The sequence below is a fragment of the Nonomuraea ceibae genome (assembly GCF_019396325.1).
GTDB classification, from domain to species: domain Bacteria; phylum Actinomycetota; class Actinomycetes; order Streptosporangiales; family Streptosporangiaceae; genus Nonomuraea; species Nonomuraea ceibae.
The window spans coordinates 1-99,313 of sequence record NZ_JAHKRO010000022.1 but is presented as its reverse complement, the minus strand read 5'-3'; the positions used below and the strand labels follow the sequence as shown (position 1 = coordinate 99,313).

The 99,313-nt window shown below is 71.8% G+C and carries 103 protein-coding genes, 1 pseudogene and 1 riboswitch; of the genes and pseudogenes, 52 read left to right on the top strand and 52 right to left on the bottom strand.

Annotated elements, in window-relative coordinates; genetic code table 11:
* The 3 genes and pseudogenes from KME80_RS17285 to KME80_RS17275 form a co-directional block, all read right to left on the bottom strand.
* A pseudogene (locus tag KME80_RS17285) lies at positions 1-1,240 on the bottom strand (sensor histidine kinase); the annotation flags it as partial.
* A gap of 75 nt (positions 1,241-1,315) precedes the next feature.
* Positions 1,316-2,599: an FG-GAP repeat domain-containing protein gene (locus tag KME80_RS17280; protein ID WP_219506421.1), complete on the bottom strand. Its 1,284-nt coding sequence runs from the start codon at positions 2,597-2,599 to the stop codon at positions 1,316-1,318.
* Between the two features lie 18 nt (positions 2,600-2,617).
* The gene (locus KME80_RS17275) at positions 2,618-3,037 is read right to left on the bottom strand and encodes a nuclear transport factor 2 family protein (protein WP_219506419.1); all 420 of its coding nucleotides are present in this window, start codon (positions 3,035-3,037) and stop codon (positions 2,618-2,620) included.
* Between the two features lie 118 nt (positions 3,038-3,155).
* Between KME80_RS17275 and KME80_RS17270 the strand changes: the two genes are divergently transcribed.
* The 8 genes from KME80_RS17270 (at position 3,156) to KME80_RS17235 (ending at position 7,905) form a co-directional block, all read left to right on the top strand.
* Positions 3,156-3,953 carry an alpha/beta fold hydrolase gene (locus tag KME80_RS17270; RefSeq protein WP_219506409.1) on the top strand — a complete coding sequence of 266 codons (798 nt, stop codon included), beginning with the start codon at positions 3,156-3,158 and terminating at the stop codon, positions 3,951-3,953.
* A complete protein-coding gene (locus tag KME80_RS17265) occupies positions 3,950-4,396 on the top strand; it encodes a YdeI/OmpD-associated family protein (protein ID WP_219506407.1) in 447 nt (148 codons plus the stop codon). The genes KME80_RS17270 and KME80_RS17265 overlap by 4 nt, the downstream gene beginning before the upstream one ends.
* Positions 4,397-4,555: 159 nt before the next feature.
* Positions 4,556-5,128: a hypothetical protein gene (locus tag KME80_RS17260; protein ID WP_219506406.1), complete on the top strand. Its 573-nt coding sequence runs from the start codon at positions 4,556-4,558 to the stop codon at positions 5,126-5,128.
* Positions 5,129-5,150: 22 nt separating this feature from the next.
* Entirely contained in the window at positions 5,151-6,302 is a 1,152-nt protein-coding gene (locus KME80_RS17255; protein WP_308125799.1) for a sensor histidine kinase, read from the top strand.
* A complete protein-coding gene (locus KME80_RS17250) occupies positions 6,299-6,958 on the top strand; it encodes a response regulator (RefSeq protein WP_219506402.1) in 660 nt (219 codons plus the stop codon). Before KME80_RS17255 ends, KME80_RS17250 begins: the two co-directional genes overlap by 4 nt.
* A gap of 29 nt (positions 6,959-6,987) precedes the next feature.
* Positions 6,988-7,305 (top strand): DUF3140 domain-containing protein, encoded by a 318-nt coding sequence (locus KME80_RS17245; protein WP_219506400.1) that lies wholly within the window; start codon positions 6,988-6,990, stop codon positions 7,303-7,305.
* Between the two features lie 3 nt (positions 7,306-7,308).
* Entirely contained in the window at positions 7,309-7,659 is a 351-nt protein-coding gene (locus KME80_RS17240) for a nuclear transport factor 2 family protein (protein ID WP_219506399.1), read from the top strand.
* Between the two features lie 33 nt (positions 7,660-7,692).
* Positions 7,693-7,905: a hypothetical protein gene (locus tag KME80_RS17235; protein ID WP_219506397.1), complete on the top strand. Its 213-nt coding sequence runs from the start codon at positions 7,693-7,695 to the stop codon at positions 7,903-7,905.
* A 47-nt stretch (positions 7,906-7,952) separates the two neighbouring features.
* Here KME80_RS17235 and KME80_RS17230 read toward each other — a convergent pair whose 3' ends face one another.
* Positions 7,953-8,546 (bottom strand): TetR/AcrR family transcriptional regulator, encoded by a 594-nt coding sequence (locus KME80_RS17230; RefSeq protein WP_219506388.1) that lies wholly within the window; start codon positions 8,544-8,546, stop codon positions 7,953-7,955.
* Between the two features lie 65 nt (positions 8,547-8,611).
* Between KME80_RS17230 and KME80_RS17225 the strand changes: the two genes are divergently transcribed.
* Together KME80_RS17225 and KME80_RS17220 are read left to right on the top strand one after the other, a co-directional pair.
* Positions 8,612-9,859: an FAD-dependent oxidoreductase gene (locus KME80_RS17225; RefSeq protein ID WP_219506386.1), complete on the top strand. Its 1,248-nt coding sequence runs from the start codon at positions 8,612-8,614 to the stop codon at positions 9,857-9,859.
* Positions 9,860-9,977: 118 nt separating this feature from the next.
* The gene (locus KME80_RS17220; RefSeq protein ID WP_219506384.1) at positions 9,978-11,003 is read left to right on the top strand and encodes a fatty acid desaturase family protein; all 1,026 of its coding nucleotides are present in this window, start codon (positions 9,978-9,980) and stop codon (positions 11,001-11,003) included.
* Here KME80_RS17220 and KME80_RS17215 read toward each other — a convergent pair whose 3' ends face one another.
* Complete coding sequence (locus KME80_RS17215) at positions 11,004-11,216, bottom strand: hypothetical protein (protein WP_219506382.1); 213 nt, start codon at positions 11,214-11,216, stop codon at positions 11,004-11,006.
* Between the two features lie 55 nt (positions 11,217-11,271).
* Here KME80_RS17215 and KME80_RS17210 point away from each other — a divergent pair, with 55 nt between their 5' ends.
* The 4 genes from KME80_RS17210 to KME80_RS17195 all read left to right on the top strand — a co-directional run bounded on the left by KME80_RS17210 (position 11,272) and on the right by KME80_RS17195 (position 15,141).
* A complete protein-coding gene (locus tag KME80_RS17210) occupies positions 11,272-12,387 on the top strand; it encodes a sensor histidine kinase (RefSeq protein ID WP_219506380.1) in 1,116 nt (371 codons plus the stop codon).
* On the top strand, positions 12,384-13,052 hold the full coding sequence (locus tag KME80_RS17205; protein WP_219506378.1) for a response regulator: 669 nt from the start codon (positions 12,384-12,386) through the stop codon (positions 13,050-13,052). The genes KME80_RS17210 and KME80_RS17205 overlap by 4 nt, the downstream gene beginning before the upstream one ends.
* A 97-nt stretch (positions 13,053-13,149) precedes the next feature.
* Positions 13,150-14,391, top strand: a complete 1,242-nt coding sequence (locus KME80_RS17200) for a cytochrome ubiquinol oxidase subunit I (protein ID WP_219506376.1) — start codon at positions 13,150-13,152, stop codon at positions 14,389-14,391.
* 9 nt (positions 14,392-14,400) lie between these two features.
* Entirely contained in the window at positions 14,401-15,141 is a 741-nt protein-coding gene (locus KME80_RS17195) for a cytochrome d ubiquinol oxidase subunit II (protein ID WP_219506374.1), read from the top strand.
* Positions 15,142-15,164: 23 nt separating this feature from the next.
* Here KME80_RS17195 and KME80_RS17190 read toward each other — a convergent pair whose 3' ends face one another.
* Positions 15,165-15,899: an SDR family NAD(P)-dependent oxidoreductase gene (locus tag KME80_RS17190; protein ID WP_246645091.1), complete on the bottom strand. Its 735-nt coding sequence runs from the start codon at positions 15,897-15,899 to the stop codon at positions 15,165-15,167.
* Between the two features lie 114 nt (positions 15,900-16,013).
* On the opposite strand from KME80_RS17190, the gene KME80_RS17185 reads away from it, so the two are divergent.
* Positions 16,014-16,610, top strand: a complete 597-nt coding sequence (locus KME80_RS17185) for a TetR/AcrR family transcriptional regulator (RefSeq protein WP_219506370.1) — start codon at positions 16,014-16,016, stop codon at positions 16,608-16,610.
* Between the two features lie 93 nt (positions 16,611-16,703).
* Here KME80_RS17185 and KME80_RS17175 read toward each other — a convergent pair whose 3' ends face one another.
* Positions 16,704-18,347 (bottom strand): alpha-amylase family protein, encoded by a 1,644-nt coding sequence (locus tag KME80_RS17175; protein WP_219506368.1) that lies wholly within the window; start codon positions 18,345-18,347, stop codon positions 16,704-16,706.
* Between the two features lie 26 nt (positions 18,348-18,373).
* On the bottom strand, positions 18,374-19,354 hold the full coding sequence (locus KME80_RS17170) for an aldo/keto reductase (protein WP_246645090.1): 981 nt from the start codon (positions 19,352-19,354) through the stop codon (positions 18,374-18,376).
* A 62-nt stretch (positions 19,355-19,416) separates the two neighbouring features.
* Between KME80_RS17170 and KME80_RS17165 the strand changes: the two genes are divergently transcribed.
* A complete protein-coding gene (locus tag KME80_RS17165) occupies positions 19,417-20,298 on the top strand; it encodes a LysR family transcriptional regulator (protein ID WP_219506367.1) in 882 nt (293 codons plus the stop codon).
* A gap of 3 nt (positions 20,299-20,301) precedes the next feature.
* The gene (locus KME80_RS17160) at positions 20,302-20,502 is read left to right on the top strand and encodes an EF-hand domain-containing protein (protein ID WP_219506365.1); all 201 of its coding nucleotides are present in this window, start codon (positions 20,302-20,304) and stop codon (positions 20,500-20,502) included.
* Here the strand turns inward: KME80_RS17160 and KME80_RS17155 are convergent.
* Entirely contained in the window at positions 20,492-20,860 is a 369-nt protein-coding gene (locus tag KME80_RS17155; protein ID WP_219506364.1) for a VOC family protein, read from the bottom strand. The two genes, KME80_RS17160 and KME80_RS17155, sit on opposite strands and share 11 nt — an antisense overlap.
* A gap of 15 nt (positions 20,861-20,875) precedes the next feature.
* Entirely contained in the window at positions 20,876-21,184 is a 309-nt protein-coding gene (locus tag KME80_RS17150) for a putative quinol monooxygenase (RefSeq protein ID WP_219506363.1), read from the bottom strand.
* Between the two features lie 53 nt (positions 21,185-21,237).
* Here KME80_RS17150 and KME80_RS17145 point away from each other — a divergent pair, with 53 nt between their 5' ends.
* Entirely contained in the window at positions 21,238-21,591 is a 354-nt protein-coding gene (locus KME80_RS17145; protein ID WP_219506362.1) for a MerR family transcriptional regulator, read from the top strand.
* Here KME80_RS17145 and KME80_RS17140 read toward each other — a convergent pair.
* Together KME80_RS17140 and KME80_RS17135 are read right to left on the bottom strand one after the other, a co-directional pair.
* Positions 21,551-22,525, bottom strand: coding sequence for a DUF2332 domain-containing protein (locus KME80_RS17140; protein WP_219506361.1), 975 nt, complete (start codon positions 22,523-22,525; stop codon positions 21,551-21,553). The two genes, KME80_RS17145 and KME80_RS17140, sit on opposite strands and share 41 nt — an antisense overlap.
* A 14-nt stretch (positions 22,526-22,539) precedes the next feature.
* Positions 22,540-23,826, bottom strand: coding sequence for a hypothetical protein (locus KME80_RS17135; RefSeq protein ID WP_219506360.1), 1,287 nt, complete (start codon positions 23,824-23,826; stop codon positions 22,540-22,542).
* Between the two features lie 135 nt (positions 23,827-23,961).
* On the opposite strand from KME80_RS17135, the gene KME80_RS17130 reads away from it, so the two are divergent.
* Positions 23,962-25,188 (top strand): MFS transporter, encoded by a 1,227-nt coding sequence (locus tag KME80_RS17130; protein ID WP_219506359.1) that lies wholly within the window; start codon positions 23,962-23,964, stop codon positions 25,186-25,188.
* On the opposite strand, the gene KME80_RS17125 is transcribed toward KME80_RS17130, so the two are convergent.
* Both KME80_RS17125 and KME80_RS17120 read right to left on the bottom strand, forming a co-directional pair.
* A complete protein-coding gene (locus tag KME80_RS17125) occupies positions 25,180-26,283 on the bottom strand; it encodes an NAD(P)/FAD-dependent oxidoreductase (protein WP_219506358.1) in 1,104 nt (367 codons plus the stop codon). The two genes, KME80_RS17130 and KME80_RS17125, sit on opposite strands and share 9 nt — an antisense overlap.
* Before the next feature lie 40 nt (positions 26,284-26,323).
* On the bottom strand, positions 26,324-26,905 hold the full coding sequence (locus KME80_RS17120; protein ID WP_219506355.1) for a hypothetical protein: 582 nt from the start codon (positions 26,903-26,905) through the stop codon (positions 26,324-26,326).
* A 133-nt stretch (positions 26,906-27,038) separates the two neighbouring features.
* Between KME80_RS17120 and KME80_RS17115 the strand changes: the two genes are divergently transcribed.
* From KME80_RS17115 to KME80_RS17085, 7 genes are all read left to right on the top strand, one after another.
* A complete protein-coding gene (locus KME80_RS17115; protein WP_219506353.1) occupies positions 27,039-27,668 on the top strand; it encodes a helix-turn-helix domain-containing protein in 630 nt (209 codons plus the stop codon).
* An 80-nt stretch (positions 27,669-27,748) separates the two neighbouring features.
* A complete protein-coding gene (locus tag KME80_RS17110; protein WP_219506432.1) occupies positions 27,749-28,918 on the top strand; it encodes a homogentisate 1,2-dioxygenase in 1,170 nt (389 codons plus the stop codon).
* The gene (locus tag KME80_RS17105) at positions 28,915-29,682 is read left to right on the top strand and encodes a hypothetical protein (RefSeq protein WP_219506351.1); all 768 of its coding nucleotides are present in this window, start codon (positions 28,915-28,917) and stop codon (positions 29,680-29,682) included. Before KME80_RS17110 ends, KME80_RS17105 begins: the two co-directional genes overlap by 4 nt.
* On the top strand, positions 29,679-30,767 hold the full coding sequence (locus KME80_RS17100; RefSeq protein WP_219506349.1) for a fumarylacetoacetate hydrolase family protein: 1,089 nt from the start codon (positions 29,679-29,681) through the stop codon (positions 30,765-30,767). Before KME80_RS17105 ends, KME80_RS17100 begins: the two co-directional genes overlap by 4 nt.
* A gap of 73 nt (positions 30,768-30,840) precedes the next feature.
* A complete protein-coding gene (locus KME80_RS17095; protein ID WP_219506338.1) occupies positions 30,841-31,992 on the top strand; it encodes a L,D-transpeptidase in 1,152 nt (383 codons plus the stop codon).
* Between the two features lie 78 nt (positions 31,993-32,070).
* Complete coding sequence (locus KME80_RS17090; protein WP_219506337.1) at positions 32,071-32,502, top strand: NfeD family protein; 432 nt, start codon at positions 32,071-32,073, stop codon at positions 32,500-32,502.
* Between the two features lie 3 nt (positions 32,503-32,505).
* On the top strand, positions 32,506-33,609 hold the full coding sequence (locus KME80_RS17085) for an SPFH domain-containing protein (protein WP_246645089.1): 1,104 nt from the start codon (positions 32,506-32,508) through the stop codon (positions 33,607-33,609).
* A 22-nt stretch (positions 33,610-33,631) separates the two neighbouring features.
* Here KME80_RS17085 and KME80_RS17080 read toward each other — a convergent pair whose 3' ends face one another.
* Positions 33,632-34,801, bottom strand: a complete 1,170-nt coding sequence (locus KME80_RS17080; RefSeq protein ID WP_219506335.1) for a Gfo/Idh/MocA family protein — start codon at positions 34,799-34,801, stop codon at positions 33,632-33,634.
* 201 nt (positions 34,802-35,002) lie between these two features.
* Here KME80_RS17080 and tdh point away from each other — a divergent pair, with 201 nt between their 5' ends.
* From tdh to KME80_RS17065, 3 genes are read left to right on the top strand one after another with little or no spacing between them, the layout of a single operon-like run.
* On the top strand, positions 35,003-36,031 hold the full coding sequence (gene tdh / locus KME80_RS17075) for an L-threonine 3-dehydrogenase (RefSeq protein ID WP_219506333.1): 1,029 nt from the start codon (positions 35,003-35,005) through the stop codon (positions 36,029-36,031).
* A complete protein-coding gene (locus tag KME80_RS17070; protein WP_219506331.1) occupies positions 36,031-37,200 on the top strand; it encodes a glycine C-acetyltransferase in 1,170 nt (389 codons plus the stop codon). The genes tdh and KME80_RS17070 overlap by 1 nt, the downstream gene beginning before the upstream one ends.
* Before the next feature lie 16 nt (positions 37,201-37,216).
* Positions 37,217-38,137 carry a LysR family transcriptional regulator gene (locus KME80_RS17065; RefSeq protein WP_219506330.1) on the top strand — a complete coding sequence of 307 codons (921 nt, stop codon included), beginning with the start codon at positions 37,217-37,219 and terminating at the stop codon, positions 38,135-38,137.
* A gap of 26 nt (positions 38,138-38,163) precedes the next feature.
* Here KME80_RS17065 and KME80_RS17060 read toward each other — a convergent pair whose 3' ends face one another.
* From KME80_RS17060 to lhgD, 6 genes are all read right to left on the bottom strand, one after another.
* Complete coding sequence (locus tag KME80_RS17060) at positions 38,164-40,041, bottom strand: GTPase (protein ID WP_219506328.1); 1,878 nt, start codon at positions 40,039-40,041, stop codon at positions 38,164-38,166.
* The gene (locus KME80_RS17055) at positions 40,038-41,750 is read right to left on the bottom strand and encodes a GTPase family protein (protein WP_219506326.1); all 1,713 of its coding nucleotides are present in this window, start codon (positions 41,748-41,750) and stop codon (positions 40,038-40,040) included. The genes KME80_RS17060 and KME80_RS17055 overlap by 4 nt, the downstream gene beginning before the upstream one ends.
* A 10-nt stretch (positions 41,751-41,760) precedes the next feature.
* Positions 41,761-42,417 carry a response regulator transcription factor gene (locus KME80_RS17050; protein WP_246645101.1) on the bottom strand — a complete coding sequence of 219 codons (657 nt, stop codon included), beginning with the start codon at positions 42,415-42,417 and terminating at the stop codon, positions 41,761-41,763.
* A 65-nt stretch (positions 42,418-42,482) separates the two neighbouring features.
* The gene (locus KME80_RS17045; RefSeq protein WP_246645088.1) at positions 42,483-43,874 is read right to left on the bottom strand and encodes a sensor histidine kinase; all 1,392 of its coding nucleotides are present in this window, start codon (positions 43,872-43,874) and stop codon (positions 42,483-42,485) included.
* Positions 43,875-43,895: 21 nt separating this feature from the next.
* The gene (locus KME80_RS17040; RefSeq protein ID WP_219506307.1) at positions 43,896-44,588 is read right to left on the bottom strand and encodes a response regulator transcription factor; all 693 of its coding nucleotides are present in this window, start codon (positions 44,586-44,588) and stop codon (positions 43,896-43,898) included.
* Between the two features lie 183 nt (positions 44,589-44,771).
* Positions 44,772-45,962, bottom strand: a complete 1,191-nt coding sequence (lhgD, locus tag KME80_RS17035) for an L-2-hydroxyglutarate dehydrogenase (protein WP_308125798.1) — start codon at positions 45,960-45,962, stop codon at positions 44,772-44,774.
* 107 nt (positions 45,963-46,069) lie between these two features.
* Here lhgD and KME80_RS17030 point away from each other — a divergent pair, with 107 nt between their 5' ends.
* On the top strand, positions 46,070-46,447 hold the full coding sequence (locus tag KME80_RS17030; RefSeq protein WP_219506305.1) for a hypothetical protein: 378 nt from the start codon (positions 46,070-46,072) through the stop codon (positions 46,445-46,447).
* 9 nt (positions 46,448-46,456) lie between these two features.
* Here the strand turns inward: KME80_RS17030 and KME80_RS17025 are convergent, their stop codons facing one another.
* Both KME80_RS17025 and KME80_RS17020 read right to left on the bottom strand, forming a co-directional pair.
* Positions 46,457-47,491: a hypothetical protein gene (locus tag KME80_RS17025; RefSeq protein WP_308125797.1), complete on the bottom strand. Its 1,035-nt coding sequence runs from the start codon at positions 47,489-47,491 to the stop codon at positions 46,457-46,459.
* A 7-nt stretch (positions 47,492-47,498) separates the two neighbouring features.
* Positions 47,499-48,779, bottom strand: a complete 1,281-nt coding sequence (locus KME80_RS17020) for an MATE family efflux transporter (protein ID WP_219506303.1) — start codon at positions 48,777-48,779, stop codon at positions 47,499-47,501.
* Positions 48,780-48,829: 50 nt separating this feature from the next.
* Here KME80_RS17020 and KME80_RS17015 point away from each other — a divergent pair, with 50 nt between their 5' ends.
* Entirely contained in the window at positions 48,830-49,798 is a 969-nt protein-coding gene (locus tag KME80_RS17015) for an aldo/keto reductase (RefSeq protein ID WP_219506302.1), read from the top strand.
* Positions 49,799-49,893: 95 nt separating this feature from the next.
* On the opposite strand, the gene thpR is transcribed toward KME80_RS17015, so the two are convergent.
* The 4 genes from thpR to KME80_RS16995 form a co-directional block, all read right to left on the bottom strand.
* A complete protein-coding gene (thpR, locus tag KME80_RS17010) occupies positions 49,894-50,451 on the bottom strand; it encodes an RNA 2',3'-cyclic phosphodiesterase (protein ID WP_219506300.1) in 558 nt (185 codons plus the stop codon).
* Positions 50,452-50,488: 37 nt separating this feature from the next.
* On the bottom strand, positions 50,489-51,712 hold the full coding sequence (locus KME80_RS17005) for an MFS transporter (RefSeq protein WP_219506297.1): 1,224 nt from the start codon (positions 51,710-51,712) through the stop codon (positions 50,489-50,491).
* A 23-nt stretch (positions 51,713-51,735) separates the two neighbouring features.
* Positions 51,736-52,128, bottom strand: coding sequence for a MarR family winged helix-turn-helix transcriptional regulator (locus KME80_RS17000; protein ID WP_246645097.1), 393 nt, complete (start codon positions 52,126-52,128; stop codon positions 51,736-51,738).
* Between the two features lie 178 nt (positions 52,129-52,306).
* Positions 52,307-53,686 carry an NCS2 family permease gene (locus KME80_RS16995; protein WP_219506295.1) on the bottom strand — a complete coding sequence of 460 codons (1,380 nt, stop codon included), beginning with the start codon at positions 53,684-53,686 and terminating at the stop codon, positions 52,307-52,309.
* 142 nt (positions 53,687-53,828) lie between these two features.
* On the opposite strand from KME80_RS16995, the gene KME80_RS16990 reads away from it, so the two are divergent.
* Together KME80_RS16990 and KME80_RS16985 are read left to right on the top strand one after the other, a co-directional pair.
* Complete coding sequence (locus KME80_RS16990) at positions 53,829-54,032, top strand: DUF2530 domain-containing protein (protein ID WP_219506294.1); 204 nt, start codon at positions 53,829-53,831, stop codon at positions 54,030-54,032.
* Between the two features lie 92 nt (positions 54,033-54,124).
* Positions 54,125-55,591 (top strand): alpha/beta hydrolase, encoded by a 1,467-nt coding sequence (locus KME80_RS16985; RefSeq protein WP_219506292.1) that lies wholly within the window; start codon positions 54,125-54,127, stop codon positions 55,589-55,591.
* Positions 55,592-55,602: 11 nt separating this feature from the next.
* Here the strand turns inward: KME80_RS16985 and KME80_RS16980 are convergent, their stop codons facing one another.
* From KME80_RS16980 to KME80_RS16965, 4 genes are all read right to left on the bottom strand, one after another.
* Positions 55,603-56,895: an RNA polymerase sigma factor gene (locus KME80_RS16980; RefSeq protein WP_219506289.1), complete on the bottom strand. Its 1,293-nt coding sequence runs from the start codon at positions 56,893-56,895 to the stop codon at positions 55,603-55,605.
* A 5-nt stretch (positions 56,896-56,900) separates the two neighbouring features.
* Positions 56,901-57,248 carry a YciI family protein gene (locus KME80_RS16975; protein WP_219506287.1) on the bottom strand — a complete coding sequence of 116 codons (348 nt, stop codon included), beginning with the start codon at positions 57,246-57,248 and terminating at the stop codon, positions 56,901-56,903.
* A gap of 108 nt (positions 57,249-57,356) precedes the next feature.
* Positions 57,357-60,398 (bottom strand): sacsin N-terminal ATP-binding-like domain-containing protein, encoded by a 3,042-nt coding sequence (locus KME80_RS16970; protein WP_219506285.1) that lies wholly within the window; start codon positions 60,396-60,398, stop codon positions 57,357-57,359.
* Positions 60,399-60,475: 77 nt separating this feature from the next.
* A complete protein-coding gene (locus KME80_RS16965) occupies positions 60,476-61,276 on the bottom strand; it encodes a DUF3027 domain-containing protein (protein ID WP_219506284.1) in 801 nt (266 codons plus the stop codon).
* Positions 61,277-61,467: 191 nt separating this feature from the next.
* Here KME80_RS16965 and KME80_RS16960 point away from each other — a divergent pair, with 191 nt between their 5' ends.
* Positions 61,468-62,973: an MFS transporter gene (locus tag KME80_RS16960; RefSeq protein ID WP_219506281.1), complete on the top strand. Its 1,506-nt coding sequence runs from the start codon at positions 61,468-61,470 to the stop codon at positions 62,971-62,973.
* Here the strand turns inward: KME80_RS16960 and KME80_RS16955 are convergent.
* Both KME80_RS16955 and KME80_RS16950 read right to left on the bottom strand, forming a co-directional pair.
* On the bottom strand, positions 62,970-63,365 hold the full coding sequence (locus KME80_RS16955; RefSeq protein ID WP_219506279.1) for a cold-shock protein: 396 nt from the start codon (positions 63,363-63,365) through the stop codon (positions 62,970-62,972). The two genes, KME80_RS16960 and KME80_RS16955, sit on opposite strands and share 4 nt — an antisense overlap.
* Positions 63,366-63,453: 88 nt before the next feature.
* The gene (locus KME80_RS16950; protein WP_308125796.1) at positions 63,454-64,062 is read right to left on the bottom strand and encodes an HAD family hydrolase; all 609 of its coding nucleotides are present in this window, start codon (positions 64,060-64,062) and stop codon (positions 63,454-63,456) included.
* A gap of 111 nt (positions 64,063-64,173) precedes the next feature.
* Between KME80_RS16950 and KME80_RS16945 the strand changes: the two genes are divergently transcribed.
* On the top strand, positions 64,174-64,791 hold the full coding sequence (locus KME80_RS16945) for a TetR/AcrR family transcriptional regulator (protein ID WP_219506276.1): 618 nt from the start codon (positions 64,174-64,176) through the stop codon (positions 64,789-64,791).
* 3 nt (positions 64,792-64,794) lie between these two features.
* Here KME80_RS16945 and KME80_RS16940 read toward each other — a convergent pair whose 3' ends face one another.
* On the bottom strand, positions 64,795-65,532 hold the full coding sequence (locus KME80_RS16940; protein ID WP_219506274.1) for a hypothetical protein: 738 nt from the start codon (positions 65,530-65,532) through the stop codon (positions 64,795-64,797).
* Positions 65,533-65,577: 45 nt separating this feature from the next.
* Here KME80_RS16940 and KME80_RS16935 point away from each other — a divergent pair, with 45 nt between their 5' ends.
* A complete protein-coding gene (locus KME80_RS16935) occupies positions 65,578-67,908 on the top strand; it encodes a helicase C-terminal domain-containing protein (RefSeq protein ID WP_219506273.1) in 2,331 nt (776 codons plus the stop codon).
* Here KME80_RS16935 and KME80_RS16930 read toward each other — a convergent pair.
* Positions 67,886-68,566 carry a hypothetical protein gene (locus tag KME80_RS16930; protein ID WP_219506271.1) on the bottom strand — a complete coding sequence of 227 codons (681 nt, stop codon included), beginning with the start codon at positions 68,564-68,566 and terminating at the stop codon, positions 67,886-67,888. The genes KME80_RS16935 and KME80_RS16930 overlap by 23 nt on opposite strands.
* A gap of 403 nt (positions 68,567-68,969) precedes the next feature.
* On the opposite strand from KME80_RS16930, the gene KME80_RS16925 reads away from it, so the two are divergent.
* The 3 genes from KME80_RS16925 to KME80_RS16915 are packed head-to-tail and all read left to right on the top strand — an operon-like array spanning position 68,970 to position 72,573.
* Entirely contained in the window at positions 68,970-70,469 is a 1,500-nt protein-coding gene (locus KME80_RS16925; RefSeq protein WP_219506268.1) for a class I adenylate-forming enzyme family protein, read from the top strand.
* A gap of 26 nt (positions 70,470-70,495) precedes the next feature.
* Positions 70,496-70,861 (top strand): hypothetical protein, encoded by a 366-nt coding sequence (locus KME80_RS16920; protein WP_219506267.1) that lies wholly within the window; start codon positions 70,496-70,498, stop codon positions 70,859-70,861.
* Between the two features lie 59 nt (positions 70,862-70,920).
* The gene (locus KME80_RS16915) at positions 70,921-72,573 is read left to right on the top strand and encodes a DNA repair helicase XPB (RefSeq protein WP_219506264.1); all 1,653 of its coding nucleotides are present in this window, start codon (positions 70,921-70,923) and stop codon (positions 72,571-72,573) included.
* A gap of 199 nt (positions 72,574-72,772) precedes the next feature.
* Here the strand turns inward: KME80_RS16915 and KME80_RS16910 are convergent, their stop codons facing one another.
* Positions 72,773-73,111 carry a hypothetical protein gene (locus KME80_RS16910; RefSeq protein ID WP_219506262.1) on the bottom strand — a complete coding sequence of 113 codons (339 nt, stop codon included), beginning with the start codon at positions 73,109-73,111 and terminating at the stop codon, positions 72,773-72,775.
* A gap of 124 nt (positions 73,112-73,235) precedes the next feature.
* On the opposite strand from KME80_RS16910, the gene KME80_RS16905 reads away from it, so the two are divergent.
* The 3 genes from KME80_RS16905 to KME80_RS16895 all read left to right on the top strand — a co-directional run bounded on the left by KME80_RS16905 (position 73,236) and on the right by KME80_RS16895 (position 76,318).
* Positions 73,236-75,236, top strand: coding sequence for a HelD family protein (locus tag KME80_RS16905; protein WP_219506260.1), 2,001 nt, complete (start codon positions 73,236-73,238; stop codon positions 75,234-75,236).
* 79 nt (positions 75,237-75,315) lie between these two features.
* Positions 75,316-75,846: a YbhB/YbcL family Raf kinase inhibitor-like protein gene (locus KME80_RS16900; RefSeq protein ID WP_219506258.1), complete on the top strand. Its 531-nt coding sequence runs from the start codon at positions 75,316-75,318 to the stop codon at positions 75,844-75,846.
* Positions 75,847-75,889: 43 nt separating this feature from the next.
* Complete coding sequence (locus tag KME80_RS16895) at positions 75,890-76,318, top strand: GNAT family N-acetyltransferase (RefSeq protein ID WP_219506256.1); 429 nt, start codon at positions 75,890-75,892, stop codon at positions 76,316-76,318.
* A gap of 350 nt (positions 76,319-76,668) precedes the next feature.
* Here KME80_RS16895 and KME80_RS16890 read toward each other — a convergent pair whose 3' ends face one another.
* Positions 76,669-77,571 carry a LysR family transcriptional regulator gene (locus KME80_RS16890; RefSeq protein WP_219506254.1) on the bottom strand — a complete coding sequence of 301 codons (903 nt, stop codon included), beginning with the start codon at positions 77,569-77,571 and terminating at the stop codon, positions 76,669-76,671.
* Positions 77,572-77,654: 83 nt separating this feature from the next.
* On the opposite strand from KME80_RS16890, the gene KME80_RS16885 reads away from it, so the two are divergent.
* Positions 77,655-78,005 carry a DoxX family protein gene (locus KME80_RS16885; protein WP_219506252.1) on the top strand — a complete coding sequence of 117 codons (351 nt, stop codon included), beginning with the start codon at positions 77,655-77,657 and terminating at the stop codon, positions 78,003-78,005.
* A gap of 7 nt (positions 78,006-78,012) precedes the next feature.
* Here the strand turns inward: KME80_RS16885 and KME80_RS16880 are convergent, their stop codons facing one another.
* Positions 78,013-78,414 carry a MerR family transcriptional regulator gene (locus KME80_RS16880; protein WP_219506250.1) on the bottom strand — a complete coding sequence of 134 codons (402 nt, stop codon included), beginning with the start codon at positions 78,412-78,414 and terminating at the stop codon, positions 78,013-78,015.
* 58 nt (positions 78,415-78,472) lie between these two features.
* Here KME80_RS16880 and KME80_RS16875 point away from each other — a divergent pair, with 58 nt between their 5' ends.
* The gene (locus KME80_RS16875; RefSeq protein WP_219506248.1) at positions 78,473-79,372 is read left to right on the top strand and encodes an NAD(P)-dependent oxidoreductase; all 900 of its coding nucleotides are present in this window, start codon (positions 78,473-78,475) and stop codon (positions 79,370-79,372) included.
* A gap of 28 nt (positions 79,373-79,400) precedes the next feature.
* Here KME80_RS16875 and KME80_RS16870 read toward each other — a convergent pair whose 3' ends face one another.
* The 6 genes from KME80_RS16870 to KME80_RS16845 all read right to left on the bottom strand — a co-directional run bounded on the left by KME80_RS16870 (position 79,401) and on the right by KME80_RS16845 (position 84,717).
* Complete coding sequence (locus KME80_RS16870) at positions 79,401-79,835, bottom strand: nuclear transport factor 2 family protein (protein WP_246645085.1); 435 nt, start codon at positions 79,833-79,835, stop codon at positions 79,401-79,403.
* Between the two features lie 187 nt (positions 79,836-80,022).
* Positions 80,023-81,651, bottom strand: coding sequence for a chaperonin GroEL (gene groL / locus KME80_RS16865; protein ID WP_219506245.1), 1,629 nt, complete (start codon positions 81,649-81,651; stop codon positions 80,023-80,025).
* A gap of 294 nt (positions 81,652-81,945) precedes the next feature.
* The gene (locus KME80_RS16860; RefSeq protein WP_090947280.1) at positions 81,946-82,146 is read right to left on the bottom strand and encodes a cold-shock protein; all 201 of its coding nucleotides are present in this window, start codon (positions 82,144-82,146) and stop codon (positions 81,946-81,948) included.
* 247 nt (positions 82,147-82,393) lie between these two features.
* Entirely contained in the window at positions 82,394-82,669 is a 276-nt protein-coding gene (locus KME80_RS16855) for a MoaD/ThiS family protein (protein ID WP_043633550.1), read from the bottom strand.
* A 24-nt stretch (positions 82,670-82,693) separates the two neighbouring features.
* Positions 82,694-83,923, bottom strand: a complete 1,230-nt coding sequence (thrC, locus tag KME80_RS16850; protein WP_219506243.1) for a threonine synthase — start codon at positions 83,921-83,923, stop codon at positions 82,694-82,696.
* A 13-nt stretch (positions 83,924-83,936) separates the two neighbouring features.
* Positions 83,937-84,077: riboswitch (SAM riboswitch) on the bottom strand.
* Between the two features lie 85 nt (positions 84,078-84,162).
* Positions 84,163-84,717, bottom strand: a complete 555-nt coding sequence (locus tag KME80_RS16845) for an RNA polymerase sigma factor (RefSeq protein WP_219506241.1) — start codon at positions 84,715-84,717, stop codon at positions 84,163-84,165.
* Positions 84,718-84,783: 66 nt separating this feature from the next.
* Between KME80_RS16845 and KME80_RS16840 the strand changes: the two genes are divergently transcribed.
* Positions 84,784-86,208, top strand: coding sequence for an alpha,alpha-trehalose-phosphate synthase (UDP-forming) (locus KME80_RS16840; RefSeq protein ID WP_219506239.1), 1,425 nt, complete (start codon positions 84,784-84,786; stop codon positions 86,206-86,208).
* A 4-nt stretch (positions 86,209-86,212) separates the two neighbouring features.
* On the opposite strand, the gene KME80_RS16835 is transcribed toward KME80_RS16840, so the two are convergent.
* From KME80_RS16835 to KME80_RS16825, 3 genes are read right to left on the bottom strand one after another with little or no spacing between them, the layout of a single operon-like run.
* Positions 86,213-86,797 carry a hypothetical protein gene (locus tag KME80_RS16835; RefSeq protein ID WP_219506237.1) on the bottom strand — a complete coding sequence of 195 codons (585 nt, stop codon included), beginning with the start codon at positions 86,795-86,797 and terminating at the stop codon, positions 86,213-86,215.
* Positions 86,798-86,832: 35 nt separating this feature from the next.
* Positions 86,833-87,606, bottom strand: coding sequence for a trehalose-phosphatase (otsB, locus tag KME80_RS16830; protein ID WP_219506234.1), 774 nt, complete (start codon positions 87,604-87,606; stop codon positions 86,833-86,835).
* A gap of 39 nt (positions 87,607-87,645) precedes the next feature.
* Positions 87,646-87,948 (bottom strand): DUF3263 domain-containing protein, encoded by a 303-nt coding sequence (locus KME80_RS16825; RefSeq protein ID WP_219506231.1) that lies wholly within the window; start codon positions 87,946-87,948, stop codon positions 87,646-87,648.
* 117 nt (positions 87,949-88,065) lie between these two features.
* On the opposite strand from KME80_RS16825, the gene KME80_RS16820 reads away from it, so the two are divergent.
* The 3 genes from KME80_RS16820 (at position 88,066) to mycP (ending at position 90,771) form a co-directional block, all read left to right on the top strand.
* Positions 88,066-88,872, top strand: coding sequence for an SAM hydrolase/SAM-dependent halogenase family protein (locus KME80_RS16820; protein WP_219506228.1), 807 nt, complete (start codon positions 88,066-88,068; stop codon positions 88,870-88,872).
* A gap of 82 nt (positions 88,873-88,954) precedes the next feature.
* Positions 88,955-89,581 carry a hypothetical protein gene (locus KME80_RS16815; RefSeq protein ID WP_219506225.1) on the top strand — a complete coding sequence of 209 codons (627 nt, stop codon included), beginning with the start codon at positions 88,955-88,957 and terminating at the stop codon, positions 89,579-89,581.
* Positions 89,578-90,771, top strand: coding sequence for a type VII secretion-associated serine protease mycosin (gene mycP, locus KME80_RS16810; RefSeq protein ID WP_219506224.1), 1,194 nt, complete (start codon positions 89,578-89,580; stop codon positions 90,769-90,771). The genes KME80_RS16815 and mycP overlap by 4 nt, the downstream gene beginning before the upstream one ends.
* Positions 90,772-90,784: 13 nt before the next feature.
* On the opposite strand, the gene KME80_RS16805 is transcribed toward mycP, so the two are convergent.
* From KME80_RS16805 to KME80_RS16785, 5 genes are all read right to left on the bottom strand, one after another.
* Positions 90,785-91,801, bottom strand: coding sequence for an ABC transporter ATP-binding protein (locus KME80_RS16805; RefSeq protein WP_219506222.1), 1,017 nt, complete (start codon positions 91,799-91,801; stop codon positions 90,785-90,787).
* Positions 91,785-92,822 carry an ABC transporter ATP-binding protein gene (locus KME80_RS16800; protein ID WP_308125795.1) on the bottom strand — a complete coding sequence of 346 codons (1,038 nt, stop codon included), beginning with the start codon at positions 92,820-92,822 and terminating at the stop codon, positions 91,785-91,787. The genes KME80_RS16805 and KME80_RS16800 overlap by 17 nt, the downstream gene beginning before the upstream one ends.
* A gap of 12 nt (positions 92,823-92,834) precedes the next feature.
* Positions 92,835-93,791 carry an ABC transporter permease gene (locus tag KME80_RS16795; RefSeq protein ID WP_219506220.1) on the bottom strand — a complete coding sequence of 319 codons (957 nt, stop codon included), beginning with the start codon at positions 93,789-93,791 and terminating at the stop codon, positions 92,835-92,837.
* Positions 93,784-94,728 carry an ABC transporter permease gene (locus tag KME80_RS16790; protein ID WP_219506218.1) on the bottom strand — a complete coding sequence of 315 codons (945 nt, stop codon included), beginning with the start codon at positions 94,726-94,728 and terminating at the stop codon, positions 93,784-93,786. Before KME80_RS16790 ends, KME80_RS16795 begins: the two co-directional genes overlap by 8 nt.
* Positions 94,729-94,851: 123 nt before the next feature.
* Entirely contained in the window at positions 94,852-96,492 is a 1,641-nt protein-coding gene (locus tag KME80_RS16785) for a peptide ABC transporter substrate-binding protein (RefSeq protein WP_219506217.1), read from the bottom strand.
* A 471-nt stretch (positions 96,493-96,963) separates the two neighbouring features.
* Here KME80_RS16785 and KME80_RS16780 point away from each other — a divergent pair, with 471 nt between their 5' ends.
* The 4 genes from KME80_RS16780 to KME80_RS16765 form a co-directional block, all read left to right on the top strand.
* Positions 96,964-97,899, top strand: coding sequence for an ABC transporter permease (locus KME80_RS16780; RefSeq protein ID WP_219506215.1), 936 nt, complete (start codon positions 96,964-96,966; stop codon positions 97,897-97,899).
* On the top strand, positions 97,892-98,758 hold the full coding sequence (locus KME80_RS16775; protein ID WP_219506213.1) for an ABC transporter ATP-binding protein: 867 nt from the start codon (positions 97,892-97,894) through the stop codon (positions 98,756-98,758). Before KME80_RS16780 ends, KME80_RS16775 begins: the two co-directional genes overlap by 8 nt.
* Positions 98,759-98,936: 178 nt before the next feature.
* Positions 98,937-99,092, top strand: coding sequence for a hypothetical protein (locus KME80_RS16770; protein WP_219506210.1), 156 nt, complete (start codon positions 98,937-98,939; stop codon positions 99,090-99,092).
* 55 nt (positions 99,093-99,147) lie between these two features.
* Positions 99,148-99,313 (top strand): Ig-like domain-containing protein (locus tag KME80_RS16765; protein WP_281427030.1); only part of this gene is annotated, 166 nt, incomplete at its 3' end.

The following is a 99,313-nucleotide window of genomic DNA, read 5'->3' as shown; positions in this document are numbered from 1 at the left end:
CACCGTGCCAGACCAGCGGCACCCGCCGCGGCGCTGCGCCGACGCGGCCGTTCTCGACGTAGCGGGGCTCGCCGTCGGCGACCTCGACGGCCACGCCCTCCACCGCCAGCCCGTCCTTCAGCACCGCCACGACGGACGTGAGCGCCTCGGCGGGATCACCGCGCCGGATGGCCTGGGTCAGCCGCTCGGCCAGCAGCGCGGGGTCACCGACCCTGCCGTACAGCAACCGGTCCACCAGCCGCTGCAACCACCGCCGCAACGGCTGGAAGAACGCCCCCGCGAACAGGGCCGAGGCCAGACCGGCGATCTGGTCGTACCCGGAGACCAGCACGGAGGAGACGGCGCCCACGCCGAAGTACACGGCGCTCACCACGACCAGCAGCCCGGCCGCCACGAACGTGCGGCTGACCACGGTGTCGATCCCGTACAACCGGTAACGCATCACCGCGAACGCCATCGCGACCGGGATCAGCGCCGCCCAGGTGATCGACAGCCACATCAGCTCCGGCACGGCCCCGCCCACGACCAGGAACACGATGTAGCCCGCGAAGGCGTACATCGGCCAGCCGATCTGCCGCCTGCCGACCGGGTCGGCCCGCCGCATCCGCAACGCCATCGAGCACGCGGCCAGCGCCATCGAGGTGTAGATGAGCGTCCACCCGGCCACGGTCATCACCTGCAGGTACGGGCCGAGCGCGGGCACCGCCAGCGGGTTGGTGATGACGACCGGGTACGGGTAGTCGGCGAGGGACGGGTCGGGGCGCACGACGGCGCGCAGGATGTTCAGGCTGAGCCCGGCCACGCTGAGGACGATGACCCAGCGCCAGCGCGGCGACAGCAGCCGGCCGTCGGGCGAGTAGAGCGGCAGCACGGCGGTGAGCGTCGCCCCGCAGATCCCCCACGGGATCAGCGTCGCGATCCGCAGCCAGCTCGACACCTCGTAGCGGCCGAGGTCGGCGTAGTGGAAGAGCAGCGCGTTGGTGATGTCACTGGCCGCGCCGGCGAGCCCGCCCAGGCACATGACCCACGCCATGCCGAGCTTGGGCCGGTGGAAGATCAGGACGGCGCCGACCACGGGGAACGCCAGGGCGGCGGCCGACTGCGGGGTCGCGGTCTGCGCCGGGGTCCACTCGGGCGGCAGCGACTGCCAGATCGCCAGCGCCGCGAGTTCGAGCAGCGGGGACAGCACCGCCAAGGTGACGGCCGCGGCCCGCGCTGCCACGATGGCGTTCCGAGCCATGCTGGTCCCTGCCTCTCCTGGAGCTGGACGCATTATGCACGGCTTCGTATTGATAAATCGTCATAAAAAGGTTGCTCACCTGCTGAACGACCTCATCGCCCCCCGCCCGTCCGACACCGCGACGCTCTTCTCCGACGCCAGCACCAGCTCGTCGTCCCCGTCACCGTCGTAGTCCCCGGCGGTCAGCGGCGACAGCCCGCGCCCCGCGCCGATCGGCCCCGCGTCCCGCAACCCCCCGGGACCGCCCCGGAACAGGCGCGGCCCCGACGGCGTGTCGGGCCAGAACCCGCCGAAGGCCACGTCGTCGTCGCCGTCGCCGTCGAAGTCGCCCGCCACCGCCCCGCCCTTGGCCCCGCGCAGGCTCTCGACGCGGCCGCCCGCGTAGTAGACGGTCAGGGTCCGGTCCACGCCCGGCGGCTCGGTCTCGAACCCGGGCTCGTTGTTGCGGCCGCCGTCGTCGCCGACCGCGACGTCCTCCCGGCCGTCGCCGTCGAAGTCGCCGAACGCCGACGCCATCCCCGCGTTCAGCCTGCGGACCGGCTCCCCCGGCCCCCGGACGAGCCGGCTCGCGACCTGCTCGCCGTCGTCGCCCTCGTACACGAGCAGCCCGGTACGGCGCCCTGCGCCGATCGGCCCGGCGGCCAGGCGCCAGAACTCCCCGCCTGACGGGGACGGCCGGGTCTCCTCGCGGGCCGGGACGCCCTCGCGCGTGAACGGGCCGTACAGCAGCACCAGGGCCGTGCGCCCCGAGGCCGGGGCCGCCACGTCGGCCACGCCGTCACCGTCGAAGTCGCCGGTCACCGCATGCAGCAGGCTCTTCCTGCCCACGCGCACGGGGACGAGGCCGACGCCCTGCGGGCCGCCCCAGAGGACGTGCGGGGCCATCTCCCCTTCGGGCGGGCCGCCGTGCACCACGACGTCGCCGTAGCCGTCGGCGTCGAGGTCGGCATGGACGCTCTGGCTGATCAGCCACACCCGGAACCGGTCGGCGGGCACGGACACGCGGGTGGCGGGGTCCAGGCCGGTACGGGAGCCGCGGACGACGTCGAGGCGGTCACCCGAGGCGAAGACCAGGTCGGCATAGCCGTCGCCGTCAAGGTCGCCGGGCCGGCCCCGGTCAACCGGCTCACCCGCCGACGGGCCGGACGAGGTCGCGGGCGGACCGGACGTGGTGGGCGGGCCGGGCGTCGCGGGACCGGACGTCGTGGGCGAGCCGGACGTCGTGGGCGGGCCGGGCGTCGCAGGCGGACCGGAGGTCACTGGCGGGCCGGACGTGGCAGGCGGGCTGCGGGTCTCGGGCGGGAGTGCGCAGGCGGCGAGCGTCACCAGCAGCAGCACCGCGCCGACGACTCGCCTCATACCCGCCCATCGTACGGCTCAGGCGCCGTCGAAGGCCTGCGCCACCGCCAGGCTGTCCTCGTACACGTGGTGCCGCGTCACCAGCCCGTCCTCCACCGTGAGGTGGAGCGCGAACCTGGACCGGTAGGCGCGGCCGGTCGGGCGGGCGGTCTGGCGGATCTCCCCCAGCACGACCGCGTGCTCCCCGTCGACGAGCACCCGCTCGACCACCGTGGCGACCTCCTCGGGCACGTGGTGCTCGGCGATCTCCCGGTAGTGCGCCTCGGCGTCGGCGCGGGTGACGCGGTGGCGGATCCACGGGGTCGCGGCGCGGCCGTGCTCGGCCTCCGGCCAGTCGAGCTTCCAGTCGGCGTCGTCGGCGTACAGCTCCGCGATGCGCCGGGGGTCGCCCTCGCCGATCCTGCGCAGCAGCTCCTGGACGACGTCACGTGTGGACATGCGGTGCTTCCTCCCCGTTTGGACGACCTGGAAAGCCTGGCAGGGGCGCGGCCCGGGGCGCCATTACGTCGCAGGTAAGCGCCTTGACAATTTTATTTGTCGGTGAGACGCTCAGGGCATGGAGAACACGGTCACTTCCCAGGACGGCACCACCATCGCCTACACCCGCGTCGGCCACGGGCCGGCGGTCATCCTCGTCGACGGGGCGATGTGCCACCGCGCCTCCGGCCCCAACCCCGCGCTGGCGGCCGAGCTCGCCGGCAGCCACACGGTCTACACCTACGACCGGCGCGGGCGCGGCGGCAGCGGCGACACCGCGCCGTTCGCGGTCGAGCGCGAGATCGACGACCTCGCCGCGCTGATCGAGGCGATCGGCGAGCCCGTCTTCCTGTACGGGATCTCGTCCGGCGCGGCGCTGGCCCTGGCCGCCACCGCCGCCGGGCTCCCGGTCACCAAGGTCGCCGTGTACGAGCCGCCGTTCGTGGTCGACGGCACCCGCGCTCCCATGCCCCACGACTACGAGGAGCGCATCCGCGGCTTCATCGCCGCCGGCCGCCCGGCCGACGCCATCCGCTACTTCATGCGCACGGGCGTCGGGCTGCCGGGCATCATGGTGGCCATGATGCGGCTCATGCCCGGCTGGTCCGGCATGAAGGCGATCGCCCACACGCTGGCCTACGACGCGGCGTTCGTGGCGCGCTTCGGGCAGGGCAAGCCGCTTCCCGAGCACGAGTGGGACGCGGTGAAGGTGCCCGCGCTGGTGATCGACGGCGGCAAGAGCCCGGCCTGGATCCGCAACGGCGCCGCCGACCTGGCCCGCGTGCTGCCCGACGCAGCCGCGCGCACCCTCGACGGCCAGACGCACCTGGTCAAGGCGCGCGCGCTGGCCCCCGTGCTGAAGGGCTTCTTCGCATGAGCTTCCGCACCACCGTCGAGCTGGCGGGCAGGACCGCGACGGGGTTCGAGGTGCCCGCCGGCATCGTGGAGGCGCTCGGCTCGGGCAGGCGGCCCGCCGTGACGGTCACGGTCAACGGCTACAGCTACCGCAGCACGGTCGCCGTCATGGGCGGGCGCTACCTGCTGCCGCTCAGCGCCGAGCACCGGCAGGGCGCCGGGGTGGCGGCGGGCGACGAGGTCGAGGTGACGCTGGAGCTCGACACCGCGCCGCGCGAGGTGGCGGTCCCCGGCGACCTGGCCGAGGCGCTCGACCGGGCGCCGGAGGCGAAGGCGTTCTTCGACGGCCTGTCCTACTCCCGGCGGCGCCGGGTGGTCCTCCAGGTCGAGGGCGCCAAGAAGGCCGAGACCCGGCAGCGCCGCGTCGCCGACGCGATCACCAAGCTGGCCGCCGGCGAGGCGTGACCTCCCGGCCGGGCCGTGCCGGTGAGGCGGATCGGCCGTGCCGGTGAGGCCGCCTCGCTCTTGAGAGTGAGAGCCAGGATCGCCCCGGGCGGCGATCCCTTTCGCGGCGGGAAATCCGAGGATGGGGACGTCAACCAGCGCCTCCCCCAGGAGAAGATCATGCGGATCCGCCCCGCCTACCTCGCCGCGCCACTGCTCTCCACGGGCTACGGAATCCTGCGGCTCATCGACGGGATCGACGGCAGCCGAGGGCCGGGACCGGCCTGGACGGCCGGACATCTGGCGTTCATGGGCGCACTGGTGCTCTTTATCTACATATTTCGGGAAATGTGGCTGATGCTCGGGCGCAGCCGGGCCGCCACCGCCGTGCTCGTCGCCGGAGCGGCCGGGGCCGGGCTGGCGTTCGTCCAGTTCGCGATCGACGTCGTCGTGGGGTTCATGGCGGCCGACCACGAGGCGATGGGGCCGCTGTTCGACCAGGTGCAGGCGGTGCCGGGGGTGTCGTTGCTGGTCTACCAGGCCGGGCCGGTCCTCTTCTACGTCGCGCAGGTCGTGCTCGTGGCCATGCTCGCGGTCCGGCGCCAGGTGCCGGTCTGGGTTCCGGCGCTGGTGCTGGTCCAGGTGCTGCTGCCGTTCGTGTCGCTGGACCTGATCCCGCTGGGCGGGCTGCTCGCGCTGATCGCGTTCCTGCCGCTGGCGGTGGGTGACCGGCGAGTCCCCGCACATGCCTGATCTTGCGCGAAACTGGGACATCGTGCCCGAACCTCCGCTCGTCACCGTGCTCCGCCGCCGCTACCGGGCGCTCCCCCAGCCGCTGCTGGACGTGGCCCTCACCGGCGCGATCACGCTCGCCCAGCTCTGGCCGCTGCTGTCGAGCACCAGCTACTTCGGGGTGCCGTGGTCCTGGTGGGGCTACGCGGTGGCGGTCGGCTCGTCGCTGCCGGTGCTGTGGCGCCGCCGCTTCCCGGTGACCGTGCTGGTGACGTCGCTGATCGTGAGCGGGCTGTACGACCTCGCCGACAGCGTGGCCGACCAGCCGATCTGGTACGGCTCCCTGGTCGCCCTCTACACCGTGGCCACGAGCTCGCCCCGCTGGGTCCGCGTCACCGCGCTCTGCCTCATGGCCGGTGGCATGTTCGCGCTGGTCGGCTCGTCGGAGACGGCCCTGCGCAGCACCGTGCTGTACGTGGCCGCGTACGCGATCGGCAGGGCGGCGGCCACGTCGCGCGCGCACGCGGCGGCGCTGGAGGAACGGGCCGCGAGGCTGGAAAGGGAGCGCGAGATGGAGGCCGAACGCGCGGCCGAACGCGAGCGGGCGCGGATCGCCCGCGACATGCACGACATCCTCGCCCACGCGGTCAGCCTCATGGTCGTGCAGGCGGAGGCGGGCCCGGTGGCGGTCAGGACCGACCCGGACCGCGCGGAGGCGGCGTTCGACGCGATCGCGGGGGCGGGCCGCGACGCGATGGTGCAGCTCAGGCGGATGCTCGGCGCGCTCAAGGAGGAGCAGGCGCCGCTCGCCCCCCAGCCCACACTCGACGAGCTGCCCGGCCTGGCGGACCAGGTGGCGGGCACGGGGCTGAAGGTCGCCTTCGAGACCACCGGTGAGCCGCGCCCGCTCCGGTCCGACTCGGCGGTCGCGGCGTACCGGATCACGCAGGAAGCGCTCACCAACATCGTCAAGCACGCCGGCGCGACCCGCGCGGACATCCGGCTCACCTGGGAGGACGACACCCTGATGATCGACATCAGCGACGACGGCCGGGGCTCGGGCCGGGCCCTGCCCTCGGGCGGCAACGGGCTGATCGGCGTCCGCGAGCGCGCCGCCTCCTGTGGCGGCTCCGCTACGGCCGGGCCGCGCACCGACGGTCTCGGCTTCCGCGTCACCGCCCGGCTGCCGGCATGACGGTCCGGGTGGTCGTGGCCGACGACCAGGAGCTGGTCAGGGGCGGGTTCGCGATGATCCTGGCCGCGCAGCCCGACATCGACGTGGTGGCCGAGGCCGGCGACGGCGTCGAGGCGGTGGCGGCGGTGCGCGAGCACGCGCCCGACGTGCTGCTGCTCGACATCCGCATGCCCCGGATGGACGGCATCGAGGCGGCCCGGATCGTGTGCGCCGAGACGGCCTACCGGGTGCTCATGCTGACGACGTTCGACCTGGACGACTACGTGTTCGACGCGTTGCGGGCGGGGGCCAGCGGGTTCCTGCTCAAGGACGTGCGCCGCGACGACCTGGTGAACGCGGTGCGGGTGGTCGCCGGTGGCGAGTCGCTGCTCGCGCCGGCGGTCACCACGCGGCTGATCCACGAGTTCACCTCGCGACCGGCGGCCAGGCCGGGCGCCGCTCCCGGGGCGCTGGACGTGCTGACGGCCAGGGAGCGCGAGACGCTGCAGCTGATCGCGCGCGGCCTGTCCAACGCGGAGATCGCGCGGACGCTGGTGGTCAGCGAGCACACGGTGAAGACGCACGTCAGCAACCTGCTGACCAAGCTCGGGCTGCGTGACAGAGTGCAGGCGGTGATCGCCGCGTACGAGTCGGGGCTGGCCGTGCCGGGAGCGTAACGGACCCGCGGACGGGTAGGCGGGCTCGTATGAGTGAGGGCTTCGAGACGGACATGCTCTGGGACGAGTTCCATCGGGTGGTCAACATGAACTCCGAGGAGCTGCGTTCCTACCTGCTGGCCGACGCCTCGGGCGAGGACGGTTTCAGCGCCGATCCCGACCTGGGCATCGACGAGCTCGGCAGGGGCGTGCTGCACGTGCTGAGCAAGCGGAAGATGGACCTGACCGACGCCGACCGCGACGTGATGCGCCGGGTGGTCGAGCTGGTGGAGACGGTCGGCAACAAGAGCGACGACCAGGCGCGGCACATGCTGATGTCCGCGGGGCACGACCCGCTGCGGGCATAGGCGATGATCCAGCCGCAGGACTGGATCGCGGGCTACCTGCGGGCCTGGGAGTCCAACGATCCGGACGAGATCGCCGCCCTCTTCACCGAGGACGCGGTGTACTACAACGAGCCGTACAGCATGCCGGTGCGCGGCCGGGACGCGATCGTCTCCAACTGGCTGGCCAGGCAGGACAGGCCAGGTGAGACGACGTTCCAGTGGCATCCGGTGTGCGTGACGGCCGAGGTGAGCGTCATCCAAGGCGTCACGACATATCCGGACAAGACGTACAGCAACCTCTGGGTGATCCGGTTCGTTCCCGACGGCAGGTGCCGGGAATTCACCGAATGGTGGATGGAGCATGACATCAGGTGATGCAATGAGCCGACGACCATCCGAGGAGGCCCGTTGAGAGACAACCTCGACCTCGCCGCGAGCGCCCAGCAGCTCGCCGACGCCGCGCCGGCCGGTTCGCTGGACCGGGCGGCGGCGAAGTCCGTGGCGATCACGCTGGCGACGACCCGCGACATCGCGCAGGCCAGGCAGACCCTGGACGGGGTCACGCCCGACGACGTGCGGCAGGCGGCGCTGGCCCTGTTCGAGCGCATCTCAGCGGACTGATCCCCCGAGCCGCGTCAGCCCGGGCCTGATCGGCGCCGGGCCTTCCGTCATGTCCCGGCCAGGTGCGCGACCAGGCGCCGGACCTGCTCGGCGTAGTGGCCGGCGAACTCCGGCGATTCCGGGTCGAGGCCGGTGGCGGCCCTGACGACCTGCGGGAACGTGATGCCGGCCGCCGCCATCGCGAACAGCGCCACCAGCACCGCCGCCGGGTCGAGGTCGGCGGGCAGCTCCCCCGCCTCCTGCCGCCGGCGCAGTTGCTCGACGTCGCGGCGCAGGTCGTCGGCGAAGCCCGGGTCGGGCGGGGCGTCGTCCGTGAGCCCCTGCCAGGCCATCAGCCTGCCGTAGTCGCGCCGCTCGGCGTTGGCCCGCACGTAGCCCGCCGCGAGCTCGCCCAGCGTGGCGCCCCGGTCGGCGAACGCGCTCTCCTCACGCTGCCAGCTCGCGCTGAGCGCCTGGTAAAGGCCCTCTTTTCCGCCGAAGTAGTAAGAGATGAGCTGCTTGTTCATCCCCGCTCTGGCGGCGATCTCGCCGACCCTCGCCCCGGCGAACCCCTTGGCCGCGAACTCCTCCAGCGCCGCCTGAAGGATGCGGGCCTTGGTCCGCTCGGGGTCGCGCTGCTTCTCCTCGGGTGCTCGCCTCATACCGGCCCACTTTATCATCCATCCGTTTGGTTGACAGTTTCATCCGTACGGGTGATAGTTGCGGCATGACGAACGACATCGCGATCATCGGCGGCGGCTTCGGCGGGCTCTGCCTGGCGCACGGACTGCGCAAGGCGGGCCTCGACGTGACGGTCTACGAGCGGGACCGCACCCCGGCCGACCGGCTGCAGGGCTACCGGGTGCACATCGACCCCCACGGCGCGCGGGCGCTGCGCGACTGCCTGCCGCCCCACCTGTGGCAGGCGTTCCTGGACACAACCGGGCAGGGCGGCCAGGACTTCGGCTTCCTCACCGAACAGCTCGACCTGCTCGCGCTCATCGAGACCCCGCCCGCCGCCGACCCGGCCGACGACCACCACTCGGTCAGCCGCATCACGCTCAGGCAGGTGCTGCTGTCGGACCTGGACGACGTCGTACGGTTCGGCAGGGCGTACGAGAGGTACGAACGGCTGCCCGACGGACGGGTCAGGCTGTTCTTCGCCGACGGCGCCAGCGAGACGGCCGGGATCGTGGTGGCGGCCGACGGCGGCAACTCGCGGGTGCGCAGGCAGTATCTGCCGCACGCGCGGCGGGTCGACACCGGCATCACCACGGTCGCCGGCAAGTTCCCGCTCACCGAGCGGACGCGGCGGCTGCTGAGTCCCCGGCTGGTCGACGGGCCCAACAACGTGATCCCGCCGTCGGGCCTGGGCCTGTTCTGCGCCCCGCACGACCTGAGCGACGCGCCCGCCACCGGCATCGGGCGCACCGAGCAGGAGGGTGCGCTGATGGACAACGGCAGCAGCTACATCCTGTGGGCGGTCGGCGCGGCCCTCGACCGCTTCCCGGGCGACATTTCAGAAATGTCCGGCCAGCAGCTCCGCGACGCCGTCTCCGCCATGATCACCTCCTGGCACCCCGACCTGCGCCGCCTCGTCGCCGACTCGGACCCCGACACGGTCTCGCTGCTGCCGATCCGCACGTCGGTCCCCGTCGACGCCTGGGAGCCGTCCACCATCACCCTGCTCGGCGACGCCATCCACAGCATGACCCCGATGCGCGGCATCGGCGCCAACACCGCCCTGCGCGACGCCCGCCTCCTGGCCCAGGCACTCGCCGGTGGCGGCGACCCCGTCCAGGCCATCGGACGTTACGAGGCGGAGATGCGCGGGTACGGTTTCACCGCCGTGCGCGACTCGCTGCGCGCGGCCGAGCAGTTCGTCGGCGGCGGCCGGCTGGCCCGCCTCGGCTTCAAGACCTTCCTGCGCACGGTCCAGCGGGTTCCGTCGCTCAAGGCCAAGGTCTTCGCCTGACTGCGGGGAGCGCACTGTAGCGGGTCGGGTACGCTCCGGGTGACGGGCGCCCGGCGCGACAGGCGATCTTCCGCAATGTCGGCGGATAAGCCAGTCTGGGGACAGCTACCGTCGCAACATGAGGAGACCAGTGGCCGATCCCGTCAAGCTAGAGACGCGGGGCAGCGATTTCGCCAGACTCGCCACCAAGATCACCGAAGCCGGGCTTCTGGACCGGCGTCCCGTCTATTACGCGGTCAGGATCAGCCTCGTCATGGGCGCCTATCTGGGCGGCTGGGGGCTGTTCGTCTGGGTCGGCGACTCCTGGCTGCAGCTTCTCGTCGCCGTCCTCATGGCCGTGGTCTTCACCCAGATCGGGTTCGTCGCCCACGACATCGGCCACCGGCAGGTGTTCCGCACCCGGCGGGCCAGTGACATGGCCGGGCTGCTGATCGGCAACCTCGCCATCGGCCTCGGCTGGGGGTGGTGGAACACCAAGCACAACCGCCACCACGCCAACCCCAACCACGAGGACCACGACCCCGACGTCTCCCCCGCGGTCATCGTCTGGTCGGAGGACCAGGTGGCCAGGAGTGTCGGGCTGCCCAAGTTCATCGCCAAGTGGCAGGCCTACTGGTTCTTCCCGCTGCTCACGCTGGAGGCCTGGCACCTGCACGTGGCCAGCGTGAAGGCGGTGTTCAAGCCGACGACCAAGCGCCGGGGCATGGAGGGCGCGCTGCTGCTGGCGCACTTCGCGCTCTACTTCGGCCTCGTCTTCGCCGTGCTGCCGTTCTGGATGGCGGTGGCCTTCCTGGTCGTGCACCAGGGCGTGTTCGGCGTCTACCTGGGCTGCTCGTTCGCGCCCAACCACAAGGGGATGCCGATCCTCACCGCCGAGGACAAGCTCGACTTCCTGCGCAAGCAGGTGCTCACCTCGCGCAACGTCAAGGGCGGGCTGCTCACCGACATCGGGCTGGGCCAGCTCAACTACCAGATCGAGCACCACCTGTTCCCCAACATGCCGGCCCCCAACCTGCGCAAGGCGCAGCCGATCGTCCAGCGCTACTGCGCGGAAATCGGGGTCAGCTATCTGGAGACGGGCCTGTTCAGGTCGTACGGCCAGGCTCTCCAGCACCTGCACGAGGTCGGCGCGGCGCTGAGGTGATCAGCCCTGCTCCAGGCGTCGACGCAGGGCCTCCCTGCGCTGCTCCAGCTCGGCGATGATCTCGGCCTGCTCGTCCGCCTGGGCGATCTGGGCCGAGATCTCGAACTGGTCGGTGGCGCCCTGGTCGCGGATCTGGTCGCGCTGCTCCTGGTTGTCCCGCTTCAGCTTCGCCAGCTCCTCGTCGAGCCTGGCGAGCTCGTCCTCTGTGCTCATCTTCCGCACCTACCCAGCGACCGGCCCGGGTCACGTCCCGTACAGAATGGGAGACATGCGGAGGAGCACCATCGTCTCGGTGGCCGCGGTGGCGATCACGCTGCTCGGCGTCCTGGCCGCCTGGATCATCCGGGCCGACCAGCAGCCGAACGTGCTCGACGTGGTGCTGCCGCTGATCACGGCGGCCGGGGTGCTGCTGCGCAAGCGCTACCCGGTGCTGACGCTGATCGTGGTGTCGGCCGCCGTGGTGGCCTACTACCCGTTCGCCCGGCTGGACGGGCCGCTCATCTTCGTGCCGTTCCTGATGCTCTACACCGCGGCCGACCACGGGCACCTCACCGCGGCCATCACCACCGGGTCGGCGTCGCTGCTGCTCATGGGGCTCGGCGAGACCGGTGACGTGCGGCACGTCGACGACAGCGCGCTGGCGATGATCGCGGGCTGGGTGGTGGCGGCCATCGCGGCGGGCAGCGTGAGCCGCAACCGCCGCGCCTACCTCGCGGAGGCCGACCGCCGGGTGCGCGAGGCCGAGCACGGGCGTGAGGAGGAGGCCAGGCGGCGGGCCGGCGAGGAACGGCTGCGCATCGCCAGGGAGCTGCACGACGTGCTCGGGCACAACGTATCGATGATCAACGTGCAGGCGTCGGCTGCGCTGCACGGGCTGAAGAAGCGGCCGGAGGACGCCGAGGCGGCGCTGCGCGCGATCAAGGACACCAGCAAGGAGACGCTGCGCGAGCTGCGCACCACGCTGGGAGTGCTGCGCCAGGTGGACGAGGACGCGCCGACCGCGCCCGCCGACAGCCTGGGCCGCATCGACGCGCTGGTGGCGGCGTCGGGGCTGGAGGTGCGGACCGAGCTGTCGGGGCCGCTGGACGAGGTGCCGGTCGAGGTGGACCTCGCGGCGACGCGGATCATCCGCGAGGCGCTGACGAACGTGTCACGGCACTCCGGTACGAAGGCGGCGACACTCTCCGTCAGCAACACGTCCGGAAATATCCTGATCCGCGTGGAGGATGATGGACCGGGGGCCGTGTTCACCGAGGGCAGCGGCTACGGGCTGCAGGGCATGCGCGAGCGCGCCACGGCCCTGGGCGGCAGGCTCGACGCCGGCCCCCGCCCCGAGGGCGGCTTCCGGGTCGTCGCCGAACTACCCCTGAACGGAGCCACATGATCCGCACGCTGCTGGCCGACGACCAGACCCTGGTACGGGCCGGCTTCCGGTCCATCCTCAGCGACGAGGACGACATCGAGGTCGTCGCCGAGGCCGCCAACGGCACGCAGGCCGTGACCCTGGCCCGCGAGACCCGGCCGGACGTGGTGCTCATGGACATCCGCATGCCCGAGCTCGACGGCCTGGAGGCCACCCGCCAGATCGTCACCGACCCCCGGCTGGACGAGGTCAAGGTCATCATCCTGACCACGTTCGACCTCGACGACTACGTCTACGGCGCGCTGCGCTCCGGGGCCAGCGGCTTCCTGGTCAAGGACACCGAGCCGGCCGAGCTGATCCACGCCGTCCGGGTCGTGGCCAGGGGCGACGCGCTGATCGCGCCGTCGATCACCCGGCGGCTGATCGCCGAGTTCGCCGGCCGCGTCAAGCGCCCCGAGCCCGGCCCCGAGCTCAACTCCCTCACCGAGCGCGAGCGCGAGGTCATGAGCCTGGTCGCGGGCGGCCTGTCGAACGACGAGATCGCCGCCCGGCTCGTGCTGAGCCCCGCGACGGCCAAGACGCACGTCAGCCGCATCATGACCAAGCTCGGCGTGCGCGACCGGGCCCAGCTCGTGGTCCTCGCCTACGAGGCCGGCATGATCACCCCGGGCTGGCTTACAACCTGAGGTGTACGCCGCGGCCCGCCGTGTCACCCCAGGGGTACGGCGGGTGCCCGCCTGAGGTGGACGACCCGGGCGTAACCGTCATCGGATCCTGCTACGCATGGACACCGTTGAACTGGCCCGCCTGCAGTTCGCGCTCACCGCGGGCGCGCACTTCCTGTTCGTGGCGCTGACACTCGGCCTGGCGACGCTCGTGGCCGTCATCCAGACCCGGGCCACCTTCGGCGGCAACCCCGTCCACCAGGGGATGACGCGCTTCTGGGGGCAGCTCTACATCATCAACTACGCGATGGGCATCGTCACCGGGCTCGTCATGGAGTTCCAGCTCGGGCTGTCGTGGAGCGGGCTCACGGAGTTCGCGGGCAACGCGTTCGGCTCGGCGCTGGCCCTGGAGACGATGGTCGCCTTCTTCGTCGAGGCCACGTTCCTGGGCCTGTGGATCTTCGGCTGGAACAAGCTGAACCGGTGGGCGCACCTGGCGCTGATCTGGGTGGTCACGCTCACCGCGTACGCGTCCGCGTTCTGGATCATGGTGTCGAACGGCTTCCTGCAGAACCCGGTCGGCTACCGGCTCGACGGCGGCGTGCTGCACCTGGCGGACTTCGGCGCGATGGTCGCCAACCCGGCGGCGCTGGTGGCGTTCGCGCACATCCTGAGCGGCGCGATGGTCGTCGGCGGGTTCTTCATGGCCGGGGTGAGCGCCTACCACCTGAGCAAGCGGACCTCCGAGCAGGACTTCTTCCGCAAGTCGCTGCGGCTCGGGCTGGGCGTGGCCGCGCCCGCGCTGATGGTCACGGCGACGTTCGGCGGCATGGGGTTCGGCACGATGCAGGTGACCAAGCTCGCCGCCTGGTCGGGCGACCTGGCGGCGGCCCAGGCCGAGATGGTGGCCCGGCACGGGCCGGGCGACTGGCTGCCCCCGGTGGGCTGGGTGCAGGCAGGCGGCACCTGGATGATGGGGCTGTTCGCGCTCATGCTGTTCGTGGCCGCGCCGAGCACGCTGCTCATGCTGTTCAGGCCGGTGGTGCGCGGGCTGCGGGTGTGGCACTGGCTGCTGGTGGCGATGATCCCGGTGCCGTTCGCCACGATGCTGGCCGGGTGGATCTTCCGGGAGATGGGCCGCCAGCCGTGGGCCGTCTACGGGCTGCTGACCACCTCCGAGGCGATGTCGCCGGTGTCGGCCGGGCAGATGCGGTTCTCGGTCATCGCCTTCACCTCGGTGTTCGCCGTACTGGTCCTGATCAACTACTGGCTGCTGGCCAGGGCCGCCAAGGCGGGGCCGGCGGCCGTGGCCCTGGGCGACCGGCCCATCGACGCCCCCCAGCCCGTCCTGACCTTCTGAGGAGCCGACATGGAGATCTTCGTTCTGGCCTTCTTCGCGCTCGGCTACCTGGTGCTGGCCGGGGCCGACATCGGGGTCGGCATGGTGCTGCCGTACCTGGGGCGGACGCCGGGAGAGCGGCGGGAGACGATCGCCGCGATCGCGCCGTTCTTCCTCGGCAACGAGGTGTGGCTGGTGGTGACCGCGGGCGTGCTGGCCGGGCTGTTCCCGGCGCTGGAGGCGGAGCTGCTGCACGAGAACTACCCGCTGGTCGTGGTGCTGCTGCTGGCGTGGGTGATCCGCGACATGGGGCTGTGGCTGCGCGGCCGGGTGCCGGGGCGCGGCTGGCAGGCGGTGTGGGACGGCGCGATCGTCGCCGGGAGCTGGGGGCTGGCGCTGTGCTGGGGGGCGCTGCTCAGCGTCGTGGCGCTGGGCATCCAGGGGCCGCTCCTGGCGCTGCCGGCGCTGGCTCTGGCCGCGCTGTTCGGCACGCACGGGCTGGCGTTCGCCGCGCTGCGGCTGCGCGGGGTGCTGCGCGAGCGGGCGGCGGTGCTGTCGGGCGGCGCGGGCGAGCTGCGCACGTTCGCGCTGACGGCGGTGGCGCTGGCCGCGGTCGGCGTGCTGGCGGGGGTGCGGCTGGAGCCGGTGGCCGGAACGTCCGGGGCGCTGCTGGTGCCGGTGACCCTGGTGATGATCCCGTTGCTGGTCGCGGCCCAGGCGTGGGTGTGGTGGACGTTCCGCCACCGCGTGACCGGCCCGTCGTACCTCTAGAGCCTCTTGGTCCTCCAGGGCCTTCAGAGGTTGCCGCCGCCGGTGGCGTCGAGCGTGGTGCCGGTCATGAAGCTCGCCTCGGGCGACGCGGCGAAGGCCACCACGTCGGCGATCTCCTCCGGGCGGCCGATCCGGCCCACCGCGTGATAGCCCGCCGCGTTCGCCCGGCCCTCCGGGTTGTCGCGCAGGAAGCCCGCGTTCATGTCGGTGTCGATGATGCCGGGGGCGACGTTGTTGACCGTGATCCCGCGCGGGCCGAGCTGCTTGGCCAGCGCCAGCGTGAACGTCTGGACGGCGCCCTTGGTCATCGAGTACGCGATCGCGCCGGGGAAGGCGATGCGCGTGACGCCGGAGGTGACGTTGACGATGCGGCCGCCGTCGGGGATGAGCGGCAGCAGCCGCTGGGTCAGGAAGAACAGGCCCTTGACGTTGACCGCGAAGTGCCGGTCGAACGACTCGGGCGTCTCCTCCTCGATGGGCCGGTGCACGGCGACGCCGGCGTTGTTGACCAGCACGTCCAGCACGCCGCTCTCCAGCTTGACCCGTTCGGCCAGCGCCTCCACCTGGGCCGAGTCGCCCAGGTCGGCCTGGACGGCGAGCGCGCTGCCGCCCTGTTCCTCCACGAGCCGGACGACTTCCTTGGCTGCGGCCTCGTCGGCGGCGTAGTTGACGATGACGCGGAAGCCGTCACGCGCCAGGCGCAGCGCGATGGCACGGCCGATTCCCCTGCTGGAACCGGTGACGAGGGCAGTCTTCATGACGAGCTCTTTCTGTAGTGATCGATACAGAAGAACCATAACATAGCGATCGCTACACAAACGACGCCCCGTACCGAGGTGCTCGTTTTATAGCGATCGCTCTAGAATGGGGGGATGGCGAGACAACGGGCGTTCGACCGGGACACGGCACTGCACAGCGCGGTGCTGGCGTTCTGGCGGCACGGCTACGAGGCCACCTCCGTCGCCGAGCTGACCGCCGCCATGGGCATCAGGCCCCCCAGCCTGTACGCGGCGTTCGGCGACAAGCGGCGGCTGTTCGAGGAGGCGCTGGGCCTCTACCAGGAGACCTACGGGGCGTTCACCGCCCGGGCGCTGGCCGAGGAGCCGACCGGCCGCCAGGCGATCGAACGCGTGCTGCGCGAGGCGGCCACCGAGTTCTCCGCCCCGGAGCACCCGCCCGGCTGCATGGTCGTCTCCGCCGGGGTCAACTGCGGGCCGGAGTCGGCCGAGGTGCAGGAGCTGCTGCGGCGGCAGCGCGAACGGACGAAGGCGGCGATCCAGGCACGGTTCGACGACGACGCGGCGGCCGGGCGGCTGCCCCCGGGCACCGACACGGCCGCGCTGGCGACCTACTACGCGGCGGTGTTGCAGGGCATGTCCAACCAGGCGCGCGACGGGGCCTCCCCCGAGGCGCTCACCGAGCTGGCCGCGCTCGCCATGCGCGCCTGGCCCGCCACCGCGGCAGCCTGACGTCACGGGGCCCTGACGTCACTGGGCTTGACGTCACTGGGCTTGACGTCACTGGGCTTGACGTCACTGGGCTTGACGTCACTGGGCTTGACGTCACTGGGCCTTGACGGAGGCGTCCTCCGGGGAGACCTCGGGGGCCGACACCCGGAGCCAGCGGCAGCCGTACGGGTCCAGCGGAAGCCGCACCCGGCCCGAGCCGGGCACCTTCACCGTGCCGTCGACCAGGAGGTCGGTGAGCACGCAGCGTTCCAGGCCGGTCAGGTCGAGCTCGGCCTCGCACTCCCGGTCGTCCAGGTTGTGCACGGCCACGATGGTCGCCCCGTCGGCGTCGCAACGGTGGGCCAGCACGGCCGGGTCGCCCGCGTCCAGCACCGTGTGGTCGCCCCAGGCCAGCTCCAGCGACTCCCGGTAGCGCTCGATGAGCAGCTGGATCCAGCGCAGCAGCGAGTCGTTGTCGCGCCTATGGTCGGCGACGTTCGGCCCGTCGGGCATGGCGCGCACGGGCCGCTCGGCCTGGGTGAAGCCGCCCTCGGCCGACCAGCGCATGGGGGTTCGCACAGCCATCCGGCCCTCCGCCGACAGGTCCTCGCCCAGCCCGATCTCCTCGCCGTAGAAGAGCACCGGCGTGCCCGGCAGCGAGAACAGCAGGCTGTAGGCCATCTTGATCCGCCTCTCGTCCCCGCCGAACATGGGCGGCAGCCGCCTGCGCAGGCCCCGGCCGAAGATCTGCATGTCCTTGTCCGGCCCGAACGCGGCGAAGATCTCCTGCCGCTCGTCCTCGGTGAGCTTGTCCAGCGTCAGCTCGTCGTGGTTGCGCAGGAACATCGCCCACTGGCAGTCCTTGGGCGGCTCGGGCCGCTCGCGCAGCGCCGAGGCGAGCGGCCCGGCGTCGCGTCTGGCCAGGGAGAGCCAGGCGCGCTGCATGGCGACGAAGTCGAAGCACATCGTGAGCTGGTCGCCCAGCCCGTCGCCGAAGTACTCGAGAAGCTGGTCGTACTCCAGGTTGACCTCGCCGAGCAGGACCGAGCCGCCCTTGCGGCGGGTCATGAACGCGCGCAGCTCGGCCAGGAAGTCGTGCGGGTCGGCGAGCTCCGGCGAGACGTTCTCGATGAGGAACGGCACCGCGTCCACCCGGAACCCCGACAGCCCCAGCTCCATCCAGAAGCCGAGCACCCGGGCGATCTCGTCGCGCACCTCGGGGTTGGCGACGTTGAGGTCGGGCTGGTGGCGGTAGAAGGTGTGCAGGTAGTACTGGCCGGTGTGCGGGTCGTGCTCCCAGACGCTGTCCTCCTTGTCGGGGAAGACGACCTCCTTCGGGTTCGGCTCGGGCGTGTCGGACCAGACGTACCAGTCGCGTCTGGGCGAGTCGCGGCCGGACCTGGACTCCACGAACCACGGGTGCTGGTCGGAGGTGTGGTTGACGACGAGGTCGGCGATGACCCGCAGGCCGCGGTCGTGGGCGGTGCGCATGAACTCCACGAAGTCGCCCAGCGTGCCGAGCCTGGGGTCGACGCTGTAGAAGTCGGTGACGTCGTAGCCGTCGTCCTTGTTGGGCGTCGGGTAGAACGGCATCAGCCACAGGCAGGTGATGCCGAGGCCGGCGAGGTAGTCGATCTCCTGCGTGAGCCCGCGGAAGTCGCCGATGCCGTCGCCGTTGCCGTCCTTGAACGTCTCGACGTCGAGGCAGTAGACGACGGCGTTCTTCCACCACAGGTCGCTGGTGTACGTCATTCGCATGGGGGCCCAGCTACCCCCAAATGCGGTTAAAGAAGCGTCCCGCCCGTCACCTCGAAGCGGCCGAGCGCTTCGTCGATGGTCGCGAGCGTGTCGGCGTGCAGCGTGATGCCGGCCGCTTCCACGTTCTCCCTGATGTGCGCGGGGGTGCGGCTGCCGGGGATGGCCACGACGTGGTCGTCCTGGTGGAGCAGCCAGGCCAGGGCGAGCTGGGCCGGGGTGATGCCGAGCCGGTCGGCCAGGCCGCGGATCGGCGCGTAGCGGTCGTTGTTGGCGGCCAGGTTCTCGGCGGAGAAGCGCGGCGCGTTGTGCCGGAAGTCGTTCTCGCCGAGCTGCTGGACGGTGCCGGTGAGGAAGCCGTTGCCGAGCGGGCTCCACGCCACGATGCCCACCCCGAGCTCGCCGGCCGTGCGCAGCAGGAGCGGGTCGATCGGCCGCCACATGGACCACTCGTTCTGCACGGCCGCCACCGGGTGCACGGCGTGCGCCCGGCGCAGTTGCGCGGCCGTCACGTTGGACAGGCCCAGGTGCCTGACCAGCCCGGCCTTGACCAGCTCGGCCATCGCCCCGACGGTGTCCTCGACGGGCACGCCGGGGTCGGCGTAGTGCAGGTAGTACAGGTCGATCACGTCGGTGTCCAGGTTGCGCAGGCTCGCCTCGGCGTAGCGCCGCACCAGCCGGGGCTCGGCGTTCACGCGCAGCTCGCCGAAGGCGTAGCCGACCGGCTGCGCCCTGCTGTCCTCGCCTTCGGGCACGGCCAGGCCGAACTTGGTGGCCACGACCACCTCGTCCCTGCGGCCCTTGATCGCCCGGCCGACCAGGCGCTCGTTCTGCCCGTCGGGCCCGTAGGCGTCGCTGGTGTCCACATGGGTGGCGCCCGCGTCCAGCGCGGCCCGGATCGCCGCCTCACCCCGTTCCTCGTCGATGTCGCCGTAGATGCCGGGCGACAGCACCATCGCGCCGTAGCCGAGTGCCGGGACCGTCAAACCGCCGAGTTCACGTGTCTTCATGCCGCCGATCCTGCTGCCGGGGGCCGGGTCCCGTCCAAGACCCTTTGCTATAACCATCAGCTATGGACGTGCATTTGCGGGATCTGCGGTACTTCGTGGCGGTCGCCGAGGAGCTGAACGTGACCCGGGCCGCCGAACGGCTGTTCGTCTCGCAGCCCGCGCTGTCCAAGCAGCTCAGGGCGCTCGAACGGCAGCTAGGCTGCCCGCTGTTCGACCGCGTGCCCGGCGGCGTCACGCTCACCCGGCAGGGCGCGGCGCTGCTGCCCGTGGCCGCCGACCTGCTCGACCGGTGGAACACCGGCTACGAGACCGCCAGGGCCGCCGCACCCACCGGCACGCTGGTCATCGGCCTGCAGACCGCCGTCGGCCGGGGCCTGCAGCAGGAGGCGCTGCGCGGCTTCCGCGCCGCCATGCCCGGCTGGGAGGTCGCGCTGCGGCTGGTGAGCTGGGAGGACCCCAGCGGCGGCCTGGCGGACGGCAGCTCCGACGTGGCCTTCCTCTGGCTGCCCGCCCCGCCCGGCCTGGAGACGCACGTGCTCGTCACCGAGCGCCGATGCGTCGTCATGCCCGCCGACCATCCGCTCGCCGGTCTGGACGAGATCCCGTTCGACCGGCTGCGTGACGAGCCGTTCATCGCCCTGCCGGCCGCCGCCGGGCCGATGCGCGACTTCTGGCTGGGCCGCGACGCCTCCCCCGGCGCGGGGCCCGTCGTCGGCGTCACCGCGAGCACCCCCGAGGAGGTCTTCGAGGCCGTCACCGGCGGCCTCGGCGTCGTGCTCGTCGCCGAGGGCAACGCCAAACTGTACAAGCGGCCCGGCCTGCTCCACCGCCCGGTCACCGGCCTGCCGCCCGCCCGGCTGGCCATCGCCTGGCGGGCCGGCAACCGCAGCCCGCAAGTGACCGGGTTCGTGGACGCGCTCCGCCGGATCGCCACTAAGGTCTGACCCATGAGCGACTACGCGATCACCTTCGACCTGATCGACTCCGACGACGACGGCCGCATCTCGGCCGAGGAGCTGGTGCGGCTGATGGAGGTGCTGGGTCAGCCCATCACCCTCGAAGCCGCCCAGGCAGGCGTCCGGCGCCTCGACAAGGACGGCGACGGGCTCATCGACGTCGAGGAGTTCGGCAGCTTCCTCAAGCCTTGACCGTGCGCCGGAGCAGGCAGAACTCGTTGCCCTCCGGGTCCTGCAGCACGATCCACGTCTCCTCGCCGGTCTGGCCCACGTCGGCGTGCCGGGCGCCGATCGCCAGCAGCCTGGCCAGCTCCGCGTCCTGATCGCGGTCGGTGGCGTTGACGTCGATGTGCAGCGGCAGCTTGCCCGTCTTCGGGTCGTCGGAGAGGCTGAGCACGAGCGCCGGCAGGTGCCCCGGCCGCTCCGGCCCGATCCCCACGCTGCCCTCATCGCGGTCGAGCACGACATAGCCCAGCACGTCGCACCAGAACGCCGCCAGGCGTTCGGGGTCACGGCAGTCGAGCACGAGCTCGGTGATGCGGCACGCCATGCGCTGATCATATGCTCACGGACGCTCGTGCGCGGGCGGGCTCAGCGGGGTGCCGGAGTAAGCCTCCGGGGCCTCCTCCAGGTAGTCGGACAGGTTGCCGAGGAAGTCGCGCAGCGGCGGATACTGGTTGTGCAGCTCCAGGTCCTCCCGGGAGCGCCAGACCTCGTAGAGGAAGAACCGGCCGTCCTCCTGCTCGTGCAGGTCGTAGTGCACGTTGCCGGGCTCGGCGCGGCTGGGCTCGACGAGCGACGTGAGGATGCGCCGGACCTCGTCCATGCGCTCGGGCCGGGGACGAAGGAAGCCGTAGAGGGAAATCTGTGTCATGCCGCCCACGTTAGGATCTCCAACGGTGTGAGGTTCAAGGTGAGGTGGGTCACGTGAAGATCGGCGATCTGGCGCGCGTCACCGGCGTCAACGTACGCCTGCTGCGCTACTACGAGGATCAGGGGCTGCTGGAGTCCGTCAGGACGAGCGGCGGTCACCGCACCTACGCGCCCGACGCCCCGGCCAGGGTGGGGCAGATCCGGGCGCTGCTGGGAGCCGGGCTGCCGACGAAGGTCATCCGGGAGGTCATGCCGTGCTTCCTGGACGACGGCGTGGGCCTCCAGGCGTGCGTGCTCGATCACGTACGGAGTCATCTGACGGACCTCGACCAGCGGATCGACGAGCTGCAGGAGGCGCGCGGGGCGCTCAGCGAGCTGCTGGACCGGTCGCTGGCGGCGGCTCACTAGCGAACCAGTCGAGCGACTGACCGTGCGGACCGGCGAACGCCAGCGGCCTGCCGTCGAGGGCGAGCACGAACACCGCGCGGCCGGCGGGCGGCTCGGGAGTGCCCGGGAGCGGCAGCACGCCGGGGGCCTCGTTGGAGATCCAGTGGCCGGGCAGGGCGCGCACGGTCCCGGCGAACGCCGCCCGCGCCTCCGGCGGCAGGTAGGCGAGCACCGCGCTGTGGAAGACGACCGGGGTGGCCCCGGCGGGCGCCTGGGCGATCAGGCCGGCGAGCGCCTCGTTGAGGTCGCCGCGCACGAGGCGGGGCGGGTCCGCGCCGGCCACGCGGACGGCGGCCCGCAGGCGGCGCAGGCGTTCGTGCCGCTCGGGCCAGATCAGCGACTCCAGCCAGCGCACGTCGCCGGGGTCGCGCACGTCGAGCGGGTTGAGGTCGAGTCCGGCCCGCCAGGCGACGGCGGGCACCTCCCGCGGGAGCGGGGCCCGGCCGCCGGTGCGGCAGTCGAGGACGACCTCGGCGGAGCCGAGCACCGGGCGGTCGTCGTAGCGGTAGGCGTACCGGTCCGGGTAGAGGCACAGGCCGGCCGACGCGCCCACCTCGATCAGGGCCAGCGGCTGGGGCAGGGCGGCGAGGACCGGCAGGAGGGTGGCGCACCGGCCCGGCTCGTTCGTCTGGGTGCTGCGGGCGCGCATGGTGGCGCTGACCAGGTCCCAGTGGGCGGTCGTCCAGGCGCGGAAGGCCGCGTAGTCGTCGTGCGGGCCGCCGTGGTGGCGTACGGCTCCCAGCAGCAGGTTCGGCTGCCGTTTGGCCTCGGGGAGCCGGTCGATCAGGGCGAGCAGGCCGTCGTCGTCGGCGATCCTGCTCGCCAGGAGCTCGTAGGCGGGCGAGTGGCCGCGGGCTTCCAGGGCGAAGCCTCGGTAGCGCCCGGCGGTGTCCATGTCCGCCGGGTGGCTCAGAGGCCGCTGTGGAGGTACACCTGGCCGAAGACCTGCGCGAGGTTCTTCAGGTCCGTCGCCGCGTCCACCTCGGGAGCGGCCGGGTTGTACAGCGTGGCCAGGCGGGGCCGCACCGAGGTGAGCTTCTTGAGCTCGTCCCAGGTGGCGTTCGCCGCCCACTTCTCGCCGTAGGCCCGGTTGACCTGGCCCTGGTCGTTCTGCCAGCGGGTCCAGAGGGTGACGGTCTCGGCGGCGTCGGCCTGGAGCGGGGCGGCGACGCGGTCGGTGATCGACTGGGTGGCCTGCTCGGCGGTGAGCTGCGGGCCGCCGGGGGCGGCGAAGCCGGCGTCCTCGGCGGCGATCTGGCCGTAGGCGTCCCAGGCGCGGGCGCGGACCTGGATCCACTGGTTGCGCTGGGCGTCGGCGGCGGAGATCTGCCAGGTGGCGTACTCGGTGGCCAGGTGGCCGCCGTCGAGGGCGAGCTGGTCGACGAGGCCCCTGGCGAGCCAGCCGCCGACGCGCTCGGGGTCGAGGAGCGGGTGCTTCTTGGTCAGCTCGGCCTTGCAGGCGTCGTCGGCGCCGCAGCCGAGGACCGGCACGACGGTGTGGACGGCGAGCTTCTTGCCGGGGGCGGAGTTGCGCAGGGCGGTGGACGCCTCGGTCAGGAAGGCGTCGATCTCGTCGGCGCTCTCGAAGGTGCTGTTGGCTCCGAGCTGGGAGCTGAACCGGACGCCGACGACGCCGGGCTGCACGGCGAGCGCGGCGACCTGCTTGGCGGCCTCGGCGAGCTTGCCGGCCTTGTAGTCGTCGGCCAGCTCGGCGTCGATCCAGATGCGCATGCCGGTTGCGGCGGCGGTCTTGACGCTCTGGCCGGTGGGGCTCTCGGCGGCCTGCTTGGCCTGGGCGGGCGTGACGTTGTCGGGGTCGACGTAGCAGGGCTCGGCGCCCTCGCACTCGGGGGTGCCGCCCTCTTCGGCGTCCTCGGGGAGCGGGTCGCCGATCTCGTGCATCTCGCCGTCACCCTCGCCGCCGCCGGGGCAGACGTTGCCCGGCTGGGTGCAGTCGACGGTGCCCTTGTCCATGGGACCGGAGTCCTTCATGTTCTGGCCGTCGTTGCCGGCCCAGAACCTGGCGATGTCGGCCGCCTCCTCGGGCGTGGCGAGCCAGGTGCAGACGACATAGGCGGGGGCGTCCGCGTCCATCAGGTCGTTGCAGCTGCGCGGGTCGTCCTGCGACCAGGCGGGGACGCCGATGCCGAGCAGCGACAGGGTCAGGCCGATGACGAAGATCTGCCTCAGTCTCATGGCGCCTTCCGAGGGGGGTGATCGCCGGGCATATCGCACACTATCGGCCGAATCAGTATCGTTCAATCACATCAACGGGGTTGCTTTACGACTGTCCTCCACGGCGAGTGCGGGGCTCAGCAAGGGGGAAGAGGCGTGCTCGGGGATCTCGCGCTGCTCCGGGACCGCCGGTTCGCGTTGCTGCTGTCCGCCCGGACGCTCTCGGTGCTGGGCAGCACGTTCGCGCCCGTCGCCCTGGCGTTCGGGGTGCTGCGCCTGCCCGGCGCGACCGCCACCACGCTGTCGGTGGTGCTCACCGCGCAGTCGCTGCCGACCGTGCTGTTACTGCTGTTCGGCGGGGTGATCGCGGACCGGCTGCCGCGCAACCGGGTGATGATGGCCGGCGAGTGGGTGAACGCCGCCGGGTTCGCCGCGCTGGCGGCCATGATGCTGACCGGCTGGACGCCGATGCCCCTCATGGCGGCGGCAGCGGCGGTGACCGGCATGGGGATCGCGGTGATCTTCCCCGCGCTGACCGGCATCATCCCCGAGGTGGTGCCGCCGGAGCGGCTGCAGGCCGGCAACGCGCTGCTGGGCCTGGGCGCGAACGTCTCCCGCGTGGGCGGCGCGGTCCTCGGCGGCGGCACGGTGGTGCTGGTCGGCGGCGGCTGGGCGCTGGCGGTCAGCTCCGGGCTGTACGCGCTGGCGGGCGTGCTCGTCGCGGGCCTGCGGATGACCCGGTCGGAACGTGCCAAGCCCGGCGACTCCGTGCTGGCCGATCTGCGGGAAGGATGGCGCGAGTTCAGGTCCCGGCAGTGGATCTGGGTGGTGGTGGCGCAGTTCTCCGTGCTGGTGATGGCGATCCAGGCCGGTCACGGGGTGCTCGGGCCGCTGCTGGCCGAGCAGAGTCTCGGCGGGGCGGCGGCCTGGTCGGCGTTCCTGGCCGGGGAGGGCGTGGGCACGATCGCCGGGGTGGTGGTGTCGCTGCGGCTGCGCCCGCGCCGCCCGATCCTGGTCGGCACCCTGTGCTGCCTGCCGGTGGCGCTGCCGTACTTCCTGCTCGGCGGGCAGGCCCCGCTGTGGGCCAGCGTGGCGGGCGCGTTCCTGCTGGGCGTCTGCTTCGACGTGTTCGGGGTGCTGTGGCAGACGACGATGCAGCGGGAGATCCCGCCCGAGTCGCTGTCACGGGTGAGCTCGTACGACGCGCTCGGCTCGCTGATGTTCGGCCCGGTCGGGCTCATGCTGGCGGGGCCGGTGGCGGAGCGGGTGGGCGCGCCGGCGGCGCTGGTCGGCTGCGGGGTCCTGGTGCTGCTCTCGACGTGCGCGGCGCTGCTGTCCCCCGGGGTGCGCAACCTGCGCGCGCCGGAGCACGCCTCACGTTGAGCCGCTGGTCCGCAGGCCGCGTGCCGGGACCCGCTCGCGCAGGGCGAAGCGGGGCTCCGGCGCGTGGTCGCCGTCCAGGACGCCCGCCACGTACTCGGCCAGCGCGGGGGCGTGCTTGAAGCCGTGGCCGGAGTCGCCGCCGAGCAGCCACACGCCGGGCGACGTCTCGGCGATGATCCACTCGGCGTCGGGCGTGAGCGCGTACTGGCAGACCTGGCTGAACAGCACCGGCGCCGACACCAGCGACGGGAAGCGGCGGCCCAGGTAGGCGCGGGCGTTCGCGACGCTGGCCTCGTCGACCACGCGCTCGCCGTGTTCGGGCTCGTACGGCCTGCCCTCGGCGTCGGAGGTGGCCTTCATGCCCACGCCGTCGACGTCGCCGTGGCCGTAGGCCGAGGCGCCGTGGTCCACCCAGGCGGGGGTGCCGGGCGTGGTCCAGGCGGTGGGCACGGCGAAGTGCAGCGTGTCCTGCTTGGTCACGGTCATCGGCACCTGGAACAGCTCGGGCAGCCAGGCGCCGCAGGCCCACACGATCCGGTCGGCGGTGAGCACGTCGCCGCCCACGCGGACGCCGTCCGGGGCGGGCACGGCGCGGGCGCGGACCAGGCGGACGCCGGCCGACACGGCGAGGGCGGCGGTGACCTGGGTGGCGCGGCGGGCGCGCAGCACGCCGGCGTGCGGCTCCCAGAGCAGGAAGCTGAGGTCGTCGCCGCGGAACTCGGGGAAGAACCTGGCGCCGTCGGCGGGGTCCAGCACCTCACACGGGATGTCGAGATTTTTCAGGACCTGGGCGCTGGTGTGCTCCCAGCCGTCCGGCGTCCCGGCGAACCACATCAGGCCCGCCTCGTGATAGAGCGGCTCGCCGGCCCGCTCCTCCAGCCGCCGCCAGCCCTCGCGCGCCCGCCAGGCCATCCGGGCGTACCACTCCTCGGAGCCGTGCGAGCAGCGCAGCAGCCTGGTCTCCCCCGCGCTCGCCTGGCGCACGTGCCCGGGGGTGTGCTGCTCGACCAGCGTCACCGCCCAGCCGGTCTCGGCCAGCCGCAAGGCCAGCGACGATCCCCAGATCCCTGCCCCGACCACAATGACCGATTTCATGGGATTCACGGTGACCGGAAAGCCGGTCCCGCCGCAAGGGTCAGACCACGATGAATGTGACCACGACGCCCGCGCAGTTGCCCGCCACGCAGATGCGCACCGGCACCCGCGTCACGCCCGCCGCCGTCGGCACGCCGCTGATGTTCCCGTCGGGGCCGATCGTGACGCCGTGCGGCAGCGCGTCGTGGTTCGTGACGCTGACGGTCGGCAGCACGCCCGACGGCCCGCCCTTGATCTGGATGCGCCCGGTCAGCGGCCGTCCGGCCGAGCCGGGGAAGGTGAGCACGCCCGGGTCCCACGGCACGTTGCGCAGCACGACGAACGTGATCCGCTCCTCGGTGCAGCTCTGGCCGGCGCAGACCTGGACGTGCCCCGCGTACGTGCCCGCCCGGTCGGGCGTGCCGTACAGCCTGCCCGCGGCGTCGACCCCGATGCCGGGCACGAGCTCCGCCGCGGCGCGGAAGGCGACGCCCTTCTCGACGGGCAGGAGCTGACGCGCCACCTCGATGCCCTCGGTGACGTAGAAGGTGTCCTCCACGAGCCGGTCGGACGGGGTCGCCACCGGCAGACCCCGGGCCATGTAGATCGCCTGCGCGCCGTCGGAGGGAAGGGCCGGAAGCAACCCGCACATGGCCAACCCGGCAACCAGGAGTATCCACGTTGACCGCATTTTTACCCCCCGGTGCTTCTGCTCCGTTACGTACCCCTTTCATCGCGTTACGTCACCCTCGGCTCACGCATAGATAATCGTTGTCATGGCCGCCGAATCCGCCCAGACCCTCGAACGCGGGCTGCGCCTGCTGCGCCTGCTCGCCGACGGCAAGGGCGGCCGCACGCCCACCGAGCTGAGCGCCGAGCTGTCGCTGAGCCGGCCCGTGGTCTACCGCCTGCTGACCACGCTGCTCAACGAAGGGTTCGTCCGCCGCGACGCCGAAGGGCGGGTGCACCTGGGGTTCGGCGTGCTCGTGCTGGCGCAGGCCGTGCAGCCGCTGTTGCGCGCGGCGGCGCTGCCCACGCTGCGGCGGCTGGCCGAGCAGGTGGGCGCGACCGCGCACCTGACCGTGGCCGAGGGCGACGACGGGCTCGCGGTCGCCGTGGTCGAGCCGTCGTGGACGGACATGCACGTGGCCTACCGCGAGGGCTCGCGCCATCCGCTGGCCAAAGGCGCGGCCGGGCAGGCGATTCTGGCGGCGCGCGAGGGCCGGGCCGATTATCTCGTCACCGAGGGGCAGTTGCAGGAGGGTGCAAGGGGGATGGCGGCGCCGGTGACGGGGCTGCCCTGGCTGGAGGCTTCCGTCGGGGTGGTGACGTTCGGGCCGCTGCCTCCCTCCACAGGCGCGCTGGTCGTCGAGGCGGCGGCCGGGCTCGCCGACGCGCTGGGTTGACATTGCGGAGGCTATGACGGACGGTTGTTACACATAAAGGACACATGCGTCCGATTAGCGGACAGTTGGTGGAGGAGCGGATGCCGTACTACCGCGTCGTGGGAGAGGTGCCTCGCAAGCGCCACGTCCAGTTCAGGCGGCCCGACGGCGGCCTGTACGCCGAGGAGCTGATGGGCGAGGAAGGCTTCTCGTCCGACTCCTCGCTGCTCTACCACCGCCACCTGCCGACCGCCATCCTCAAGGCCGAGGCCGTCACCCCCGAGATCAGCACGCGGCTCGAGCCCAACCTGCCGCTGTCGCCGCGCCACTTCCGCACCCAGCAGCTCACCAGCGCCGGCGACCTCGTGTCCGGGCGCGTCCTGCTGGCGGGCAACGGCGACGTCCGGTTGTCGTACGCCACCACCGACCGGCCCAGCGAGCTCTACCGCAACTCGATGGGCGACGAATGCGTGTACGTCCAGGCCGGCCGCGCCCGGTTCGAGTCCACGTACGGGGTGATCGAGGCCGGGCCCGGCGACTACGTCGTCATCCCGACCGGCACCATCCACCGCTGGGTGCCCGACGGGCCCGTCAACGCGCTGGTCATCGCGGCGTCCGGGCACATCAGGCCGCCCAAGCGCTACCTGTCGCAGCACGGCCAGTTCCTGGAGCACGCCCCCTACTGCGAGCGCGACCTGCGCGCCCCCGCCGAGCCGCTGACCGTCGAGGGCGAGGAGGTGCCGGTGCTCGTCCGCACCCGCGGCGGGCTCACCCGGCTGGTCTACCGCAATCACCCGTTCGACGTGGTCGGCTGGGACGGCTGCCTCTACCCGTACGCGTTCAACATCAACGACTTCGAGCCCGTGGTGAAGAAGACGCACGCGCCGCCGCCGGTCCACCAGACCTTCGAGGGCCCCGGCTTCGTCGTGTGCTCGTTCTGCCCCCGGCCGCTCGACTTCCATCCCGAATCCGTGCCGATCCCTTACAACCACCACAACGTGGACTCCGACGAGTTCATGTTCTACGTGGGCGGCGACTACTCCGCGCGCCAGGGATCCGGCATCGACGTCGGCTCGATCTCGCTGCACCCGGCCGGATTCACGCACGGGCCGCAGCCCGGCGCGGTCGAGGCGGTCATCGACGCCGTCGCCAAGGGCGTCACGACCACCAGCGAGATGGCCGTGATGGTCGACACCTTCCGCCCGCTCGATCTCGGGCAGGGCGCACTGTCCTGCGAGGACCCCGGATACGCCTGGACCTGGTCACGATGACGCTTTTCACCGCACTCGTCGACGACGCGGGCCTGTTCCCGCCGACGTCGCTGCACATGTCCGAAGCCCTGGCCCGCAACCGGCGCGGCGTCGAGGAGAACGTCGAGGTGCTCACGCACCGCTTCCTGTGCCCGGCCAGCCGACTCGACCGGCTGCGCGCCGAGGACTGGCAGCCGCGCCGCATCGGGCTGATCAAGGACACGCCCGAGCTGCCGCCCTTCGACGACCTGCCCGTCGACTTCGTCGAGGCCAGGCTGCCCGCCGAGCGCACTGTCGAGGACGTGGCCCGCGAGCTGGACCTGCCCTCGGGGATACGGCTGTTCGTCGAGGTGCCGCCGGGCAAGTTCGTCCCGGACGTGCCCGCCGGGGTGGGGCTGAAGATCCGCTGCGGCGGCGAGGCGGCCGACGCCTTCCCGCCGGTCGAGCAGGTCGCCGCGTTCATCCGGTTCTGCGTCGAGAACGACATCCCGTTCAAGGCGACCGCCGGGCTGCACCACGCCGTACGGCACTTCGACCCCACGCTCGGCGTGGACCGCTACGGCTTCCTCAACCTGGTGCTGGCCGTGTGCGAGGCCGTCGCGGGCCGCGACCCGGCGCCCGTGCTGCGCTCCACCGACGTGGGCCAGCTCGTGCAGCTCGCGCGCAACGTACCGGAGGAGACCGCGAAGCGGGCCAGGCACCTGCTGGTGAGCTACGGCTCGTGCAGCACCGGCACGCCCGTCGACGACCTGCGGGCCCTGGGACTGATCGAGGAGGAAGCGTGAGCTGGGGAGTGGACAACCTGCCCTACGGGGTGTTCTCACGGCACGGTGAGGCGCCGAGGGTGGGAGTGCGATACGGCGACCGGGTGCTCGACCTGGCGGCCGCGCTGCACGACGAGGTGTTCGCGGCGCCCACGCTCAACCCGTTCATGGCCCGCGGGCGCAGCGCCTGGCACGACACCCGCACGCTCATCCGCAACAAGCTCACCGGCGACCTGGCCATCACCGAGCCGCACCTGGTGCCGCTCGACCAGGTGAAGCTGCACCTGCCGTTCGAGGTGGCCGACTACGTCGACTTCTACTGCTCGATGGAGCACGCGGGCAACCTGGGCCGCATCTTCCGGCCCGGCAGCGAGCCGCTGCTGCCCAACTGGCGGCACCTGCCCGTCGGCTACCACGGCAGGGCGGGCACCGTCGTGGTGTCCGGCACCCCGATCAGGCGGCCGGACGGGCAGCTCGGCGCCGGCTCCTACGGGCCGACCGCCAAGCTCGACATCGAGGCCGAGCTGGGGTTCGTGGTCGGCGTGCCGGGGACCGGCGACTTCGAGGACCACGTGTTCGGGGTGACGCTGGTCAACGACTGGACCGCGCGTGACATCCAGGCGTGGGAGTACGTGCCGCTCGGGCCGTTCCTGGGCAAGTCGTTCGCCACGTCGATCTCGCCGTGGGTCACGCCGCTGGAGGCGCTGCCGCGCGTCCCCGGCCGCGAGCAGGACCCGCCGCCGCTCGACTACCTGCGCCGCAAGGGCGACTGGGGACTCGACCTGACCATGGAGATCCGGCTCAACGGCGAGGTCATCTCGCGCCCGCCGTACCGGGACATGTACTGGACGCCGGACCAGATGCTCGCGCACCTGACCTCTGGAGGCGCGCCGCTGCGCACCGGCGACCTGTTCGCCAGCGGCACCGTCTCCGGCGGCCAGGTGGACGAGCGCGGCTCGCTCATCGAGATCACCTGGAACGGCACCGACCCGCTCAAGCTCGCCGGCGGCGACACCAGGACGTTCCTCCAGGACGGCGACACCGTGACGATCAGCGCCAAGGCCGGCGACATCTCCTTGGGGGAGGTAACCGGAACTGTCGGATAAGTGACTCGGCGTGCTTGAGCCATGACTCCCCGCTACCCTTGAGGCTCCCCGGTCCCCGGAAAGCAGGAGTGTCATGCTGCGGCGTGCCGCGACGATCTGCGTGGCCGTGCTGCTCGCGGCAGCCGGCTGCGCCTCGGCCGAGCCCCCGCCCCGCCCGCCCGTCGTCCACGTCTCCCCCGCCTTCGACACCAAGCGCGCCCGCCCCGACCAGGGCCTGGTGGTCAGCGCCAAGGGCGGCACGCTCAGCCAGGTGCTCGCGTACGTGTCGGGCGTGCCCGTGCGCGGCACGCTCGACCCCACCCGCACCACCTGGCGCTCCTCCTGGACGCTGAAGCCCGGCGCCGAATACACCGTCACCGTCAAGGCCGCGGGCGCCGAAGGCCCCTCGACGGTGACGATGGGCCGCTTCCGCACCCGCCAGGCCGCCCGCTCCTTCGGCCTGGCCGCCACCACCCCGCAGCCCGGCGAGACCGTCGGCATCGGCATGCCGGTCATCCTCGACTTCGACACGCCCGTCCGCGACAAGGCGGCCGTCGAGCGCGCCCTGGAGGTCCGGGCCGAGCCGCCCGCCGAAGGCGCCTGGCGGTGGATCGACGACACCCGGGCCGTCTACCGGCCCCGGCGGTTCTGGCGGCCCCGCCAGCAGGTCACGGTCACCGCCCACCTGGCCGGCATCCGCCTGGCCCCCGGCGTCTACGGCGTCAGCGACCAGACCTTCGCCTTCACCGTGGGCCGCGCGCAGACCAGCGCCATCGACACCCGCACTCACCAAATGACCGTCCGGCGCGACGGGCGGGTGGTGCAGCGCATGGCCATCAGCGCCGGCATGGCCACCACCCGCGAATACACCACGACCAGCGGCGTCCACCTGACGATGGACAAGGGCAACCCGGTCCGCATGATCTCCCCCGGCCGCTCCGAAGGCGACCCTGATTACTACGACGTCATGATCGACCACGCCGTCCGCATCTCCGACAGCGGCGAGTACGTGCACGCCAAGGACAACGTGTGGGCCCAGGGCCGCGCCAACGTCAGCCACGGCTGCGTCAACGCCCGCCCCGACCAGGCCGCCTGGTTCTACGACACCTCACTGCGCGGCGACCCCGTGACGATCACCGGCACCGATCGCCGGCTCGAATGGGACAACGGATGGGGCTTCTGGCAACTGTCGTGGGAGCAGTGGCTGCGCGGAAGCGCCCTGCGTTCGGCCCCGCCCCTGCCGTAGCGCCGCTTCCGGCATTACGGTGGAACAGGGGGGAACTGGTGCCTGCGCAGGCCCGTTGTCCCTATAGGAGGCCGGAGCATGGATGAATGGATCATCTGGATTATCCTCGCAGTCGTCCTCGGGGTGGCCGAGATCTTCACGCTCACCGCGGCCCTCGGCCTGCTCGGCGTCGCCTCCCTCCTGACCGCGGCGGGCGCCGCGCTGGGCCTGCCCGTCCCGCTCCAACTGCTGCTGTTCGCCCTCTCGTCCGCGGCCGGCCTGGTCGTGATCCGGCCCATCGCCGCACGTCACATCCGCCAGCCGCAACTGCGCCGCTTCGGCGTCGAAGCCCTCGTCGGCAAGCCCGCCTACGTCCTGTCCGAGGTCACCGGGCGGGACGGCCGCATCCGCATCGGCGGCGAGGAATGGTCGGCTCGCGCCTACGACGAGACCCTCGTGATCCCCACCGGCGCCACCGTCGACGTCATCGAGATCGACGGTGCCACCGCCCTCGTATATCCCCGGGAGTGAGCCATGGATCCGCTGTTGCTCGTCGGCATCTTCGTCATACTCTTCGCGGTGTTCACCGTGCTCAAGGCCGTGCGGATCATCCCGCAGGCGCGGGCGCGCAACGTCGAACGCCTCGGCCGCTACCACCGCACGCTCAAGCCCGGGCTCAACTTCGTCATCCCGTACGTGGACCGCGTCTATCCGATGATCGACCTGCGCGAGCAGGTGGTGTCGTTCCGCCCCCAGCCGGTCATCACCGAGGACAACCTGGTCGTCGAGATCGACACCGTCCTCTACTTCCAGGTCACCGACCCGCGCGCCGCCGCCTACGAGATCGCCAACTACATCCAGGCCGTCGAGCAGCTCACGGTCACCACCCTGCGTAACGTCGTCGGCTCCATGGACCTGGAGAAGACGCTGACCTCCCGCGACACCATCAACAGCCAGTTGCGCGGCGTCCTCGACGAGGCCACCGGCAAGTGGGGCATCCGGGTCAACCGGGTCGAGATCAAGGCCATCGACCCGCCCAAGACCATCAAGGACGCGATGGAGAAGCAGATGCGCGCGGAGCGGGACAAGCGCGCCGCCATCCTCAACGCCGAGGGCCAGCGCCAGTCGCAGATCCTCACCGCCGAGGGTGACAAGCAGAGCAGCATCCTGCGCGCCGAGGGCCAGCGCGCCGCCGCGATCCTCGAAGCCGAGGGCCAGTCGCGCGCCATCGACCAGGTCTTCCAGGCCGTCCACCGCAACGACCCCGACCCCAAGCTGCTCGCCTACCAGTATCTGCAGGTGCTGCCGCAGCTCGCGCAGGGTGAGGGCAACACGTTCTGGGTCATCCCCAGCGAGGTCACCTCGGCCCTCCAGGGCGTCTCCAAGGCCTTCACCGAGGCGCTCCCCCGCTCGGCCGCCACGCGCGAGGAGGCCCCGGAGACGTCGGCCATGGACGAGGAGATCGCCAAGGCGTCCGAAGCCGCCGCCGAGGCCGTCGCCGACGCCCAGGACGCCGAGAACCCCAACGGCCCCCGCCAGCTCACCCAGGCCGCCCAGGAGCCGTCGCCCTTCCCGGGCGTCGACCGCGACGCCGCCCCCGCCGACCTGGACGAGCGCCACCGCGAATCCGGCCGCTGACCCGCCCGCCGCGGGCCTTTCGTCAGCGCTGGCCGCCGTCGAAGTAGGCGGCCAGCTCCGGGTCCAGGGGCGGCACGTCGTACGGGGCGCCGCCGTCGCGCAGGGACAGGGTGGCCATGTAGCCGGCGGCGACGCTCATGCGGGCCGCCACCGGGGAGGTGTCGGTGACGCCGCCCTCGCGCACGAACCGGCGGAACTCCGCGACGATGTCCAGGTCGGCGCCGCCGTGGCTGCCCTGCGCCTGCGGGACCCGGTAGGCGATGTCGCAGTCGTCGCGGTAGCCGGTGGGCCCGGTGTTCCACACCTTGACGGTGTCGCCGGGGCCGTCGCCGAAGTTCTCCAGGCGGCCTTCGGTGCCGATGACGGTGTAGTTGCGCCAGTAGTCGGGTGTGAAGTGGCACTGCTGGTAGGCGGCGACGACGCCGTTGTCGAGGCGCATGTTCATGACCGAGACGTCCTCGACGTCGACGACGTGGTGGAGGTCGCGGCGGCTGGTGGGCGGCCAGTCGAACTCGCGCAGCCAGCCGTGGGGGCGCGGCGTGCCGGGGGCGCGGCGCGGCAGGTCGCCGTAGAGGGCGAGGTCGCCGAGGGCGTTGACCCGGGTGGTGTAGCCGCCGGCCAGCCAGTGCAGGACGTCGAGGTCGTGGGCGGCCTTCTGCAGCAGCAGGCCGGTGGTGCGGGACCGGTCGGCGTGCCAGTCCTTGAAGTAGTAGTCGCCGCCGTAGGAGACGAAGTGGCGCACCCAGACGGTCTTCGGCTCGCCGATGTCGCCGCGGGCGATGATGTCGCGCATCAGCCGGACGACGCCCATGTGCCGCATGTTGTGGCCCACGTACAGGCGGGTGCCGGTGTCGCGGGCGGCGCGTAGGACGGCGTCGCAGCCCTCGACGGTGATGGCCAGCGGTTTCTCCAGGTAGACGGCCTTGCCCGCCTCCAGGCAGGCGATCGCGATCTCCTCGTGGGTGTCGTCGGGCGTCATCACGATGATCGCGTCGAGGTCGTCGCGGCGGAGCAGGTCGCGGTGGTCCGTGGTGGTCACCGGGTCGCCGAAGCGGGCGGCCTGCTCCTTGAGCGTCGCCGGGTCGGTGTCGCAGACCGCGGCCACCACCGAGCCCCGGCCGGGCTGGTGGGCGGCCACGGCGAGGCTCACGCGCAGGCCGAGGCCGATGACGCCGAATCGCAGGTCTTCCACGGATGCCCCTCTGGTCTCTTTGTGCCTGTAAGTCGGCATTTTTGCACATCAATGCGCATCAGGGTTGATGATCTCCTGCTCAGCCCGCGTACGCCCTTCAGCGTGAAGCAGAGCTTGGGGGGCAGTTAAGAATCCCTCGATGGACACGCGGGAGGGGAAGCGGCACAGTGCGTTAGGTTCGGATCGAGGGGGATGCACGCGATGAAAGCGCTGGTCAAGGAGAGGGCGGAGCCGGGGCTCTGGCTGGTCGACGTCCCGGAGCCCGAGGTGGGGCCGGGCGAGGTGAAGATCAGGGTCCTGCGGACCGGCATATGCGGCACAGACCTGCATATTCGGAAATTTGATGATTGGGCGCAGCAAACGCTGAAGCTTCCGCTCATCGTGGGACATGAGTTCTCCGGGCACGTGGTCGAGGTGGCGCCCGGCGTCGAGGACATCGCGGTCGGCGACCTCGTCAGCGGCGAGGGCCACATCGTCTGCGGCAAGTGCCGCAACTGCATGGCCGGCCGCCGCCACCTGTGCCGCAACACCATCGGCCTCGGCGTCAACCGCGACGGCGCGTTCGCCGAATACGTGACGCTGCCCGCCACGAACGTATGGGTGCACCGCACCCCCGTCCACCCCGACGTGGCCGCCATCTTCGACCCGTTCGGCAACGCCGTGCACACCGCGCTCTCCTTCCCCCTCGTCGGCGAGGACGTGCTGATCACCGGGGCCGGCCCGATCGGGCTCATGGCCGCCGCCGTCGCCACCCACGTCGGCGCCCGCCACGTGGCCATCACCGACGTCAGCGACGAGCGGCTCAACCTGGCCGGCAAGCTCGGCGTCAACCTGGCGCTGAACGTCTCCCGCGACACCATCGCCGACGGCATGCGCCGCCTCGACATGCGCGAGGGCTTCGACGTCGGCCTGGAGATGTCCGGCAACCCGGCGGCGATGCGCGACATGATCGCGCACATGACCCACGGCGGCCGGATCGCCATGCTCGGCCTGCCCGCCGAGGAGTTCGCGATCGACTGGGCCACGGTCGTCACCTCGATGCTCACCATCAAGGGCGTCTACGGCCGCGAGATGTTCGAGACCTGGTACAACATGTCGGTCCTGCTGGAGAAGGGGCTCGACCTCACCCCGGTGATCACCGACCGCTTCCCGTACGACGAGTTCGACGCCGCCTTCGACACCGCCGCCAGTGGCCGCACGGGCAAAGTCATCCTGGATTGGAGCGCTTGATGTTCACGAACGTACGCGAGCAGCTGCGTGCGACGCTTGACGAGATCACCGAGGCCGGGCTGCTCAAGCCCGAGCGGGTGATCAGCACCCCGCAGAGCTCGGCGGTGAGCGTGGCCGGCCAGGAGGTGCTCAACTTCTGCGCCAACAACTACCTGGGCCTGGCCGACCACCCCGAGGTCGTCGAGGCCGCCAAGCAGGCGCTGGACCGGTGGGGGTTCGGCATGGCCTCGGTGCGGTTCATCTGCGGCACCCAGGAGGTGCACAAGGAGCTCGAAGCCCGGCTGTCCGACTTCCTCGGCCAGGAGGACACCGTCCTCTACAGCTCGTGCTTCGACGCCAACGGCGGCGTGTTCGAGACGCTGCTCGACGCGCAGGACGCGGTGATCTCCGACGCGCTCAACCACGCCAGCATCATCGACGGCATCCGGCTGTCGAAGGCCCGCCGCTACCGCTACGCCAACCGCGACATGGCCGAGCTGGAGTCCCGGCTGAAGGAGTCGGCCGACGCGCGGCGCAGGCTGATCGTCACCGACGGCGTCTTCTCCATGGACGGCTACCTGGCACCGCTCGCCGACATCTGCGACCTGGCCGAGCGCTACGACGCCATGGTCATGGTCGACGACTCGCACGCCGTCGGCTTCGTCGGCCCCACCGGGCGCGGCACGCCCGAGCTGCACGGGGTGAGCGACCGGGTCGACATCATCACCGGCACGCTCGGCAAGGCGCTCGGCGGCGCCAGCGGCGGCTACGTCGCCGCCCGGCAGGAGATCTGCGACCTGCTCAGGCAGCGTTCGCGCCCGTACCTGTTCTCCAACTCGCTCGCCCCGGTGATCGCCGCGGCGTCGCTGCGCATCCTGGACCTGCTGGAGACCTCCAGCGACGCCCGCGAGCGGCTGCGCGCCAACACCGAGCGGTTCCGCAGCCGGATGGCGGCCGAGGGGTTCGACATCCTGCCGGGCGACCACCCGATCGTCCCCGTGATGATCGGCGACGCCGCCGAGGCCTCCGCCATGGCCGAGCGGCTGCTGGCACTGGGCGTCTACGTGATCGGCTTCTCCTACCCGGTGGTGCCGCACGGCCAGGCCAGGATCCGCGTCCAGCTCTCGGCCGCCCACTCCGCCGCCGACGTGGACCGGGCGGTGACCGCGTTCGTACGGGCACGCGCCTGACCCGTATCCTCGCAGCGTGATAGACACGCGGCGGCTGCGCACGCTGCGCGCGGTGGCCGACCACGGCACGGTCACCGCCGCGGCGGCCACCCTCCACCTGACGCCGTCGGCCGTCTCCCAGCAGCTCGTCGCTCTGGAGCACGAGGTGGGGCACCGGCTGTTCGTGCGCGACGGGCGCGGCGTCCGGCTCAACGCCGTCGGCAAGATCATGCTGGCCCACGCGAACGAGGTGCTGGCCCAGCTCGAACGGGCCGAGGCCGAGGTCGCCGCCTACGCCACGGGCGCGGCGGGCGAGGTCACCGCGGCCTGCTTCGCCACCGCGATCAGCGCCGTGCTCTCCCCCGCGATCGTCGCGCTGCGCGCCGCCGCGCCGGGCGTCCAGGTGCGGGTACGCGACGCCGAGGGGCACCAGAGCCTGGCGATGCTCCTCGACGGCGAGGCCGACGTGGCGATCGCCGTCGAGTACCGGGGCGGCCCCGACGCGGCCGACCGCCGCCTGTTCCGCGTCCCGCTGTACGCCGAGCCGTTCGACCTGGTGCTGCCGGAGGGCCACCCGCTGTCCGGCTCGCCCGTGGACCTCGCCGCCGCCTCCGGGGAGACGTGGATCGGCCCCTACCCCGGCAACCCCGTGCACGACGTGATCGCGTTCGCCTGCGAGCAGGCGGGCTTCTCGCCCCGGTTCGCGCACTGCTCGGACGACTTCCGCGCCGTGGTGGCGCTGGTCGGGGCCGGGGCGGGAATCGCCCTGGTGCCCCGGCTGGCGCTGCGCGACATGACGCTGCCCGGCGTCACGGTGCACCACACGCCGGGCCCGCTCGCGGCCGGCATGGAGCGCCGCGTGTTCGCCGCCGTCCGGCGCGGGGCCGAGTCGCACCCGCTGCTGCGTCCGCTGCTGGACAGCCTCCAGCAGATCTCCGGCTCTCTCGGGATCGGATGAGACACCGGCAGTCCTACACGCCGCCCCTACTCGGCGCGAGCCCTCTCCACGGCCTCGGTGAAGCGGGCGTGACGGGCCAGCTCCTCCTCCACCGGCCCCAGCACGTACGCCTGACCCACCTCGCCGATCGCGGCCCGCAACGCCCGCGCGGCCTTACGGGCACGACGGCGCCCGCCCAGCCACGCGGCCAGCCTCGACAGCAGCGCCACCAGCACGCCCGCCAGCGCCCCGCCCACCAGCAGCGCCGTCGGCCACGGCACCTCCCACACCGTCGGCATCGGCGGCTCCGGCAACCGCAGGTAGTCCATCCCGAACAGCGCCGCCAGCCAGCCCGCGCCCGCCACCATGCCCGCGAACACCAGCCACTGCAGCACGTTCACCGCCCGCCACCAGCGCGGCCGCCGCGTCACGCCCAGCGACGTGCGCCCCACCGCCCGGTCCACCGCGTCGGCCAGCTCCGCCGACCGCGACCGGGCCGCCCGCCGCACCGCCGCCGCCCACGCCGCCGGCAGCCCCCGCGCGGCCTGCTCGCCGACATCCCGGATCGCCGTCTCCACCTGCGCCCGCTGCACCGCCGACGCCGCCGGCACCGACGTGCGGCTCACCGGCTCGACCCCCTGCCCCGTACGGGCCGCCGCGCTGTCCGCACGGTCGCCTCGGCCGCGCCCGGACGGGGCCGCCACCCCGATCCGCAGCCTGCGCAGCGGGTCCGGCCGGAACCTGCGCACCCACCGCGTCACCGGCCACCCGGTCGCCACGACCGCCCGATGCCGGTGCCCCTTCGCCACGGCCGCCACCACCAGCGGCACCCCGGCCGCCTTCGACAACGCCGCCGTCAACGCTCCCGCCAACCCCCCGACGCCCTGCTCCCCGGGCACGGTTGTCTCCCCCTGCTGTGGTCCCCCCTGAGCGAGCGCCGCCCGCCCCAACGCCAGAACCCCCGTCCCCTCCGCACCGAACGACCCCCCTGCGGACGCGGCGACCCGCCCCTGCGGGGAAGCGCCCGCGCCCTCCGCGCTGGGAGGCGGTGCCTCGGGGGTGGTGGTCTGTTCGGGCGGGGCGGCGCTCTTCTCGGGGTGGGGTGGGAGGGTGGAGGCGGTGGTGAGGAGGGTGGCGGCGTCGCGGACGTCGGCGGCGAGCCGGTCGGACCAGGCCTTGCGGCGGGCCACCCGGTCGGCCAGCAGCGCGCGGAGGTCGGCGACCCCGGCCCCCGTGCGGGCCGAGACGCCGAGGACGGGCACGCCGGTGAGCCCGTCGTCGTCGAGGAGGCGGCGCAGGTCGCGCAGGCACCGCTCGACGGCCTCGGGCGGCAGCCGGTCGATCTGGTTGAGCACGACGACCATGACGTCCCGGTGCCCGGCGAGCGGCCGCAGGTAGCGTTCGTGCACGGCGGCGTCGGCGTACTTCTGCGGGTCGAGCACCCACACGAGCAGGTCGACGAGCTCGACCAGCCGGTCGACCTCCAGCCGGTGGGTGAGCCGGATGGAGTCGTGGTCGGGCAGGTCGAGCAGGACGAGCCCGCCGAGCCCGCCACCGGAAGCGGAGGCGGAGGCGGAGTGCCGGTGCGGCACCTCCAGCCAGTCGAGCAGCGGCCCGGCCCCTTCGCCGTCCCAGAGCGCGGCCTGGGCGGTGGCGGTGGTGGGCCGGGTGACGCCGACGCCGGCGAGTTCGGCCCCGGCCAACGCGTTGTAGAGGGACGACTTGCCGCTGCCGGTGGCTCCGGCGAGCGCGGCCACGGTGTGGGCGACGGAGAGCCGCCGCCGGGTCCCGGCTCGTTCGGCGACTTCGCGGGCGGCCTGGACGGCGTCGTCGGCCAGCCGTCCTTCGCCGAGCGAGGCGGCTTCGAGGAGGGCGTCGAGCCGGGTTTCCAGGGTGGGCCGGTCCTTGCGGCGCAGCAGTTTCACGCCTGGTCACCGCCCGGCAGTTCGGCCCGGTGGCGGCGGACGGTGGCGGCGGCGTCGCGCAGGCCGGCGGCGGTGCCGGGCGGGGGTTCGACGGTGGCGAGCAGAGCCAGGTAGCGATCGGCTTCGTGGTCGAGGAGTTCGCGGACGCGTTCGCGCAGGTCGTCGCGGGCGCGGGCGGTGAGGGTGCGGACGGCCTGGTCGCCGAAGATCGCTTCGAGGAGTTTCTGGGACAGCACGCTGGTGCCGCCCGCGATGCCGACCTCGATGCCGGTCAGCCCGCCGGTGGAGGCGAACACGGCCAGCATCAGCAGCAGCCCCGCGCCGTTCACCCCGAACGACGCCATCCGTGCTGTGGTGCGCCGTTCGGCGCCTTCCTCCCGTACGAGGTCGAGGACGTACTCCTGCCAGCCGCGAACGGCGGTCTCGGCCTGTTCGCCGAGTGCGGCGGAGGCGCGGCCGAGGCGGGCGGACTCGACGGGGCCGGCGCGTTCGAGGAGGCCGGGCCCGCCGGGCGCGGCGGCCCAGCCGTCGAGGGCGCGTTCGGCGGCGCTGTCGGCGACGCCCTTGATCAGGGTCTCGACGCCGCTCTCCAGGGCGTCGCGGAGCTCGACCTCGGGGGCGCGCCCGGTGAAGAAGCCGACGATGCGGTCGCGCAGCCAGCCGACGCGGCTCTCCAGGGAGCGCATCAGGTCGCCGGTGCCGATGAAGTCCTGCCAGCGGGCCAGCACCTCGCCGCGCAGCAGCGACCCGTCGCGCATGCCCTCGTCGAAGTCGGCGAGCCCGCCCGCGTAGGCGGCGGTCACGATGGAGCGCAGCGCGTCGAAGCCGGCTTCCTGCCGTTCGACGGCGGTGGCCAGCGACGGCACGCGGGTGGCGAGGCTGTCGAGCGCGCCGGACAGCGTCTGGCGTACGACGCGGGAGCGTTCGGCGGCGTCGGCGGCGAGCCCGGCGAGCCAGCCGGCGATGGGCGCGACGGCGTCGGCGGGCAGCCGGGCCTTCTCGGTGGGCAGCGCGGCCTCGGGGACGGTGAACAGGCGGCTGCCGGCCAGGCCGTTCTCCTCCAGGAGGCGTTCGAGGTCGCGGGCGACGGGCCCGGCGGCCTCGGGCGGCACGCGGTCGAGCACGACGGCGAGGGCGGTGCTGCGTTCGCGGGCGGAGCGCAGGAAGCTCCACGGCACCTCGTCGGCGTAGCGGGCGGCGGTGGTGACGAACAGCCACAGGTCGGCGGCGGCCAGGAGTTGCGCGGCCAGCTCGCGGTTGGCGGTCACGACGGAGTCGATGTCGGGCGCGTCGAGCAGCGCCAGCCCGGCCCCCAGCGCGTCGGCGGTGACCACGCGCAGCGCGCCGGGCCCGACGCCGGTGGCGCGGGACAGGCCGGGCAGCACGTTCTGCGCCATGAACCAGTCGCGGTCGGCCGGGCTCACCACGAGCGTCGGCACGAGCGTGGTGGGCCGCAGCACGCCGGGCTCGGTCACGTCGACGCCGACCAGCGAGTTGACCAGCGTGGACTTGCCCGCGCCGGTGGAGCCGCCGACGACGGCGAGCAGGGGCGCGTCGATCGCCCGCAGCCGGGGCAGCAGGTAGTCGTCGAGCTGCCCGGTCAGCTCGCGAAGCGCGCGCCGATCGGTGGTGGCGTCGCCGATCTCGAGCGGGAACAGCTCCCGGTCGAGCGGCTGCCGCAGCTCCTCCAGCGCGCCGAGCAGGTCCATACGGACCACGCTAGCCCGCGGGTGGCTCTCTCAGCACGTAACCGACGCTGCGCAGCGTGTGAATGAGCCTCGGCTCCACGTCGTCGACCTTGCGCCGCAGGTAGGACACGTACGATTCGACCACGCCGGCGTCGCCGCCGAAGTCGTAGTTCCACACGTGGTCGAGGATCTGCGCCTTGGACAGCACCCGCCCGGCGTTGGCCATGAAATAGTGCAGCAGCTTGAACTCCGTCGGCGACAGCCGCACCTGACGGCCGCCGCGCCACACCTCGCGCGCGTCCTCGTCCAGCTCCAGGTCGGCCACCTTCAGGCGGGTGGCGGGCGCGCCCTCGCCCCGGGTGCGGCGCAGCACGGCGCGGATGCGGGCCTGGACCTCCTCCAGGCTGAACGGCTTGGTGACGTAGTCGTCGCCGACGCGCAGCCCGGCGATCTTGTCCTCGGTGGCGTCGCGGGCGGTGAGGAAGAGCACGGGCGCGTCGATCCGCCTGGCCACCTCGAACCCGTCCAGGTCGGGCAGCATGACGTCGAGCACCACCAGGTCGGGCGCGGCCCGCTGGGCCACCTCGACGGCCTCGTTGCCGTCGGCGGCGGTGAGCACCTCGAACCCGGAGAAACGCAGGCTGGCCGAGAGCAGGTCCCTGATGCTGGGCTCGTCGTCCACCACCATGATCAGCGCTTCGCTCTTGCTCACCCTTCCAGGGTGACCCAGCGACCTGAGGGAATGCTGAATGCTCACTCCAAGGCGAGTGGGAGTTCGACGCGGAAGGTCGATCCCTCGCCCGGTGTGCTGCGGACGACGACGGTGCCGCCGTGGGCGTGCGCCAGCGCCTGGACGATGGCCAGGCCGAGGCCGCTGCCCCGGTCCTCGCCGGACCGGCGTCTGGACCTGGCCGAGTCGGCCCGGTAGAAGCGTTCGAAGACCCGCTCGACCTGTTCGGGGGTGAGGCCGGGGCCCTGGTCGGCCACCTCCAGGAAGACCGTGCCGTCGCCCGCCCCGACCCGGATGGTGATGGGCGTGCCCGGGTCGGTGTGGATGAGCGCGTTGGACATCAGGTTGCCGACGACCTGGCGCAGCCGTACCTCGTCACCGGAGACGATGAGCGCGGCGCCCCCCACGACGTCCAGCCCGATCTCGCGGTCGGGGGCCAGGATGCGGGCGTCCTGGACGGCGTCGGCGGCCAGCGCCAGCATGTCGACGGGCCGCATCTTCAGCGGCCTCGACTGGTCCACCTGGGCGAGCAGCAGCAGGTCGTCCACGAGCAGGCTCATGCGCCCGGCCGCGTGCTCGACCCGTTTCATCAGCTCGGCGGGGTCGGCGCCGGGGTTCTGGCGGGCGTACTCGGCGAAGCCCCGGATGGAGGTCAGCGGGGTGCGCAGCTCGTGGGAGGCGTCGGCGACGAACTGGCGCATCCGGTCCTCCGACCGGCGCGCCGCCGCCTCGCCCTCCGACCGCGCGGTGAACGCGCTTTCGAGCTGTGCCAGCATCCCGTTGAGCGCGGCGGCCAGGCGGCCCACCTCGGTACGGGGGTCGCCGTCGGGCACCCGGCGGCCGAGCTCCCCGGCGGCGATGGTGCCCGCGGTGCGCTCGATCTCGGCCAGGGGCCGCATGCTGCGCCGCACGGTCGCCACGCCGACGATCGCGAGCAGGATGACGATGCCGCCGCCGCCCAGCAGCTCGATGAGGACGAGCCGCCGGGTGATCTCGTTGACCTCGCCCAGGTCGGTGGCGACGACGAACGTGCCCTGCGGCGTCGTGCTCTGCCGCACCCGCCACTCGCCGTCGCCGCCGGCGGCCGGGGCGGTGTAGATGTCGCGTCCGCGTGACGGGTCGAGCACCGGCTTGGGCTTGACGTCGACGTCGCGCTCGCTCTGCGTGGGCGTGAGCACCCCGGCGGCGTCCTTGACCAGGACGATCGTGTCGGACTCGATGAGCAGCGGCTTCTCGGTGTTCTGCTTGCCCGCCGCGCGCCGCTGCGCGTCGTTGACCAGCCGCTTGTGCACCCGTACGGAGACGAGGTTGACCTGGCTGTCGACCCGGTCGAGCAGGTAGCCGTGCAGGACCGACACGCTGACCACCCCGATGAACGTCATGCCGAGCCCCAGCAGGGCCAGCATGACGGCCATCAGCTTGATCCTGAGCGGCATCTACGGGCCCGAGGGCAGGCGCAGGACGTAACCGACGCCGCGCAGGGTGTGGATCAGCCGGGGGCTGCGGTTGTCGATCTTGCGGCGCAGCACCGACACGTACGACTCGACGATGCCGACCTCGCCGCGGAAGTCGTAGTCCCACACGTGGTCGAGGATCTGCGGCTTGGACAGCACCCGCCCGGCGTTCGTCATGAAGTAGCGCAGCAGCTTGAACTCGGTGGGCGACAGCGCGACCGCGTGGCCGCCGCGCCACACCTCGTGGCTCTCCTCGTCCAGCTCGATGTCGGCGAACGTCAGCCGGGGCGGCGGCTGCGCCTCGCCGCTGGTGCGGCGGAGCACCGCGTGGATGCGGGCGACGACCTCCTCCAGGCTGAACGGCTTGGTCACGTAGTCGTCGCCGCCGATGGTCAGGCCGCGGATCTTGTCCTCGGTCTCGTCCCTGGCCGTGAGGAACACCACGGGCGTGTGGACGCCGCCGCCGCGCATGCGCCGGACGATCTCGAAGCCGTCCAGGTCGGGCAGCATGACGTCGAGCACGACCAGGTCGGGCCGCTGCCGCTGCACCGCCGCGACCGCGTCGTGGCCGCTCTTGGCGGTGCACACGTCGAATCCGGCGAACCGCAGGCTGGCGGCGAGGAGTTCGAGGATGTTCGGGTCGTCCTCGACGATCAGCAGGCGCGCTTCCATCATCGGCCGCCCGCCGGGTGCCGGCCCACCGGGCCTGACGTGCGGGAGCCGCGCGGGGACGCTCCGGATTGCCGGGGCGGACGAGCCGCGAACCTCAACCTGTCCTCCTGTCTGCACCTGTCGGCCTGGAAGGGGCCGGTGTCCTCTTCGTCCTCGAAGGGGATGATGTCCCCCTCAAGGATGCCCTCATCGGACAGGTGCTGGGACAATTCCGGCGATGTGCCGGGCGATGGCCAGGCTCGACGTGGCCGCGGGCGACGGGGCGTTGCGCACGAGCACCACGTCGCCGTGCACGTCCACGGCGAAGTCGTCGACCAGGCTGCCGTCGCGGGCGACGGCCTGCGCGCGCACGCCGCCCTCGGTCCGGTGCAGGTCGGCGGAGGTGAGCTCGGGCACGTAGCGGCGGGCGGCGCGGACGAAGGCGGCCTTGGCGAGCGAGCCGTAGACCTCCTTGACGCCGGTGCGCCAGTGGTGGCGGGCCATGCGGAGGGTGCCGGGCCAGCGCAGAATTTGCCCGACATTACGGAAACTTCGCCACCTGTAGCCCTCGTACGCCCCGGCCAGCACCGCGTTCGGCCCCACCAGCACCTCCCCGTCGATGTGCCGGGTCAGATGCACCCCCAGGAACGGATACCGCGGGTCGGGCACCGGATAGATCAGCCCCCGCACCAGCTCCCTGGCCGATTCCCCGAGCGCGTAGTACTCGCCCCGGAACGGCACGATCCGCACGTCACCCGGCTGCCCCGCCATCCGCGCCACCGCGTCGGTGCCCAGCCCCGCGCACACCACCAGCCGGTCGAAGACGAACCTGCGCCTCCCGGCCAGCACCTCCACGCCCGAGGCGCCCTGCCTGATCCCCCTGACCGGATGCCCGAGCCGTACCGAACCGCCCAGCTCGGCCACGTCCACCGCGAGCCGGCGCGCGACGGCCGGGAAGTCGGCGATCGCCGTGTGCGGCGAGTGCACCGCGCCCACGCCCACCGCGTGCGGCTCGACCTCACGCAGCGCCAGCGCGTCGAGCTCGGCGATCCCCGGCACGCCGTTGGCCCTGGCCCGCTCGGCCAGCGCCGCCAGCCTCGGCCGCTCCGCCCGGGTGCTCGCCACGACGAGCTTGCCCACCTCCCGGTAGGGCAGCGCGTGCTCGGCGCAGTAGTCCTTGAGCATGGCCACGCCCTCGCGGCACAGCCTGGCCTTGAGCGAGCCCGGCGGGTAGTAGAGGCCGGCGTGCACGACGCCGCTGTTGTGGCCGGTCTGGTGGGCGCCGACGCGGCCCTCCTTCTCCAGCACGGTCACCTCGGCGCCCCGCGCGCCCGCGAGCTCGCGGGCCACCGCCAGGCCGACGATCCCGGCCCCCACGACTCCGATCTTCTCCGTCACGAGGCCAGTGTGCCTGCGTGGCAGCCGTTCGTCCGTTCTCGGGGGCAATGTATCCGAAACGGTAGGTGCTACTCGGCTCGACAATCGAACACGAGTACGATGGCGGCATGTACGTCCCGCCCGACTGGCCCGCGGAGGTCCGGCCGCCCAGCGTCCCCGACTGGGAGACCTCGGCCGTGGCGTGGCTGCTCGACGCCGTCCCGCCCGACTACCGCGCCTACGAGGTGCTCCGGCGCCACCCGGTCGCGCTGGCCCGCATGGCCGTCCACCACGTCCGCTCGGCCATCGAGGCGGCCCGCGCCGGCTATCGGGGCGCCGCCGTCGACCTCAAGGGCCACCTGCCGCCCCACGCCATCGAGGCCGTGCTCGACGCCTACCGCGAGGAGGGGCCCCGGCTGGTCCGGCTTTCGCGTTCGGTCGAGGCCGTCGAGCGGGCGCTGCGGGGCGACATGTTCACCGCCACCATGCGCGACACCTCGCGCTGAGCGGCGGCGTCAGCGGGTGCGGCGGGCCAGGAAGGTGATGAAGCCGATCGCGACCGCCGCCGCCGCGAGCCAGATGAGCACGTCGCGCACGGTCAGCCCCGGAGAGGCCGCCGGGGCGTCTGCCGCGGCCCGGGTGCCCTCGGCCTCCGGCCGCCCGGCGGAGGGCGACGGCGGTTCGGCGGTGGGCGAGGGCGCGCCGGCCGCCGGGATCGGCACCTTGTGAACGGGGCTGTTCTCGCCCTCCGACCCGGTCAGCAGCGCCTTGCCGTCGCGCGTGTAGGCGATGGACTCGGCCTGCTCCAGGTCGGGCATCGACACCCGGGTCAACACCTCGCCCGAGGGCTTGTAGACGGTCGCCGAGAAGTAGGTGCGGATCACGTACGAGGAGCCGTCGGGGGCGTAGGCGGCGTCGGTGGCCATGATGGGCGCGGCGGCGACCTTGCGCAGGACGTTGACCCGCCCGGTGCGCAGCTTCTTCGGCGCCTCGTAGACGGACCCGCTGAACTCCTTGGAGACGACGTAGAGCCGCCCGGTCACCGGGTTGACCATGATGCCCTCGGCGTTGCGCCCGCCGCCCTCGTAGCGGAACCGGTAGCGGGTGGCGGGCAGGGTGGCGTCGGCCAGCGTGGCCGGCTCGGCGACCTTGTAGATGGAGACGTCGGGCCAGGCGCCGTCGAGGTTGTCGCCGATGTCGGCGAACCAGAGCACGCCGCGCCCGGTCTGGGGGTCGCGGGTGGCCGCCATGGCCTCCCAGTCGCGCGCCTCGGCGCCGCGCAGGCGGAAGGTGGCCCGGGTGCGGCCGTCGGGGCCGACGGCGTAGAACTCGGGCTGGGCGGCGCTGTCGTTGTGCGTGTAGTAGACGTCGTCGCGGGTCGGCGACAGGGCCAGCCCGCTGGACTCGGTGATCCGCGGGTCCTTGAACGTGAACAGCTTCTCCCCGTCGCGCGGCACGGGAGAGACGGCGGACACGTCGGACGCGGCGGCGGGGGCCGCGCAGGCGGCGAGCGCCGTCACCGCCACGGCGCAGGCTCGGATCAGGACCACGTCGCCATCATGCCGCAGCCCGGGCGGTGCCCACGCGAGCGCTGTGCCGGTGGAACCCCGCGCCCTGCAACGCCAGGAGAAGCGCGTTCCCGGTGGCCATCGCGGCCCACAGCCCGGTGACGCCCCAGGTGGCGGCCACCGGCACCGCCGCCAGCGCGAGCAGCCCGTAGCCGGCGGCGAAGTAGATCAGGCTGGCCCCGGACCGCTTGAGGGCGGTCAGCCCGAAGCCCTGCACGGCCTGGGCGGCGTCGGCCATCGAGGAGACGAGCATCAGCGGCATCAGCCCGAGCACCCGCGCCCGTACGCCGGGGTCGTCGCTGAACAGGCCGAGCAGCGGATCGCCGAGCGCCAGCAGCGCGAGCGCGGCCAGGGTGGTGCCGGCGACGGCGAGCAGCGCGGCGGTGCGGTTGGCGCGGCGCGCGGCGGCGGGCGTGGCGGCGCGGGCCACGTCCGGCACCGACGCCTGCGCCACGGCCAGCGAGGCCAGCATGGTGAAGCCGGTGAGCGTCGTCAGCACGGCGTGCGCGGCGGTGTCGCGGGTGCTGGTGGTGCTCGCGGCGAACGTGACGACACCGAGCGCGCCGAACTTGATCAGCACCGTGGCCGCCAGCGGGACGCTCACGCGGGCCAGCCTGGCGATCTCGCGCGGGCGCGGCCGTCCCCTGCCGATGCGGCAGCCGAGCGCGCGGCGCAGGCAGAGGTCGGCGACGGTGACGGAGGCGACGCCCGACAGCAGCCAGGCGACGCCGACGCCGGTGAGCCCGAGCCGGGGCACCAGCGTGACGGCGAGGACGACCATCACCGACGTGCCCGCGAGGCCCGCCCAGAGCACCGGCCGGCTGCGCCCGATGGCGACGAGCACCGACGTGGCGCCGCCCCCGGCCGCGAACACCAGCAGGTAGAGGGCCAGCAGCCAGGGCAGCGCGCCGAGCTCGGCCACCACCTCGCCGGGCACCCCGCTCACGCCCGCCAGCGCCGGGACGCCGAGCACGGCCAGCGCCCCGGCCGCCCCGACGAGCAGGCTGAGCCAGCGGGCGTCACGCAGGATCGGCAGCACGGTGTCGGGGTCGTCTCGGTGCGGCGCGACGAACGGCGCCAGCCCGCGCAGCGCCCCCGCGACGGCGGTGGAGGCCGGGGTGAGCACGGCGGTCATGACGGCGAAGGCGGCCAGCGTGACGGTCGCGTGGCGGCCGAGCACGGCGGTGACCACGAGCGTCCCCACCAGCCCGGTCACCATGGACAGGAACAGCGGCGCGGCGGCCTTGAACAGGCCGGTCACCGAACTCACGCGATCACCCTATGGCCTGGAGTCCACTCCAGGTATTTAGGGTTGAATCCATGGACTACGTGAACCTCGGTCGCAGTGGCCTCAAGGTCAGCCCGCTCTGCCTCGGCACGATGAACTTCGGGCCCGAGACCTCGGAGGACGACTCCTTCGCGATCATGGACAAGGCGCACGAACTGGGCATCAACTTCTTCGACACGGCCAACGTCTACGGCTGGGTCAAGGGCGAGGGCATCACCGAGCAGATCGTCGGCCGGTGGTTCGCGCAGGGCGGCGGACGCCGGGAGAAGACGGTCATCGCGACCAAGCTCTACGGCGACATGGGCGACTGGCCCAACGAGCGGGGGCTGTCGGCGCTGAACATCCGCCGCGCCTGCGACGCCTCGCTGCGGCGCATGCAGACCGACTACATCGACGTCTACCAGGCCCACCACATCGACCGGAACACCCCGTTCGAGGAGTTCTGGGAGGCCATGGAGATCCTGCGCCAGCAGGGCAAGATCCTGTACGTGGGCTCGTCCAACTTCGCCGGCTGGCACATCGCCAAGGCGCAGGAGACGGCGGCGCGGCGCGGCTCGTTCGGCCTGACCAGCGAGCAGAGCCACTACAACCTGCTGACCAGGGCGGTCGAGCTGGAGGTGCTGCCCGCCTGCCTCGACTACGGGATCGGCGTGATCCCGTGGAGCCCGCTGGGCGGCGGCCTGCTCGGCGGCGTGCTGCGCAAGCTGGACAAGGGTCGCTCGGCGAGCGAGCACATGGCCAAGGAGCTCGACAAGCACCGCGACAAGATCGTGGCGTACGAGAAGCTCTGTGACGAGCTGGGCGAGGACCCGGCGTACGTGGCGCTGGCCTGGCTGCTCGCGCAGCCCGCGGTCACCGCGCCGATCATCGGCCCGCGCACGCTGGCGCAGCTCGAAGGCACCATGCGCACGCTGGAGATCACGCTGGACGAGCAGACGCTGGCCCGCCTGGACGAGATCTTCCCCGGTCACCGCACGGCTCCCGAGGACTACGCCTGGTAGGTCAGGTCACCAGTGCGCCGACGATCACGATCAGCATCAGAAGGCCCAGCACGACGGGCAGCAGCCAGGAACGGGGACGGTCCACGCCCTGGAGCCTAGCCGCGCGGCGCGGGTGCCAGGTCCCATTCGTCGAGTGACTCGTACCTCACCTGCGCGCCGAGCTCGCTCTTGACGAGCCGTACGGTCTCCGCCCGCCAGGGCGAGCCGCTGAACCCGGACAGCGACTCGGCCAGCGGGCGGAGGTCCGTCTCGGCCTTGGCGCGGGCGAGCGTGAGATGCGGGTGGAACCGCTTCTCGTCGGTCTGCGAGGCGCCGGCCCGGCGGGCGCCCGCCTTGACCGAGTCGGCCAGCCGGTTCATCGGGTCGCCGGACAGGCCGGCCCAGAAGACCCGGGCCCGGCGCAGCGACGAGAACGCCCCGAAGCCGGTGAAGGCCAGGCGGGCGGCGGGATGGCGGGCGACGGCGCGGGCCAGCCGGGTGCGCAGGTCGGGCAGCGCCCGCTCGGGCACGTCACCGAAGAACGCCAGCGTGACGTGCCACGTGGCCCGGTCGGGCCAGCGCAGCTCCGGCACCTGCCCGACGTGCGGCGCGATCGCCCGCTCCAGCTCGTCGAGCACCTCGGCGGGCGGCACCACGGCCGCGAACAGTCTCATGCCCTCCGATTGTGCCCCCGCCGCCCGTCCCGCGCGGTCAGGCGGTGACCGTCGCGCGGCGGGCCAGCCGGTTGCGGATCAGGCGCGTCGCCAGCACCGCCAGCCCGGTGCCGACCAGCACGAGCGCGCCGGACAGCATGACGCCCGCCCGCGGCCCGGCCAGGTCCGACAGCCACCCGATCAGCGGCGCCCCCAGCGGCGCGCCGCCGGTGAACACCAGCATGTAGATGCCCATCACCCGGCCCCGCATCTCGGGCGAGGTGGCGAGCTGGACGCTGGCGTTGGCCGCCGTGTTGATGGTGATCAGCGCGATGCCGGTGGGCACCAGCAGCGCCAGGTAGGCCGGGTAGACCGGGGCCAGCCCGGTCGCGATCTGGAACAGCCCGAACCCGATCGCCCCGGCGAACAGCACCTTGCGTGACAACCTGACCCTGCGCGCGGCCAGCAGCGCCCCGCCGAGCGCCCCGACGGCGAACATGCTGGACGCCAGCCCGAACGAGGACGCCCCCGCGTCGAACACCTCGCGCGCCATGAGCGCTATCGACATGGAGAACGACTGCGAGAACATCGACACGAACGCGATCAGCAGGATCGGCATCAGCAGTTCCTCGCGCCGGATCACGTACTTCAGCCCCTCGCGGAGCTGCCCCTTGGCCCGGGGCACCGGGTCGGCCAGGTTCAGCTCCGACTTGCGCATGAAGGCCAGGCTGGAGATGACCGCGGCGAACGTGAGCGCGTTGATCAGGAAGATCGGGCCGGTCCCGCCGAGCAGGTAGATGAGCACGCCGGCCAGCGCCGGGCCGAGCACGCGGGCCAGGTTGAAGCTGGAGCTGTTGAGCGCGATCGCGTTGGGCAGGTCGCGCCTGCCGACCATCTCGACGACGAACGCCTGTCGCGCCGGCACCTCGACACAGGCGATGAGGCCGAGCGCGAACGCCATCACGTACACGTGCCACACCTGCGCGGTGCCCGTCATCGTGAGCACGCCGAGCGCGAGGGCGAGCACGGCCATCATGGACTGGGCGGTGATGAGGATGGGCCGCTTGGGGTAGCGGTCGGCGAGCACGCCGCCGAACATCCCGAACAGCAGCATCGGCAGGAACTGCAGGGCGGTGGCGGTGCCGAGCGCGGACGCGCTGCCCCCGGTCAGTTCGAGGATCAGCCAGTCCTGGGCGGTGCGCTGCAGCCAGCCGCCCACGTTGGACACGGCGCCGCCGACCGCGAACATGCGGTAATTGCGAATCTTGAGCGACCGGAACATCCCGGTCTTGGGTTGTTCAGGCTCTATATCCTGCTGAGCTTCTCCAGGATCGGCGCCGCCTGCCTGAGAATCGACCGCTCCTCGGGCGTGAGCTCCTTCAACTGCCTGGTCAGCCACGCCTCCTTGCGGCGGCGTTCCTCCTTCAGCAGCATCTGGCCGGCCTCGGTCACGGTCACGGTCACCTGGCGCCGGTCGGTCGGATGCGGGGTGCGGTGCAGCAGGCCGCGTTCCTCGAGCGCGGCGATCACGCGCGTCATCGAGGGCGGTTGCACCTTCTCGAGCTCGGCCAATTCGCCGGGGGTTATCGCGGAATGCCGTTCCACGGCGGCGAGGGTCGCGAACTGCGTGGGCGTCAGCGGGTGCGCCGCTCCCTGTCGTCGGAGTCGCCTGTTCAGCCTTGCGAGGGAGACGCGCAAAGCCGTAGCCAGTCCTGCGTCGCTGCGCAGGTTGATCTTGGGCTGCTGGGGTCTGGTTAGCACGAGTCATTACCTTTGCTAACTATACAGGAAGACAAGATATTTCTCCCAAACGGTGCGTGTCTCACTCCTTGATACCCCGGGGCCGCCCCGCCGAGCATGGCGGCCCCTTCCTTCGTCAGAGCCCGAGCAGAACCTTGATCGGCCCGAGCGCGAAGTACACCACGAACAGCCCGGCGACCGCCCACATCAGCGGGTGCAGCTCCTTCGCCTTGCCCCGCACGACCTTGATCAGCACGTAGCTGATGAAGCCGGCGCCGATGCCGTTGGAGATCGAGTACGTGAACGGCATGATGACGATGGTCAGGAACGCCGGGATGGCGATCTCGTACTCGGTCCAGTCGATCTCGCGGATCGCGGTCATCATCAGGAAGCCCACGATGACCAGGGCCGGCGCGGCGGCCTCGTACGGGATGACCGTGACGAGCGGCGCAAAGAAGATCGCGACCAGGAACAGCAGGCCGGTGACGACGCTGGCCAGGCCGGTGCGCGCGCCCTCGCCAACGCCCGCGGCCGACTCGATGTAGGTGGTGTTGGACGACACCGAGCCGGCGCCGCCCGCGACCGCGCCGAGCGAGTCGACGAGCAGGATCTCGCGGGTGCGCGGCAGCGTGCCGTCCTCCTGGACCAGCCCAGCCTGGCGGCCGACGCCGACCATCGTGCCCATCGTGTCGAAGAAGTCCGTGATGAGCAGCGTGAACACCAGCAGGACGACCAGCAGCACCGAGACCCGGCTGAACGCGCCGAACGGGTCGAACTCGGTGAAGAGCGTGAACACGTTGTGCAGCCCGAAGACCTGCTCGGGCACGGACGGCACGTTGAGCTGCCAGCCGCCGGGGTTGTCGGGGCCGAACGCGCCGGACTTGGTGATCAGCTCGACCACGATGGCCAGCACGGTGGTGCCCACGATGCCGATCAGGATCGCGCCGCGCACCTTCCGCGCCACCAGCACCGCCGTGGTCAGCAACCCGACGATGAACACGAAGATCGGCCACGACGTCAGGCTGCCGGCGATGCCCATCTCCAGCGGCGTCCCGGCGGCGCGGCGCACGAAGCCCGCGTCGACGAAGCCGATCAGCGCGATGAACAGGCCGATGCCCACGCTGATGGCCGTCTTGAGCTGGCCCGGGATGGCCTTGAACACCGCCACCCGCAACCCGGTCAGCACCAGGAGGCCGATGATGATCCCTTCGAGGAACACCAGGCCCATGGCCTCTTCCCAGGTCATCTGGGTGGCGATGTTGAAGGTGACGAAGGCGTTGAGCCCGAGCCCGGCGGCCATGGCGAACGGCACCTTGCCGATGACGCCCATGAGGATGGTCAGCACGCCGGCCACGAACGCGGTGCCCGCGGCGACGAGCGCCGTGTTGGGCGTCGTGCCGTCCCCGATGACCTGGCCCTCGACGTCGGTGCCGTTGGCGATGATGATCGGGTTCAGCACGACGATGTACGCCATGGTGAAGAACGTGGCCAAGCCGCCACGGATCTCCCGGGACATGGTCGAACCACGTGCGGTGATTGCGAAGTATCGATCGATTGCGTTACGAGTGTCACTCACGCGCGAAGAGTGACAGTCAACGGGTTTTGTGACAAATGCCGGTAATCGTATCGAGACCCGATTGGAAGCTAGGCTGGATCCCGTGACGCAGCAGTGGCACCCCGACCCCGAGCCGATCGAGACCAACGACACCGCGGCGATCGCCGCCGGCACCGGCCTGTGGGCGCTCGCCCTGGTCGCTCTGCTGATCTTCCGCCCCGCCCCCGAGAACACCTGGTGGATCTGGACCTGCGCCACCGGCGTCGGCTTCGGCCTGCTCGGCATGTGGATGGTCCGCAAACGCTGACATCTGTCACATCCGGCAGGTCCCGGATGTCATCGGCAACTGCTGTTACACGGCACTACCTGGGCAAAAGTGGCCGTACCATGCTGGATGCCATGAAGAAGTCCATGATTGCCCTGCTCCTGTGCGCCACCGCCGCCACCGCCTGCGGCACCGGCACCGAGCCGGCCGCCAAGAAGGAGGCCGGCCGCGACACCGGCACCGTCGCGTGGAGCCCGTGCACCGACCTGACCGGCGCCGACGGCAAGCCCATGGCCCCCGATCCCGCCGTCGAATGCGGCAAGGTCCCGGTGCCGCTCGACTACACCAAGCCCAGCGGCGACACGATCGACCTGGCGCTGATCCGCGTCAAGGCCACCGGCGACAAGCTCGGCTCCCTGGTCTTCAACTTCGGCGGCCCCGGCGGGTCCGGCGTCGACACGCTCGCCCTCGCCCGCCAGGCGTTCGCCGGCCTCGGCTCCTCCTACGACCTGGTCAGCTTCGACCCCCGCGGCGTCGACCGCAGCTCCGGCGTCAAGTGCGGCGGCCAGATCGACAAGCTCCTCCAGATGACCGGCGACGGCTCCGACCAGCTCGCCAAGGAGTTCGCCGCCGCCTGCGCGAAGGACTCCGCCAAGGTGCTGCCGCACGTCGGCACCGTCAACGCCGCCCAGGACCTCGACCGCCTCCGCGTCGCGCTCGGCGACGACAAGCTCAACTACTTCGGCCTCTCGTACGGGACACACCTCGGCGCCGTGTACGCCACCAAGTTCCCCGGCAACGTCGGCCGCTTCGTCCTCGACAGCGCCTACGACCCGTCCGTCACCTTCGAGGAGCGGGCCGTCATCCAGGCCACCGGCTTCGCCGACGCCTTCGACGCCTTCGCCGACGACTGCGTCGCCCAGGGCTGCGACCTCGGCAAGACCCCCGCCGCCGTGCAGCAGACCGTCGAGAAGCTCCTGGACGGCCTCAAGGCCAAGCCGCTCAAGGTCGGCGACCGCGAGCTCACCTACGGCCTCGCCCAGCTCTCGATCATCACCCCGCTGTACGCCAAGGCCACCTGGCCCATCCTGGAGCAGGGCGCCGCCGCGGCGCTCAAGGGCGACGGCGCCATGCTGCTCACGCTCGCCGACTCCTACACCGGCCGCAAGGACGACGGCACCTACTCGACCATGATGACCAGCCTCCAGGCGATCAACTGCGTCGACAGCGCCGAACGGCCCACCAAGGCCGAGACCGCCGCCATCAACGAGAAGGTCAGCAAGATCTTCCCCATCCTGGCCGCCGACGGCGCCAGCTCCGCCTGCGCCCACTGGCCCGTCGAGGGCACCGACGACGCCAAGCGCATCGATGCCACCGGCTCCGCGCCCATCATGGTGATCGGCGGCAAGGGCGACCCCGCCACCCCGTACCAGTGGGCGGTCTCCCTCACCGAGAAGCTCAAGACCGGCGTCCTGGTCACCTACGAGGGTGAAGGCCACGGCGCCTACCTGAGCGGCAGCACCTGCATCACCCGCGCGGTCGACTCCTACCTGCTCAAGGGCACGATGCCCGGCTCCGGCACCACCTGCCCCGCCGCCTGACCCCTCCCTGTCTACGAGCCGGCGTGCTCGACCTCCCGCAGTCTGCGGCGCAGGAGGGCGCGGTCGGGGGCGGTGCCCGCCAGGGCGAGCGCCTCGCGATAGGCAGCGGCGGCCTCGGCGTGGCGGCCGAGCCGATGCAGCAGGTCGGCCCGCGCCGCCGGGTAGGGGTGGTGGCCGCGCAGCAGCGGCTCCCCGGCCAGCTCGTCGAGCAGCGCCAGCCCGGCCCGGGGCCCGTCGCGCATCGCCACGGCGGCCGCCCGGTTCAGCGCCACCACCGGCGACGGCGTGAGCGCGAGCAGCACGTCGTACAGCGCCACGATCTGCGCCCAGTCGGTGGCGGCGACGTCGGCCGCCTCGTCGTGCAGGGCGGCGATGGCGGCCTGCACCCCGTACGGCCCCGGCGGGCCGCCGGTCAGCGCCACCGTCGCCAGGGCGGCCCCCTCCTCGATCATCGGCCGCTCCCAGCGCCCCCGGTCCTGCTCCTCCAGCAGCACCGGCTCCCCGCCGGGCCCGGTGCGGGCGTCACGCCGGGCGTGGACCAGCAGCATCAGGGCGAGCAGCCCGGCGACCTCCCGCTCGGCGGGCAGCAGCCGGCGCAGGATCCGGGCCAGCCGGATGGCCTCCTCGGCCAGGTCGAGCCGTTGCAGGAGCGGCCCCTCGCTGGCCGCGTAGCCCTCGGTGAAGATCGAGTAGATCACCTGGAGGACGCCGGGCAACCGCTGCGGCAGCTCGTCCACGTCCGGCGCCCGGAACGGGATGCGCGCCTCGCGGATCTTCTTCTTGGCCCGGGTGATGCGCTTGGCCATCGTCGGGGACGGCACCAGGAAGGCCCGCGCCACCTCGGACATGGTCAGCCCGGCCAGGCAGCGCAGCGTCAGCGCGGTCCGGTCCTCGGCGGCGAGCGCCGGGTGCGAGCAGGTGAAGAAGAGCTGCAGCCGCTCGTCGGGCAGGTCGTCGTCGAGCCCCGCGGCCGGGGCGGGCCCGGCCCGCTCGGCCTCGATCTGGAGGATGGCCAGCCGGGCCGCGTACGCCTGGTCGCGCCGCAGCCGGTCGACGGCCCGCCGCCGGGCGGTGGTCATCAGCCACGCGCCCGGCTTGGGCGGCACGCCGTCGACGGGCCAGCGCTCCAGCGCCGCCTCGATGGCCTCGGAGGTGACCTCCTCGGCCAGGTCGAGGTCGCCGAAGCGCCGGGCGAGCGCCGCCAGCAGCCGGCCGCGCTCCTCCCGGAACACCGCCTCCACCGACGCCACCGGCCCCAGCCCGCCCCCGCCAGGTCCGGCCGGGGAGCCGGTGCCCGCGCTCATGGGAGTCAGACCCCGAAGTCGGCGACCGGCCGGACCACCACGGAGCCGTCGCGCGCCCCCGGGCAGCGGGCCGCCCAGTCGAGGGCGGCGTCGAGGTCGGGCACGTCGATGACGTAGAAGCCGCCCAGCAGCTCCCGGGTCTCGGCGAACGGCCCGTCGGTCACGGTGCGCTCACCGTCGGCGCCGACCCTGACGGTCGTGGCGGTGACCAGGTCGGCCAGCGACTCCCCGGAGACCCAGATCCCGGCGTCCCGCACTTCCTTGTCGTAGGCCATCCAGTCCTCGGGCGTGCAGCCGGGGGCCTGGCCGCTGTCGTCGGCGGTGTTGGCCATGATCAGCATCATGTACTTCATGTTCGAACTCCTCGATGTCCCGTCGTGTCAGGTGCGGCAGGACCGCCGCATGCCATAACCACGAACGGGACACCGCCAGAAGGACACCTACCCGGAAAAACTTTCCGGCTACGACAGATCCGCCTCCGCCAGCAGCAGAGGAACGGCGGCCGGGTCGCGGAGCAGCGCGGCCACGGCGAGGCGGTCGTTCCACTGGCCGGTGGCCCAGGCGAGGCCGCGGGCCAGCCCGTCGACGCCGGTGCAGTGGACGGTGCCCTCGAAGAAGCGCCACGTGCACTCCGCGCCGTCGACCAGCAGCTTCTCGTGCTCGACGTACGTCTCGGGCGCCGTCGGCAGCAGGGAGCGCACCTGCGGCGGCACCGGCCGCGTCTCTCCGGACGAGGTGACCTCGCCGGAGGTCAGCTCGCCGGCGAGCGGCAGGTCGAGCAGCTCCGACAGCGACTCGGCCAGGTCGTACGGGGCCAGCACCAGCGGATGACGGGTCACCAGCTGGAGCAGGTCGGGGGCCTCGACCACGACGACGTCCTCGGCGTCGGCCACCACGATGTCGCCGCCGAGCACCGCCCGCAGCCTCGGCGGCGGCGCCACCCGGGACGGCTCGACCCCCGCCAGCGCGACCCACAGCGCCCGCAACTGGGCCCGGTCGACCACGATGGACTCGTCGGCCATCAGGTCGAGCAGCTCCTCCGGGCCGCCGTGGGAGTCGAGCAGCTCGGCCAGCGTGGTGCGCACGCCGAGCATCGCCAGCGCGCCTTCGTCCAGCCCGGCGGGCGCGTCACCGTAGAGGCCCTGGAGCAGCGGGTCGGCGCCCGGCAGCCGCAGCTCGCGCGGCTTGCGCCCGCCGAGCACCGGGTGGCCCGCCAGCCACCACGCGGTGTAGGAGGGCACCTCGACGCCCTCGACGCGCAGCGGGTGGAGCGCAGCGCGCAGCGGCGGCCTGGTCAGCAGCGTCAGCGCGGCCGGCCAGTCGGCCACCAGCTCCAGGTCGCGCACGGCGGCGAACTCCGGCACCACCGGCGGCACGTCCAGCTCGGGGAGCAGGTCGAGGACGTGGTCGAGCCATTCGTCCTCGCCGTCCAGGTCGTGGTCGCAGTCGTCGTGGTCGAGCAGCACGTCGGAGTCGTGCACGACGGCGAACCCGTCGAGCACCCCGGCGGCGGCCAGCACGCGCGGCCCGTAGGTCTCCTCCAGCTCGCCCGCGGCCACGCCGAGATGCGTGTCGGGCTCCAGCAGCCCGGCCAGCGCGCCGCCGGACAGCATCAGCTCACCGGCCGGGTAGAGCTCGCCGTCAGCGCCGCGCAGCGCCAGCGCGCCCAGCCACGGCGCCTCGCCGGGAGCCAGCCCGGCGGCCTCGACCAGCGACAGCACGGCACGCGCCACCGGCTCCGGGTCGGGGCTGTCGAGCGACTGGCCGACGGCGGCCTTGGTGAGCGGGTCTTCGAGGATGGTGCGCGGGCTCGCCTCGGCCGCGCCCAGCCGCAGCAGCACCGGGTGCGCGGCGTCGGGGTGCACGATCCGCAGCCCGAGCGGCGCCAGGTCCAGCCCCGCGTCGAGGCGTACGGAGCCGGGCTCCAGGATGAGCGTGCCGCGTGGGCCGCGCACCAGGCGGCCGTCAGTCAGCGGGACGGGCAGAGCGCCGAGCGACTCGGGGTCGTCGGCCGGCAGCACGTCGTAGAGGGAGCGCCACCACGACGGCTCCCTGCCCTCGACGGCCTCGCCCGACAGCAGGTCGACCACGTCGGCGAGCTCCACGCGGCGCACGCCGAGCGAGGCCATCGCCGGATGGCGGGCGGGCCAGCCGGCGGGCAGCAGCCCGGGCACGAAGTCGGCGACGGCCGCCAGCAGCTCGCCGGACCCGGCGACCACGGCGGCCTCCTTGCCCGCGACCACCCAGCCGTCGGCGCCGGGCTCCTGCGCCGGGTGCTCGACCTGCCACTCGGCGTCGGGCTCGTAGACCTCGGCGTCGGCGAACGACGGCGTCTGCACGGCGGGCGCCGGGGCGGACAGCGCGGGCAGCAGCGGCGTGCCAGGCAGCCGCCGCAGCACGGCCCGCCGGATGCGGGCGTCGAGCTCGCCCTTGCCCATCAGCGCGGGCACCAGGTCGAGCAGCTTCGGGGTGCGCGGCAGCTCGCGCATCAGCCGGACGTAGGCGTCGGCGACCCGCTCGACCAGGAAGTCGGTCAGCGGCCCCGGCGCCACGTGACGCCGGTCGGTGGCCATCGGGAACGACGCGATGAGCAGCGCCGGCAGGTCGAGCGGCTCGTCGCTGGGCGTGGGCGCGTGCACGACCGGGGGCACCGTCGCGGGCGGCGCGGCGGGCTCGCCGCCGGCCGTGAGCGGCACCGCCCAGCGAACCGACCAGAACGGCCGGGCCCGCTCCTCGGTGGGACGGTCGGCGAACAGCTCGGCCACCTCGTCAGGGCCGAACTCACCGGAATCGGACACCACGTGCCAGCCGTCGGCCGACACCGTCCGGACCGTGCCGTCGAGGTCGATCTCGATGGCCGCCAGGGCCGGCATGCCGAGCGGGAGCGCCGGGCTCGTCTCCTCCAGCATGCGGCGCACCGCCACGGCCGACGCCTCGTCACGCAGCGGGAGCCGTACGAGCGTGTCGAAGCCCTCGGGGACGTCGAGCGGGTCGGCGGCGAACGGCAGGCGCAGCAGCGGCACGTGCCCGGAGCGCGAGGCGAGCTCGCCCGCGAGCTCCGGCACCGCGCCCACCAGCGCGGCCGTCTCGGCGCGCGACCAACGGACGGCGCCCGTCTCACGCGAGCCGATGGCGGGCTCGTCGCAGACGGACACCACGGCGGCGAACCCGACGCCGAACCGACCGGCCGCGCCCGCCTCGTCACGCTTGCCGGAGACGCGCAGCGTGGACAGGCCCTCCACGCCGGTCGCGTCCAGCGGCGCGCCGGTGTTGGCGGCCGTCAGCACGCTGCCGCGCAACGTCAGCCGGAGCACCCCTGGCACGCCTGCCCGCAGCGCCGCGTCGGCGGCGTTCTGCGCCAGCTCCACGATCAGCCGGTCGCGGTAGCCGCCGAGGGCGAAGTCCTCCTCGGCGTTGGCGTCCTCGCGGAACCTGGCGGGCGAGGCCGTCCACGCGGCGAGCACGGCGGCTCGCATCCGGTCGGCGCCAAAGGTGTCGGTCATCGATCACGATCCCGGGGTAGAGAGTTGGGGGCCACCGTAGGCTAGCGGCCCGCGCCGACACTCCCCGCCAGAAACGATCAGGAGTGACCGAGCTCCTCGGAGGCGGATTCGTCGACCGAGCCGGCCTCTTCCTCCATCAGGTCGTAGCCCAGGTCGTCGAGGATGGGCGTGGCCTGCTCCACGGGCGGCGGCATGACCGCGGCCTCGGAATGAGCGCCGCAGCCGTGGTCGGCGGCCACCACCTTGCCGTCGTCGGGCGCGTACTCATTGGCGCACACCCCGAACGTGCGCCGGAGCCCACCCGCGAGCGGCCAGTAGAAGCCGCAGGTGGAGCACTGCGCGGGCGCGGCGTGTGCGATCGGAGTGTGCGGCCCGTGCTCGCCCGAGTGCCAGCGTCTGGCCGCCCGGTCCTTGCCGACGGCCGAGAGCACACGTGCCCGGCCCAGGCCGTACTCGAAAATCATCTGGTGTTCGACGTCGTCGTCGGTCTCGGTGAAGCCCGGCTCCAGCCTGTCGTCGTCCTCGGCGGTCGGCAGCAGGTCGCCCACGCCGAGGTCGCCGGGCCGCAGCCGCTCGCTCCACGGCAGCCACTCGGGCGCCAGCAGCGCGCCGGCGCCGGGCAGCAGGACGGCCTCGCTGACCGTGACCTTCTTCGCCCGCGAGGCGCGGGTGACGGTCACGGCCCAGCGCCAGCCCCGATAGGCGCGGTCGAGGCAGGCGAAGTAATGGGTGACGATCCGGTCGCCCTCGCTCTCGAAACCGAGGTGCTCGCCCGGCTCGCCCGGACGCGCCAGCTCCTCGGCCGCGGTGCGCGCCAGATCGACGGCGGCGACACAGGCCTGGTCGGGGGCGGAGACGCGGGTCCTGGCACGGGTCATCGGCCCGCCTCCGCCGAAAGGTGCTGTTCGCTCACACTTCATTCTCACCCATGCCCGGACCTCTCGGGGCCGACTGACGCGGATCCGGGCACGAGTTCCGCGCCCACCAGGACCCCGAGCGGGTGGGAGGGGACCCTTGTGGAGGGGATCCGGCGCGGAGATCGCCAAGGAATCGGGTAAGACTGGTAGGCGTGGAGGGAGGCTGGGAGCGAGCACGGGAGATCTCGCGGCGCGTGGGGCGCGGCGTCGCCGGCGCGGGCCGTGCGACCGCGCGCGCCGCGAAGGCGACCGCGGGCGGCACCGCGCGAGCCGGCCGGGCCACCGCGGGCGGGGCGCGCAAGGTCGGCCGGGCCACCCGGCGGCTCACCCACGCCAACGGCGCCGACCGCACCGGCCTGGGCCGCCTGATCGAGCTCACCGCCGGGCACAGCGCGGGTGACACGCTCGTCACGGTCGCGCTGGCCAGCACCGTGTTCTTCGGGCTCCCGGTCGGCGAGGCGCGCGGGCCCGTCGCCCTCTACCTGGTCATCACGATGCTGCCGTTCGCGCTGCTGGCGCCGTTCGTGGGGCCGATCCTGGACCGCTTCAGGTCCGGCCGCCGCTACGTGATGGCCGGCACGCTGTTCGGCCGCGGGCTGCTGTGCTTCGCGATGGCGGCGGCGGTGGGCCCGCAGGACCTGCCGACGCTGTTCGCCGGGGCGCTGGGCGTGCTCGTGCTGTCGAAGGCCTACAACGTGTCCCGCGCGGCGATCATGCCGAGCGTGCTGCCCGCCGACATCACGCTCGTCTCGGCCAACGCGCGGGTGGCGCTGTTCTCGCTGGTGACGGCGGGCGTGATGGTGCCGGTCGGCGCGGGCCTGACCGCGTGGCTGGGCAGCGCCGCGATCCTGCGGGTGGCGATGGTCGCGTTCCTGGTGGCGGGGGTCTTCGCCGTACGGCTGCCGCGCCACGTGGATTCGCCGGACCTGGAGGAGGAGACGCCGGCGGAGGGCCGGGCGCCGCGCTGGCGGACGCTGTTCAACGTGGGCCCGGCGGTGGCCGAGGCCGTGTGGGCGAACGTGGCCATCCGGCTGTTCTCCGGGTTCCTGCTGTTCTTCCTGCTGTTCCTGGTGCAGGACGGCGGGGTGCCGTGGCTGGCGGAGCCCGACCCGTTCTTCGACGTGCCGAAGACGATCGCGGTGCTGGCGGCGGCGGCCGGGCTGGGCGGCCTGATCGGGGCGGTGGTGGCCAACTGGGCGCGCAACCACGCTCCGGGCGCGCTCGTGCTCGTCACGCTGGCGCTGACGGTGGTCACCATGATCGTGTCGGCGGTGTTCTTCGGCCTGTGGGCGGCGGTCGCGATCTCGCTGGTCACCGCGTTCGCCCAGGAGCTGGGCAAGCTGGCCCTCGACGCGATCGTGCAGCGGGAGATCGGCGAGGAGATGCGCTCGTCCACGTTCGGCGTGGTCGAGGCGATGCTGCAGCTCGCCTGGGTGTTCGGCGGGCTGGTGGGGCTGGTCCTGTCGCTGACCGAGAGCAGCACGGCGGGCCTGGTCACGCTGGCCGTGACGCTGACCGCCGTGCTCGGCTGGCTGGTGGTGACCCGGCGCCGCCGCGTCCGGGCCGCCAAGCGGGCGGTCCGGGTCCGGCATCCCGAGCCGGAGCCGCGGACCGAGCCGCTCGACAGGACCAAGCCGCTGACGAACCCGAACGGCTAGGCGTCCAGGTCGTCGGCGACCGCCCGCAACACCTGCGCGATCTTCTTGGCGTGGGCCGCCTCGGGATGCTTGCCACGCTGGTAGGAGGTGGACACGCCGTCGAGCAACTTGATCAGGTCCTCGACGATGACCACCATCTCGTCCGGCTTCTTGCGCTTGCCCTTGGGCTTGGTCTTGGCCAGGGTCGGCGGCTGGTCGAGAATGCGCACCGAGAGCGCCTGCTGACCGCGGCGGCCCTCGGCGACGCCGAACTCGACTTTCTGCCCCGGCTTGAGTGGCCCGGCATTGGCAGGAAGCGCGGAGGAATGCACGAAGACCTCACCGCCGTCGTCGCGGGTGAGGAAGCCGAAACCCTTGTCGGCGTCGTACCACTTGACCTTGCCACTCGGCACAGGAGGACCTCGTTCAAACAGTCGTGATAGGGATGGACGTAGGTTATGCCCCGTAGAGCGACGGGGCGACCGGGTAAATGCCGATGAATTACACGAGTTCGGCGTGCGGGCGCCATCCGGCGAACCAGGTGGCGAATTCCGTCAGGTCGCCCAGGGCGACATCGGCGCCGTGCTCGCGCAGCTCTCCCGCGCTGTAGGGGCCGGTCGCGACCGTGACGCTGAACGCGCCTCCGGCCCGCGCCGCCGCGATGTCCGCCACATGGTCACCAACATAAGCCGCCGCGCCGAACCTCGCGAGCGCCGTTCCCTTGGCCGCGCCGAAGACGGAACCGGCCACCTCGTCGACGTCCAGCCCGAGGTGCCGCACGGTGCTGGTGGCGTCGCGCTCGTTCTTGCCGGTCACCACGATGACGCGGCCGCCGCCCGCGCGCACGCTCTCGATCGCCTCGTGCGCCCCTTCCATCGCCACGTGCGAGGGCACGCCGACGTCCTGGTAGATCTCCCGGTAGAGGTCGGCCGCGGCCGGGATCTCCTCCGGCGGCAGCCAGTAGGCCAGCTCCTGTTCGAGCGGCGGGCCGAGCCGCGTGACGACCAACGCGCTGTCGATCGGGACGCCGAGCCGCGAGGAGAGCTCGTCGTAGACCGCCGCGATCCCCGCTCGCGTATCAGCCAGTGTCATGTCCAGATCAAAACCCACCGATGTCGCCACATGTGAAGGATGCCAAAGAACGGGGTGATACGTGTAACGGCGGTTGTTGTGGGACCGTAGGAAAGGAATTACTTATCTGCCGGAGGTAGCGGGAAACAGATGGCCACGAGCACGCGTGAGCGGATCATCGACGAGTCGTTGCGGCTGTTCGCCGAGCGCGGCTACGCCGCCACGTCCGTCGCCGAGATCGAGGCCGCCGCCGGGCTCTCCCCCGGCGCGGGCGGCCTCTACCGGCACTTCAAGTCCAAGTACGAGGTGCTGGCCGCGGCGATCAACGAGCACGCGGCCAGGACGAGCGGCCAGATCGCCGAGAGCCTGGCCGAGCTGAACGGCATGGAGTCCTCGGCCGGCCTGGAGGAGCGGCTGTCGCTGCTGTGCCGGGCGGGGCTGGCCAAGGTGCGCGAGGAGTCGGAGCTGACCCGGGTCTTCTTCCGCGACCTCAGCCAGTTCCCCGAGCTGGTGGCGGTGGTGCGGCAGGGGCTGTTGCAGCCGATGTTCGACGCGATCGTCAGCTGGTTCGAGACCCAGCCGGAGTATCGCGACGTCAAGCTCGACTGGGCGGGCATCGCCGCCGTCCTGGGCGGGTCGGTCGTGCAGTACCGGCTGTTCCAGGAGACGGTGGGCGAGACGCCGGGCCATGCCGAGAAGGACCAGTTCGTCGCGGCCTGGGTGCGGCTGGCGGCGGGCCTGACGCCCACCCCCGCGCCCGTCACCTGAGGCTCAGTCGCGGTCGAGCAGCCGGAGGAACAGCCAGCACACCCCCGCCCCGGCGCCGATCATGAACATGATCCCGCTGGTGTTGAAGAACTCCCGCACGAACGCCTCCAGCCCCGGCCGGTCGCCGACCCGCAGGCCGCCCACGACCACGCCGCCCGCCGTGTAGCCGAGCATCGGCGCACCGGCGCCGATCAGCCGGTCGCGCAGCGTCCAGGTCTCGCTGGACATCACCAGCGCCGCCGCCACCCCCCAGGCGATCGCCGGCGGCCGGAAGATCGCGACGGCCGGCAGGTCGAACGGCACCAGCAGCGCGGCCACCACCAGGACCACCAGGGCGGCGGCCTCGCGCGGACGGTCCTTGACCACGGTCCTGGTCACGGTCCTGGCCGCGCGCCGGTAGTGCGCCACGCCCGGCGGCACGGCGTCGTCCACGGCCCTGGGGAAGGCCGCCGTCGTGCCGGACCGCGCGGCTCCCGTACCCGCTCCAGGCGAGGCCGGGGACGGCGCGGAGGCGTCCGCCAGGCGGCGCGCCTCGCGCTCCACCAGCGCCGCCGGATCGCCGAACCGGGCCAGCACCCTGGCCACGTCGCGGGCGTTCTGGCTGCCGCCGCGCTCCTCCTCGATGCGGGCGCGCAGCCGCCTGGTGAAGTCGAGCCGCTGCTCCGGCCTCAGCACGCCGTACGCCGCGTCAGCGGCCTTGCTGACGTAGTTGAGTATGAGCTGGTCCGCTCGCTCCATCACGCCAAGCAATGCTGCCTCAACGAGCAGGGACATACCATGGCAACGATGGAGTTCACGGAGTGGATCAGGGGGCGTTCCGACGAGGAGCTGCGGGCGCTGGTGTCAGCGCGCCCCGAGCTGATCACCCCGGTGCCGGCCCACCTGGAGGGTCTGGCCTCCCGGGCGGGCAGCCCGTCGGCGATCGCCAGGGTGCTCGACCGGCTCGACCGGTTCCGGCTCGCCGTCGTCGAGACGCTCGCCGTACAACCGGGCCCGATCAGGAAGACGGCGCTGCGCGAGCTGATCGGCGGCGCGCTGGCGGCGGGCAAGCCCGAGCCCGCGCTGACCGCCGCGCTCGACCACCTGCGCGGCCTGGCACTCGTGTACGGGCCCGACTCGGCGCTCGACCTGGCCCCGGGCGTGCGCAAGGCGCTCGACGACCCGGCCGGGCTGGGTCCGACGGCCGAGGCGGCGTTCCGGCACCATCCGCCGGAGCAGCTCGACGAGATGGCCGACGACATCGCGCCCGGCACCGAGGGGCCGGGCCGCGAGCGGCTGGCCGCCGTGCTGGCCGAGCCCGCCGCCCTGGTCGAGGCCGTCTCGCCGGAGGCCAGGGCCGCGCTCGACCAGCTCGCCTGGGGGCCGCCGACCGGCCGGGTGCCCAACGCCAGGCGCGAGGTGCGCATCGGCTCGGCCCGCTCGCCCATCGAGCAGTTGCTGGCGCGCGGCCTGCTGGCGGCGACCGGCGAGGAGAGCGTGGTCCTGCCCCGCGAGGTGGGCCTCTACCTGCGCGGCGGGCGCGTGCACCGCGACCTGCTGGCCGTGCCGCCCGCGCTCGACGGCGCCGCCCGTGACCCGAAGCTGAGCGACGGCACCGCGGCCGGGCAGGCGTTCATGTTCGTCCGGGCGGTCGAGGAGCTGTGCGAGCGGTGGAGCATCGACCCGCCGGGCGTGCTGCGCACCGGCGGCCTCGGCGTGCGTGACATGAAGCGCACCGCCACCGAGCTCGACCTGCCCGAGTGGGCGGCGGCGCTGGTCGTGGAGGTCGCCCACGCGGCCGGGCTGGTCGCGGCGGGCGGCAACGTCGACGGCGAGTGGCTGCCCACGCCCGGCTACGACCTGTGGCGGGTCAGGGGCACCGCCGAACGGTGGGTGACGCTGGCCTCGACCTGGCTGCACATGGACCGGGTGCCCGGCCTCGTCGGCGAGCGCGACGACCGGGACCGGCCGCTCAACGCCCTGCACACCGATCTGCGCCGCTCGTCGGCCCCGGCCGTACGGGCCGCCACGCTCGGCGTGCTCGCCGCCGCGCCCGGCCTGGCGCCCTCGCGCGACTCCGTGCTCGAACGCCTCGCCTGGGAGCAGCCGCGCCGCCGGGGGCCGCTGCGCGAGCAGCTCACCGAGTTCGCGCTGCGCGAGGCCGAGCAGCTCGGGCTGACCGGGCTGGGCGCGCTGTCCGGCCACGGCCGGGCCCTGCTCACCGGCGACGACCCCGCCTCGGCGCTGGCCCCGCTGCTGCCCGAGCCGGTCGACCACGTGCTGCTCCAGGCCGACCTCACCGCCGTCGCCCCCGGCCCGCTCACCAGCGAGCTCAACCGGTGGATGACGCTCGCCGCCGACGTCGAGTCCAAGGGCGGCGCGACGGTCTACCGGTTCGCCGAGAGCTCCATCCGGCGGGCCCTGGACGCCGGGCAGGCGGCCGAGGATCTGCTGGCCATGCTCGAACGCCACTCCGCCACCCCGGTCCCGCAGGCGCTGTCCTACCTGGTGACCGACGTGGCCCGGCGGCACGGGCGGATGCGGGTCGGCACGGCCAGCGCGTACGTCCGCTGTGACGACCCGGCGCTGCTCGACCAGCTCACCGCCGACCGCCGCTCGGCCGCCCTGCGGCTGCGCCGCCTGGCGCCCACCGTGATCGCCTCCCGCTCGTCGCGGGCGGCCCTGGTCGACTCGCTGCGCGCCATGGGGTACGCGCCGGTCCCCGAGTCGCTCGACGGCGACGTGATCATCACCCAGCTCGACAGCCGGCGCACCGAGGGCGGCCCGCCCGTCCGCCCGCTGAGCTCACCCAACGGCCTCGACCCCGAGGTGGCGGTGGCGGCCGTCCGCGCCCTGCGCGCCGGTGACGCGGCCCACCTGGCGCGCCGCGAGCCCGTCGACTCCCCCGGCGGCCAGCTCCCCCGCACCCCGGCCACGGCGACGATCTCCGCCCTCCAGGACGCGATCCGGCAGGGCGTGCGGGTGTGGATCGGCTACCTCGACTCCCAGGGCAACGCGACCTCCCGCATCCTGGAGCCGGCGCGCATGGAGGGCGGCTATCTGACCGCCTACGACGAGACGAGGGCGGCGGTGCACCGGTTCGCGCTGCACCGGATCACCGGGGTCTCGGGGATCTGACGTCGGCCGGCCCGGCGGGGACGAGCTCGGCGATCGGGGTGTCCAGGCGGGTCACCTGGGTCGCGAGCGCGACGATGGCGGCCGGTGAGGTGAGGGTGGCGGCGTGGTCACGGCCCGCCGCGAGGTCGGCCGCGCATCGGTGCGGCGGCGTGCCGAAGGTCGCCAGGCAGAGGTCGTAGAGGTCGCCTCCCGGCGGCGGCGCCCAGGGATGCTGCAGGTCGGTGGGGTGTGTGTGGGTGACGACGAGATACGCGCCGATCTCGGCCAGGGCGCGGGCCAGCGGGGTGAGCGGCTGCCCGGCGTGCGGCCAGTCGGGCAGCAGGTAGGCGCGGCCGGGGTCGAACGGCATCCGCGCGAGCAGGTCGGGCACGGTCGTGGCGGGCGACAGGATGGTGATGCTGCCCTCGGCCAGCGGCATCCGCGACAACAGGGCGATGGCGCCCAGCCGCCTGCCGGTCGCCTCGGGGCCGACCAGCGCGAGGAGGTGGCGTTCGGCCAGGCGGCGCACCGCGGGCGGGAAGCAGGCGGGCTCCAGGTAGGTGCGCAGCAGGTGCGCCACGTCGCAGGGCGTCAGCCGGGCGGCCGTCACGTCTGTGAGCGGCGGGAATCCGTCGGCGAGCGTCGTTTCGCCCTGGCGGGGTTCGGTGTCGTTCGTCACTGGACACCTCTGGAACTTTCACGGAAAGTCGCGACCGGTGCGGCGGTGTAATTTTCCTTCGTCAGTAATCGCGGGCCAACGGATTGTTCCGGTTTCCCGTCGGAGGGGCGTGACCAGGCACCTTCGGCGGCGGATGGGTGCTGGACCATGTCGATCATGCTCTCCCTTGCTCGGGACAGTCAGGGTTTGACAAGTACAGAGTTGCCTACCTGCGCCACATTATCCCCATAAGTCACCTCAAAAGTGGATCGGGCCCCCACTGGGCACAGGAATCACGCCAGAGGCGGATTTATGCTTATTTAAGGGCAGGCGGACCGCACTCCACAATGACCAGTCAGGAAAGCCGTCCGGTCGATGCGGACAGGGTTGACTCCATGCCGAGGCGCGCAGCAAGTTGGGACCTGTGACCGAGCAAACGCTGGGCCGGTTGGCCGAAGAGTCCTGGAACCGGTTCGAGGACTACGACTCGCTGTTCTACGAGGGGAACTGGCACCGCAGCCACAGCCTGGCCGAGCGGGCCAGGAAGGTCTGCGGCGGCTTAGTGGCGGCCGGGATCCGGCCCGGCGACCGGGTCGTCGTCATGATGGCCACCTCGCCCGACGTGCCCGTCGTCTGCCAGGCGCTGTGGGCCGCCGGGGCGGTGGTGACGCCGGTCGTGTTCCTCGTCGGAGCCGCCGAGCTGCGCCACATCGTGCGCGACAGCGGCGCCCGCGCGATCGTCACCTCCCCCGAGCTCCTGCCCACCGTCGAGGCAGCCGAGGTGGACGTACCCATCCATGTCGGCACCGCCGAGCTCGAACGCGCGGCCGAGCACGGGCCGGTGCGGCGCGACCCCGGAGACCTCGCCGCGCTCATGTACACGGGCGGCACCACCGGCCGGGCCAAGGGCGTGATGCTCAGCCACGCGGGCCTGTGGCAGGTGGCCAAGGCTTCCTACGACATGTCACACCAGCCCGGGATCAACCGCGCCATCGTCCCCGTCCCGCTCTCCCACGCCTACGGGCTGATCGTCACCGTCGCCGGGATGCACGCCACCGAGCCGCCCCAGGCCGTGCTCATGCGCTGGTTCGACCCTGGGCTGTTCCTGCGGCTGGCCGCAGAGGAGCGCGTGCAGTACGGCACCGTGGTGCCCGCCATGCTGCGGATGCTGCTGGCCGAGCCGCTGGAGGAGCACCCGCTGCCCGACCTGGCCTTCCTCACCTGCGGCGCGGCGCCGCTCGGCCGCGAGACGCTGGCGGAGTTCGAGCGCCGGATGCCCGGCGTGCGCGTCCTGGAGGGCTACGGGCTGACCGAGACCAGCGCCGTCACCACCTTCAACCCGCCGGACCGGCCCAAGGCCGGCAGCGCCGGGCTGCCCCTGCCCGGCTACACGATCACGATCCGCGACACGGACGGCGAGGCCGTCGAGCCCGGCGACGTGGGCGAGATCTGCGTGGCCGGCGAGGCGCTGATGCTCGGCTACTGGGGCGAGCACGAGCCCGACCCCGACGGCACCGCGCTGGCCGGCGGCGAGCTGCGCACCGGCGACCTCGGCTGCGTGGACGACGACGGCTACCTGTACGTGGTCGACCGGAAGAAGGACCTGATCATCCGGGGCGGCTTCAACGTCTTCCCGCGCGACGTCGAGGACGCCCTGAACGCCCACCCCGACGTGGTCATGTCCGGCGTCGTCGGCCGGCCGGACCCGCGCCACGGCGAGGAGGTCGTGGCCTTCGTCCAGCTCGGGCCGGGCGCGACGGCGACCGCCGACGAGCTGATCACCTGGGCCCGCGACCGGGTCGGCCGGGTCAAGTATCCGCGCGAGATCACGTTCGTCGACGCCATCCCCGTCACCAGCGTGCTCAAGCTGGACCGCAAGGCCCTGAGGGCCCGCATTCGGGCAGGGCACCTGACCAATCCGTGATAAATGTTGACCGGACAGGAGGTGGCATGAGCCAGCAGGATCAGCCCGGCGGCTATCCGTACCAGCCCTACGGCGCAGACTACGGCTCGCAGCCACCTCCCGAATACGGCTATGGCTATGGCTACGGCTATCCACCGCCGCCTCCGCGCAACCAGCCCAGCGCCAACGCGATCGTCTCCCTCGTCCTCAACCTGCTGGCCGTGGTGAGCTGCTGCAACCTGCTCGGCATCCCCGGCGCGATCCTGGCCGGCCTGTCGATGCGGGCCTCGGCCTCCCCCGAGTCCGCCCGGTCCATGGTCGTGTGGAGCTGGGTGCTGTTCGGGGCCGGGTTCGTGCTGACCGTCGGCCTGTTCGTCTTCCTCGGCGTCAACGGCTATCTAGAGGACGACTAGCCAGTCCGGGGACTGTATTGGCCTTCGCGCGTGTTGGATAGGCGTCAACCGTAGAAGGGATGCTGGTGAACGACGGCCCGCTCATCGTCCAGTCCGACAAGACGCTGCTGCTCGAAGTCGACCACGAGAAGGCCGACGCGTGCCGGAAGGCCATCGCGCCGTTCGCCGAGCTCGAACGGGCGCCCGAGCACGTCCACACCTACCGCGTGACGCCGCTGGCGCTGTGGAACGCGCGTGCCGCCGGGCACGACGCCGAGCAGGTCATCGACGCGCTGATCAGCCACAGCCGCTACCCGGTGCCGCACGCCCTGCTGGTCGACATCGCCGAGACCATGGCCCGCTACGGCCGGCTGCGCCTGGAGAAGGACCCGGTCAACGGCCTGGTGCTGACCTCGACCGACCGGGCCGTGCTCGAAGAGGTGCTGCGCTCGAAGAAGATCCAGCCGATGCTGGGCGAGCGGCTGGGCGGCGACTCCGTCGTCGTGCACCCGAGCGACCGGGGCAACGTCAAGCAGGCGCTGCTCAAGCTGGGCTGGCCGGCCGAGGACCTGGCCGGTTACGTCGACGGCGAGCACCACACGATCAAGCTCGCGCAGGACGGCTGGTCGCTGCGCCCCTACCAGCAGGAGGCGGCCGACGCGTTCTGGCACGGCGGCTCCGGCGTGGTCGTGCTGCCGTGCGGCGCGGGCAAGACGATCGTCGGCGCGGCCGCGATGGCCCACGCCCAGGCGACGACGCTCATCCTGGTCACCAACACGGTCAGCGCCCACCAGTGGAAGCAGGAGCTGCTCAAGCGCACCTCGCTGACCGAGGACGAGATCGGCGAATACTCCGGCTCGAAGAAGGAGATCCGCCCGGTCACGATCGCCACCTACCAGGTGATGACGACCCGGCGCAAAGGCGTCTACAGCCACCTGGAGCTGTTCGACGCCCGCGACTGGGGGCTGATCGTCTACGACGAGGTGCACCTGCTGCCCGCGCCGATCTTCCGGATGACCGCCGACCTGCAGGCCCGCCGCCGCGTCGGCCTGACGGCGACGCTGGTGCGCGAGGACGGCCGCGAGGGCGACGTGTTCTCGCTGATCGGCCCCAAGCGCTACGACGCGCCCTGGAAGGAGATGGAGAACCAGGGCTGGATCGCCCCGGCCGACTGCGTCGAGGTGCGGGTCACGCTGAGCGACGAGGAGCGGCTGGCGTACGCGATGGCCGAGGCGGAGGAGCGCTACCGGTTCTGCGCGACGACGCCGTCCAAGACGCACGTGACGGAGGCGCTGGTCCGGCGGCACCTGGGCGAGCAGGTGCTGGTCATCGGCCAGTACATCGACCAGCTCGACGAGCTGGGCGAGCACCTGAACGCGCCGGTCATCAAGGGCGAGACGCGGATCAAGGAGCGCGAACGGCTCTACCAGGCGTTCCGCGACAAGGAGATCCAGGTCCTGGTGGTGTCGAAGGTGGCCAACTTCTCCATCGACCTGCCGGAGGCGGCGGTGGCCATCCAGGTGTCGGGCACGTTCGGGTCGCGCCAGGAGGAGGCGCAGCGGCTCGGGCGGGTGCTGCGGCCCAAGTCCGACGGGGGCGGCGCGCGCTTCTACACGGTGGTGAGCCGTGACACGGTCGACCAGGAGTTCGCGGCGCATCGTCAGCGGTTCCTGGCCGAGCAGGGATACGCGTACCAGATCATCGACGCCGACGACGTGCTGGGCGGGGTGTGAGCCCGGCCGCTCCGTAAGAGCGGCCAGGCCAGGTCTAGTGCCTCACGTCCACGAGACTCCGCGGGCCGTCGACAATCGAACCACCCCCCTCACTGCGTCCTCTCATCGGCGCTGCCAGTCCGGCAGCGACATACCCTGATGATCCGACAAACGCACCTGGTATGCCCGGATTTTTCGGTATTTCCCAGCTTCGTTACAGCTAGGTGCGGAGCAGCAGGCCGCCGAGGAACAGCACTCCTTCGGCCGCGATCCACGCCGCGGCCCCCGCTCCCATCAGCCTGCCGAACAGCCGCGGGTCGCGCCGGGCCGCTCCGGCCAGCCAGGCCGCCAGCGTGCAGCCCGCGGCGGCGACGGCGAACAGCCCCGACACCGCGGACACCCCGGCGAGCCGGCGCGAGCAGTCGGCGGCGAGCTCGGTCCCCGAGCAGAACGCCTGCAGCCCCCAGCCCGCGAACACCGACAGCCCCCACAGCGCCGCCAGCAGGAAGCTCGCGACGGTGGGAATGATCGGCGAGATGCCGAGCCGGACGCGCGCCACGCCGGTTTCCTACCCCCTCGCGCGCCCGGCTAAATGCTTTTGAGGCCCACCGGCACGGCCACTAAACTGGCGGATTCGCTACCTGTTACCACCACCTCCGACCACCACCGGGAGGCGCTTTCGCATGCCCTCAGACCAACTGGCTCCCGACATACCCTCCGACGTGCTCGCGGCCGAACAGGCCCACCTAGCCGAGTCCCGCGCTGCGCTGAAGGCCATGCGGGCCCACGCGCAGTCGCTGTCGGCCGACGCCGCCGGCGACTGGGTGTCGCAGCAGATCCTCCAGTCGCTGCTCGACCAGCGGGTCGCCGCGCTGGCCGACCACCCCGACACACCGCTGTTCTTCGGCCGCCTCGACCGGGGCGCCGACGACGACCTGCCGCCCACCATCTACGTCGGCCGCCGCCACGTCCACGACGGCGGCAGCCGGCCCCTGGTGATCGACTGGCGGGCCCCGGTGTCGCGGGCCTTCTACCAGGCGAGCCCGGCCGACCCGATGGGCGTCGTGCTGCGGCGCCGCTTCGGTTATCACGGCGGGGCGCTGACCGCGTTCGAGGACGAGCCGCTCGGCCAGGGCGGCGACATCGGCCCCTCCAGGATCCTCACCGAGGAGATCGAACGCCCCCGCACCGGCCCGATGCGCGACATCGTGGCCACGATCCAGCCCGACCAGGACGAGATCGTCCGCGCCGCGCTCGCCCAGACCGTGTGCGTGCAGGGCGCCCCCGGCACCGGGAAGACCGCGGTCGGCCTGCACCGGGCCGCCTACCTGCTGTTCACCCACCGCGAGCGGCTCGCCAGGTCCGGTGTGATGATCGTCGGGCCGAACCGCGCCTTCCTGTCCTACATCTCCTCCGTGCTCCCCGCGCTCGGCGAGGTCAAGGTCGACCAGACGACGGTGGCCGGGCTGCTCGGCGAGCACGCCGCCGCCGAGGACCCCCTGGTCGCCGCCGTCAAGGGCGACGCCCGCATGGCCGCCGTCCTCGAACGCGCCCTGTGGCTGCACATCGTCAAGCCCGAAGAGGGCCTGGTGTTCACCAAGGGCGCCTACCGGCACCGGGTGGCCGACTACGAGGTGCGCGAGATCGTCGCCTCGCTGCGCGGCACCACCCGCTACGGTCCCGGCCGGGCGGCGCTGGCCCAGCGGCTGGCGCACCTGGTGCTCGTACGGATGGAGCAGCGCGGCGAGTCGCCCGACGACCGGGTGCAGGACGCGGTGGCCCGGTCGAAGCCGGTCAAGCAGCTCGTCGACGCGGTGTGGCCGAAGCTGACGCCGGAGCAGGTGCTGTATCGGCTGCTGTCGGACGCGGAGTTCCTCGCCAAGGCCGCCAAATCCGATTTGTCGCCCGACGAGCAGCAAATGATCCTTTGGCGGAAACCGTACCGGAGCTGGAAGTCCGCGAAATGGTCCGCGGCCGACGCCGCGCTCCTCGACGAGCTCGCCGACCTCGTCGAACGCACGCCCTCACTCGGCCACCTGGTGGTCGACGAGGCCCAGGACCTGTCGCAGATGCAGCTCCGCGCGCTCGGCCGGCGCTGCCGCAACGGCTCCGCCACCGTGCTCGGCGACCTCGCCCAGGGCACCACCCCGTGGTCCACCAGCTCCTGGGAGGACGTGCTGCGCCACCTCGGCCAGGACACCGGCGAGGTCACCGAGCTGACGCTCGGCTTCCGCGTGCCGCGCGAGGTCCTCGACTACGCCGCCCGCCTGCTCCCCTCCATCGCCCCCGGCCTGGCCGCCCCCCGCTCCCTGCGCCCCGGCGCCGGCTCACTCTCGGTACGGCCCAGCGGCGAGCTCCGCCAGGCCGTGACCGAAACCCTGGCCAAGGAGGGCTCGATCGGCGTCATCGTCCCCGACGCGCAGGTGGCGTCCGCGTCCGCCGCGCTCGACGGCGTCGCCCACGCCGTCCTCGACCCCGACGCGGCCGACGAGCACCGCCTGCTGATCGTCCCGGCGACGCTGGCCAAGGGCCTGGAGTACGACCACGTGATCGTGGTCGAGCCCGCCGACATCGTCGACGCCGAGCCCCGCGGGCTCGCCCGCCTGTACGTGGTGCTCACCCGTGCCGTGACGTCCCTGACCGTCCTGCACGCCAAACCCCTGCCCGCCCAGCTCACCGGCTGACACGGCGCGCGGGGCAGTGGCAGCGGCGCCGATCGCTCCTAGGATGACGGGGAAAAGCCATCACCTCTAGGAGGAAACCGTGCCGGCACCGCTGCCACACGAACACCTGCCGTCCGCCCCGGCGCTCGTCGTGCAGAGCGACGACATCACCGACGGCGACCGGCTGAACGACCTCCACGTCTTCAACGACTGGGGCATGACGGGCCAGAACCTGTCCCCCGCCCTGCGCTGGTCCGGCGCCCCCGACGGCACCAGGAGCTACGCCGTCACCTGCTTCGACCCCGACGCCCCCACCGGCAGCGGGTTCTGGCACTGGGTGCTGTTCGACATCCCCGCCTCGGTGACCGAGCTGCCCACCGGCGCCGGCACCGGCCCCGAGTTCAAGGGCCTGCCGCAGGGTGCCGTCCACGCCCGCAACGACTACAACACCAAGGAGTACGGCGGCGCCGCGCCCCCGCCCGGCGACCCGCACCGCTACGTCTTCACCGTGCACGCGCTGTCGGTCGACAGCCTCGGCGTCGACAGCGACACCTCCCCCGCCGCGGTCGGCTTCAACATCACCGCCAACACCCTGGCGCGCGGCCACATCATCGCCCATTACGGCGTCTGACCGGCTCTGATCGGTTCGCGGCCATTTGATAAGTTCGCGAACCATGAGAGACCTCGGGGTGGACATCCGGTTCGGCGGCCCGGGCGACGTGGAGCCCGTCCTGGACTTCTGGCTCCACGCCGCCGAAGGCACCGACCGCCGCGACTCCCCCGACAAGGTCACCGCCCTGCTCGAACGCGACCCGGAGGCGCTGCTGATCGCCGAGCTCGACGGCGCGCTCGCGGGCACCCTCATCGCCGGCTGGGACGGCTGGCGGGCACACCTGTACCGCCTCGCCGTCCACCCGGCCCACCGCCGCAAGGGCATCGCCACCGCGCTGCTCGCCGCCGCCGAACGCCGCTTCACCGCCTTCGGCGCCTTCCGGGCCGACGCCATGGTGCTGCACGACAACACCCTCGCCCACCCGGCCTGGTCCGCCGCCGGCTACTCACCCCAGTCAGAGTGGTCCCGCTGGGTCAAGCCCCTGCCCTGACCGCCCCACCGCCCGGACCGCCCCGCAGGGTCTCCGGCCCCCACCCCCAAGGTCCTCGACCCACGCGCTTCGCGCGCCGGCGGCTCGGGCCGCGTCCAAACGGGGGCAAGCCCCCGCACCCCCGGCAAGGGGCCTCCGGCCCCCTGCACCCCCGAGCGTTACGCACTTACCGCAACCACCAGAACGCCGGCCGAATCGGGACGTCCCAGCGATGCCCCGCCACATGCGGAGCAGGCAGTCCCAGGGCCTTGCACGCGACCACCGAAGCAGCCGCCCGAGAGGGAAGGCGCTGATCTGGCGAAGGCGCCGGCTCTTGTCCACCCTCCCACGGACATGGCCGGTGTGGACGGTCATCCGCAGTCGCTTCGCCTGACCGCCAGGCAGCAGCGGACGAAGTCCTGGACGACGGGGTTGGCGTCGTCGGCCGGGGTCCAGGCGACGCCCACGCGGGTGGGGCTGACGCCGCTGACGGGGCGGTACGTGATGCCTGGGCGGGCGTAGAAGCGGGCGGCGGACTCCGGGGCCAGGGCGACGCCGTAGCCGTTGGCGATGGCGCTGAGCCAGTCGTCGGGCTGGTCCGTGACGGCGCCGACGCGCACCGGGTGGCCGTCGCGCTCGTCCGCCGCCAGCCAGTAGTCCCGCCACGGGCCCGTTTCCACCGGAGCCGCCACGAACGGCTCGTCCCACAGCTCCTCGAAGGCGATCACGTCGCGGGCAGCCAGCGGATGGGCCGAGGGCAGCGCCACCCAGCGGGGCTCGGAGAAGAGCACTTCCACGCGCAGCGCGTCCTGGCCGGGGAACGGCAGGCGCAGCAGGGCGACGTCGACGTCCCCCGTGGCGAGCCCGGCCGTCGGGTTCGACCAGGCGGCTTGGCGCAGGTCGGCCCGCCAGCCCGGCCTGGCACGGGTGAACTCCGCCACGATGCGCTGGGTGGCCTCGTTGGCGGCGCTGGCCAGGAAGCCCACCCGCAGCACGCGGGCCGCCCGGCCGGCCGCCTGCCTGGTGCGCCGCAGCGCCACGTCCCAGTCGGCCAGCAGGGCGGGCGTCCGCTCCGCCAGCGCCCGGCCCGCCTCGGTCAGGGACATCCCGGCCCGGGAACGATGGAACAACTCGGCGCCGAGCAGCGCTTCGAGCTGCTTGATCTGCTTGGTCAGCGCCGGCTGCGACACGTACAGGCGAGCTGAGGCCCGGGTGAGGCTGCCTTCCTCCGCCACGGCGACGAAGTAGCGCAGCAACCTCGTGTCCACATCCATGCCCCCAGGTTATAGACGCAGGTATTGGACGCCGGTGGGGGCGCGGGACAAGGCTGGGATGCGGGAGGAAAGGGGGAAAGGCAATGTACGTCGCCTATGTGATCGTCACGGTGGTCACGATCGTGATCAACCTCTGGGCCGCCGTCGCCGACTTCGCCCGCGCCGAGACCGTCCTGGCCAACGCCGCGGCTGTCGGCATCTCGCCGTCCTGGATACCGCTGCTGGGCATGCTCAAGGCGGCCGGGGCCGTGGGACTGCTCCTCGGGCTGGTGGGGGTGCCGTTCGTGGGGGGCGCCGCCGCTCTGGGGCTCGTGCTGTTCTTCGTGGGGGCGGTGGCCCTACATGTCCGGCAACGGGTGTTCGGGAACATCGGCTTCCCGGGGGTCTTCCTCGCGTTCGCCGTCGCGTCCCTCGTGCTGGGGGCCGCCGGGTGACGCCCGGTCAGGTGGCCGGTGCGATCGCTTCGCACTCCGACGGGTCCACGGGATCGAGCGCCGAGGTGGTCGCGAGGATGGCGTCCAGCCGGTCACGGGCGGCAAGGAGGTCGGCCGCGGCGGCGCTGAGCCGCTCACGCTCGCGCAGCAGGTCGGGGATCATCCCGCCACAGGCCGGCGCCAGCATCTCGCCGTCGTCGACCATGCACGGGAGCACCTCGCCGATCGTCGTGGTGCTGAGCCCGGCGGCGAGCAGGAGCCGGATGCCCCGCACCGTGGCGGCGTCCTCCTCGCGATACTCCCGATAGCCGCTGGGCCGGCGCAACGGCCGGAGCAGGCCCTGTTCCTCGTAGTAACGCAACGAGCGCACACTGGCGCCCGTGAGCCGCGACAGTTCTCCGATCCGCATGTGACGACCGCCACTTCGAGTTGACTCTCACGCCGATGTGAGAGTCCAGCCTATGTGTATGACAGAACAGCATCCATCCGGACAGAACAGCACCGCGGTCACCGTCGTCGGCCTGGGCCCCATGGGCTTGGTCCTGGCGGAGACGCTTCTCGGCAAGGGCCTGACCCTGACGGTCTGGAACCGCACCCCCGGCAAGGCCGACGCCCTCGCCGCCAAGGGGGCGCGCCGCGCGGCCACCGTCACCGAGGCCGTCGCCGCCAGCCCCGTCACGATCCTGTGCCTCAACGACTACCCGACCACGCACCGCGTCCTCGACGCCGCCGGTGCCGCCTTCCAGGGCCGCACGCTGGTGAACCTCACCTCCGGGACGCCCGCGGAAGCTCGCGACACGGCGGACTGGGCGGCCGGGCGCGGCGTCGGCTACCTCGACGGCGCGATCATGGTGCCCCCGCCGCTCGTCGGCGAGCCCGGGTCGGTCTTCCTGTACGCCGGGCCGCAGGACGTCTTCGACCGCCACCGGGGGACGCTGGCGCTCCTGGGCGACCCCCGCCACCTCGGCGCCGACCCCGGCCTGGCCGTCCTGTTCAACACCGCCATGCTGGAGATGATGTACGCGACCGTGAACGGGTTCCTGCACGCCGCCGCGCTGGTCGGCTCGGCGGGGGTGCCGGCGGCCGAGTTCTCCGAGCTCGCGCTGGGCTGGTTCATGCCCGCGGTGCTCAACCCCGCCTGGCTCGCCCAGCAGGCGCCGAGCCTGGACGAAGGGGCGTATCCGGGGGATCTGGGGACGCTGCAGATGAACTTCAACGCGCTGGAGCACATCCTCCGGACCAGCGCCGAACAGGGCGTCCATTCCGAGCAGCCCCGGTTGATGAAGGAGCTCGCCGAACGGGCGATCGCGGAGGGGCACGGGAGCGAGAACTACTTCGCCATGTTCGAGATCTTCAAGCAGGCGTGAGGGCGGTCCCCGGTCCCCGCGCCGCCTCTCAGACCGCAGGGTGACGACGGCTCCCCACAGGCGGACGGCAGGCGTCGGCGATGGCCTGGGGGTCCCAGTAGAAGGGCCGGCATTCGAGCATGCGCCCGTCCCGTACGGTGATCAGCTGCATGATCAGGGCGTCGACGTCCCGCCCTGTGGCGCGGGCGCGGAAGCGGACCCGGTTGCGGACGACCACCGTGCTGTTGTCGCCCCAATGCTCCTGCTCCAGGAATTCCATCGACTCCCACACCTCGCTGAAGGCGGCGAGAAAGCGTTCCATCCCGTCATGCCCGCGCCAGGTTCCCGTTCCGGTGAAAGGCAATCCCGGCGCCTGGTGCAGCACCACTTCAGGGTCGAGGTGTACGGCGACGTCGTCGTACGACGCCTTGCCGAATCCGCCGGCGGCGACGTACGCGGCCTCGGCGGCGTAAAACTTCTCCATGACTGCCCAAGCGCTCATTGCCCCAGAGTTCCACCCGGACCGGAACCTGGCTGGCGTGGATCAGACCTGTTTGTCGTGCACAAGAGAAGAAGCCGCCCCTATTTAGGGACGGCTCCGATAAACACATCAGCCCGAGCCGGAAATCCGGACCGGGCTGACGCTATCGCCACGTGGAACGCGATCGGACCTAGAAGTCCATGTCGCCGCCGCCGGGCATGCCAGCGGGAGCGGCCGGGGTCTTCTCGGGCTTCTCGGCGATGACGGCCTCGGTGGTGAGGAAGAGCGCCGCGATGGAGGCGGCGTTCTGCAGCGCCGAGCGCGTCACCTTGGCCGGGTCGAGGATGCCCGACTCGAACATGTTGACGTACTCGCCGGTGGCCGCGTTGAGGCCCTCACCCGGGGTGAGGTTGCGCACGCGCTCGACCACGACGCCGCCCTCGAGGCCGGCGTTGACCGCGATCTGCTTGAGCGGCTCCTCCAGGGCCTTGCGGACGATCGCGGCACCGGTGGCCTCGTCGCCGGTCAGCTCCAGCTTGTCGAAGGCCTTGGCGCCGGCCTGCAGCAGCGCCACGCCACCACCGGGGACGATGCCCTCCTCGACGGCCGCCTTGGCGTTGCGCACGGCGTCCTCGATGCGGTGCTTGCGCTCCTTGAGCTCGACCTCGGTGGCCGCGCCCGCCTTGATGACGGCGACGCCACCGGCGAGCTTGGCCAGGCGCTCCTGGAGCTTCTCGCGGTCGTAGTCGGAGTCCGTGCGCTCGATCTCGGCGCGGATCTCGTTCACGCGGCCGCTGATCGCGTCGGCGTCACCGGCGCCGTCGACGATCGTGGTCTCGTCCTTGGTGACGACGACCTTGCGGGCGCGGCCGAGCAGGTCGAGGGTGGCGTTCTCGAGCTTGAGACCGACCTCCTCGGCGATGACCTGGCCACCGGTGAGGATGGCGATGTCGCCGAGCATGGCCTTGCGGCGGTCACCGAAGCCCGGGGCCTTGACGGCCACGGAGCGGAACAGGCCGCGGATCTTGTTGACCACGAGGGTGGCCAGGGCCTCGCCCTCGATGTCCTCGGCGATGATGAGGAGCGGCTTGCCGGACTGCACGACCTTGTCGAGCAGGGGCAGCAGGTCCTTGTTGGCCGAGACCTTCGAGTTGACGATGAGGATGTACGGGTCCTCGAGCACGGCCTCCATACGGTCGGAGTCCGTCACGAAGTACATCGACGTCATGCCCTTGTCGAAGCGCATGCCCTCGGTGAGCTCGAGCTCGAGGCCGAAGGTGTTGCTCTCCTCGACGGTGATGACGCCTTCCTTGCCGACCTTGTCCATCGCCTCGGCGATGAGCGAGCCGATCTCGGGGTCGGCGGCGGAGATGGAGGCGGTGGAGGCGATCTGCTCCTTGGTCTCCACGTCCTTGGCCAGCTTGGACAGCTCCTCGCTGACCCGCTCCACGGCCGCCTCGATGCCCTTCTTCAGGGCCATCGGGTTGGCGCCGGCGGCCACGTTGCGCAGGCCCTCACGGACGAGCGCCTGGGCGAGCACGGTGGCGGTGGTGGTGCCGTCGCCCGCGACGTCGTCGGTCTTCTTGGCGACTTCCTTGACCAGCTCGGCGCCGATCTTCTCCCACGGGTCCTCGAGCTCGATCTCCTTGGCGATGGAGACACCGTCGTTGGTGATCGTGGGGGCGCCCCACTTCTTCTCCAGCACGACGTTGCGGCCCTTGGGCCCCAGGGTCACCTTGACGGCGTCGGCGAGCTGGTTCATACCGCGCTCGAGACCGCGCCGGGCGTCCTCGTCAAACGCGATCATCTTGGCTGCCATAAGGCTAGACCTCCCAGACACAGGGTGGCTGCTGCGATCGAGCCGACGCCCGCGACGGCATGTGGGCCCGCAGCTCCTTCGGCGGACCCCATCGTCTCGATCCCAGGGTTGGCACTCTGCGACAGAGAGTGCCAACGAATTGTTTAGCACTCTACCCGGTCGAGTGCAAGCCGACAGCACCCCGCCCCAGGTCACGTCGGTACGGCGGGCCCGTGAGCCCGCCGTACGTGAGGGGACGAGAGGTGGCGGTTCGCACGTACTGCGCTGACGTGCGAGCCGCCCGTGCTCACCACGTCAGACCGAGCGGACGGACTCCGCCTGCGGTCCCTTCTGGCCCTGCGTGATCTCGAACTCGACCCGTTGGCCCTGCTCGAGAGACCGATACCCGTCCATCAAGATTGCCGAGTAATGGACGAATACATCCTTACCACCGTCTACCGCGATGAAGCCGTAGCCCTTGTCCGCGTTGAACCACTTGACGGTGCCCTGCGCCACTTCCGACTCCTCTTACTGGGCTCATAGATCCCGCCCATTCCTCCGCGAGACCCACAATCGCCTGACTAATGGATATCAGCCGTACGATCGCACTCGACCATACCTGTGGGAAGGCGTTTGGCAACAGAGTCAATCGGCAAATCGGGTATTTCACCTCACGCTAACTGGTTCAACCTTGTATTTCACAAAAGAGAAGGCGCCCGCATGGGGCGCCTTCTAGAGGGTCGTTCTGGAGATCGGGGGGTTCTCAGCCGCCCGCGACCGCCGGGATGATGGAGATCTGAGTGCCCTCAGGGGCGGGAGTGTCGAGCCCCTCGGCGAAACGGACATCCTCTTCGCCAACGTAAACGTTGACAAAACGACGAATCTTGCCCGATTCATCAAGAATGCGCGCGCCGATGCCCGGGTAGTCGGAGTCGAGCTTGGCAAGCACGTCACGCAGCGTCGCGCCCTCTCCACTCACCTCCGCGTTACCGCCGGTGTAGGTGCGCAGGATGGTGGGAATCCGCACAGAAACGCTCATGGTAAATCTCGCCTTTCCTGGTTGTCAGACAGTCGCGCGGAACGCGTCGAGAGAGGGCCGGATCACGGCCGTGGGGGTGACGTCGGTGACCGCGTCGAGCGTCTTGAGCCCGTCACCGGTGTTGAGCACCACGGTTTCGGCCTCGGGGTCGAGCTGGCCGGTCTCGACGAGCTTCTTCAGCACGCCGACGGTCACACCGCCGGCCGTCTCGGCGAAGATGCCCTCGGTCGAGGCCAGCAGTTTGATCGCGGCGACGATCTCGGCGTCCGTGACGTCCTCCACCGCCCCGCCGGTGCGGCGCGCGATGTCGAGCACGTAGGGGCCGTCGGCGGGGTTGCCGATGGCCAGCGACTTGGCGATGGTGTCGGGCTTGACCGGCTGGACGACGTCGTGGCCGGCCTTGTAGGCGGCCGAGACCGGCGAGCAGCCGAGCGCCTGCGCCCCGAACACCTTGTACGGGCTGTCCTCGACCAGGCCGAGCTGGATGAGCTCCTTGAAGCCCTTGTCGATCTTGGTGAGCTGGGAGCCGGAGGCGATCGGGATGACGATCTGCTCGGGCAGCTTCCAGCCGAGCTGCTCGGCGATCTCGTAGGCGAGCGTCTTGGAGCCCTCGGCGTAGTAGGGCCGCAGGTTGACGTTGACGAATCCCCACTTGTCGCCCAGCGGGTCGCCGATGAGCTCCGAGCAGAACCGGTTGACCTCGTCGTAGGTGCCGTCGATGCCGATCAGCTTGCCGCCGAACACCCGGGCCATGGCGATCTTCGCCTGCTCCAGGTCGGCGGGGATGAACACGCAGGCCTCCAGGCCGGCCCTAGCGGCGGCGGCCGTCACCGCGCCGGCCAGGTTGCCGGTGGAGGAGCACGACAGCGTGTGGAAGCCGAAGTTGCGGGCCGCCTCGACGGCGATGGCCACCACCCGGTCCTTGAAGGAGTGGGTGGGGTTGCCCGAGTCGTCCTTGACGTACAGGGACTTGATGCCCAGCGCCCGGCCCAGGTTGCCCGCCTTGACGAGCTTGGTCCAGCCGGGGTTCATGTTGGGCTTGGACGCGACGTCGACCGGCACCGGCAGCAGCGAGCGGTAGCGCCAGATGTTGGCCGGGCCCGACTCGATGTCGGCGCGGGTCACGTTCCCGAAGGAGTAGGCCGCCTCGAGCGGCCCGAAACACTCCAGGCAGGCGAAGCTGGGGCCCAGCGGGTAGCGGGTGCCGCACTCGCGGCAGGAGAGAGCGACGGCGGGACCGAAGTCGAGCGACATGAAGCGAGGCCTTCCCTCATCTTCGTCCGCGGCCACCCTGACCACGGACCGGAATTGGCACCCTGTCCCGGTCGGCCTCGCAGGTCGCGAGTCACAAGCCGGGAGGGTTGCCGGGGCTTCGCAGGGCCGGTCCCTCCACCCCTCTGGATGAGCAATATTCAGTTGGAGTTGCTGACTCGGACTCTACCCAATCCGAGCCGTGAACTGACCAGTCGTCTCACTCCGCGAGACAACCGGTCTCACCGATAGTCCTCGCCGAGCGCCGCCTGCACGTATTTGCGGGCCTGGTGGATGCGCGACTTGGCCGTGCCGAGCGGGATGTTGAGCTGCTCGGCCACCTCGCTGTAGTCGAGCTGGACGATGTCGCGCAGCACCAGGGCCTGCGCCAGGTCGGGCTTGTCGGCCTCCAGCGCCTCCATCGCGTCGAGCAGGTCGAGCCGCGACCCGGCGATCACGCTGACCCGCCGCACGTCGGGCTTCTGCATGGGCAGCTCGTCGGAGCTCTGCTCCGCCGCCCTGCGCTTCAGCGACCGGTACGTGGTCCGCGCGCAGTTGGCGGTCACGATGTGCAGCCACGTGCTGAACCTGGCGCGCCCCTCGAACCGCCCGATGTTGCGGGCGACGGCCAGCAGGGTGTCCTGGGCCGCCTCCTCCGCGTCCTGGTGGTAGGGCAGGATGCGGGCGCAGTGCCGCAGCACGTCCGGCTCGATCCGGCGCAGGAGCTCGCCGAGTGCGCGATGATCTCCTACGGCGGCCGAGCGGGCGAGTTCTTCGGTTGCCTCATCTAGCGCCATAGCTGGGATCCTAAGGTCGGGAGACACCTCCGTGACATCTCCTCGTCGTAACTCCTGGGAGCGTCGATGAACAGCGTCCTGCTCGCCTCCAACAGAGGCCCGGTCTCGTTCACCGTCTCCGACGACGGCGAGCTGACGATGAGACGCGGCGGCGGCGGCCTGGTGTCCGGCTTGTCCGGAGTCGCCCGGGACGCGGGCGTGCTGTGGGTATGCGCGGCGCTGTCCGACGGCGACCGCAGCGCGGTGCGGCAGGCCCCCGGCGGCCGGCTCGACCAGGCGGGCTACGACACCGGGGCGCTGCGGATGCTCGACATCGCGCCGGCCACCTTCCACCGCGCCTACAACTCGATCGCCAACTCGACGCTCTGGTTCGTCAACCATCTGCTCTACGACATCCCCAACGCGCCGGTGTTCGGCACCAGGTTCCAGCGCGACTGGGAGTCCTACCGCGACTACAACGGCGCGTTCGCGCTGGCGCTGGCCGAGGAGGCGGGCCACGGGGCGCGGGTGATGGTGCAGGACTACCACCTGACGCTGACCCCGGCGATGCTCCGGGCCGAGCGGCCCGACCTGCGCATCGCGCACTTCAGCCACACGCCGTGGGCGCCGCCCGAATACTTCTCGCTGTTGCCCGACGAGGTGGCCCGCGAGGTCCTGGAGGGCATCCTGGGCGCCGATCACGCCGGGTTCCTCACCGGGCGGTGGGCGGAGGCGTTCATGGACTGCTGCGCGGCCCTGCTCGGCGCCGAGGTCGACGGCGCGGCCCGTACGGTCACGCACGAGGGGCGCGTCACCCGGATCGGCGTCCACGGGCTGGGCGTCGACGGCAAGGCGCTGTGGGCGCGGGCCGGCGAGCCCGACGTCGAGTCGCACATGGCCGCGCTGCGCGAGCAGGTCGGCGACCGCAAGCTGATCGTCCGCATCGACCGCACGGAGCTGTCGAAGAACATCGTGCGCGGCCTGCTCGCCTACCGCGAGTTCCTGGACGCGCATCCGGAGTGGCACGGCCGGGTGGTGCACCTGGCGTTCGCCTACCCGAGCCGCCACGACCTGCCCGAATACCGCGAGTACACCGCCTCGGTGCAGCGCTGCGCGCAGGAGATCGAGGACGCCTACGCCACCGAGGACTGGGACCCGCTGATCCTCAACGTCAACGACGACTACCCGCGCTCGCTGGCCGCCTACAGGATGGCCGACGTGCTGCTGGTCAACCCGATCCGCGACGGCATGAACCTGGTGGCCAAGGAGGGCCCGGTGCTGTCGCCGCGCTGCGCGCTGGTGCTGTCGCGGGAGGCGGGCGCGGCAACCGAGCTGGGCGCCGACGCGCTGCTGGTCAACCCCTACGACGTCAGCGGCACGGCCGGCGCGCTGCACCGGGCGCTGGTGATGCCCGAGGAGGAGCGGACGCGCCGCCGGGCCCGGCTGGAGGCGGCGGCCACGGCCCTGCCGCCGCAGCGCTGGCTGGCAGCCCAGCTCGACGCGCTGGGCTGACGGGTCACCGCCAGTCGGCGTTGCGCAGCGTGTCGGTCAGGCCCGGCGTCTTCCACTCGTCGACGACCAGCACCTTCGTGGCAGGCAGATACCACTCGCGGGTGGTGAACCTGGACCTGGTGCTCTTGCCCGAGTGGGTCCGGCAGCGGGTGGTGAACTCGTGGTAGTGGGCCTTGTGGCCGGGCCCGACCTGGCGCAGGCCCTTGACGTGCCTGCCGATGCGCTCGCCGCGCAGTAGCCGCCCGTCGGCCGGGCAGCGCTGCACGTCGGAGGCCGGGTAGTAGCCGCCCCGCTGGGCGTTGTAGGGCCCGAAGCCCTCGGCGCCGCTCTTGATGGCCTTCGGACCGAAGATCCAGAAGCCCTTGCAGTCGGGGGTGAAGAAGCCGCCGCCGGGGTGGGCGCACTTCCCGGTCACGACGTGCACGTAGTCGGTGCCGCCGCCGTACACCTTCCACTTGATCGGCACATAGAGGGTCAGGCCGCCGCGCAGCTTCAGCTGCTGGGCGGGCGCCGCGTTCGCGGCGGCGGCGGGGACCAGGAGGAGGGCGGAGGCGGCGACGGCGGTTACGGCCAGTGAGCGCTTGAGCATGATCCCGACGGTAGCCGAGCCGACTTGCAAGCCACTCATGAACGGCTGAAAGCCGACGTCAACTCCTTGAGCAGGGCGACCACGCCGTCAGGCCCGTCCACGACGATGTCGGCCCGTTCGGCCAGCGCCGTCACCTCGGCGGAGCCGCTGCAGACGGTCACGCCGGGCACGCCGGCTCCCCTGACCGCCTCGAACGCGGCCAGGTCGCCGAGGTCGTCGCCCGCGAACAGCACCGACCGCGCCTCCCGCTCGGCCAGGAACAGGCTGAGCGCCTGGCCCTTGTCCATGCCGGGCGGGCGCAGCTCCAGCACCAGCCTGCCCGGCTCGACGACCAGCCCGTGCTTCTCGGCCAGCTTGGCCATCGGCTCGCGCAGCTTGGCCAGCGTCCCTTCGGGGTCGGGGGCGCGGCGGGTGTGCACGGCGACGGCGCGGCCCTTGTCCTCGACGGCGACGCCCGCCGTCAGGCCGAGCGCGTCGAGCACGAACGGCAGCTCGGCCTCGGCCCTCGGCACCCCGGGCGGGGGCGGCGGCCCGGTGATCTCGCCCTGCTCCCAGCGCTCGAACCCGTAGTGGCCGAGCACCACCAGGCCGGGCACGTCGGCCAGCCCGGGGCCGAGCCGCAGGGCGGTGGCCACCGGCCGGCCGGTCACGATGGTGATCGCCTTGACGTGGCGGCCCAGCTCGGCGAGAACGGCGGCGGCCTCGGGGTGGATCCGGGCGGCCGCGGGGTCGGGCACGATCGGCGAGAGGGTGCCGTCGAAGTCGAGCCCGATCACGGCGCCCGCCGGATCCTTCAGTATCGCTTCCATTCCAGGGATGTTCTCCACGCGCCTGCCGTACCCAACAGGTCAGGGGCGCATGCCAAGCCGTCTGGCCGCGCGCTCGCGCTGTCGCGTGGCACGCAGCCTGCGCAGGCGCTTGACCAGCATCGGGTCCTGCTCCAGCGCCTCCGGCCGGTCGATGAGCTCGCCGAGCAACTGGTAGTAGCGGGTGGCGGAGAACCCGAAGGTCTCCTTGATGGCCTGCTCCTTGGCGCCCGCGTAGCGCCACCAGTGGCGTTCGAAGGCGAGGAGCTCGAGTTCGCGGTCGGTGAGGGGCTGTCGAACGGGTTCCTGGGCAGCACTGTCACCGCTGACCGGTGCAGTGTCCATGGTCTCCTCCTCGGGATGAGCGCGTGACGATCACGTCGCGCGCACGCGGCCCGTGGCCATCGTAATGTGCCGAGTGCGGCTGTTCACGGCGGATTGGGAGACGTACAGTCACCAAGTGTGACCTCAGTCATCACACTTCTCACCGACTACGGCCTCGAAGACGGCTATGTCGCGGCGTGTCATGGCGTGATCGCGGGCATCGCCCCGGAGGTCCGGGTGATCGACGTGTGTCACCTGGTCCCTTCCGGCGATGTACGGCGTGGCGCGGCGATTCTCGCCCAGACGATCCCGTACCTGCCCCAGGGTGTGCACATCGGCGCGGTGGATCCGGGCGGCGGTGGGGTGCGGCGGCCGGTGGCGATCGAGGCGGGCGGCCGGGTGTTCATCGGGCCGGACAACGGGCTGCTGTCGTGGGCGGTGGCCGCGAACGGCGGCGCGTCGGCGGCGTACGAGATCAGCAACGACGAGCACTTCCTGCACCCGGTGTCGCCCACCTTCCACGGGCGTGACGTGTTCGCGCCGGTGGCGGCGCGGCTGTGCGGCGGGCTGCGGCCGGCCGACCTGGGGCCGGAGGTGCCGCTCGACCGGCTGATCTCGCTGCCGGAGCCGACCTCGGTGGTGCGCGGCGGCGCGGTGGAGGGCGAGGTGGTCTCGGTCGACCGCTACGGCAACGCGCAGCTCTCGATCCCGGCGGGCGACCTGGAGGCGCTGGGGCTGCGGGTCGGCGGCACGGTGGGGGTGTGGCTGGGGCGGCGCCGGCTGTCGATGCCGTACCGGGAGACGTACGCGGCGGTGCCGCCCGGGGAGCTGGTGGCGTTCGCGGACTCGGCGGGGCTGATCGCGTTCGCGGTGAACTCGGGCGACGCGGCCCAGCGGCTGGGACTGCCTCCGGGAGCGCATGTCCGGCTCGCCCCCGTCAGCTAGTACGAAAGCCGCAGAACGGAATTACTCCGCGTATCGGACCGTTTACCGAAGCATCACATCGAATCGTCGGCCGCGTGTCAGAATGCAGGGCAGTTCGGCGCCTCCTCCCTCCGAGGTCGACGTGTACTACCTGTCCGTTGCCCTGCTCGCCCTGCTGACCGCGGCCTGGCCCACTGCCGGACCGCCCGTTCCCGATCGCTGGCGCTCCTGGCCGGTGACGCGCGTCTTCCCCCCGGCCGTGGCCGGCACCAGCCCCTCGGGCGCCCGGGTCACCTACGTCCTGACCGGCGTCGCGCCCGAGGCGCCCTGCCCGGCCGCCTTCCAGCCGGGCGCCGTCCTCGCCCTGCCCGCCTGCGTCACGGCGCTGCGCGCCACCTACGCCGACAGCACGTCCACGTTCGTCGCCACCGTCGGCATCGCGGTGCTCGCGCGGCAGCGCGCCCCGATCGCGGCCGCCGCCTCCACCGTCATGGGCCAGCGACCGCCCACCGTCCGGCCCGTCGCCTTCCCCGGCGGCCCCGCCGAACGGTTCGGCGAACGCCAGTACTTCACCGGCGCGCTGATCTCCACCCACGAGCGCTACCTGGTGGCCACGGCCGCCGGGCACGCCGACGGCAGGCCCTACCGCCCCGGCGACCCGGCCACCGCCCGCTTACGCGGCATCGCCCTCCAGCTCGCCACCACGCTGCACCGGAGCCTCACCCGGTGATCCGATCCCTGCTGCTGCCGCTCATGCCGCTGCTGCTCCTGGTCGGGGTGGCCGCGTTACCCGCGGGCGGCGCGGCGCTCAGCCCCGCCGACGAGCTGGCCGTCGCGGCACGGGCCCGGCAGTGGCAGCTCGACGCGCTGCGGCTGCCGGAGGCGTGGCGCTCCAGCAGGGGCGAGGGCGTGCTCGTCGCCGTCCTCGACACCGGCGTACGCGCCCACCCCGACCTGGCGGGCGCGGTGCGGCAGGGCCCCGACCTGACCGGCGTCGGCAGGCGGGCGGGCCTATGGGGCCACCACGGCACGGCGATGGCCAGCCTGATCGCCGGGCGTGGCCACGGCGACGGCCGCAGCCAGGGCGTGCTCGGCGTGGCCCCGGCGGCCCGGGTGCTGTCGGTCCGCGTCACGCTGGAGAGCTCCGACCCGATGCGCGAGAAGCAGCGCGGCGGCGGCAGGGACGCGCTCGCCCGGGGCATCCGCTACGCCGTCGACCAGGGCGCCGACGTCATCAGCATGTCGCTGGGCGGCGGCAGCGGCGCCTGGGAGGGCTCGGCCGCCGAGGAGGAGGCCGTGCAGTACGCCGTCTCCAAGGGGGCGGTGCTGGTCGCCTCGGCCGGCAACGACGGCGAGGGCGCCAACAGGAAGAACTTCCCCGCCGCCTACCCCGGGGTGATCGCCGTCGGCGCGGTCGACCGCAGGCTCCGCCCCGCGCCCTTCTCCAACCGCCGCGACTACCTGTCGGTCGTCGCCCCCGGCACCGGCATCGTCACCGCCGGCCCGGCCGGCTCGTACGTGGTGGGCGACGGCACCAGCTCGGCGGCGGCCCTGGTGGCGGGCATCGCGGCGCTGATCAGGGCGGCCCACCCGGAGCTGTCGCCCTTCCAGGTGCGCCGGGCGATCGAGGCGGGCACCCGCAGGCGGCCCGACGGCGGCTACGACCGCTCCTACGGCCACGGCGTGGTCAACGCGGCCCTGGCCCTGCGCCAGGCGGCCCGGCTGGCCGGCCCGGCCCCGCCGCCGCCGATCCCCGGCGCCCACTTCGGCGCGGGCCTGCCGCCGCCCGAGCGGCCCTGGTCGCGCACGCCGGTGGTGGCGGGCCTGCTCGTGCTCGCCTGCGTCCTGGCCGCCCGCGTCGTCGTGCGCCACCGCAGACGCGCGAGGCCCCCCGCGGACCGGTCCGCGGAGGGCCTCTGAAGGCGGAGTGCGCCTAGCTCACGTGCACCACGTCGTGCGTCTCGGCGAAGTGGCACGCGCTCTCGTGCGTGGTCCCCGGCCGGATCTGCAGCAGCGGCTCCTCGGTCGCGCAGATCTCCTGCGCCTTCCAGCACCGGGTGCGGAACCGGCAGCCGGACGGCGGGTTGGCCGGCGACGGCGGGTCACCCTGGAGGATGATCCGCTCGCGCTGCTCCCGACCCTCGGGGTCGGGCACCGGCACGGCCGACAGCAGCGCCTGCGCGTAGGGATGCGCGGGCTTGTCGTAGATGTCGACGTCCTTGCCGATCTCCACGACCTTGCCCAGGTACATCACCGCGACCCGGTCGGAGATGTGGCGCACCACCGACAGGTCGTGCGCGATGAAGATGTAGGCCAGGTTGAACTCGTTCTGCAGCCGCTCCAGCAGGTTGATCACCTGCGCCTGGATCGACACGTCCAGCGCCGAGACCGGCTCGTCACAGACGATGATCTCCGGCTGGAGCGCCAGCCCGCGGGCGATGCCGATGCGCTGCCGCTGACCGCCCGAGAACTGGTGCGGGTAGCGGTTGATGTGGTCGGGGTTGAGGCCCACGACCTCCAGCAGCTCCTGCACCCTGCGGGCCCGGTCGCCCTTGGGCGCGACCTCGGTGTGGATGTCGTACGGCTCGCCGATGATGTCGCCGACCGTCATCCGGGGGTTCAGCGAGGTGTACGGGTCCTGCATCACCATCTGGATGTTGCGCCGCATCCGCTTGAGCTCGGCGCCCCTGGCCTTGGCGATGTCCCGGCCGTTGATCTTCACCGAGCCGGACGTCGGCCGCTCCAGCGCCATCAGCACCTTGGCCAGCGTGGACTTGCCGCACCCGGACTCGCCCACGATGCCCAGCGTCTCGCCCCTGTCGAGATCGAACGAGACCCCGTCGACGGCCTTGATCGCGCCGATCTGCTTCTTGAACATGATCCCCTGGGTCAGGGGAAAATGCTTCACCAGATCGCGGACCTCGAGGATGCGCTCACCTTTGGTCGCCATCGAGGACCTCCCTCCAGTAGTGGCAGGCGCTGTTGCGCGTACCGCTGATCTCGTGCAGCGGGGGGACGTCGGTCACGCAGTTGTCCTGGCGGTACGGGCACCGCGGGTGGAAGGCGCAGCCGGTCGGCATGTCGAGCAGGTTGGGCGGCAGGCCCTTGATCGCGTAGAGCTCCTGGCCCTTGAGGTCGACCCGGGGGATCGACTCCAGCAGCCCCTTGGTGTAGGGGTGGGCCGGGGACTTGTAGATCTCGTGCACGGTGGCGTTCTCGACGATGCGCCCGCCGTACATGACCGCGATCTTGTCGGCGACGTCGGCGACGACGCCGAGGTCGTGCGTGATCAGGATCATGCCCATGTTGCTCTCGCGCTGCAGCTCGGCGAGCAGCTCCATGATCTGGGCCTGGACCGTCACGTCGAGCGCGGTCGTCGGCTCGTCGGCGATCAGCACCTCGGGGTCCAGCGCGATCGACATGGCGATCATGATGCGCTGCCGCATGCCCCCGGAGAACTGGTGCGGGTAGTCGTTGACGCGCTGCTTGGCGGCGGGGATGCGGACCTTGTCCATGAGCTCGACGGCCTTCTTCATGCCGTCGCGCTTGGACATGCCGCGGTGCACCCGGAACATCTCGCTGATCTGCCAGCCCACGGTGAACACCGGGTTGAGCGCGGAGAGCGCGTCTTGGAAGATCATCGCGATGCGCTGGCCGCGCACCTGGGTACGCGCCTCCTCCGACAGTCTCAGCAGGTCGGTGCCGTGGAAACGGATCTCCCCCTTGGGGATCCGGGCCGGCGGCATGTCGAGGATGCCCATGATCGCCTGGGCGGTCACGGACTTGCCCGAACCCGACTCGCCCAGCACGGCGACCGTCTCACCGGGGTTGAGCGAGTAGCTCACCCCGTTGACGGCCCGCACGAGGCCCGCGCGCGTGGCGAACTCCACGTGCAGGTTGTCGACCGCGAGCAGCGGCTCGTTGCTGCGCCCTCCCTCGGCGAGCAACGTGTCCAGCGATGTCTTTCTCACTTATCCCCCCTCCTACCTGAGCTTCGGGTCGAGCGCGTCGCGCACGGCGTCGCCCAGCATGATGAACGCGAGCACGGTGATGCTCAGGAACACCGCGGGGAACACCAGCGGCAGCGGCGCCTCCAGGAACCGGCTGCGCGCGTCGGCGATCATCAGACCCCACGAGATGTCGGGCGACTGCACGCCGACCCCGAGGAAGGACAGCGCGGCCTCGGCCGCGATGAACCCGCCGAGGTTGATGGTGGCCACGACGATCACCGGGGCGACCGCGTTCGGCAGCAGGTGCTTGAACATGATCCGGCTCTGGCTCGCGCCCAGCGCCCGCGCCGCCATGACGAAGTCCTGGCTCCTGGCGGTGATGACGGCGGCCCGCATGATGCGGAACGTCATCGGCCAGGCGATGATCGACAGGGCGAAGACCACGATCCAGATGCCCAGCTCGGCGTCCCGGAAGGTCGCCGTGATGAGCAGCGCGCCCAGGATGGACGGGATCGCGAAGAAGACCTCGGTGATGCGGGAGGTGATCGTGTCGGTGATGCCGCCCCGGGTGCCGGCGATGAGGCCGAGCAGCCCGCCCACGATCGCGGTGATGGCCATGGTGGCGACACCGATGATGATCGAGTTCTTGGCGCCGTAGATGGTCCTGGCGAACACGTCGCAGCCGAGGTTGTCGCGGCCGAACAGGTGGCCGGGGCTCGGTCCCTGACGGGCCGTCGACAGCTCGCAGGTGCGGGCGTCGAACGGGTCGATCGAGGTGAACAGCGACGGCCAGAAGGACATGACCAGCAGGATCGCGATGAGGACCAGCGAGAAGATGAACATCGGCCTGCGGCGCAGGTCGTGCCAGGCGTCGCTCCACAGGCTGGCCGACCGGGCTTCCTTCTTGCGGTGCTTGACCGGGGGCGGCGGCGCCGGCTTGGCCTGGTCCGCCGTCAGCGTCTGGGTGTCCGGGCTTGGTGTGTCACTCATAGCGGATCCTCGGGTCGAGCACGGCGTACAGCATGTCGACGATGAGGTTCGCCACGATGTACACCAACACCAGGATTGTCACGATACCTACGACGATCGGCTGCTCTCGCAGGTAGACGCCATCGTAGAGCTGCTTGCCGATGCCCGGCAGGTTGAAGATCGTCTCGGTGATGACCGCGCCGCCCATCAGCGCGCCGAGGTCGGCGCCCAGATAGGTGACCATCGGGATGAGCGCGTTGCGCAACCCGTGCCTGCCGACGACCCGGCGCCTGGACATGCCCTTGGCGGTGGCCGTGCGGATGTAGTCGGATCTCAGCGTCTCGACGAGGCTCGTCCTGGTGAGCCGGGTCAGGTAGGCGATCGACGTGCCGGCCAGGACGAACCCGGGCAGCAGGTACGACTTCAGACCCTGGGTGGCGCCCGCGATCGGGAAGATCTCGGTGCCCACGGCCTGCTTGAGCCAGACGCCCAGCCAGAGCTGCAGCACGAATCCGGTGACCAGGGTCGGCACGGAGATGAGCAGCAGGGTCGAGGCGAGGATCGCGGTGTCGGTGGCCCGCCCGCGACGCAGCGCCGCCCAAAGACCGAGCACGACGCCGATGATGGCCTCGAGGGTGAGCGCTACCAGCGCGAGGTTCAGCGTGACCTGGAGCTTGCCGGCCAGCAGCTCGGTCACGGGGACCCCGGCGAAGGTCTTGCCGAAGTCGCCTTCGAAGATGATCCCGGTGATGTAGTGCCAGTACTGCACCAGAAGCGGATCGTTCAGGTGGTACTGCTCCCGGATGACGGCCAAGATGGCCGGGTCCTGGCGCTTCTCGCCGGCCAGCGCTTCCACGGGGTCACCGGGAAGTGCGAAGACGATGGCGAAGATGAACAGGGTGGCGCCCAGCAGGACTGGTATCGCCTGGATCAGGCGCCTGATGACATAACGGCCCATACAAGCCTCCCGTACATGCCTGAAGGCAGTCCCTGGGAACCTGGGGTAAAACGGCCCAAGCGACTGCCTTCGAGGCGGGCTCTCAAGGGGTGGACGAGCGCGCCGCCCACCCCTGGATCAACGTCAGGCCTTCTGGACGTCGGCCCACTCGACCTGGTTAAGAAGGTTGATCTTGACGTTCTTGACCTTGGTTGAGTACCCGGAATTGTTCCGGTAGAAGTACACCGGAATGTAGGGGAGATCCTTGATCAGGACGTCATCCGCCTGCTGGTAGAACTTCAGGCCCTCTTCGGCCGTCGGCGCCTGGTCACCCTTGGCCACCAGCTCGTCGAACTCCTTGCTGGAGTAGCCCGAGTAGTTGGAGCCGGTGGTCATGGCGCCGGTGGAGAAGATCGGCGTCAGGTAGTTCTCGGCGGACGGGTAGTCGATCGCCCAGCCCATCCGGAACATGCCCTTGTACTTCTTGGCGTCCAGGTCGTCCAGGATCGCCGCGAACTTCTCGAACGGCTTGACCGTCACCTCGACGCCGAGGTTGGCGCGGAGGTTGTTGGCGACGGCCTCGATCCACTCCTTGTGGCCACCGTCGGAGTTGTAGCCGAGCTCCAGCTTCTTCGGGCCGTTGGCCGCGGCGTACTGCTCCTTGGCCTTGCCCGGGTCGTACGTGCAGGCCGCGCAGGCGCCCTGCCGGTAGCCCGCGATGGCCGGGTTGATGAAGTCGTCGGCCGGGGCGCGGGTGCCGGAGAAGACCGTCTCGGCGATGGTCTTCCGGTCGATGGCCATGGAGATGGCCTCGCGGACCTTGATGTCCTTGTACTCGTCGTTGTACTTCAGGGGGAAGCCGACGTAGCCGATGCCGGCGTCGGGCTGGTCCTGGTAACGGTCGCCGAGCGCGGTCTTGGCGCTGGCGATCGCCGACGCGGGCAGCGAGTCGTGGATGTCCACGTTGTCGGCCTGGAGGTCGTTGTAGGCCGTCTCGGAGCTGTTGTAGAGCTTGAACTGCAGCTTGGTCCAGCCGGTCGGCTTGGTGCCGGGGTACTTGTCGTACACCGTCAGGTCGACCGTCTGGTCGGTGCCCTTCTTGTAGGGCTTGTCCAGCTTGAACAGGCCCTGGCCGATCGGCTGCTCGCCGAAGGCGTCGGTGACCTTGCCGTCGGGGCCGAAGGCCGCCTTGGGCAGGGGGTAGAACGCGGTGTAGCCGAGCATCACCTTGAACTGCGAGAACGGCGCTGCCAGCGTCACCGTGAAGGTGGTGTCGTCGACGACCTTGAGACCCTTCATCTCCTTGGTCGTGACTTCCTTGCCCTCACCGGGGGCGAGGTCGCTGTAGCCGTCGACACGGCCGAAGAAGTAGCCGGCGCCCTGGGCGTTGTCCTGGTTGGCGGCGTAGTTCCACGCGTCGACGTAGTTCTGCGCGACGACCGGCTCACCGTTGTGCCAGGTGTAGCCCGGCTTGAGCTTGATCGTCCAGGTGATGTTGTCCTCGGTGGTGATCGACTCGGCAGCGGCCTCGACGGCCTGCTTGTTCTCGTCGTAGTTCACCAGGGGCTCGAAGACGGCCGCGAGGAGCTCGGCGCCCTCGGACTCCGTGGTGTTGGAGGGGACCAGCAGGTTCTGCGGCTCGCCCAGCTCCATGCGGACCGGCGTCTCCCCGCCGCCCGCAGTGGGGTCTCCGCCGGACGGAGTGGCGCCGCCGCCACACGCGGCGACCGCGAGAGCGAGCAGCGCGGTACCGGCGACGATTCGTGCGCCTCGAGTAACACGCATGGTGAAAAACTTCCTCCCTCTACAAGTGGGCGTAAGCGCTGAGCTGCGATGATCGTGAGCAGCCTGACGGGGGGTTCCTTGTAATCCCCCGGGTTTGGCTGACCTGGTCAAACCAGCCGACGCCCTGCCAGTCGATCGCGACTATCCCTTACTACTTGCCACCAGGGAGTCTCTGGCGCGTTGCAGTTCGGTCACACGTGCGCCTATCCCACGTCACACCCATACAACGCACGCCGCGACAAAGGTCATGAAACGGTCATGTGAGCACAGGAGTGGACGTGAACAGTTGATGAAAAATACCTCCTACCAAACAGTGCTCGCGCCGTTCCGGGCAGAGTCGTTCTAGCTGAGCTACGGTTGAGCGAGTCTTGACGGTGCCTTGGAACCGGGCACCCGGGACGACCGTCCAACAGTCGGCCACAGTCCCCGTGGCAGCCACCCCAACGACCCGGATCCAATAGAGTCCTTGCCATGAGCCAGCCGGAATCCGCTGTCGCGGACGCCCAGGCGGGCGGCCGAAGCGGGCAGGAGCCGCTGGCCAAGCTCGCCGAGAGATACGGTCTTCGCCGTGCCATCGCGCGGCCGAGGTTTCCCGTATACATGCGCCAGCTGTGGGAGCGGCGTCACTTCGTCATGACCTACGCGACCTCGCGTAACGTCTCGAAGTACTCCAACTCGGCGCTGGGCCAGCTGTGGCAGGTGCTGACCCCGCTGCTCAACGCCGGCATCTACTACGTGATGTTCGGCCTCATCCTGGGCGGCAAGGGCAACATCGAGAACTACCCGGCGTTCCTCATCACCGGGATGTTCGTCTTCACCTTCACCCAGCGCACGGTGACCGCGGGCGCCAAGTCGATCTCCGGCAACCTGTCGATGATCCGCGCCCTGCACTTCCCCAGGGCCACGCTGCCGCTCGCCTACACGATCCAGGAGCTGCAACAGCTCGCGATCTCCATGGGCGTGCTGGCCGTCATCGTGGTGGCCACCGGTGAGTTCCCGACCTGGGCCTGGCTGATGATCCCCGTGGTGCTGCTGCTGCAGACGATGTTCAACATCGGCGCGGCGCTGATCATCGCCCGGCTCGGCGCCTCCATGCGCGACCTCAACCAGTTGCTGCCCTTCATCACCCGCACCTGGCTCTACGCCTCCGGCGTCTTCTTCGCCATCCACGACAAGGTCGTCAACGTCGCCAAGCTGCCCGAGTGGGTCGCCACCGCGATGTACCTCAACCCGGCCGCTTCCTTCATCGAGTGGATGCGCGAGATCATGATCACGACCTACAACCCCGACTACGGGCACCACCCCCCGACGATGGTCTGGGCGTCTTGCGTATTCTGGGCAGTGTTCGCACTCGGATTCGGCTTCTGGTACTTCTGGCGAGCCGAGGAGAGGTACGGGCGTGGCTGAGCTGACCAAGGAGCTGTCAAAGGTGAAGGGCGAGGAGCCCGCCGTCCCCGGCAAGGACGTGAGGGTGCACCCCAACCCGGAGCCCGCGACCAAGGGCCCCTTGGACGCACCCACCGGGACGCCGACGGTCATCGTCGACGACCTGCACATCATCTACCGGGTCTACGGCGCGGCGTCGGACAACGAGAAGGGCAACGCGGTCAACGCCCTCACGCGCATCCTCAAGCGTCAGGGCCGGCCGCAGATGAAGGAGGTGCACGCCGTCAAAGGCGTCACCTTCGTGGCCTACCACGGCGACGCCATCGGGATCGTGGGCCGCAACGGCTCCGGCAAGTCCACGCTGCTGCGCGCCATCGCCGGCCTGCTGCCCCCGCACTCCGGGGCCGTCTACACCGACGGCCAGCCATCGCTGCTGGGCGTCAACGCGGCCCTCATGCGCGAGCTGACCGGTGAGCGCAACATCGTGCTCGGCTGCTACGCCATGGGCATGTCGCCGGCCGAGGTGCGCGAGAAGTACCAGGAGATCGTCGACTTCTCCGGCATCGATGAGTTCGTCCAGCTCCCGATGTCCACCTACTCCTCCGGCATGGGCGCCCGCCTGCGCTTCGCCATCTCCTCGGCCAAGACGCACGACGTGCTCCTCATCGACGAGGCCCTGGCGACGGGCGACCGCGAGTTCCGCAAGAAGAGCGAGCAGCGCATCCGGCAGATCCGCGAGTCCGCCGGCACCGTCTTCCTCGTCGCCCACGACCTGCGGGTCATCGAGCAGACCTGCAACCGCGTCATCTGGCTGCACAAGGGCAAGATCAAGATGGACGGCGACCCCAAAGAGGTCCTCGCCGCCTACACCAAGGGCTGACGCCCGCCCTCCCGCCCGTGCGCCCTCCCTCCGGAGGGTGCCGTCGGCATGCCCGCGATCGCTCGTGTGTACGAAAAGCGCCGTGACACGTGAGGCAAGAGACTGACAGCGAGACGGCCGGTCCGATAGGATTCGAACGTCGGTTCGAGCTGTTGACGGCGATGGAGTGGGGGGCGCGATGGGTGAGCTCTCGGCCGCGATCGACCACCTGGCCACCGAGGATGTGTCCGAGATACCCAAGACGCAGCTGGTCGAGCAGCTGCTCGAGTTGCACTGGCAGATGGCCCGGCTGCAGGCGCAGATCGCCCGCCGCACCGGCGTGCGCCTGCCCTGACCACACACACGCGCACACGAAAAGGCCGCCGGCCCGGTGAAGGGGCCGGCGGCCTTTGACGAGCGGCTCCGCGGGCGCCGAAGGCCCCTCGACGGTGACGATGGGCCGCTTCCGCACCCGCCAGCCCGCCCGCTCCTTCGGCCTGACCGCCACCACCCCGCAGCCCGGCGAGACCGTCGGCATCGGCATGCCGGTCATCCTCGACTTCGACACGCCCGTCC

What these genes read in the sequence shown, in the direction of transcription:
- KME80_RS16870 (WP_246645085.1), bottom strand. Translation starts at nt 79,835, where the DNA reads ATGGAGAAGTTTTACGCCGCCGAGGCCGCGTACGTCGCCGCCGGCGGA.
- KME80_RS16905 (WP_219506260.1), top strand. Translation starts at nt 73,236, where the DNA reads ATGCCCTCAGACCAACTGGCTCCCGACATACCCTCCGACGTGCTCGCG.
- KME80_RS16895 (WP_219506256.1), top strand. Translation starts at nt 75,890, where the DNA reads ATGAGAGACCTCGGGGTGGACATCCGGTTCGGCGGCCCGGGCGACGTG.
- KME80_RS17265 (WP_219506407.1), top strand. Translation starts at nt 3,950, where the DNA reads ATGAGCTTCCGCACCACCGTCGAGCTGGCGGGCAGGACCGCGACGGGG.
- KME80_RS17195 (WP_219506374.1), top strand. Translation starts at nt 14,401, where the DNA reads ATGGAGATCTTCGTTCTGGCCTTCTTCGCGCTCGGCTACCTGGTGCTG.
- KME80_RS16970 (WP_219506285.1), bottom strand. Translation starts at nt 60,398, where the DNA reads ATGACCGACACCTTTGGCGCCGACCGGATGCGAGCCGCCGTGCTCGCC.
- KME80_RS16995 (WP_219506295.1), bottom strand. Translation starts at nt 53,686, where the DNA reads ATGTCCCGGGAGATCCGTGGCGGCTTGGCCACGTTCTTCACCATGGCG.
- KME80_RS17250 (WP_219506402.1), top strand. Translation starts at nt 6,299, where the DNA reads ATGACGGTCCGGGTGGTCGTGGCCGACGACCAGGAGCTGGTCAGGGGC.
- KME80_RS17170 (WP_246645090.1), bottom strand. Translation starts at nt 19,354, where the DNA reads ATGAAGACACGTGAACTCGGCGGTTTGACGGTCCCGGCACTCGGCTAC.
- KME80_RS17165 (WP_219506367.1), top strand. Translation starts at nt 19,417, where the DNA reads ATGGACGTGCATTTGCGGGATCTGCGGTACTTCGTGGCGGTCGCCGAG.
- KME80_RS17225 (WP_219506386.1), top strand. Translation starts at nt 8,612, where the DNA reads ATGACGAACGACATCGCGATCATCGGCGGCGGCTTCGGCGGGCTCTGC.
- KME80_RS17095 (WP_219506338.1), top strand. Translation starts at nt 30,841, where the DNA reads ATGCTGCGGCGTGCCGCGACGATCTGCGTGGCCGTGCTGCTCGCGGCA.
- KME80_RS16920 (WP_219506267.1), top strand. Translation starts at nt 70,496, where the DNA reads ATGAGCCAGCAGGATCAGCCCGGCGGCTATCCGTACCAGCCCTACGGC.
- thpR (WP_219506300.1), bottom strand. Translation starts at nt 50,451, where the DNA reads ATGAGACTGTTCGCGGCCGTGGTGCCGCCCGCCGAGGTGCTCGACGAG.
- KME80_RS17230 (WP_219506388.1), bottom strand. Translation starts at nt 8,546, where the DNA reads ATGAGGCGAGCACCCGAGGAGAAGCAGCGCGACCCCGAGCGGACCAAG.
- KME80_RS17125 (WP_219506358.1), bottom strand. Translation starts at nt 26,283, where the DNA reads ATGAAATCGGTCATTGTGGTCGGGGCAGGGATCTGGGGATCGTCGCTG.
- KME80_RS17115 (WP_219506353.1), top strand. Translation starts at nt 27,039, where the DNA reads ATGGCCGCCGAATCCGCCCAGACCCTCGAACGCGGGCTGCGCCTGCTG.
- KME80_RS17260 (WP_219506406.1), top strand. Translation starts at nt 4,556, where the DNA reads ATGCGGATCCGCCCCGCCTACCTCGCCGCGCCACTGCTCTCCACGGGC.
- KME80_RS17205 (WP_219506378.1), top strand. Translation starts at nt 12,384, where the DNA reads ATGATCCGCACGCTGCTGGCCGACGACCAGACCCTGGTACGGGCCGGC.
- KME80_RS16985 (WP_219506292.1), top strand. Translation starts at nt 54,125, where the DNA reads ATGAAGAAGTCCATGATTGCCCTGCTCCTGTGCGCCACCGCCGCCACC.
- KME80_RS16825 (WP_219506231.1), bottom strand. Translation starts at nt 87,948, where the DNA reads ATGGACACTGCACCGGTCAGCGGTGACAGTGCTGCCCAGGAACCCGTT.
- KME80_RS16785 (WP_219506217.1), bottom strand. Translation starts at nt 96,492, where the DNA reads ATGCGTGTTACTCGAGGCGCACGAATCGTCGCCGGTACCGCGCTGCTC.
- groL (WP_219506245.1), bottom strand. Translation starts at nt 81,651, where the DNA reads ATGGCAGCCAAGATGATCGCGTTTGACGAGGACGCCCGGCGCGGTCTC.
- KME80_RS17210 (WP_219506380.1), top strand. Translation starts at nt 11,272, where the DNA reads ATGCGGAGGAGCACCATCGTCTCGGTGGCCGCGGTGGCGATCACGCTG.
- KME80_RS16945 (WP_219506276.1), top strand. Translation starts at nt 64,174, where the DNA reads ATGGCCACGAGCACGCGTGAGCGGATCATCGACGAGTCGTTGCGGCTG.
- KME80_RS17280 (WP_219506421.1), bottom strand. Translation starts at nt 2,599, where the DNA reads ATGAGGCGAGTCGTCGGCGCGGTGCTGCTGCTGGTGACGCTCGCCGCC.
- KME80_RS17005 (WP_219506297.1), bottom strand. Translation starts at nt 51,712, where the DNA reads ATGTTCCGGTCGCTCAAGATTCGCAATTACCGCATGTTCGCGGTCGGC.
- KME80_RS16935 (WP_219506273.1), top strand. Translation starts at nt 65,578, where the DNA reads ATGGAGTTCACGGAGTGGATCAGGGGGCGTTCCGACGAGGAGCTGCGG.
- KME80_RS16845 (WP_219506241.1), bottom strand. Translation starts at nt 84,717, where the DNA reads ATGGCGCTAGATGAGGCAACCGAAGAACTCGCCCGCTCGGCCGCCGTA.
- KME80_RS16875 (WP_219506248.1), top strand. Translation starts at nt 78,473, where the DNA reads ATGACAGAACAGCATCCATCCGGACAGAACAGCACCGCGGTCACCGTC.
- KME80_RS17160 (WP_219506365.1), top strand. Translation starts at nt 20,302, where the DNA reads ATGAGCGACTACGCGATCACCTTCGACCTGATCGACTCCGACGACGAC.
- KME80_RS16855 (WP_043633550.1), bottom strand. Translation starts at nt 82,669, where the DNA reads ATGAGCGTTTCTGTGCGGATTCCCACCATCCTGCGCACCTACACCGGC.
- KME80_RS16880 (WP_219506250.1), bottom strand. Translation starts at nt 78,414, where the DNA reads ATGCGGATCGGAGAACTGTCGCGGCTCACGGGCGCCAGTGTGCGCTCG.
- KME80_RS17190 (WP_246645091.1), bottom strand. Translation starts at nt 15,899, where the DNA reads ATGAAGACTGCCCTCGTCACCGGTTCCAGCAGGGGAATCGGCCGTGCC.
- KME80_RS17275 (WP_219506419.1), bottom strand. Translation starts at nt 3,037, where the DNA reads ATGTCCACACGTGACGTCGTCCAGGAGCTGCTGCGCAGGATCGGCGAG.
- KME80_RS16890 (WP_219506254.1), bottom strand. Translation starts at nt 77,571, where the DNA reads ATGGATGTGGACACGAGGTTGCTGCGCTACTTCGTCGCCGTGGCGGAG.
- KME80_RS16780 (WP_219506215.1), top strand. Translation starts at nt 96,964, where the DNA reads ATGAGCCAGCCGGAATCCGCTGTCGCGGACGCCCAGGCGGGCGGCCGA.
- KME80_RS17240 (WP_219506399.1), top strand. Translation starts at nt 7,309, where the DNA reads ATGATCCAGCCGCAGGACTGGATCGCGGGCTACCTGCGGGCCTGGGAG.
- thrC (WP_219506243.1), bottom strand. Translation starts at nt 83,923, where the DNA reads ATGTCGCTCGACTTCGGTCCCGCCGTCGCTCTCTCCTGCCGCGAGTGC.
- KME80_RS17070 (WP_219506331.1), top strand. Translation starts at nt 36,031, where the DNA reads ATGTTCACGAACGTACGCGAGCAGCTGCGTGCGACGCTTGACGAGATC.
- KME80_RS16770 (WP_219506210.1), top strand. Translation starts at nt 98,937, where the DNA reads ATGGGTGAGCTCTCGGCCGCGATCGACCACCTGGCCACCGAGGATGTG.
- KME80_RS17030 (WP_219506305.1), top strand. Translation starts at nt 46,070, where the DNA reads ATGTACGTCCCGCCCGACTGGCCCGCGGAGGTCCGGCCGCCCAGCGTC.
- KME80_RS17040 (WP_219506307.1), bottom strand. Translation starts at nt 44,588, where the DNA reads ATGATGGAAGCGCGCCTGCTGATCGTCGAGGACGACCCGAACATCCTC.
- KME80_RS16805 (WP_219506222.1), bottom strand. Translation starts at nt 91,801, where the DNA reads ATGGCGACCAAAGGTGAGCGCATCCTCGAGGTCCGCGATCTGGTGAAG.
- tdh (WP_219506333.1), top strand. Translation starts at nt 35,003, where the DNA reads ATGAAAGCGCTGGTCAAGGAGAGGGCGGAGCCGGGGCTCTGGCTGGTC.
- KME80_RS16975 (WP_219506287.1), bottom strand. Translation starts at nt 57,248, where the DNA reads ATGAAGTACATGATGCTGATCATGGCCAACACCGCCGACGACAGCGGC.
- KME80_RS16815 (WP_219506225.1), top strand. Translation starts at nt 88,955, where the DNA reads ATGCAGGGCAGTTCGGCGCCTCCTCCCTCCGAGGTCGACGTGTACTAC.
- KME80_RS17110 (WP_219506432.1), top strand. Translation starts at nt 27,749, where the DNA reads ATGCCGTACTACCGCGTCGTGGGAGAGGTGCCTCGCAAGCGCCACGTC.
- KME80_RS17090 (WP_219506337.1), top strand. Translation starts at nt 32,071, where the DNA reads ATGGATGAATGGATCATCTGGATTATCCTCGCAGTCGTCCTCGGGGTG.
- KME80_RS17150 (WP_219506363.1), bottom strand. Translation starts at nt 21,184, where the DNA reads ATGACACAGATTTCCCTCTACGGCTTCCTTCGTCCCCGGCCCGAGCGC.
- KME80_RS17270 (WP_219506409.1), top strand. Translation starts at nt 3,156, where the DNA reads ATGGAGAACACGGTCACTTCCCAGGACGGCACCACCATCGCCTACACC.
- KME80_RS17155 (WP_219506364.1), bottom strand. Translation starts at nt 20,860, where the DNA reads ATGGCGTGCCGCATCACCGAGCTCGTGCTCGACTGCCGTGACCCCGAA.
- KME80_RS17245 (WP_219506400.1), top strand. Translation starts at nt 6,988, where the DNA reads ATGAGTGAGGGCTTCGAGACGGACATGCTCTGGGACGAGTTCCATCGG.
- KME80_RS16790 (WP_219506218.1), bottom strand. Translation starts at nt 94,728, where the DNA reads ATGGGCCGTTATGTCATCAGGCGCCTGATCCAGGCGATACCAGTCCTG.
- KME80_RS17175 (WP_219506368.1), bottom strand. Translation starts at nt 18,347, where the DNA reads ATGCGAATGACGTACACCAGCGACCTGTGGTGGAAGAACGCCGTCGTC.
- KME80_RS17200 (WP_219506376.1), top strand. Translation starts at nt 13,150, where the DNA reads ATGGACACCGTTGAACTGGCCCGCCTGCAGTTCGCGCTCACCGCGGGC.
- KME80_RS17055 (WP_219506326.1), bottom strand. Translation starts at nt 41,750, where the DNA reads ATGGACCTGCTCGGCGCGCTGGAGGAGCTGCGGCAGCCGCTCGACCGG.
- KME80_RS16915 (WP_219506264.1), top strand. Translation starts at nt 70,921, where the DNA reads ATGCTGGTGAACGACGGCCCGCTCATCGTCCAGTCCGACAAGACGCTG.
- KME80_RS17215 (WP_219506382.1), bottom strand. Translation starts at nt 11,216, where the DNA reads ATGAGCACAGAGGACGAGCTCGCCAGGCTCGACGAGGAGCTGGCGAAG.
- KME80_RS17185 (WP_219506370.1), top strand. Translation starts at nt 16,014, where the DNA reads ATGGCGAGACAACGGGCGTTCGACCGGGACACGGCACTGCACAGCGCG.
- KME80_RS17050 (WP_246645101.1), bottom strand. Translation starts at nt 42,417, where the DNA reads ATGGTGGTGGACGACGAGCCCAGCATCAGGGACCTGCTCTCGGCCAGC.
- KME80_RS17105 (WP_219506351.1), top strand. Translation starts at nt 28,915, where the DNA reads ATGACGCTTTTCACCGCACTCGTCGACGACGCGGGCCTGTTCCCGCCG.
- KME80_RS16840 (WP_219506239.1), top strand. Translation starts at nt 84,784, where the DNA reads ATGAACAGCGTCCTGCTCGCCTCCAACAGAGGCCCGGTCTCGTTCACC.
- KME80_RS16965 (WP_219506284.1), bottom strand. Translation starts at nt 61,276, where the DNA reads ATGACCCGTGCCAGGACCCGCGTCTCCGCCCCCGACCAGGCCTGTGTC.
- KME80_RS16795 (WP_219506220.1), bottom strand. Translation starts at nt 93,791, where the DNA reads ATGAGTGACACACCAAGCCCGGACACCCAGACGCTGACGGCGGACCAG.
- otsB (WP_219506234.1), bottom strand. Translation starts at nt 87,606, where the DNA reads ATGGAAGCGATACTGAAGGATCCGGCGGGCGCCGTGATCGGGCTCGAC.
- KME80_RS16835 (WP_219506237.1), bottom strand. Translation starts at nt 86,797, where the DNA reads ATGCTCAAGCGCTCACTGGCCGTAACCGCCGTCGCCGCCTCCGCCCTC.
- KME80_RS17220 (WP_219506384.1), top strand. Translation starts at nt 9,978, where the DNA reads ATGAGGAGACCAGTGGCCGATCCCGTCAAGCTAGAGACGCGGGGCAGC.
- KME80_RS17135 (WP_219506360.1), bottom strand. Translation starts at nt 23,826, where the DNA reads ATGAGACTGAGGCAGATCTTCGTCATCGGCCTGACCCTGTCGCTGCTC.
- KME80_RS17015 (WP_219506302.1), top strand. Translation starts at nt 48,830, where the DNA reads ATGGACTACGTGAACCTCGGTCGCAGTGGCCTCAAGGTCAGCCCGCTC.
- KME80_RS16885 (WP_219506252.1), top strand. Translation starts at nt 77,655, where the DNA reads ATGTACGTCGCCTATGTGATCGTCACGGTGGTCACGATCGTGATCAAC.
- KME80_RS17045 (WP_246645088.1), bottom strand. Translation starts at nt 43,874, where the DNA reads ATGGCCGTCATGCTGGCCCTGCTGGGGCTCGGCATGACGTTCATCGGG.
- KME80_RS17085 (WP_246645089.1), top strand. Translation starts at nt 32,506, where the DNA reads ATGGATCCGCTGTTGCTCGTCGGCATCTTCGTCATACTCTTCGCGGTG.
- KME80_RS16980 (WP_219506289.1), bottom strand. Translation starts at nt 56,895, where the DNA reads ATGAGCGCGGGCACCGGCTCCCCGGCCGGACCTGGCGGGGGCGGGCTG.
- KME80_RS17140 (WP_219506361.1), bottom strand. Translation starts at nt 22,525, where the DNA reads ATGGACACCGCCGGGCGCTACCGAGGCTTCGCCCTGGAAGCCCGCGGC.